General features: G+C 71.7%; 113 protein-coding genes, 1 rRNA gene and 3 pseudogenes (1 of these 117 running past the window's edge). 67 read left to right on the top strand and 50 right to left on the bottom strand.

Features of this window, described 5'->3' with window-relative positions:
- On the bottom strand, window positions 1-204 hold the start of the coding sequence (locus NDW01_RS33230) for an acyl-CoA dehydrogenase family protein (protein WP_252828296.1). Its footprint begins 978 nt before the window's first position; the window shows 204 of its 1,182 coding nt (coding positions 1-204); it begins with the start codon at window positions 202-204; its stop codon lies off the left edge, out of view.
- Between the two features lie 9 nt (window positions 205-213).
- Window positions 214-1,851 carry an AMP-binding protein gene (locus NDW01_RS33225; protein WP_252828295.1) on the bottom strand — a complete coding sequence of 546 codons (1,638 nt, stop codon included), beginning with the start codon at window positions 1,849-1,851 and terminating at the stop codon, window positions 214-216.
- A gap of 227 nt (window positions 1,852-2,078) precedes the next feature.
- Between NDW01_RS33225 and NDW01_RS33220 the strand changes: the two genes are divergently transcribed.
- Entirely contained in the window at window positions 2,079-2,675 is a 597-nt protein-coding gene (locus tag NDW01_RS33220) for a TetR family transcriptional regulator (protein ID WP_252828294.1), read from the top strand.
- A gap of 27 nt (window positions 2,676-2,702) precedes the next feature.
- Here the strand turns inward: NDW01_RS33220 and NDW01_RS43240 are convergent, their stop codons facing one another.
- The 3 genes from NDW01_RS43240 to NDW01_RS33210 form a co-directional block, all read right to left on the bottom strand.
- On the bottom strand, window positions 2,703-2,831 hold the full coding sequence (locus tag NDW01_RS43240) for a hypothetical protein (RefSeq protein ID WP_256513678.1): 129 nt from the start codon (window positions 2,829-2,831) through the stop codon (window positions 2,703-2,705).
- A 109-nt stretch (window positions 2,832-2,940) separates the two neighbouring features.
- Window positions 2,941-7,731 carry a cation-translocating P-type ATPase gene (locus NDW01_RS33215; RefSeq protein WP_252828293.1) on the bottom strand — a complete coding sequence of 1,597 codons (4,791 nt, stop codon included), beginning with the start codon at window positions 7,729-7,731 and terminating at the stop codon, window positions 2,941-2,943.
- 19 nt (window positions 7,732-7,750) lie between these two features.
- Window positions 7,751-8,341 carry a hypothetical protein gene (locus NDW01_RS33210; RefSeq protein WP_252828292.1) on the bottom strand — a complete coding sequence of 197 codons (591 nt, stop codon included), beginning with the start codon at window positions 8,339-8,341 and terminating at the stop codon, window positions 7,751-7,753.
- A gap of 497 nt (window positions 8,342-8,838) precedes the next feature.
- Between NDW01_RS33210 and NDW01_RS33205 the strand changes: the two genes are divergently transcribed.
- Window positions 8,839-9,186, top strand: a complete 348-nt coding sequence (locus NDW01_RS33205) for a YidH family protein (protein ID WP_252777395.1) — start codon at window positions 8,839-8,841, stop codon at window positions 9,184-9,186.
- Window positions 9,183-9,452, top strand: coding sequence for a hypothetical protein (locus tag NDW01_RS33200; RefSeq protein ID WP_252828291.1), 270 nt, complete (start codon window positions 9,183-9,185; stop codon window positions 9,450-9,452). The genes NDW01_RS33205 and NDW01_RS33200 overlap by 4 nt, the downstream gene beginning before the upstream one ends.
- A 95-nt stretch (window positions 9,453-9,547) precedes the next feature.
- On the opposite strand, the gene NDW01_RS33195 is transcribed toward NDW01_RS33200, so the two are convergent.
- A complete protein-coding gene (locus NDW01_RS33195) occupies window positions 9,548-10,054 on the bottom strand; it encodes an ATP-binding protein (RefSeq protein WP_252828290.1) in 507 nt (168 codons plus the stop codon).
- A gap of 186 nt (window positions 10,055-10,240) precedes the next feature.
- On the opposite strand from NDW01_RS33195, the gene NDW01_RS33190 reads away from it, so the two are divergent.
- The 4 genes from NDW01_RS33190 (at window position 10,241) to NDW01_RS33175 (ending at window position 13,142) form a co-directional block, all read left to right on the top strand.
- Window positions 10,241-11,107 (top strand): helix-turn-helix domain-containing protein, encoded by an 867-nt coding sequence (locus NDW01_RS33190; RefSeq protein ID WP_252775746.1) that lies wholly within the window; start codon window positions 10,241-10,243, stop codon window positions 11,105-11,107.
- On the top strand, window positions 11,108-11,347 hold the full coding sequence (locus NDW01_RS33185) for a DUF397 domain-containing protein (RefSeq protein ID WP_252775744.1): 240 nt from the start codon (window positions 11,108-11,110) through the stop codon (window positions 11,345-11,347).
- A 198-nt stretch (window positions 11,348-11,545) separates the two neighbouring features.
- Window positions 11,546-12,742, top strand: a complete 1,197-nt coding sequence (locus NDW01_RS33180; RefSeq protein ID WP_252828289.1) for a steroid 3-ketoacyl-CoA thiolase — start codon at window positions 11,546-11,548, stop codon at window positions 12,740-12,742.
- A gap of 22 nt (window positions 12,743-12,764) precedes the next feature.
- Window positions 12,765-13,142, top strand: a complete 378-nt coding sequence (locus NDW01_RS33175) for a hypothetical protein (protein ID WP_252828288.1) — start codon at window positions 12,765-12,767, stop codon at window positions 13,140-13,142.
- A gap of 34 nt (window positions 13,143-13,176) precedes the next feature.
- Here NDW01_RS33175 and NDW01_RS33170 read toward each other — a convergent pair whose 3' ends face one another.
- Window positions 13,177-13,512: an EthD domain-containing protein gene (locus NDW01_RS33170; protein WP_252828287.1), complete on the bottom strand. Its 336-nt coding sequence runs from the start codon at window positions 13,510-13,512 to the stop codon at window positions 13,177-13,179.
- Window positions 13,513-13,636: 124 nt separating this feature from the next.
- Here NDW01_RS33170 and NDW01_RS33165 point away from each other — a divergent pair, with 124 nt between their 5' ends.
- The 7 genes from NDW01_RS33165 to NDW01_RS33135 all read left to right on the top strand — a co-directional run bounded on the left by NDW01_RS33165 (window position 13,637) and on the right by NDW01_RS33135 (window position 20,806).
- Window positions 13,637-14,044: a MerR family transcriptional regulator gene (locus tag NDW01_RS33165; protein WP_252828286.1), complete on the top strand. Its 408-nt coding sequence runs from the start codon at window positions 13,637-13,639 to the stop codon at window positions 14,042-14,044.
- A gap of 100 nt (window positions 14,045-14,144) precedes the next feature.
- Window positions 14,145-15,365, top strand: coding sequence for a cytochrome P450 (locus tag NDW01_RS33160; RefSeq protein ID WP_252828285.1), 1,221 nt, complete (start codon window positions 14,145-14,147; stop codon window positions 15,363-15,365).
- Between the two features lie 103 nt (window positions 15,366-15,468).
- Window positions 15,469-16,338: an SDR family NAD(P)-dependent oxidoreductase gene (locus NDW01_RS33155; RefSeq protein WP_252828284.1), complete on the top strand. Its 870-nt coding sequence runs from the start codon at window positions 15,469-15,471 to the stop codon at window positions 16,336-16,338.
- An 11-nt stretch (window positions 16,339-16,349) separates the two neighbouring features.
- Complete coding sequence (locus tag NDW01_RS33150) at window positions 16,350-17,552, top strand: cytochrome P450 (RefSeq protein WP_252828283.1); 1,203 nt, start codon at window positions 16,350-16,352, stop codon at window positions 17,550-17,552.
- Window positions 17,553-17,692: 140 nt separating this feature from the next.
- Window positions 17,693-18,958, top strand: coding sequence for a glycosyltransferase family 4 protein (locus tag NDW01_RS33145; protein WP_252828282.1), 1,266 nt, complete (start codon window positions 17,693-17,695; stop codon window positions 18,956-18,958).
- A 2-nt stretch (window positions 18,959-18,960) separates the two neighbouring features.
- Window positions 18,961-19,716, top strand: a complete 756-nt coding sequence (locus NDW01_RS33140; RefSeq protein WP_252828351.1) for a class I SAM-dependent methyltransferase — start codon at window positions 18,961-18,963, stop codon at window positions 19,714-19,716.
- On the top strand, window positions 19,703-20,806 hold the full coding sequence (locus NDW01_RS33135) for a prenyltransferase (RefSeq protein WP_252828281.1): 1,104 nt from the start codon (window positions 19,703-19,705) through the stop codon (window positions 20,804-20,806). Before NDW01_RS33140 ends, NDW01_RS33135 begins: the two co-directional genes overlap by 14 nt.
- Here the strand turns inward: NDW01_RS33135 and NDW01_RS33130 are convergent.
- Window positions 20,803-21,687 (bottom strand): alpha/beta fold hydrolase, encoded by an 885-nt coding sequence (locus NDW01_RS33130; protein WP_252828280.1) that lies wholly within the window; start codon window positions 21,685-21,687, stop codon window positions 20,803-20,805. The genes NDW01_RS33135 and NDW01_RS33130 overlap by 4 nt on opposite strands.
- A 10-nt stretch (window positions 21,688-21,697) precedes the next feature.
- Window positions 21,698-22,111, bottom strand: coding sequence for a hypothetical protein (locus tag NDW01_RS33125; protein WP_252828279.1), 414 nt, complete (start codon window positions 22,109-22,111; stop codon window positions 21,698-21,700).
- A gap of 162 nt (window positions 22,112-22,273) precedes the next feature.
- Here NDW01_RS33125 and NDW01_RS33120 point away from each other — a divergent pair, with 162 nt between their 5' ends.
- Complete coding sequence (locus NDW01_RS33120; protein ID WP_252828278.1) at window positions 22,274-22,816, top strand: NADAR family protein; 543 nt, start codon at window positions 22,274-22,276, stop codon at window positions 22,814-22,816.
- A gap of 89 nt (window positions 22,817-22,905) precedes the next feature.
- Here NDW01_RS33120 and NDW01_RS33115 read toward each other — a convergent pair whose 3' ends face one another.
- Window positions 22,906-23,616, bottom strand: a complete 711-nt coding sequence (locus NDW01_RS33115; RefSeq protein ID WP_252828277.1) for a C39 family peptidase — start codon at window positions 23,614-23,616, stop codon at window positions 22,906-22,908.
- A 251-nt stretch (window positions 23,617-23,867) separates the two neighbouring features.
- On the opposite strand from NDW01_RS33115, the gene NDW01_RS33110 reads away from it, so the two are divergent.
- Window positions 23,868-26,126 carry an MDR family MFS transporter gene (locus NDW01_RS33110; RefSeq protein ID WP_252828276.1) on the top strand — a complete coding sequence of 753 codons (2,259 nt, stop codon included), beginning with the start codon at window positions 23,868-23,870 and terminating at the stop codon, window positions 26,124-26,126.
- A gap of 4 nt (window positions 26,127-26,130) precedes the next feature.
- Here NDW01_RS33110 and NDW01_RS33105 read toward each other — a convergent pair whose 3' ends face one another.
- Window positions 26,131-26,754: a class I SAM-dependent methyltransferase gene (locus NDW01_RS33105; RefSeq protein ID WP_252828350.1), complete on the bottom strand. Its 624-nt coding sequence runs from the start codon at window positions 26,752-26,754 to the stop codon at window positions 26,131-26,133.
- Window positions 26,755-26,937: 183 nt separating this feature from the next.
- On the opposite strand from NDW01_RS33105, the gene NDW01_RS33100 reads away from it, so the two are divergent.
- From NDW01_RS33100 to NDW01_RS33055, 10 genes are all read left to right on the top strand, one after another.
- A complete protein-coding gene (locus NDW01_RS33100) occupies window positions 26,938-27,939 on the top strand; it encodes a LacI family DNA-binding transcriptional regulator (RefSeq protein WP_252828275.1) in 1,002 nt (333 codons plus the stop codon).
- A complete protein-coding gene (locus NDW01_RS33095) occupies window positions 27,936-29,432 on the top strand; it encodes a sugar ABC transporter ATP-binding protein (protein ID WP_252828274.1) in 1,497 nt (498 codons plus the stop codon). Before NDW01_RS33100 ends, NDW01_RS33095 begins: the two co-directional genes overlap by 4 nt.
- Window positions 29,429-30,388 (top strand): ABC transporter permease, encoded by a 960-nt coding sequence (locus NDW01_RS33090; RefSeq protein WP_252775711.1) that lies wholly within the window; start codon window positions 29,429-29,431, stop codon window positions 30,386-30,388. Before NDW01_RS33095 ends, NDW01_RS33090 begins: the two co-directional genes overlap by 4 nt.
- Window positions 30,389-30,415: 27 nt before the next feature.
- Window positions 30,416-31,366 (top strand): substrate-binding domain-containing protein, encoded by a 951-nt coding sequence (locus NDW01_RS33085; protein WP_252828273.1) that lies wholly within the window; start codon window positions 30,416-30,418, stop codon window positions 31,364-31,366.
- Window positions 31,367-32,248 (top strand): ribokinase, encoded by an 882-nt coding sequence (locus NDW01_RS33080; RefSeq protein ID WP_252828272.1) that lies wholly within the window; start codon window positions 31,367-31,369, stop codon window positions 32,246-32,248. It begins immediately after the preceding gene.
- Window positions 32,249-32,638 (top strand): D-ribose pyranase, encoded by a 390-nt coding sequence (rbsD, locus tag NDW01_RS33075; protein WP_252828271.1) that lies wholly within the window; start codon window positions 32,249-32,251, stop codon window positions 32,636-32,638.
- A 167-nt stretch (window positions 32,639-32,805) separates the two neighbouring features.
- A complete protein-coding gene (locus NDW01_RS33070; protein WP_252828270.1) occupies window positions 32,806-33,258 on the top strand; it encodes a pyridoxamine 5'-phosphate oxidase family protein in 453 nt (150 codons plus the stop codon).
- Window positions 33,259-33,268: 10 nt separating this feature from the next.
- Window positions 33,269-33,460, top strand: coding sequence for a ferredoxin (locus NDW01_RS33065; protein WP_252809494.1), 192 nt, complete (start codon window positions 33,269-33,271; stop codon window positions 33,458-33,460).
- A gap of 123 nt (window positions 33,461-33,583) precedes the next feature.
- The gene (locus NDW01_RS33060; protein ID WP_252828269.1) at window positions 33,584-34,669 is read left to right on the top strand and encodes a Zn-dependent alcohol dehydrogenase; all 1,086 of its coding nucleotides are present in this window, start codon (window positions 33,584-33,586) and stop codon (window positions 34,667-34,669) included.
- A 272-nt stretch (window positions 34,670-34,941) separates the two neighbouring features.
- Window positions 34,942-35,118, top strand: a complete 177-nt coding sequence (locus NDW01_RS33055) for a hypothetical protein (RefSeq protein WP_252775698.1) — start codon at window positions 34,942-34,944, stop codon at window positions 35,116-35,118.
- A 94-nt stretch (window positions 35,119-35,212) separates the two neighbouring features.
- Here NDW01_RS33055 and NDW01_RS33050 read toward each other — a convergent pair whose 3' ends face one another.
- Window positions 35,213-38,047, bottom strand: coding sequence for a hypothetical protein (locus NDW01_RS33050; RefSeq protein ID WP_252828268.1), 2,835 nt, complete (start codon window positions 38,045-38,047; stop codon window positions 35,213-35,215).
- A 222-nt stretch (window positions 38,048-38,269) separates the two neighbouring features.
- Between NDW01_RS33050 and NDW01_RS33045 the strand changes: the two are divergent.
- Window positions 38,270-38,657 (top strand): annotated as a pseudogene (locus NDW01_RS33045) (SCO5389 family protein).
- A 60-nt stretch (window positions 38,658-38,717) separates the two neighbouring features.
- Here NDW01_RS33045 and NDW01_RS33040 read toward each other — a convergent pair.
- A complete protein-coding gene (locus tag NDW01_RS33040; RefSeq protein WP_252828267.1) occupies window positions 38,718-39,458 on the bottom strand; it encodes a L,D-transpeptidase family protein in 741 nt (246 codons plus the stop codon).
- Window positions 39,459-39,701: 243 nt separating this feature from the next.
- Complete coding sequence (locus NDW01_RS33035; RefSeq protein WP_252828266.1) at window positions 39,702-40,286, bottom strand: DUF1707 SHOCT-like domain-containing protein; 585 nt, start codon at window positions 40,284-40,286, stop codon at window positions 39,702-39,704.
- A 124-nt stretch (window positions 40,287-40,410) separates the two neighbouring features.
- Here NDW01_RS33035 and NDW01_RS33030 point away from each other — a divergent pair, with 124 nt between their 5' ends.
- The gene (locus NDW01_RS33030; RefSeq protein ID WP_252828265.1) at window positions 40,411-41,085 is read left to right on the top strand and encodes a cupin domain-containing protein; all 675 of its coding nucleotides are present in this window, start codon (window positions 40,411-40,413) and stop codon (window positions 41,083-41,085) included.
- A 76-nt stretch (window positions 41,086-41,161) separates the two neighbouring features.
- On the opposite strand, the gene NDW01_RS33025 is transcribed toward NDW01_RS33030, so the two are convergent.
- Both NDW01_RS33025 and NDW01_RS33020 read right to left on the bottom strand, forming a co-directional pair.
- A complete protein-coding gene (locus tag NDW01_RS33025) occupies window positions 41,162-42,061 on the bottom strand; it encodes an SDR family oxidoreductase (RefSeq protein ID WP_252828264.1) in 900 nt (299 codons plus the stop codon).
- A gap of 414 nt (window positions 42,062-42,475) precedes the next feature.
- Window positions 42,476-43,144: a DedA family protein gene (locus NDW01_RS33020; protein ID WP_252828263.1), complete on the bottom strand. Its 669-nt coding sequence runs from the start codon at window positions 43,142-43,144 to the stop codon at window positions 42,476-42,478.
- 123 nt (window positions 43,145-43,267) lie between these two features.
- On the opposite strand from NDW01_RS33020, the gene NDW01_RS33015 reads away from it, so the two are divergent.
- The 7 genes from NDW01_RS33015 (at window position 43,268) to NDW01_RS32985 (ending at window position 52,190) form a co-directional block, all read left to right on the top strand.
- Window positions 43,268-44,308, top strand: a complete 1,041-nt coding sequence (locus tag NDW01_RS33015) for a serpin family protein (RefSeq protein WP_252828262.1) — start codon at window positions 43,268-43,270, stop codon at window positions 44,306-44,308.
- A gap of 202 nt (window positions 44,309-44,510) precedes the next feature.
- On the top strand, window positions 44,511-48,194 hold the full coding sequence (locus NDW01_RS33010; protein WP_252828261.1) for a multifunctional oxoglutarate decarboxylase/oxoglutarate dehydrogenase thiamine pyrophosphate-binding subunit/dihydrolipoyllysine-residue succinyltransferase subunit: 3,684 nt from the start codon (window positions 44,511-44,513) through the stop codon (window positions 48,192-48,194).
- A 92-nt stretch (window positions 48,195-48,286) separates the two neighbouring features.
- Window positions 48,287-48,466 carry a DUF6104 family protein gene (locus NDW01_RS33005; RefSeq protein ID WP_252775676.1) on the top strand — a complete coding sequence of 60 codons (180 nt, stop codon included), beginning with the start codon at window positions 48,287-48,289 and terminating at the stop codon, window positions 48,464-48,466.
- Between the two features lie 134 nt (window positions 48,467-48,600).
- Window positions 48,601-49,407 carry a DUF4097 family beta strand repeat-containing protein gene (locus NDW01_RS33000; protein ID WP_252828260.1) on the top strand — a complete coding sequence of 269 codons (807 nt, stop codon included), beginning with the start codon at window positions 48,601-48,603 and terminating at the stop codon, window positions 49,405-49,407.
- A 30-nt stretch (window positions 49,408-49,437) separates the two neighbouring features.
- Window positions 49,438-50,181, top strand: coding sequence for a PadR family transcriptional regulator (locus NDW01_RS32995; RefSeq protein WP_252828259.1), 744 nt, complete (start codon window positions 49,438-49,440; stop codon window positions 50,179-50,181).
- Window positions 50,182-50,393: 212 nt separating this feature from the next.
- Window positions 50,394-51,029: a response regulator transcription factor gene (locus tag NDW01_RS32990; protein WP_256513664.1), complete on the top strand. Its 636-nt coding sequence runs from the start codon at window positions 50,394-50,396 to the stop codon at window positions 51,027-51,029.
- A 273-nt stretch (window positions 51,030-51,302) separates the two neighbouring features.
- Window positions 51,303-52,190: a ParB/RepB/Spo0J family partition protein gene (locus tag NDW01_RS32985; protein ID WP_252828257.1), complete on the top strand. Its 888-nt coding sequence runs from the start codon at window positions 51,303-51,305 to the stop codon at window positions 52,188-52,190.
- 67 nt (window positions 52,191-52,257) lie between these two features.
- On the opposite strand, the gene NDW01_RS32980 is transcribed toward NDW01_RS32985, so the two are convergent.
- The 13 genes from NDW01_RS32980 to NDW01_RS32920 form a co-directional block, all read right to left on the bottom strand.
- Window positions 52,258-54,075, bottom strand: coding sequence for a hypothetical protein (locus tag NDW01_RS32980; RefSeq protein ID WP_252828256.1), 1,818 nt, complete (start codon window positions 54,073-54,075; stop codon window positions 52,258-52,260).
- Window positions 54,072-54,611, bottom strand: a complete 540-nt coding sequence (locus NDW01_RS32975; protein ID WP_252828255.1) for a TOMM precursor leader peptide-binding protein — start codon at window positions 54,609-54,611, stop codon at window positions 54,072-54,074. Before NDW01_RS32975 ends, NDW01_RS32980 begins: the two co-directional genes overlap by 4 nt.
- A 5-nt stretch (window positions 54,612-54,616) precedes the next feature.
- Window positions 54,617-55,981: a YcaO-like family protein gene (locus NDW01_RS32970; protein WP_252828254.1), complete on the bottom strand. Its 1,365-nt coding sequence runs from the start codon at window positions 55,979-55,981 to the stop codon at window positions 54,617-54,619.
- Window positions 55,978-56,928, bottom strand: coding sequence for an ATP-grasp domain-containing protein (locus tag NDW01_RS32965; RefSeq protein WP_252828253.1), 951 nt, complete (start codon window positions 56,926-56,928; stop codon window positions 55,978-55,980). The genes NDW01_RS32970 and NDW01_RS32965 overlap by 4 nt, the downstream gene beginning before the upstream one ends.
- A 17-nt stretch (window positions 56,929-56,945) precedes the next feature.
- Window positions 56,946-57,620, bottom strand: coding sequence for a GAF domain-containing protein (locus NDW01_RS32960; protein ID WP_252828252.1), 675 nt, complete (start codon window positions 57,618-57,620; stop codon window positions 56,946-56,948).
- On the bottom strand, window positions 57,559-58,470 hold the full coding sequence (locus tag NDW01_RS32955; protein ID WP_252828251.1) for a S8 family serine peptidase: 912 nt from the start codon (window positions 58,468-58,470) through the stop codon (window positions 57,559-57,561). Before NDW01_RS32955 ends, NDW01_RS32960 begins: the two co-directional genes overlap by 62 nt.
- A complete protein-coding gene (locus NDW01_RS32950; protein WP_252828250.1) occupies window positions 58,467-61,499 on the bottom strand; it encodes an AAA family ATPase in 3,033 nt (1,010 codons plus the stop codon). The genes NDW01_RS32955 and NDW01_RS32950 overlap by 4 nt, the downstream gene beginning before the upstream one ends.
- Before the next feature lie 93 nt (window positions 61,500-61,592).
- Window positions 61,593-61,775 (bottom strand): aroma-sacti cluster domain-containing protein, encoded by a 183-nt coding sequence (locus tag NDW01_RS32945; RefSeq protein WP_252775655.1) that lies wholly within the window; start codon window positions 61,773-61,775, stop codon window positions 61,593-61,595.
- A gap of 25 nt (window positions 61,776-61,800) precedes the next feature.
- Window positions 61,801-63,087, bottom strand: coding sequence for an MFS transporter (locus NDW01_RS32940; RefSeq protein ID WP_252828249.1), 1,287 nt, complete (start codon window positions 63,085-63,087; stop codon window positions 61,801-61,803).
- Window positions 63,084-63,665 carry a flavoprotein gene (locus NDW01_RS32935; RefSeq protein WP_252828248.1) on the bottom strand — a complete coding sequence of 194 codons (582 nt, stop codon included), beginning with the start codon at window positions 63,663-63,665 and terminating at the stop codon, window positions 63,084-63,086. Before NDW01_RS32935 ends, NDW01_RS32940 begins: the two co-directional genes overlap by 4 nt.
- Window positions 63,662-65,029: a radical SAM/SPASM domain-containing protein gene (locus tag NDW01_RS32930; RefSeq protein ID WP_252828247.1), complete on the bottom strand. Its 1,368-nt coding sequence runs from the start codon at window positions 65,027-65,029 to the stop codon at window positions 63,662-63,664. Before NDW01_RS32930 ends, NDW01_RS32935 begins: the two co-directional genes overlap by 4 nt.
- A gap of 83 nt (window positions 65,030-65,112) precedes the next feature.
- Window positions 65,113-65,307, bottom strand: coding sequence for an aroma-sacti cluster domain-containing protein (locus tag NDW01_RS32925; RefSeq protein ID WP_252828246.1), 195 nt, complete (start codon window positions 65,305-65,307; stop codon window positions 65,113-65,115).
- 74 nt (window positions 65,308-65,381) lie between these two features.
- Window positions 65,382-65,570 (bottom strand): aroma-sacti cluster domain-containing protein, encoded by a 189-nt coding sequence (locus NDW01_RS32920; RefSeq protein WP_252828245.1) that lies wholly within the window; start codon window positions 65,568-65,570, stop codon window positions 65,382-65,384.
- Window positions 65,571-65,798: 228 nt separating this feature from the next.
- On the opposite strand from NDW01_RS32920, the gene NDW01_RS32915 reads away from it, so the two are divergent.
- A complete protein-coding gene (locus NDW01_RS32915) occupies window positions 65,799-67,946 on the top strand; it encodes a B12-binding domain-containing radical SAM protein (protein WP_252828244.1) in 2,148 nt (715 codons plus the stop codon).
- An 80-nt stretch (window positions 67,947-68,026) separates the two neighbouring features.
- Window positions 68,027-69,937 carry a RiPP maturation radical SAM C-methyltransferase gene (locus NDW01_RS32910; RefSeq protein ID WP_252828243.1) on the top strand — a complete coding sequence of 637 codons (1,911 nt, stop codon included), beginning with the start codon at window positions 68,027-68,029 and terminating at the stop codon, window positions 69,935-69,937.
- Between the two features lie 22 nt (window positions 69,938-69,959).
- Here NDW01_RS32910 and NDW01_RS32905 read toward each other — a convergent pair whose 3' ends face one another.
- The 4 genes from NDW01_RS32905 to NDW01_RS32890 all read right to left on the bottom strand — a co-directional run bounded on the left by NDW01_RS32905 (window position 69,960) and on the right by NDW01_RS32890 (window position 72,988).
- On the bottom strand, window positions 69,960-70,928 hold the full coding sequence (locus NDW01_RS32905) for a zinc-binding dehydrogenase (RefSeq protein ID WP_252828242.1): 969 nt from the start codon (window positions 70,926-70,928) through the stop codon (window positions 69,960-69,962).
- A 32-nt stretch (window positions 70,929-70,960) separates the two neighbouring features.
- On the bottom strand, window positions 70,961-71,389 hold the full coding sequence (locus NDW01_RS32900) for a type II toxin-antitoxin system VapC family toxin (protein WP_252828349.1): 429 nt from the start codon (window positions 71,387-71,389) through the stop codon (window positions 70,961-70,963).
- Window positions 71,376-71,645 (bottom strand): hypothetical protein, encoded by a 270-nt coding sequence (locus tag NDW01_RS32895; RefSeq protein ID WP_252828241.1) that lies wholly within the window; start codon window positions 71,643-71,645, stop codon window positions 71,376-71,378. The genes NDW01_RS32900 and NDW01_RS32895 overlap by 14 nt, the downstream gene beginning before the upstream one ends.
- A gap of 158 nt (window positions 71,646-71,803) precedes the next feature.
- Entirely contained in the window at window positions 71,804-72,988 is a 1,185-nt protein-coding gene (locus tag NDW01_RS32890) for an NAD(P)-dependent malic enzyme (RefSeq protein WP_252828240.1), read from the bottom strand.
- Between the two features lie 80 nt (window positions 72,989-73,068).
- Here NDW01_RS32890 and NDW01_RS32885 point away from each other — a divergent pair, with 80 nt between their 5' ends.
- The 4 genes from NDW01_RS32885 to NDW01_RS32870 all read left to right on the top strand — a co-directional run bounded on the left by NDW01_RS32885 (window position 73,069) and on the right by NDW01_RS32870 (window position 76,924).
- On the top strand, window positions 73,069-74,151 hold the full coding sequence (locus NDW01_RS32885; protein WP_308211836.1) for an ABC transporter substrate-binding protein: 1,083 nt from the start codon (window positions 73,069-73,071) through the stop codon (window positions 74,149-74,151).
- Window positions 74,152-74,293: 142 nt separating this feature from the next.
- Window positions 74,294-75,190 carry an ABC transporter substrate-binding protein gene (locus NDW01_RS32880; protein ID WP_252828238.1) on the top strand — a complete coding sequence of 299 codons (897 nt, stop codon included), beginning with the start codon at window positions 74,294-74,296 and terminating at the stop codon, window positions 75,188-75,190.
- Window positions 75,191-75,197: 7 nt separating this feature from the next.
- Window positions 75,198-76,145, top strand: coding sequence for an amino acid ABC transporter permease (locus tag NDW01_RS32875; protein ID WP_252828237.1), 948 nt, complete (start codon window positions 75,198-75,200; stop codon window positions 76,143-76,145).
- The gene (locus NDW01_RS32870; RefSeq protein ID WP_305883838.1) at window positions 76,142-76,924 is read left to right on the top strand and encodes an amino acid ABC transporter ATP-binding protein; all 783 of its coding nucleotides are present in this window, start codon (window positions 76,142-76,144) and stop codon (window positions 76,922-76,924) included. The genes NDW01_RS32875 and NDW01_RS32870 overlap by 4 nt, the downstream gene beginning before the upstream one ends.
- 4 nt (window positions 76,925-76,928) lie before the next feature.
- Here NDW01_RS32870 and sodX read toward each other — a convergent pair whose 3' ends face one another.
- Complete coding sequence (sodX, locus tag NDW01_RS32865) at window positions 76,929-77,285, bottom strand: nickel-type superoxide dismutase maturation protease (RefSeq protein WP_406567780.1); 357 nt, start codon at window positions 77,283-77,285, stop codon at window positions 76,929-76,931.
- Between the two features lie 78 nt (window positions 77,286-77,363).
- Here sodX and sodN point away from each other — a divergent pair, with 78 nt between their 5' ends.
- From sodN to NDW01_RS32850, 3 genes are all read left to right on the top strand, one after another.
- Window positions 77,364-77,765, top strand: a complete 402-nt coding sequence (sodN, locus tag NDW01_RS32860) for a superoxide dismutase, Ni (RefSeq protein ID WP_252775627.1) — start codon at window positions 77,364-77,366, stop codon at window positions 77,763-77,765.
- A gap of 198 nt (window positions 77,766-77,963) precedes the next feature.
- Window positions 77,964-78,383, top strand: coding sequence for an ATP-binding protein (locus NDW01_RS32855; RefSeq protein ID WP_252775625.1), 420 nt, complete (start codon window positions 77,964-77,966; stop codon window positions 78,381-78,383).
- A gap of 106 nt (window positions 78,384-78,489) precedes the next feature.
- Window positions 78,490-79,248, top strand: coding sequence for an RNA polymerase sigma factor SigF (locus NDW01_RS32850; protein ID WP_252777388.1), 759 nt, complete (start codon window positions 78,490-78,492; stop codon window positions 79,246-79,248).
- A 127-nt stretch (window positions 79,249-79,375) separates the two neighbouring features.
- Here NDW01_RS32850 and NDW01_RS32845 read toward each other — a convergent pair whose 3' ends face one another.
- Window positions 79,376-79,753, bottom strand: coding sequence for a hypothetical protein (locus tag NDW01_RS32845; RefSeq protein WP_252775623.1), 378 nt, complete (start codon window positions 79,751-79,753; stop codon window positions 79,376-79,378).
- A gap of 83 nt (window positions 79,754-79,836) precedes the next feature.
- Between NDW01_RS32845 and NDW01_RS32840 the strand changes: the two genes are divergently transcribed.
- Complete coding sequence (locus NDW01_RS32840; RefSeq protein WP_252828236.1) at window positions 79,837-80,763, top strand: diacylglycerol/lipid kinase family protein; 927 nt, start codon at window positions 79,837-79,839, stop codon at window positions 80,761-80,763.
- Between the two features lie 256 nt (window positions 80,764-81,019).
- Entirely contained in the window at window positions 81,020-81,274 is a 255-nt protein-coding gene (locus NDW01_RS32835) for a WhiB family transcriptional regulator (protein ID WP_252775620.1), read from the top strand.
- Window positions 81,275-81,398: 124 nt separating this feature from the next.
- On the opposite strand, the gene NDW01_RS32830 is transcribed toward NDW01_RS32835, so the two are convergent.
- Window positions 81,399-82,910: a histidine kinase N-terminal domain-containing protein gene (locus NDW01_RS32830; RefSeq protein ID WP_252828235.1), complete on the bottom strand. Its 1,512-nt coding sequence runs from the start codon at window positions 82,908-82,910 to the stop codon at window positions 81,399-81,401.
- 38 nt (window positions 82,911-82,948) lie between these two features.
- On the opposite strand from NDW01_RS32830, the gene NDW01_RS32825 reads away from it, so the two are divergent.
- Both NDW01_RS32825 and NDW01_RS32820 read left to right on the top strand, forming a co-directional pair.
- Complete coding sequence (locus NDW01_RS32825) at window positions 82,949-84,115, top strand: 8-amino-7-oxononanoate synthase (protein ID WP_252828234.1); 1,167 nt, start codon at window positions 82,949-82,951, stop codon at window positions 84,113-84,115.
- A gap of 15 nt (window positions 84,116-84,130) precedes the next feature.
- The gene (locus NDW01_RS32820; protein ID WP_252775615.1) at window positions 84,131-84,883 is read left to right on the top strand and encodes a GntR family transcriptional regulator; all 753 of its coding nucleotides are present in this window, start codon (window positions 84,131-84,133) and stop codon (window positions 84,881-84,883) included.
- Window positions 84,884-84,979: 96 nt separating this feature from the next.
- Here NDW01_RS32820 and NDW01_RS32815 read toward each other — a convergent pair whose 3' ends face one another.
- Window positions 84,980-85,582, bottom strand: coding sequence for a TetR/AcrR family transcriptional regulator (locus NDW01_RS32815; RefSeq protein WP_252828233.1), 603 nt, complete (start codon window positions 85,580-85,582; stop codon window positions 84,980-84,982).
- Window positions 85,583-85,696: 114 nt separating this feature from the next.
- On the opposite strand from NDW01_RS32815, the gene NDW01_RS32810 reads away from it, so the two are divergent.
- From NDW01_RS32810 to NDW01_RS32800, 3 genes are all read left to right on the top strand, one after another.
- Window positions 85,697-86,635, top strand: coding sequence for an SDR family oxidoreductase (locus tag NDW01_RS32810; RefSeq protein ID WP_252828232.1), 939 nt, complete (start codon window positions 85,697-85,699; stop codon window positions 86,633-86,635).
- Window positions 86,636-86,674: 39 nt separating this feature from the next.
- Window positions 86,675-87,412, top strand: coding sequence for a dethiobiotin synthase (bioD, locus tag NDW01_RS32805; RefSeq protein WP_252828231.1), 738 nt, complete (start codon window positions 86,675-86,677; stop codon window positions 87,410-87,412).
- A gap of 102 nt (window positions 87,413-87,514) precedes the next feature.
- Window positions 87,515-88,258, top strand: a complete 744-nt coding sequence (locus NDW01_RS32800) for a hypothetical protein (protein WP_252828230.1) — start codon at window positions 87,515-87,517, stop codon at window positions 88,256-88,258.
- A 4-nt stretch (window positions 88,259-88,262) separates the two neighbouring features.
- On the opposite strand, the gene NDW01_RS32795 is transcribed toward NDW01_RS32800, so the two are convergent.
- Window positions 88,263-90,290 (bottom strand): transglycosylase domain-containing protein, encoded by a 2,028-nt coding sequence (locus NDW01_RS32795; protein WP_252828229.1) that lies wholly within the window; start codon window positions 90,288-90,290, stop codon window positions 88,263-88,265.
- Window positions 90,291-90,452: 162 nt separating this feature from the next.
- Here NDW01_RS32795 and NDW01_RS32790 point away from each other — a divergent pair, with 162 nt between their 5' ends.
- The 7 genes from NDW01_RS32790 to NDW01_RS32760 all read left to right on the top strand — a co-directional run bounded on the left by NDW01_RS32790 (window position 90,453) and on the right by NDW01_RS32760 (window position 96,673).
- Window positions 90,453-91,127 (top strand): response regulator transcription factor, encoded by a 675-nt coding sequence (locus NDW01_RS32790; RefSeq protein ID WP_252828228.1) that lies wholly within the window; start codon window positions 90,453-90,455, stop codon window positions 91,125-91,127.
- A complete protein-coding gene (locus tag NDW01_RS44055; RefSeq protein WP_252828227.1) occupies window positions 91,124-92,494 on the top strand; it encodes a sensor histidine kinase in 1,371 nt (456 codons plus the stop codon). Before NDW01_RS32790 ends, NDW01_RS44055 begins: the two co-directional genes overlap by 4 nt.
- Window positions 92,491-93,162 carry a hypothetical protein gene (locus NDW01_RS32780; RefSeq protein ID WP_252828226.1) on the top strand — a complete coding sequence of 224 codons (672 nt, stop codon included), beginning with the start codon at window positions 92,491-92,493 and terminating at the stop codon, window positions 93,160-93,162. The genes NDW01_RS44055 and NDW01_RS32780 overlap by 4 nt, the downstream gene beginning before the upstream one ends.
- 110 nt (window positions 93,163-93,272) lie before the next feature.
- Window positions 93,273-93,533, top strand: coding sequence for a DUF3311 domain-containing protein (locus NDW01_RS32775; RefSeq protein ID WP_252828225.1), 261 nt, complete (start codon window positions 93,273-93,275; stop codon window positions 93,531-93,533).
- A gap of 4 nt (window positions 93,534-93,537) precedes the next feature.
- Window positions 93,538-95,157, top strand: coding sequence for a monocarboxylate uptake permease MctP (gene mctP, locus NDW01_RS32770; protein WP_252828224.1), 1,620 nt, complete (start codon window positions 93,538-93,540; stop codon window positions 95,155-95,157).
- Between the two features lie 79 nt (window positions 95,158-95,236).
- Window positions 95,237-95,788 (top strand): GNAT family N-acetyltransferase, encoded by a 552-nt coding sequence (locus tag NDW01_RS32765; RefSeq protein WP_252828223.1) that lies wholly within the window; start codon window positions 95,237-95,239, stop codon window positions 95,786-95,788.
- Between the two features lie 492 nt (window positions 95,789-96,280).
- Entirely contained in the window at window positions 96,281-96,673 is a 393-nt protein-coding gene (locus NDW01_RS32760; protein WP_252828222.1) for a hypothetical protein, read from the top strand.
- Between the two features lie 55 nt (window positions 96,674-96,728).
- Here the strand turns inward: NDW01_RS32760 and NDW01_RS32755 are convergent, their stop codons facing one another.
- The 6 genes from NDW01_RS32755 to NDW01_RS32730 all read right to left on the bottom strand — a co-directional run bounded on the left by NDW01_RS32755 (window position 96,729) and on the right by NDW01_RS32730 (window position 102,221).
- The gene (locus tag NDW01_RS32755) at window positions 96,729-96,941 is read right to left on the bottom strand and encodes a biotin/lipoyl-binding carrier protein (RefSeq protein WP_252775588.1); all 213 of its coding nucleotides are present in this window, start codon (window positions 96,939-96,941) and stop codon (window positions 96,729-96,731) included.
- Window positions 96,942-97,038: 97 nt separating this feature from the next.
- Window positions 97,039-98,370 (bottom strand): acetyl-CoA carboxylase biotin carboxylase subunit, encoded by a 1,332-nt coding sequence (locus NDW01_RS32750; protein ID WP_252828221.1) that lies wholly within the window; start codon window positions 98,368-98,370, stop codon window positions 97,039-97,041.
- A 95-nt stretch (window positions 98,371-98,465) separates the two neighbouring features.
- Window positions 98,466-99,734: an HD-GYP domain-containing protein gene (locus NDW01_RS32745; RefSeq protein ID WP_252828220.1), complete on the bottom strand. Its 1,269-nt coding sequence runs from the start codon at window positions 99,732-99,734 to the stop codon at window positions 98,466-98,468.
- 58 nt (window positions 99,735-99,792) lie between these two features.
- Entirely contained in the window at window positions 99,793-101,133 is a 1,341-nt protein-coding gene (locus NDW01_RS32740; RefSeq protein WP_252828219.1) for an HD-GYP domain-containing protein, read from the bottom strand.
- A 225-nt stretch (window positions 101,134-101,358) separates the two neighbouring features.
- On the bottom strand, window positions 101,359-101,625 hold the full coding sequence (gene rsrA, locus NDW01_RS32735; protein WP_252775581.1) for a mycothiol system anti-sigma-R factor: 267 nt from the start codon (window positions 101,623-101,625) through the stop codon (window positions 101,359-101,361).
- A complete protein-coding gene (locus NDW01_RS32730; RefSeq protein WP_308206815.1) occupies window positions 101,622-102,221 on the bottom strand; it encodes a sigma-70 family RNA polymerase sigma factor in 600 nt (199 codons plus the stop codon). The genes rsrA and NDW01_RS32730 overlap by 4 nt, the downstream gene beginning before the upstream one ends.
- 265 nt (window positions 102,222-102,486) lie before the next feature.
- Here NDW01_RS32730 and NDW01_RS32725 point away from each other — a divergent pair, with 265 nt between their 5' ends.
- Window positions 102,487-103,254, top strand: coding sequence for a methyltransferase domain-containing protein (locus tag NDW01_RS32725; protein WP_252828218.1), 768 nt, complete (start codon window positions 102,487-102,489; stop codon window positions 103,252-103,254).
- A gap of 141 nt (window positions 103,255-103,395) precedes the next feature.
- On the opposite strand, the gene NDW01_RS32720 is transcribed toward NDW01_RS32725, so the two are convergent.
- Window positions 103,396-103,728, bottom strand: a complete 333-nt coding sequence (locus NDW01_RS32720) for a TraR/DksA family transcriptional regulator (protein ID WP_252775578.1) — start codon at window positions 103,726-103,728, stop codon at window positions 103,396-103,398.
- A 21-nt stretch (window positions 103,729-103,749) separates the two neighbouring features.
- Complete coding sequence (locus NDW01_RS32715) at window positions 103,750-104,472, bottom strand: SOS response-associated peptidase (RefSeq protein ID WP_252828217.1); 723 nt, start codon at window positions 104,470-104,472, stop codon at window positions 103,750-103,752.
- A gap of 107 nt (window positions 104,473-104,579) precedes the next feature.
- On the opposite strand from NDW01_RS32715, the gene NDW01_RS32710 reads away from it, so the two are divergent.
- Window positions 104,580-105,137, top strand: a complete 558-nt coding sequence (locus NDW01_RS32710) for a DoxX family protein (protein WP_252775576.1) — start codon at window positions 104,580-104,582, stop codon at window positions 105,135-105,137.
- Window positions 105,138-105,185: 48 nt separating this feature from the next.
- Here the strand turns inward: NDW01_RS32710 and NDW01_RS32705 are convergent, their stop codons facing one another.
- Window positions 105,186-105,851: an ATP-binding cassette domain-containing protein gene (locus NDW01_RS32705; protein WP_252828216.1), complete on the bottom strand. Its 666-nt coding sequence runs from the start codon at window positions 105,849-105,851 to the stop codon at window positions 105,186-105,188.
- 313 nt (window positions 105,852-106,164) lie between these two features.
- Here NDW01_RS32705 and aroA point away from each other — a divergent pair, with 313 nt between their 5' ends.
- The 4 genes and pseudogenes from aroA to NDW01_RS32690 all read left to right on the top strand — a co-directional run bounded on the left by aroA (window position 106,165) and on the right by NDW01_RS32690 (window position 109,501).
- Window positions 106,165-107,421 (top strand): 3-phosphoshikimate 1-carboxyvinyltransferase, encoded by a 1,257-nt coding sequence (aroA, locus tag NDW01_RS32700; protein WP_252828215.1) that lies wholly within the window; start codon window positions 106,165-106,167, stop codon window positions 107,419-107,421.
- Window positions 107,422-107,424: 3 nt separating this feature from the next.
- Entirely contained in the window at window positions 107,425-108,450 is a 1,026-nt protein-coding gene (rsgA, locus tag NDW01_RS32695; RefSeq protein ID WP_252828214.1) for a ribosome small subunit-dependent GTPase A, read from the top strand.
- A 206-nt stretch (window positions 108,451-108,656) separates the two neighbouring features.
- Window positions 108,657-108,800, top strand: a complete 144-nt coding sequence (locus tag NDW01_RS44050; RefSeq protein WP_308211833.1) for a hypothetical protein — start codon at window positions 108,657-108,659, stop codon at window positions 108,798-108,800.
- Window positions 108,797-109,501: pseudogene (locus NDW01_RS32690) on the top strand (helix-turn-helix transcriptional regulator). The gene NDW01_RS44050 and the pseudogene NDW01_RS32690 overlap by 4 nt, the downstream one beginning before the upstream one ends.
- An 82-nt stretch (window positions 109,502-109,583) precedes the next feature.
- Here the strand turns inward: NDW01_RS32690 and NDW01_RS32685 are convergent.
- Window positions 109,584-110,267, bottom strand: coding sequence for an HAD family hydrolase (locus NDW01_RS32685; RefSeq protein ID WP_252828346.1), 684 nt, complete (start codon window positions 110,265-110,267; stop codon window positions 109,584-109,586).
- Window positions 110,268-110,349: 82 nt separating this feature from the next.
- Here NDW01_RS32685 and hisN point away from each other — a divergent pair, with 82 nt between their 5' ends.
- Both hisN and NDW01_RS32675 read left to right on the top strand, forming a co-directional pair.
- Window positions 110,350-111,153: a histidinol-phosphatase gene (gene hisN / locus NDW01_RS32680; RefSeq protein WP_252775568.1), complete on the top strand. Its 804-nt coding sequence runs from the start codon at window positions 110,350-110,352 to the stop codon at window positions 111,151-111,153.
- Window positions 111,154-111,424: 271 nt separating this feature from the next.
- Window positions 111,425-111,613 carry a hypothetical protein gene (locus NDW01_RS32675; protein WP_252775567.1) on the top strand — a complete coding sequence of 63 codons (189 nt, stop codon included), beginning with the start codon at window positions 111,425-111,427 and terminating at the stop codon, window positions 111,611-111,613.
- Window positions 111,614-111,758: 145 nt separating this feature from the next.
- Here the strand turns inward: NDW01_RS32675 and NDW01_RS32670 are convergent.
- Window positions 111,759-111,962, bottom strand: a pseudogene (locus NDW01_RS32670) (DUF397 domain-containing protein); the annotation flags it as partial.
- A gap of 107 nt (window positions 111,963-112,069) precedes the next feature.
- On the opposite strand from NDW01_RS32670, the gene NDW01_RS32665 reads away from it, so the two are divergent.
- Window positions 112,070-112,207 carry a hypothetical protein gene (locus NDW01_RS32665; protein WP_252828213.1) on the top strand — a complete coding sequence of 46 codons (138 nt, stop codon included), beginning with the start codon at window positions 112,070-112,072 and terminating at the stop codon, window positions 112,205-112,207.
- Window positions 112,208-112,274: 67 nt separating this feature from the next.
- Here the strand turns inward: NDW01_RS32665 and rrf are convergent.
- A 5S ribosomal RNA gene (rrf, locus tag NDW01_RS44645) occupies window positions 112,275-112,346 on the bottom strand; the annotation flags it as partial.

Below are 112,346 nucleotides of genomic sequence, written 5' to 3'. Positions count from 1 at the left end.
CGCCCCCAGCCCGGCGCCGCCGACCTCCTCGGGCAGGCAGGCGCCGAGCAGGCCGGCCTGCGCCATCGCCCCCCACAGCGCGGCGTCGTACGGCGCGCCGGACCTCTCGTGGGCCTCCAGGCGTTCCGTCGTCGCCTCGCGGCCGAGCAGGCCGGCCGCCAGGTCCTGCAGCTCACGGGCGCTCTCGTCCAGGTCGAAGTCCATGGCCCCTCCTCAGGTCACGTTGCCCGCCGCCCGGCCGTTCCCGGCGGGCCACAGGTGCGCTCTGCCCCGGCTCTCGAACTCGGCGCGCAGCCGTTCGGCGTCCTCGCCGGTCAGGCGGCGGTACCGGAGCTCCCGGCCGGGCCGCCACCAGACCGGATCCGTCGTGTTCCAGGCGTCCGCCGCCAGCGACCGCCGGACCACCTTGTTCGAGGCGGTGGACGGCAGCCGGCCGGCGACCCGTACGTAGCGCGGCGTCCACTTGGGACTCAGGTCGGCGCGCCCGCGCAGGAACGCGGCGAACCGCTCGGGGTCGAAGGAGCCGACCAGCGCCACCATCACCTGATCCCCCGCCGCGACGTCCGGCACGCCGTACACCGCGAGCGCCGCGACGCCGGGCAGCTCGCCGAGGACCCGTTCGACCTGGGCGGCGCCGAAGTTCTCGCCGTCCACGCGCAGGCGGTCGGCGTCCCGCCCGGCGAAGAACACGAAGCCGTCCGCGTCCCGGTAGGCGAGGTCGCCGCTCCAGAACATGCCGTCCCGGAGCCGGTCGTCGGCGCGTTCGTTGTAGTAGCCGTCGAAGAGGCCGGGCCCGCGCGTGTTCACGAGCTCGCCGATGGCCTCCTCGCCGTTGAGGACGCGGCCGGCCGCGTCCAGCCGCGCGGGCGGGCACTCCCGGCCGGTGGCCGGATCGAGGATCGCGATCCCGTCGCCGAGGCGGCCGAGCGCTCCGGGCGGGCCGGCGGGATCGGGCGTGAGGGCGATCGCCGTCTCGGTGGAGCCGTACCCGTCGACGACCGCGCAGCCGAACCGCTCGGCGAACCGCCGCTGCTCCAGCGGCGCGGCCTCGTTGCCGAACGCGATGCGCAGTGGATTGTCCGCGTCGTCGGCGCGCTCGGGCGTCGCCAGGACGTACGACAGCGCCTTGCCGACATAGTGCAGGTACGTGCAGCCGTACCGGCGGACGTCGGGCAGCGTCCCGGAGGCGGAGAACCGCGCGCGGAGGACGAGCTGCGCGCCGACGGCGAGCGCCGGGGCGTACGCCGCCATGACCGCGCCGGAGTGGAAGAGCGGCATCGGGCAGTAGACGACGTCGTCGGGCCGCAGCAGCCGGCCGGCCAGCACCGCGCCGGGGAGGACGATCTTGCGGTGGGTGACCCGCACCGCGCGGGGCCGTCCCGACGTGCCGGACGTGAAGATCAGCATCAGGAGGGTCTCCGGGGCGACCGGCGCGGGCTCTCCGAGGGGCGCGGCGCGCTCCGGCCCGGTGACCGGCAGGCCGGTGCGGGCGGCGACCCGCTCCGCGAGGGCGGCGTGGCGCGGCTCCGTCACGAGCAGGTCGCAGTCGGCGCGCGTCGCGTCGGCGGCCAGTTCCTCGGCGGCGCGTGTCGTGTTGAGGGCGACGATCACGTTGCCGGACAGGGCCGCGCCGCCGAGCAGGAAGACCATCTCGGGGACGTTGTCGAGCAGGACGCCGACGTGCAGGGGCCGCGACCCGGCCCTCCGGCCCGCGATCCCGGCCATCCAGCCGGCGCGCCCGGCGCATTCCCCGGTGACCGCGCGCCAGGTCCAGGCGTCGCCGGCGGCACGGAGCCCGACGCGGTCGTCGGCGGACCGCGCCCGGAGCAGGTCGGCCACCGTTCCGGACACCGCGTCACCTCCCGGGCTCACCGGAAGAAAACTAGAACAGATTCTATTATGTGTCCACCATCGGTGATCCCCCACCCGCCCTCCGGGCGCGTCGGGCTCTGCTTACCTCGACCGAACGAGTTCCAGCCCCCTCGCCCGCGGCAATGCATAACGTGTTCTCACCGGGCGGTACGCTGATCCATGACACGCGCGGGCGGGGCACCGCGCTCACAGCCCGAGGAGTCGTCGTGACGGCAGAGTCCACCGCCGCCAGCCATCCGGGGGTCCGCTCCCGCAGCCAGCACCAGCGCCGCCGGCGCATCGTCCAGGCCGCCGCGGCCCTCGCCTCCCGCGGCGGGGTGGAGGCGATGCAGATGAGGACCGTCGCCGAGCGCGCCGGCGTGGCCCTCGGCACGCTCTACCGGTACTTCCCGTCCAAGATGGACCTGGTGGTCGCGGTCGTCAGCGAGGAGATGGACACCCTCGAGGGCAGCCTGGAGCGCCGCCCGCCGCGCTCGGCGACCGCGGCCGGGCGCGCCGTCGAGGTGCTGATGCGCGCGACGCGCGGGTTGATGCGCGAGCCGGAGCTGGCCGACGCGCTGATCCGGTCACTGCTGCTGTCGGACGTCAAGACCGACTTCGGCAACCGCATGACCGGGATGCTGGCCCGGGTGCCGGGGACCGACGCCGACGCCGGGGAGGGCGGCGAGAGCCGGGTCCTCCTGCGGTCGCTCAGCAGCGTGTGGGTGATGGAGATGATCGAGATGCTCCGCGGCCACACCACGAACGAGGAGATTCAGGCGCGACTGGAGATCGCGGCGGCCCGCCTGCTCGCCGACTTCTGAGGCCGAGGACGCGGGCCGGGAGCAGGCTCAGGCAGCCGCCGCCCGGAGCTGCCCGGACATCCCGGTGCGGACCAGGTAGAGGGCCAGCCGGGTGACAAGGGCCTCGACGATCATCACGAGTGCCTTGGCGAGGACGGTCGACACGAGGTCAGGCATGGTGGGGCACCTAGGGGTTGAGTGGGGATACCTTCCGCCTAAATTATGCCTTCTTGTCCGAATCGATGGTTACGGTGGCGGGTGACGGGTAGGTGAACATTTTCCCAAGTCAGACGGCCGGTCGCCGGATCCGGGTGAGCAGTACGGCCGCCAGAGCCAGACCCACCCCCGATCCGAGGGCGATGGCCCAGCAGTGCGGGAGCAACGGCCGGCAGCCGAAGAAGTGGCTGAGGCCCGGCACCTGCACGATGAACGCCAGCGCGCCGAGGGACGCCAGGCCGCAGCCGAGCACCAGCGGGTCGCGGCCGCCCGCGACGATCGTCTGCGCGAGCTGCGTGGTGACGAGCGCGACGAGGCCGGTGGTGTCGGCCTGGCCGCGGGTGCCGCTGGCCCGCGCCATCATCCAGGCCGCCAGCGCCGCCCCCGCCGTCGTGCCCGCGCGGACCGTGACGTCACGGGTCAGCGCGCCGCCGAGCGAGCGGTCCGGGCCCTCGGCAAGGAGCTCCTCGCTCGTCACGCCGGACGGCGGGCGGGCCGCCAGGGCGATCGCCGGGAGCATGTCGGTGAGCAGGTTGACCAGGAGCAGCTGACGCACGTTCAAGGGGCTGCGCCCGCTCACCAGCCCCGTTCCCACGGTGAAGGCGATCTCGCCGAGGTTGCCGCCGAGCAGCACGGCCAGGGCGTCCCGCGTCGAGCGCCACATCGCCCGGCAGTCGGCGATCGCGTCGGTGATCGTCTCGATCCGGTCGTCGGTGACGACCACGTCGGCGGTCTCGCGGGCGGCGGGAGTGGCCCGCTCCCCGAGCGCGATGCCGACGTCGGCCAGCCGGATGGCCGGGGCGTCGTTGGCGCCGTCGCCGGTGACGGCGACCACCCGCCCGGCGCTGCGCAGGGCCCGGACGACGCGGGCCTTCTGCGCGGGGCTGACCCGGGCGAACACCGCCACCCTGGACAGCGCGTCGGCCAGCTCCTCGTCGCGCAGGGCGTCGAGGTCCGGCCCGGTCATGATCCGGCCGTTCAGCAGCCGCAGCTCGGCGGCGATGGCCTCCGCGGTGGTCGGGTGGTCACCGGTGATCATGATCACGTCGACGCCCGCCTTCCGCAGCCGGCCGACCGCCTCCGCGGCGGTGGGCCGGACCGGATCGGCGATGCAGAGCAGGCCGAGGAAGCCGAGCCGGTCGATGCGCTCCGCGGTGAGGTCCCGGCGCCCCGACGCCGCGCGCTCCGCGACCGCCAGCACCCGGTAGCCGAGGCGGGCCAGGCGGTCGATCTCCTGGTCGACCTTCTCCCGCGCCTCCCGATCGAACGGAACCTGCCCGTCGTCGCGCTGCCAGGTGTCGCACGCCTCCAGGATGATCTCCGGAGCGCCCTTCACGCTCAGCCGCTGCCGGCGGTTCGTACGGCCGAGCACGGCGTGGTAGCCGCGCGCGGGTTCGAACGGCAGCTCGTCGACCCGCTGCCACGCCCCGAGCCCCTCCGCGGCGTCCATGCCGAGCTTGCGGGCGGCCCTCATGATCGCCCGGTCGGTCGGGTGGGGCAGCCGGCCGCCGCCGGGGTCCGGCGTCGCGCGTACGGCGGCCGCGAGGATCTCCCGGAACGCCGGCGGCAGCCGCTCCTCGACGGGGCGGGACGCGATGCCGTCGGACACCTGGCCCAGCCGCAGCCGTCCCTCCGTCAGCGTGCCGGTCTTGTCGAAGCAGAGGACGTCGATGCGGCCGAGGGCCTCGATCGTGCGCGGGTTGCGGACGAGCGCGCCACGACGGGACATCCGCCGGGCCGTGGCCAGCTCGGCCGCCGTGGCGACGAACGGCAGCCCCTCGGGCACGGCGGCGACGGCCAGGCTGACCGCCGGTCCGAGGGCACGGGCGAGCGTGGCCCCGCGCAGGAGATCCGTCCCGAAGAGCACCGCGCCGGCCCCCAGGGCGACCGGCAGGGTCACCCGCGTCAGCGCGCGCAGGCGCGTCTCGACGCCGCCGGGACGGTCCTCGGCGCCGGCCTGCCGCGTCGTGCGCCCCACCTCGGTCTGGGCGCCCGTCGCGACCACGACGCCGACCGCGTCGCCCGCGGCGATCACCGTGCCCTGGTACAGCATCGAGTGCCGGTCGGCGACAGACCGGGCCATGCTGGGCCGGGGGTCCTTCGTGACCAGCTGCGACTCGCCGGTAAGGCTCGACTCGTCGACCTCGAGGTCCTTGGCCGACAGCAGGCGCAGGTCCGCCGGGACCGCGTCCCCCGCGGTGAGGACGACGACGTCGCCGGGAACGAGCTGGTCGGCGGTGGCCCGCGGCTCTTCGCCGCCCGCGTCCGGACGCCGGAGCCGTACCCGCACCGCGCTCAGGTCGACGAGCTGCCGCAGCGCGCGGTCGGCGCGGACCCGCTGCAGGCCGGACATCATCGCGTTGACTGCGAGGACCGCGCCGATGAGGGCCGCGTCCATGATCGATCCGACCACCGCGGACACTCCGGCCCCGGCCGCCAGCGCGGGGGTCAGCGGGTTGTCCAGCTCGTCCACGGTCACCTGGGCGAGCCCGGGCGGGCGGATCACCTCCCCCACGTCCGAGCGGCGCCGGGCGGCCTCGTCCTCGTCGATGCCGGACATGGACGACCCCAGCCGGGTGAGCACGGCCTTGGCCGGCCACGCATGCCAGGCCGTACGGTCCTGCGGCACGGGAGCGGGCCGCCGGGTCAGCGCCCGGCCCGACAGGGAGCCCACGACGAACGCCGACACGGTGGCGAAGTCGACCGCCAGCCGCGCCCGCCGGGGCGCGCGTGCGGACGACCCGGCCGCGGCCAGCAGCGCCCCCGCCACCGACCCCACGTTGGCGATCCGGGCGGCGCGCGTGCTGGTCCGCCGGGCCGACGGCATGGCCCCCAGCAGCAGGCACGCCTCCGCCAGACCCGGCCCGCACAGCAGGGGTGCGCCCCAGGGCGGGCGGCGGCCGGGTGCCAGCAGCCCGATCCCCACGTCCGCCGCCGCGAGCGGCGCGCCACCGCGCGCCGCGACGAGCGCGACGACGTGCCCGGCCTCCTGGGCCTGGCGCACCGAGTCGAGGAGCCGGCCGCCGCCGGGCACCGCGTCGGGAACGGACAGCCGCTGCGCCAGCACGGAGGCGCCGGCCACGGCCACCGACCCCACCCCCCTGGCGGCGTCGATCAGGGCCTCGGCCAGCGGGTCGAGCTCGGCGACCACGGAGACCAGGGCGGCCGGCTCACCGTCGCGGGTCAGCAGGAGCACGATCGCGCCGAGCTCCCGCAGTTCGGCAGCGCGCGCCCGCGCCTCGGCCGAGAGGTCGGCCTCGGACACCGGAGCCGGTTCGGCCTCGGTGGCCGGGGCGCCCGTGGAGGCGGACGTGAGAACAGCGTCCGAGATGGAGACGGAGGCGGAGTCCGGCGTGGAGACGGGGGCGGCGTCCGGCGTGGAGACGGGGGCGGAGTCCGGCGTGGAGACGGGGGCGGAGTCCGGCGTGGAGACGGGGGCGGAGACCGGGGTCGACGTGGACGCCGGGGCGGCCGGGCGCAGCGGCGTCACCACCCAGGGTCCGTCCTCCCGCCGGGCCTCCGGGCGTTCCAGGTCCACCAGCGCGTGGGCGCGTTCGTGCGCCTCTTCGGCGGTGACCAACGGGAGGGGGACGACGTCCTCGATCACCATGTCGCCGGTGCGCAGCACCGACGCGTCGACGATGACGTGGTCGACCCGGTCGAACCGGCGCAGGCTCTCCAGGTCGATGACGATGATGTCCCGGCCCGCGAGTACCAGGCCGAGCTGGGTGGCGAACGCCTCGCGGCCCATGCGCGCCGCCCTCGGCACACCGGCGGCCAGCACCCCCTGTGCCCGCGCGGCGTCACGGGTGAGAACGTACGCGCCCACCGCACCGGTGATCGCCGTGGGCACCGTCCAGGCGGCGCGCTCCACCGGCCCGTACGGCAGCGGCACGGGCCGCTCGGGCACGTCCAGAGCCGGGGCCTCGAACGAGCCCTCCTCACGGATCAGGTGCCCGGTGCGCCGGTGCCACACGGATCGGTACGCGCGCGCCTCCCCGACGCGGGTCGTCCGGTGCACGGCGCCGATCAGCAGGCCGGTCGGCTGCTGGGCCAGCGCCTGCAGGCCCGCGAGGCCACCGCCGATGAGGACGTCGGTCGCCGCGCGCCCGATCAACCGCGTCAGCCGCTCCCTGACCTGCGGCGTCGAGTCGGCCATCGCGATGAGGGTGCCCACGGCCGGCGGGATCGGCACGGCGCGCAGCACGAACCTGCCCGTGATGGCGGCGGTCGCCCCCGCCGCGTACGCGGCCGTGAGCGCCGTCTCCCGCAGGACCGCCTGCCGATGGCCGGGGTCGGGATGCGCGGCGTACGGCTCACCGGCGGCGTCGTACCGGTCCTCGACCGCGTCGACCACCCCGGTGAGCGCGTCAACGGGGACGTCACCGTCGTGGGCCACCATCACGACGCCGAGAACGCCGTTCACCTCGGCACGGCGCACCCCCGCGACCTCGCTCATCGCGGTGACGAGGTCGCTCGCCATGCCCTCGCGGCCCGGGTGATGCAGACCCCGGACCCGGATGCTGGTCCGCCGGCCGGCCCGGTGCACCCGCCGTTGCTCCACCGTCTCGATGGCGGCGCGCAGCGCGGCCGCCGGGTCCTGTACGACCGCCTCGGACGCCCGCGCGGCGGCCGCGGGCAGACGCACCAGCAGGCCCGGAAGGCGCACCGCCTCGCACGAGGCGCGCCGTACGACGCCCGGGACCGTCATCGACGCCCGCGCGGCCGTGCCCGTGACCGTCACCGAGGTCCGCGCGGCCGTGCCCGTGACCGTCGCCGTGGCCCGCGCGGCCGTGCCGGTGACCGTCGCCGTCATCTGGAGCAGGCCGGACGCGGCACGGAGAAGTGGTCCCAGCGGCATGAGTCCGGGTACCCGGTCGTCAGGCGTTCTCGGCCGTGGACCGGCCGGTGGAACGAGGCGTGGTCGCGGTACCGGCCGCGCCCGTGGCTCCGGTCTCGGCTCCCGCCGCGCCCTCGGCCGCGGTGGCGCCGGTCGCCCGCGCCCGGCTCGTGCCGGCCGTCGTCCGCGATCGGCTCGTGCCCGTCGTCTTGGCGCCGGTCGCGCCCGCCGTCGTCCGGGTCCGGCCGGTGGTGCCCGTGGTGGTCCGGGACCGGCTCGTGCCCGCCGTCGTCCGGCCGGTGGTCCGTGCCGGAGTCTCGGCCGGCGTCGCGGCCTGCGTGCTCGCCGGGACGGGTCGTGCGGGCTCCCGCCGACCGGCGGCCCGGCGCGCCACCATCGTCCCGACGCCGACGGCCGCGGCCACCGGCCAGTCGAGGACTCCGATGGCGGCGGCGGCCGCCAGTCCTCCGTAGAACATCAACCGGTCCCTGGGGGGCAGGTACGCGGCGGCGACCCGGCCCATGTCGCCGACCATGGCGAGCCCCCGGGTGGGCAGGGGAATCCTCAACATCCTGACGTGCGGCGTGACGACGGGGACGGGGACCGCGGCCCCGTGCTCCTCGGTGTGCATCGTCTCCGCCGTCGTCGCCGGGGTCGTCGTACGACCGCGCCGTGTGGTGGCCGCGGTCGTCGCCGACGTCCTCTGCGACGCGGGCCTCTCCTTCGTGGCTGTGGCTCTTCTCTCCGCGGCCATGCCGACCATCCCCCGATCGTGCCGGTACACCGTTTCCGCCTTCGAAGGTCCACGTTGCTCCGCGAACGGCCTCGACACAAGCCCACAATGGGAGATCCGGACAGACCTTTTCCCTGCTCAGGGTCATACGAAGGGCAAAATCGAGCGAGTTGCCACATACGCCCGATTCGGCGGCGGACCCCGCGTACGCCCGCGCGGAACGACCGCCCTGTGCAGACGTTCCCGGACCGAGCGCCTCCCAAGCGGGCTCCATCGCCGCAGGCGGGAGCCCACCGCGCCGGCGGACCGGTGGCGGGACACGCCCGGGGCCGGCGGCGGTGGGTAGAAGCATCATCGGACGGGCCTCGACCGTCTTGAGGAGGGCCTTGAAGACGATGTCGGATGTCGAACCCGGGCACGAGCCCGACTACCGCTTCTCGCTCGCCAACGAGCGCACCCTGCTGGCCTGGGTACGGACGGCCTTCGGCCTGGTCGCGCTCGGGATACCGCTGGTCGGCGGCATCCGGGGAGTCGCGCTGCCGGGCTGGCACCGGGAGATCGGCCTCGGCGCCATCACGCTGAGCGTGGTCATCGCGCCCGTCGCCTACCGGCGCTGGCGGCGGGCCCAGGAGGCGATGCGGCTGGGAGTCTGCCTGCCGCGCGATCCCCTTCCCGCCGTTCTCACGGTGGGCGTGGCGGTCCTCTTCACCGCCACGCTCGTCAGCGGGCTCGTGACCCGGTGAGCTCCGGCCTCCAGGCTCAGCGGACGGAGCTCACCTGGCTGCGGGCCCTGCTGTCCTGCTGGGCGGCCGGCCTGCTCGCCGTCAAGATCGCGTTCCCGGCCGGGGCCGTCGCGCTGCTCGGCCCGCTGGCGGTGACGGTCGTCGCGTACCGCAGGCGACGATGGTTGCGCGGGCACGCCGAACCGCCGCCGATGTCGCCGGTGGAGGGACTGCTGCTGGCCGGTGCCTGCGTGTGGGTGGCCGTCGCGGGCGTCATGATGCTGTGAACCCCCGCCGCGGTGCTCATCGCCGCGCTCGTCGGCCGGCCGCGGTGCTCATCGCCGCGCTCGTCGGCCGGCCGCGGTGCTCACGGCCGCGCTCGTCAGCTCCCGCGGGTGGTGAAGGTCGCCCACACGACCTTGCCGTGACCGTACAGCGGGGTCCAGTTCCACGCGTCGCTGAACGCGGCGACGAGGTACAGACCGCGCCCGCTCTGGGAGACGAAGTCGGCCTCCCCCTGCTGGGGCACCTCGTCGCTGGGGTCGGCGACCGCGCAGGTCAGCCGGCCGACGGTCCGCAGGAGCCCGAGCCTGACCGGGGTGTCGCCGGGGCCGGCCGTCGCCCCGACGGCGTACCGGATGGCGTTCGTCACGAGTTCGGAGACGACGAGGCCGACGTCGTCGTACATGGCCGCCAGGCCCCAGGTCCTCAGCCCGTCACGCGTGAACTCGCGCGCCTCCCGCACCGATTCGGGCAGCGCGGCGAGGTCCCGCGTCATCGCGTCCGAGCCCATCCTGGCGGGCGGTACGAGGTGGCCCGGCCACCGTCCGCCACGCGCGATCGCCGACAACAGCCACTCGTGCGCTTCGTCGACGCTCTCACCGGTCATCCAGCGCGCTCCGTGTGCTGTCATCGCGATCCCCTGGGAAGCAGTGATCGGCGTGCCTCGCGCGCTATCCTGCTCGACATGCCTTGCATATGCAAGGCCCGATGCACGTGCAGACGATCGTGCAACTCTGACAGCGACGGAAGGGAGTGGCACACTGTGCGCTGACCGATGCTCATGGAGGTAGGGGTGGACACAGCGCAGCCCGCTGGGGGACCGACCGTTCTGCGCCGGCTCCTCGGCGCTCAGCTGCGTCGGTTGCGTGAGCGGCAGGGCATCACGCGCGAGGAGGCCGGGTACGCGATCCGCGCCTCCGGTTCCAAGATGAGCCGCCTGGAGTTGGGCCGGGTGGGATTCAAGGAACGCGACGTGGCCGACCTGCTCACCCTCTACGGCGTCATGGACGAGCGAGAGCGCGAAAGCCTTCTCGAGCTCGCTCAGGACGCCAACACTCCCGGCTGGTGGCACAGGTACGGCGACGTTCTGCCGGGCTGGTTCGAGACCTACGTGGGGCTGGAAGAGGCGGCCGCGCTGATCCGCACCTACGAGGTCCAGTTCATCCCCGGTCTGCTGCAGACCGAGGGCTACGCCCGCGCCGTCATCTCCCTGGGCAACTCGGCCGCGCCTCCCGAAGAGATCGAGCAGAGGGTCAGCCTGCGGATAACTCGTCAGAAGCTGCTCACGCGAGGGGACGGTCCTCGCCTGTGGGCGGTCGTGGACGAGGCGGCGTTGCGACGCCCGATCGGGGGACGAGAAGTGATGCGCGGTCAGATCGAGCGCCTCATCGAGGCGACGAAGCTGCCGAACGTCATTCTCCAGGTGTTGCCGTTCCGGGTCGGCGGTCATACCGCCGAGGCCGGGGCGTTCACCATCCTGCGGTTTCCCGAATCGGACCTGCCGGACGTGGTCTACGTCGAGCAACTGACCAGTGCGCTGTATCTGGACAGGCGCGACGACGTGGACGCCTACATGGAGGCGATGGAACGCCTCTGCGTGGTCAGCGCACCTCCGGACAACACCGCCGAGATCCTCAGCAGGATTCTCCAGGAGACATGAATGCAGTACCGGGCGTACAACGGCATCCCCGCCACCGATCTCGCCGACGTCCGATGGCAGAAGAGCCACCGGAGCAACTCACAAGGTAATTGCGTCGAGCTGGCCCAGCTCCCCGACGGCAGCGTGGCCGTCAGGAACTCCCGGCATCCGGCCGGGCCCGCCCTGGTCTACACGAAGGCGGAGATCAAAGCCCTCATCCAGGGCGCCAAGGCCGGCGACTTCGACACTCTGATCGCCTAACGGCGAAACTTCGACACACCCCCGTTCGGGCGCGCTCGGCCGGGGGTCCGCGACGGACCGGCCGCTGCGGGCACGCTCACCGAATCGAACTGCACCAGAACAAGTTCTTCCCGGCATCCGCCGATGCCGTGAGGCTTGCAACCGTCATATTAGAACGGGTTATAGTTCGGGCGAGGCGTCGTCACCGCAGGAGGCCACATGGGCTCGCCGGTCATCGTGGAAGCCGTACGCACGCCGATCGGCAAGCGCCGTGGATGGCTGGCCGGCCTGAAGCCCCAGGCGGTGCTGGCCCACGCGCAGCGCGCCGTGATCCAACGCGCCGGGATCGACGCGGCCGACATCGGCCAGGTCCTCGCCGGCTGCGTCACGCAGGCGGGCGAACAGGGCGGCCACGTCGGCCGCCATGCCTGGCTGTACGCCGGGCTCCCCCACCAGGTCGGCGTCACGACGATCGACGCCCAGTGCGGGTCGAGCCAGCAGGCGGTCCACCTGGCCGCCGCCCTGATCCAGGCCGGCGTCGTGGAGGCCGCGATCGGCTGCGGCGTGGAGGTCATGAGCCGTGCGCCGCTCGGCGCGAACATCACGAGCACCGCCCCCTGCCAGGAGGCCGGCGGCCGTCACCCGTACGCCCGGCCCCGCCCCGACGACTGGTCGATCGACCTGCCGGACCAGTTCACCGCCGCCGAGCGCATCGCGACGCGGCGCGGCCTGACCCGCGACGACCTGGACGCCTTCGGCCTGCGCTCGCAGCAGCGCGCCGCCAAGGCGCAGGCGGACGGCCGCTTCGACCGGGAGATCGCGCCGATCGAGGCGCCGGTGCTCGGCGACGACGGCGCCCCCACCGGAGAGGTCCGCACCGTCACCCGCGACCAGGGGCCGCGTGAGACGACGCTCGACGGGCTGGCGAGACTGCGCCCGGCGGCCGGCGACGGGCTGCACACCGCCGGGACCTCCTCGCAGATCTCCGACGGCGCCGCCGCCGTCCTCGTGATGTCCGAGGAGCGGGCCCGCGCGCACGGGCTGCGGCCCCGGGCGCGGATCCGGGCGCAGGCGCTCGTGGGCGCCGAGCCGTACTACCACCTGGACGGCCCGGTCCAGGCGACGGAGACCGTGCTCGCCGCGGCGGGCATGTCGATGCGGGACATCGAGCTGTTCGAGGTGAACGAGGCGTTCGCCTCGGTCGTCCTGTCCTGGGCCTCGGTCCACGAACCGGACCTGGACCGGGTCAACGTCAACGGCGGGGCCATCGCCCTCGGCCACCCGGTCGGCGCGACCGGCGCCCGCCTGATCACCACGGCCCTGCACGAGCTGGAGCGCCGCGACGCCGCCACGGCCCTGGTCACGATGTGCGCGGGCGGCGCCCTGTCCACCGCGACGATCCTCGAACGCCTCTGACCCCCCGCCCCAAGGACCCACGATGGCACCCTTATCGGATTCCGAGGTCCGCTCGTACATCGGCGGATTCAGCATGCCCATGAGAGGCGGAGCCGGACGCGTCAACCTCGACCGGCCCCTCGCCCGTCTCGAACTGCATCCCCACCGGGTGAGCTTCCACGCGCGAGGCCCGTTCACGCTCATGGTCCGACCACGATCGGTGCCGTTCCGGGCGATTCACGAGGCCTTCCCCATCGCTCCCGTATTCCTCGGCGGCCCCGGTGTCGGCCTGGGCTGCGCCGACGGCGACTACTACTTCTGGACGCGTTGTGCGCACGAGCTCCTCGGCGCCCTGGACACGGCCGGGGTGCCGGTCGACCCGGCTCCCCGGCGGGTACGGCCGAGGTCGGTGACGTTCTGACCACTTGGTTCAGAAGTGTTGACGACGGCTCGCGTCAGATGACGGTCGTCTCCTCCGTGACCATCACGCCGATCGAGTTCTGGTCGATGAAGTTCGCCTCGTCGGGATGGACCCGCACGCGGTAGTTCTCGGAGGCGAAGAACGCGTCGTGGTCCGCCCAGTCGTCGAACCAGATCTCGGTGAGGCCGTCGTACGCCGGAGCCGGGTAATTCTCGGCCGGCACCGGATGCGAGACCGTGTACTTCCTGACGTACTGCTTCGCCTCGGGGATCGAGGTGAAGAGCGGCGCGTGACGGTCGCGGTGGTACTCGACGAACTCCTCGAAGGTCATGCCGTCGACCCGATTGATCAGATAAGCGAACTTGATCACAGTGTCTCCTTTCACTGACGCGAGGTCCGCCCGCCTGACGCGGACCCCCTGTCGGCGCGGATTACGGTAAACGGTGACATTGATGTGAGGGGCAAGCGCAATCGTCAGCACGAATGGAGTGTCGATGAGGATCGGCGAGCTGTCGGAGCGGACCGGGGTCAGCCGGCGTTCTCTGCGCTACTACGAGGAGCAGGGGCTCGTCGTGAGCACCCGGTCCCCGAGCGGTCAGCGCCATTACGCCGAAGACCAGGTCCAGCGGGTCGGACTCATCCAGTCGTTCTTCGCGGCCGGCCTGTCCAGCCGCACGATCGTCGAGATGCTGCCGTGCATGACGACCAGACCGACGATGCGGGCCGCCCAGGACTCGATGGCGGTGATGCGCCGGGAACGGGAGCGTCTCTCAGGCACGCTCGACACGGTCCTCGCCGCGATCGCAGCGCTCGATCGACTGATCGACGAGAACCGCGCTTACCAGGCCCGGCCGGCCGCCGCAGCCTCTCCCCAGGGTGACACTCCGGTCACGAATCGTTGATGAGACGCGCGCCACTCCCCCGGCCACCTCTGTCTTCTTGACCCGAGCGAGCGCTTGGTTTAGAACGTGTTTCAGACAAGGTGCCGCCCGAGGAGCGACGATGCCGATCGACATCATCACGCCGGAGATCTACGAGCGCGGAGGCTTCCCGGACGAAGGCTTCCGCCGGCTACGGCGGGAGGCGCCGGTCTACTGGCACGAGGATCCGGACGACGGCTCACCCGGCTTCTGGGCGGTGACCAAGTACGACGACGTGGTCCAGGTCTCCCGCCATCCGGAGCTGTTCTCCTCGTACGCCCGCACGTCGATGTTCGAGGAGTTCACCGACGACGACATCGCGCTGTACCGGCTGATGATGCTGTTCATGGACCCGCCGCAGCACACCAAGCAGCGCGGCTACGTGAACAAGGGTTTCACGCCGCGGATGATCAAGCAGCTCGAGGAGCACATCCGCGACGTGAGCCACCAGCTCATCGACGACGTGGTCGAGCGGGGGGAGGCGTGCTTCGTCCGCGACATCTCCGCGCCGTTCCCGCTGTACGTCATCTGCGAGCTCATCGGCGCGCCGGTGGAGGACCGCGAACGGCTCTTCGACTGGTCCAACGCCCTGATCGGCTTCGACGACCCCGACTACGGCACCTCCGCCGAGCACGCGCGCGACGTCTCGGCGCAGATCCTCACCTACGCCCATGAGCTGGCGGCCTACCGCCGGGAGCACCCCGGCGACGACATCGCGACCAAGCTGCTGCAGCCCGACGCCGACGGCCGGGTGCTCGGCGCGGACGAGTTCGCGATGTTCATCCTGCTGCTGATCATGGCGGGCAACGAGACCACGCGGAACGGCGCGTCCGGCGGCATGCTCACCTTCTTCCAGCACCCGGACCAGTGGCGGCGGCTGCGCGAGAACCGGGCCCTGCTCCGGACCACCGCCGACGAGATCGTGCGCTGGGTCAGCCCGGTCAACCTGTTCCGCCGCACGGCGATGCGCGACACCGAACTGCGCGGACAGCCGATCAAGGCCGGCGACAAGGTCGTCATCTTCTACCCCTCGGCCAACCGGGACGAGGACGTGTTCGACGACCCGTACGCCTTCGACATCGGCCGCGACCCGAACCCGCACATCGGCTTCGGCGGCGGCGGACCGCACTACTGCCTCGGGACGCACCTCGCGCGCCTGGAGCTGACCGTGCTGTTCGAGGTGCTCCTCGAACGCATGCCGGACATCGAGCAGGCCGGCGAGGCGCGGCGGCTGCGCTCGAACTTCATCAACGGCATCAAGGAGCTTCCGGTGCGGTTCACCCCGTCCGGACGACGTTGCTAGAACAGGTTTCACATTAGAACACGTTTCACTTATAGTGGACGCGGCATGCCGGCGCTCGGGCGGCCACCCCGGGCGGTCGGCATGCCGTCACGGAAGGAGCCGGATGGCCGCCACGGACAAGGACGTCTCGCTCGGGGGCAGGGTCGTCGCGGTGACCGGGGCCGGCGACGGCCTCGGCCGGGCGCACGCGCTCGAACTCGCCCGGCGGGGAGCGCGGCTGGTCCTGAACGACCTGCCCGGCGAGGCCGTCCGGCGGACCGCCGAGCTCGTACGGCGCGAGGGCGCCGAGGCGGTGGTCGCCGAGGGCGACGTCGCCGACTGGACGGCGGGCGAGGCGCTGCTCAAGACGGCACTGGAGGCGTACGGCACCTTCGACGTCCTGGTCAACAACGCGGGCATCACCCGGGACCGCATGATCTTCAACATGTCCGAGGCGGAGTGGGACGCCGTCGTGGCCGTCCACCTCAAGGGCCACTTCGTGATGGCGCGCCACGCGACGGCGTACTGGCGGGCCCGGTCCAAGGAGACGGGCGGCCCGGTCTACGCCCGGATCGTGAACACCGCGTCCGAGGCGTTCCTGCTCGGCTCGCCCGGCCAGCCGAACTACGCGGCGGCCAAGGGCGGAATCGCGGCGCTGACCCTGTCCATCGCCCAGTCGTGCGGCCGGTACGGCGTGCGCGCCAACGCGATCTGCCCGCGCGCCCGTACCGCGATGACGGCCGATGTCTTCGGCCCGGCGCCCGAGGACGGCGCAGACCCCCTGGCCCCGGAGCGCGTGTCCCCGCTGGTGGCCTACCTCGCCTCTCCCGCCGCCGAGGACGTCACCGGCCAGGTGTTCGTCACCTACGGCGGCACGGTCACGGTCCTGGCGCCGCCCACGGTGGCGCTGCGAGTGACCGGCTCGACCCCCGAGGCGCTCGCCGAGGCGCTGACCGGGCTTCCCGACGGAGGATTCCAGACAGCCGACCTTTGAGGGAGTCGTGGATGGACATCGACCTGGTCGACCCCGACCGGTACGCGAACGCCGGCATCCCGCACGATCGGCTCCGGTGGCTGCGCCACCACGACCCCGTCCACCGGCACCCCGGTGAACCGGACTTCTGGGCGGTCACCCGGTACGACGACGTCGTCCACGTCTCCCGGCATCCCGAGATCTTCTCCTCCTACCGCAGGCTCGCGCTGTTCCCCGAGCCGGCCGAGGAACATCTCGTCCTACAGCGGATGATGATGCTCAACCAGGACCCGCCGGAGCACACCCGCAAGCGGAGCATCGTGAACAAGGGGTTCACGCCGCGGGCGATCGGCCGGCTGGAGGACCACATCCGCGGGATCTGCCGGGGTCTCATCGACGAGGTCGCCCGCCGGGGCGAGGCGGACTTCGTCCGGGACGTCTCCGCTCCCCTCCCGCTGTACGTGATCTGCGAGCTGATCGGCGCGCCCGTCGAGGACCGGGAGAAGATCTTCGAGTGGTCGAACCGCCTGATCGGCGAGGACGACCCCGACCTGCGCTCGACGGAGGAGGAAGAGGGCGCCGCCGCGGCCGAGCTGTACGCCTACGCGAACGAGCTCGCCGAGCGCCGCCGGCAGGAGCCGCGGGACGACATCGTCACGACGTTACTGCGGCCGCACGACGGCCAGGAGCTGACGGTCGACGAGTTCGACCTGTTCATGATGCTCCTGATCGTGGCCGGGAACGAGACGACACGGAACGCCGCCTCCGGCGGCATGCTCGCGTTCTTCGAGCACCCGGACCAGTGGCACCGGCTCGTCGACGACCTGCGGAACGGCGGCGACCTGGCGCGTACGGCCGCCGACGAGATCGTGCGCTGGGTCAGCCCGGTCAACCTGTTCAAGCGCACGGCGACCCGCGACACCGAGCTGGGCGGCAAGGAGATCCGCGAGGGCGACAAGGTCGTGGTGTTCTACGCCTCGGCCAACCGGGACGAGGACGTCTTCGCCGACCCCTACGACTTCGACATCGGGCGTGATCCGAACCCGCACATCGGCTTCGGCGGCGGTGGCCCGCACTTCTGCCTGGGCTCCCACCTGGCGCGTCTCGAACTGCGCGTGCTGTTCGAGACCCTCGCCGAGCGGCTGCCCGGCATCGCCCTGGCGGGCGAGCCACGGCGGCAACGGTCCAACTTCATCAACGGCATCAAGGAGATGCCGGTCCGCTTCAGCGGATGATCTGGCGACGTGTCACCTGATGCGCCGAACGTGGCCTTCACCACCTTTTTAGACTCAATGGCTAATAGGGGGTCAGGCGTAATGGTTGTCAGGCTATGGTCTAACTTCACCAGCAGTGACACGTGCGGGAGGGGCAACGCGTGGGCGAGGTCGGCGAACCATTGCGCGTGGCCCTGCTCTCCTATCGGAGCAAACCGCACTGCGGCGGCCAAGGCGTGTACCTGCGGCACCTGACCCGTGAGCTGGCCGAGCTCGGGCACCGCGTCGTCGTCTTCTCCGGCCAGCCGTACCCGGAGCTGGACCGCGACGACATCCTGCTGCGCAAGGTCCCCAGCCTGGACCTGTACGCGGACGAGAACCCGTTCCGCACGCCCGCGCTGTCGGAGTACCGGGACTGGATCGACGTCCTGGAGTTCGCGCACATGAAGACCGGCGGCTTCCCCGAGCCGCTGACCTTCAGCCTGCGGGTGCTGCGCGAGCTGCGGAAGTACCGCGACTCGATCGACGTCGTCCACGACAACCAGGTGCTCGGCTACGGCAACCTCGCCATCCCCCGGATCGGCCTGCCCCTCGTCACCAGCATCCACCACCCGATCAGCGTGGACCGCCGGATCGAGATCGAGGCGGCCAAGACCGTCAAGGAGCGGTTCGGCAAGCGCCGCTGGTACGGGTTCGTGAACATGCAGGCGCGCGTCGCCCAGCGCATCGGCCCGATCCTCACCGTCTCCGAGTCGTCCAAGCACGACATCATCCGCGACTTCCAGGCCCCGCCCGAGCAGGTGCACATCCTGCCGCTCGGCGTCGACACCCGGTACTTCCACCCGCGCGGCGAACGCGTCCCCGGCCGCATCGTCGCCGTCGCCAGCGCCGACTCCCCGCTCAAGGGCGTCTCCACGCTGCTGCGCGCGGTCGCCAAGCTCGCCACCGAGCGGGACGTCCACGTCGTGATCGTGAGCAAGCCGAGGCCGGGCGGCCCGACCGACCAGCTCGTCGGCGAGCTGTCCCTCGGCGACCGCGTCCGGTTCGTCTCCGGGATCTCCGACGAGGAGCTCGGCGAGCTGCTGGCCAGTGCCGAGATCGCGGTCGTGCCCTCGCTGTACGAGGGGTTCTCCCTGCCCGCCGTCGAGCACATGGCCTCGGGCACCCCGCTCGTCGCCAGCCGTACGGGCGCGCTGCCCGAGGTGGTCGGCGACGCCGCGATCCTGGTCGAGCCCGGTGACGTCGAGGAGCTGGCGGGCGTGCTCGGCCGGCTGCACGACTCCCCGGAGGAACGCGAGCGGGTCGGCGCGGCGGGCTACACGCGCGTGCAGGAGCGGTTCACCTGGTCCGCCGTCGCGCGGGCCACCGTAGGCCACTACGAGGCCGCCATCGCCCGCCGCCGCGGGCGCCGCCCGGAAGGAGCTTGACCCTGCTGACCGTGGACTTCGACAGGTTCCGCGTGTCGCCCGGCGAGCACGTGCTCGACATGGGCTGCGGCGCGGGCCGGCACGCGTTCGAGCTGTACCGGCGCGGGGCGCACGTCGTCGCGTTCGACCGCGACGAGGCGGAGCTGGCCGAGGTGGCGAAGATGTTCGCCGCGATGGCCCTCGAAGGCGAGCCGCCCGAGGGCGCCTCGGCGCGGACCGTCACCGGCGACGCGCTGAGCCTGCCGTTCCCCGACGACACCTTCGACAAGATCGTCGCGGCGGAGGTGCTGGAGCACATCCCCGACGACATGGCGGCCATGGCCGAGCTGCTGCGGGTCCTCAAGCCCGGCGGCGAGCTCGCCGTCACCGTGCCGTCCTGGCTTCCCGAGCGCATCTGCTGGGCACTGTCGGAGGACTACCACACCGCCCCCGGCGGGCACGTGCGCATCTACACCCGCGCCGAGCTGGAGGCCAAGCTCAAGTCGACCGGCTTCGAGGTCGGCGGTCACCACTACGCCCACGGCCTGCACGCGCCGTACTGGTGGATCAAGTGCGCGGTGGGCGTGAACAACGACGGCCACCCGCTCGCCAAGGCGTACCACCAGGTGCTCGTCTGGGACATCATGAAGCGGCCGCTCGCCACCCGGCTCGCCGAGCGCGTGCTCAACCCCGTGATCGGCAAGAGCGTCGTCGTCTACTTCACCAAGCCCACCGTCGCCGCTGCGGAGGACCAGGAGCAGGCGCATGCGGCGGCCTGAGGCCGTACCCGGAATCCTGACCGCAGACGAAATCCTCGCCACCGCCCGCAGCATCGCCGCCCAGCAGGAGCCCTCGGGCGCCATCCCCTGGTTCGCGCCGACCGGTGGCGTACCCGGCCACGTCGACGCCTGGAACCACGTCGAGGCGGCGATGGCGCTGTCGATCGCCGGCCTGTGCGCCGAGTCGCGGCGCGCGTACGAGTGGCTGCGCGCGAACCAGCGCGAGGACGGCTCCTGGCCCGCCAAGTGGGTCCTGGGCGAGGTCACCGAGCCCGGCGGCGAGTCGAACCACGCCGCGTACATCGCCGTGGGCGTCTGGCACGAGCTGCTGCTCACCGGCGACCAGGAATTTGCCGAGCGCATGTGGCCGGCCGTCCGGCGGGCGATCGAGTTCGCGCTCGGCCTGCAGACGGCGCGCGGTGAGATCATCTGGATCCGCCATCCGGACGGCTCTCCCGACGACCACGCGCTCCTCACGGGCTGCTCGTCGATCCACCAGTCGCTGCGCTGCGCCGTCGCCCTGGCCGAGCGCCTCGGCGAGCCCCAGCCGGACTGGGAGCTCGCCGCCGACCAGCTCGGCCACGTCGTCGCCGCCCACCCGGAGGCGTTCGCCGACAAGAGCCGCTTCTCGATGGACTGGTACTACCCCGTCCTCGGCGGCCCGCTGCGCGGCCCCGCGGCGTACCGCCGGATCGACGAGGGCTGGGAGACGTTCGTGGCCGACGGTCTCGGCTGCCGGTGCGTCTCCGACCAGCCGTGGGTGACCGGCGCGGAGTCGTGCGAGCTCGTGCTCGCCCTCGACGCGATGGGCGACACCGCCCGCGCCCGCGCGCTGTTCGCCACCATCCAGCACCTGCGGCACGAGGACGGGTCGTACTGGACCGGCTGGCAGTTCGCCAACCGGCGCCACTTCCCCGGCGACCGCTCCACCTACACGGCCGCCGCCGTCATCCTCGCGGCGGACGCCCTCGCCGGCGCCTCCCCCGCCGCCCGCCTGTTCAAGGAGATCGACGGCCGCCCGCTCGGCCCGTCCGAGCCCGCCGACCCGGTCGCCTGCGGCTGCGAGTCCCTGGCCGAGGCGCTGAACTAGGCCCTGTCGGCGAACTCCGTGATCAGCTTGGCGAGCTCGGCGGGCCGCTCGGCGACCATCGCGTGGCTCGCGCCCTGGACCCGTACGACGCGCAGCGCTGGGTTCGCCTCCGCCGCCTCGGCGAGGCGCCGCTCGAACCCGCGCCGGTACGCGGCGTACAGCTCCTGGAACGGCCGCTGCTCCGGCAGGTCGTCGGTCGCGACGGCCACCAGCAGCGGGCATCGCACCGCACGGTAGACCGGGATGACGTCGAGCGTGTCCATCGCCGTACGGAGGCCGGCGAGAACGTCCGGCGACGGCCGCATCCAGGTCCGCCCGTCGCGGGCCACGAGGTTGCGCCGGAAGCCGTCCGCCGCCGGCTCCTCGGGCGCGCCGACCCGCCGCGCCATCGCCCGCCGCCCCTCGACAGCGGCCTCGACCTCCTCGGGCGCCAGCGGCCTGGCGTACACGGCTGCCATCCCGTCGAAGGCGGCCCGCAGCCGGTCGATCTCCGCCTCGGCGTCGGCCGTATCGAGCCCGTCGAGCTGCTCCGGCCGGGCAGGCGGCGGCGTACCGTCGATGCTCACCGCCATCGGGCAGTCCGGATGCCGCTCGGCCCACAGCGCCGCCAGCATGCCGCCCAGCGACCAGCCGACGACGGCGGGCTCCCCGAGGTCCAGATCGGCCGTGACCGTCTCGAGGTCGTCGAGCACCGCGGCCCATTCCCACGGCCCGTCCTCGGACCGGCCGTGCCCGCGCAGGTCCACCGTCACAACGCGGAACCGCGGGGACAGCTCCCGCGCGAGCGCGGCCACGCTCACCAGGTTCGCGCCGGCCCCGTGCAGCAGGAGCAGTGGCGCTCCGGGCCCGCCGGAGTCCTCGGTCGCCAGACGAACGGCCATGGGATTCCTCTCAAGAGGTCGAGGACCGCCGGTTCAGGCGGTCGCGTACGGACTCGGGCGTCACGCCGCCCTCCGGGTGGCGTTCGAGCTTTCCCCGGGTCACCAGGTCGTGGACGCCCTGCCGGGTGATGCCGAGCATCGCCCCCGCCACCGAGTACGAGACGGCGCGCGCGAAGGGATGCCCGACCCGGCGGACGACGACCTGCCCCAGCGGCGTCCGCCACCAGTCGGCGGGCGGGTCGAACGGCTCGTCACCGGGATAGAGCGTCGCCATCATCCGCGCGATCGTGTGCGTCGCGGTCTGCTCATCGCCGTCGATCATCCGGTCGGCCCAGCCCGCCGCCCGCTCCCGCACCGAGCGCCGCAACACGCCGACGGCGTCGTCACCGTCGAGAAGGATCTCCAGCGGATCGAGCAACCGCACTTCGATGATCCGGACCAGTTGGTCGATGAGCTCCCTGCGGATGACCGGCTCCTCTCACAGTCCAGCATCACTTGACGCCCATCGTCCAGTACTTGGCAGCCCACGTCAAGTACGAGGAAACGGGTTGCCCGGATACCGCCGATACCAGCAGCATCGGCCCTTATGCGGGTCGAGGAGCTGGTTCGGTTGGAGGAAGACGGTGGGCTGCCGGAGATGCTGTTGTTCTGGGGGCATCGGCCGCCGAAGGGCGGAGGCGTCGGGAAGGGCTGCCTGAGCCAGTGGTATCCGGCGCCGTTCACGGTGGACGGCGTGCGGTACGCGACCGCCGAGCACTCCATGATGGCGGGTAAGGCGCGGCTGTTCGGGGACGCCGAGGCGGAGGAGCGCGTGCTCGCCGACGACGACCCGGCCAAGGCCAAGAGCGCCGGGCGCAGGGTGCGCGGGTTCGACGAGGACGTCTGGGCCGAGCACCGGTACGGGCTCGTGGTGGCGGCGAACACGGCGAAGTTCGGGCAGCATCCGCCGCTGCGCGACTTCCTGCTGGCCACGGGCGATCGGGTGCTCGTGGAGGCCAGCCCGTACGACACCGTCTGGGGCATCGGGCTGTCGGCGTCGCAACCGGAGGCGTCCCGGCCGTCGGAGTGGCGTGGGCTCAACCTGCTCGGGTTCGCGCTGATGGACGTTCGCACCGCTCTGCGCGGATGACCGGTGCCTCGCGCCCTCGGCCGGTCCTCTCCGGTTTCCCGGCGAGGACCGGCCGTCGCTCTGCGGATGCCGTGCAGGCGGAATTCTGCTCAGCTGGGGTAGAAGCCGATGAGGTTCTTGCCGCCCTTCGAGATCGCGGTCCAGGACGAGCTCAGCGAGGAGTGGTGGAAGGTGTTGTCCGCCGGGTCCCACCAGTACAGCTGCTTGCCGTGGGAATCGGAGTGGTAGCCGTAGATGACCATGGCGTGGCCGGTCTTGTCGTTCCAGTGCGGCGTCCACGGCTTCGCGCCCGCCAGCACCCGGGCGACGACCGCGTGCTTCTTGGTGCCGATGTCGTAGGTGACCGCGTTCCAGACGAAGTTCGCGGACGTGGGGTGGAGGTTCTGATAGTAGGAACCGCGATGAATGACGGCGTTGATGCCGATCGCGATCCAGGCGGTGCCGGTCCCATTCGGCGCCTTGGTGTGCATGGCCTTGGCGACCGTGTTCTGACTGGGCAGGGAGCTCTTCGGCATCCACGTCGACGCGACGGCGCGCCCGGCGGCCGGCGCACAGTAGTAGGACTTCGACTGCTCCTGCGTGACCAATTTGACCGTCTTCGTGACCGCGGCCGCCGACACGGTGCCGGCGGGGCGCGCCGCAGCGGGCGCGGACGAAGAGGTGACGGGCGCGGAGGTGGCGGACGCGGATGAGGTGGCGGGCGCGGATGAGGTGGCGGACGCTTGGGCACCGGTCGCGACCGCGAGAAGAAGCGGCGGCGTGAGGGCGACGGCGGAGGCGAGTACACGAACCTTGGCCACGAGGGCCCCTTTCGGGGGGTTCAAAGGTGGGGTAATGGACCGGTCCGGGTGATCAGTATTGGGTCCTGTCGTCGCCGCAGAAAGGGCCGGGGGCCCTATTTCGCATTGGGTCGCAGGGCCCACCGGCGGTCCCACCGGTCGCGCCGCTTCGCGCGGATGGCCGGTCCCGGAGCGCCGCAGCGTCGATAATGATCGGGTTCCCGTCGATCGATGGCGGGCCCAGCTCCGATCGACCCCCATTCGGAGGACGGATGACGGCCGCACTGCTCCCGAGCGATCCGACGCGGCTGGGCGCGTACACGGTGACCGCGCGTCTCGGTGAGGGCGGCCAGGGGGTGGTCTATCTCGGGGCGGACGCGGCCGGGCGGCAGGTGGCGATCAAGCTGCTGCGCGCGCAGCTGAGCGGGGACGCCCGGGCGCGTTCACGGTTCGTCCGTGAGCTGTCGGCGGCCGAGCGGGTTCCCGGGTTCTGCACGGCGCCGGTGATCGACGCGAACGTCGCCGGCGACCAGCCGTACATCGTCAGCGAGTTCGTGCCCGGCCCGGCGCTGCAGGACGTGACGTGCCCGTTGCCGGAGCCCGAGCTGTTGCGGCTGGCCATCGGCACCGCCACCGCCCTGACCGCCGTCCACCAGGCCGGGATCGTGCACCGGGACTTCAAGCCCGCCAACGTGATCATGGGTCCCGGCGGGCCGCGGGTCATCGACTTCGGCATCGCGCGGGTGCTGGACTCCGACGTCACGATGACGAGCCAGGTCGTCGGCACGCCGGCCTACATGGCGCCGGAGCAGCTCACGGCCGGTCCGATCGGGTCGGCCGCGGACATGTTCGCGTGGGGTCTGACGATGGTGTTCGCGGCGACGGGGCGCCGGGCCTTCGCGGGCGACTCGGTGCCGTCGGTGATGAACGCCATCCTGCACGGCGTCCCGGACCTGCGCGGGCTGCCGCCCTGGCTGGGCGGCCTCGTCGCCGCCTGCCTGGAGAAGGACCCGCGGCGCCGGCCGACCGCCGTCCAGGCGCTGCTGCACCTGCTGGGCGCCCCACCCGGTGCTCCGCAGGGCGACGTGCGAACGCTGCTGACCCAGGGAGCGGCGGCCGCGACCCGCCACGGCGCGCCGCCGTTCCAGGCCGCACCGATGCGGACACCGGCGCGCGGCGTTCCGCCGCTCGCGGCACTCGGTGTGGTGCTCGGCGTGCTGGCGAACTCGCTCACCGCGAGCGGGGTGAATCTCGCCCTCCCCATCATCCAGCGGGACCTGGGTGCGACACTCGCCGGCCTGACCTGGGTGGCGAACGCCTATCTGCTCGGGCTCGCGCTCAGCGTCGTCGCCGGCGGATGGCTCGCCGACCGGTTCGGGCGCAAGAGGCTGTTCGTCATCGGTACGGCCGCGTGCGCGGTGGCCACGCTCCTCGCGCTCCTCTCACCCGCCCTCGGCGTGCTGATCGTGCTGCGGGGTGCGGCAGGGGTGGCGGCGGGCCTGGCTCTGCCGGCCGGTCTGGGGCTCGTCCGCGAGGCCTTCTCCGGGAGAAGGCTGATCGTCGTCACCGGCGTCTGGGGCGCCGTGGCCGGCAGTACGGCGCTGGCCGGGGTGTTCGTCGCATGGCCGGTGATCGAACAGGTCGCGTGGCGTTGGGTGTTCGTCCTCCCGGCGGTGCTGGGCGTCCTCGCCGCCGTCATCGTCCTGGTCGCCGGCCGCGAGTCGCGCGGTGACGCGTCCGCGTCGTTCAGCCTGCCCGGGATGGTCTTCCTGTCGGCGGCGCTGTTCGTCCTGACCTTCGCGGTGGTCCGCGTCCAGGAGTCGGCCGGTGTCGTGACGGGCGTCCTGCTGGCCGGGGCCGCGCTGCTGGTCGGGATCTTCTGGATCGTGGAGTCGCAGATCCGGCGCGGTCGCCCTCCGATCCTGCTGGCCTCGCCCTCGCTGCCGGCGGCGATCGGCCTGTCGGCGGTCGGCTTCGCGGGGCTGAACGGCCTGTACATGCTCCTGGCGGTCTACCTGCAGACGGTCGGCCGCATGGCGCCGCTGAAGGCGGCGATCGCCACGCTGCCGATGACGCTGGCGTACGTCGTCGGCGCGGCGATCGCGGCCGCCGTCGGCGGCCGGGTGGGCCCTCGGCCGCCGCTCGTGATCGGGCTGCTGCTGACCATGGCCGCGGCGTTCGGCCTGTCCCTGCTCGGGCGCGACTTCTCCTACGCGTCCGTGGTGCCGTGGCTTCCGTTCGCCGGGCTCGGCCTCGGGCTCGTGATCCCCACCGCGGCCGCCGCCGTGCTCGGGCACGCGCCCGTACGCCTCGGGGGCGCCGCCGCCGGGCTGCACCAGGGCGGGCAGCTCCTCGGGGGCGCCGTCGGGACGTCCGTCTTCTACGCCCTGGCCCTACCCACCGACCTGGCCCCCTTCCGGGACCCGCGGGCGCTCCTGGTGGCCCGGATGCACACCCAGCTCGTCGTCATCGGCGCGATCACGCTGGTCACCGCGGCGTTCGCGGTGTTCGTACGGCGCGCGGAGCCGTGACCGGTCAGGACGCCGTGCGTTCGAGGACGCGGAGGGAGCCCTCGACGCGGCGTTCGGTCCACTGCCCGGTGGCCAGGGCGCGCCGGTAGACGCGATACGGCGCCTGCCCCCCGTCGGCCGGGTCGGGGAAGATGTCGTGGAAGACGAGGGCGCCGCCCGGTATGACGTGCGGTGACCAGCCGTCATAGTCGGCCTGCGCGAGGTCCTCGGCGTGGCCGCCGTCGATGAAGACCATGGCGAGCGGCCTGCCCCACAGCGCCGCGACGGTGCCGGACTCGCCGACCACCGCGACGACGTGGTCCTCCAGGCCGGCGGCGGCGATCGTACGCCGGAAGACGGGGAGCGTGTCCATCCGGCCCGTGGTCGGGTCGACGAGGGACGGGTCGTGGTACTCCCAGCCGGCCTGGTTCTCCTCCGAGCCGTGGTGATGGTCGACGGTCACGACCGTGGAGCCGGCCGTACGGGCGGCGGCGCCGAGGTAGACGGCCGACTTGCCGCAGTAGGTGCCGACCTCCAGGATCGGGCCGCGCGGGCCGTACTCCAGCGCGGTCTCGTACAGCGCGATGCCCTCGGGGACGGGCATGAAGCCCTTCGCCGCCTCGGCGACACGGCGCAGGTCGGGCGGCATGGGCGCGTGGTTCGTCGCCTGGCTGGTCACGCCCGGCACCCTACCCGCCGCCGCCCGGCCGCTCCCCATCCGACTCGATCGATCCCGGTTCGACCAAGGTGACCCACGTCACGTAGAGATCATGTAATCGTTTCCATACACTCCCATGTAATCGTTTCCATCACGCACCGAACAGGAGGCCCGATGGCCGGCATCAAGGACGTCGCCGCACACGCGGGCGTCTCCGTCGCCACGGTGTCACGGGTGCTCAACGACAGCCCCAGGGTCAGCGAGGAGACTCGCGACAAGGTCCAGGCCGCGATGCGGGCGCTGCGCTACCGGCCGAACGCCGTCGCCCGCTCGCTGCGCACCGAGGCCACCCAGACGCTCGGGCTCATCATCGGCGACATCCTGAACCCGTTCTTCGCCGTCCTGGCGCGGGCGGTCGAGGACGAGGCGCGTGCGGCCGGCTACACCGTCGTCATCGGCAACGCCGACGAGCGGCCCGAGCAGCAGGACCACTACGTGCGCACGCTCCTGGAGCAGCGCGTGGACGGCCTGCTGATCTGCCCGACGGCGGAGATCACCCCGCTCGTCGAGGACTGCGTGCGCTCCGGCGCCCCGGTCGTCTTCCTCGACCGCACACTCCCCGGCCTGGAGGTGCCCTCCGTGCGCGCCGACGGGACGGAGGCCATCCACGACCTGGTCCGGCACATCCACCGGCTCGGCCGCCGGCGGATCGCGTTCATCTCCGGGCCGGAGCTGCTGTCCACCGGACGGGAGCGCACGCGGGCCTTCCACGACGCGATGCGCGCGTGCGGCCTGGACGTCCCCGGCCGGTACGTCGAGGCGGGCGACTTCCAGGCGGCCAGCGGGCGGGCCATCGCCGCCCGGTTCCTCGACCTGTCCGAACCCCCCGAAGTGATCTTCGCGGGAGACAACCTGATGGCGCTCGGCGCCCTGGACGAGATCCGGTCGCGCGGGCTGCGGATCCCCGACGACGTCGCCCTGGCCTCCTTCGACGACGTGGCGTGGTTCGCGCACCTCGACCCGCCGCTCACCGCGATCGCGCAGCCCGCCGAAGAGCTCGGGCGCCGCGCGGTGCGCGTGCTCCTGGACCGCGTCGAGGGCCACCCCGTCGAGTCGGTCGTCCTGCCGGCCCGGCTCGTGATCCGCCGCTCCTGCGGAGAAACGGAGACGAAATGACAGAGGAGATCCTGCGGGTACGCGGCCTGCGCAAGCGGTTCCCCGGGGTCGTGGCGCTCGACGGCGTCGACTTCGACCTGCGCCCCGGCGAGGTGCACGTCCTCCTCGGCGAGAACGGCGCGGGCAAGAGCACGCTGATCAAGATGCTGTCCGGCGCGTACCACCCGGACGAGGGCACGATCTACGTCGACGGCCGGGAGACCGCGATCCGCACCGCCGAGGACGCCCAGCACCTCGGCATCGCCACGATCTACCAGGAGTTCAACCTGGTACCGCAGCTCACCGTGGCGGAGAACCTCATGCTCGGCCGGCCGCCCCGCCGCTTCGGCATCGTCGACAAGAAGGCGATGTACCGCCACGCCGGCGAGTTGCTCGACCGGGTCGGCGTGGACGCCGACCCCCGCGCGCCGCTGGAGAGCCTCGGCATCGCCCGGATGCAGATGGTGGAGATCGCCAAGGCACTCGGCCTCCGGGCCCGGGTCCTGATCATGGACGAGCCGACCGCCGTGCTCACGACCTCCGAGGTGGAGCGGCTGTTCACGATCGTCCGCCAGCTCAAGCGGCAGGGCGTGGCGATCGTCTTCATCACCCACCACCTGGAGGAGATCGCCCAGATCGGCGACCGGGTCACGGTGCTGCGGGACGGCGCCTCGGTCGCCGAGGTGCCCGCCGACACGCCCGAGGACGAGCTCGTACGGCTGATGGTCGGCCGCTCCATCGAGCAGCAGTACCCGCGGGAACGTTCCACCCAGGGCGCTCCGCTGCTGGAGGTCCGGAACCTCACCCGCGAGGGCGTCTTCGAGGACGTGTCCTTCGAGGTGCGCGCCGGCGAGGTGGTCGGCCTGGCCGGCCTGGTCGGCGCGGGCCGTACGGAGGTGGTCCGGGCGATCTTCGGCGCGGACCCGTACGACTCGGGCGAGGTCCTGGTCGACGGGCGGCCGCTGCCACGCGGCAAGGTCACCGCCGCGATGGAGGCCGGCCTCGGCCTCGTGCCCGAGGATCGCAAGGGCCAGGGGCTCGTCCTCGGCGCGAACATCCGGGAGAACCTCGGCCTCGTGACGATGCGCCGCGCCACGAAGGCGGGGTTCGTCGACCGCGCCGGGCAGGCCAAGGCCGCCGCCCGCGTCGCCGAGCAGCTCGGCGTGCGGATGAGCGGCCTCGGCCAGGAGGTCCGCACGCTGTCCGGCGGCAACCAGCAGAAGGTCGTCATCGGCAAGTGGCTGCTGGCCGACGCGAAGGTCCTCATCCTCGACGAGCCGACCCGGGGCATCGACGTCGGCGCCAAGGTCGAGATCTACCAGCTCATCAACTCGCTGACCGCCACCGGGCACGCGGTGCTCATGATCTCCAGCGACCTCCCGGAGGTGCTGGGCATGAGCGACCGGCTGCTCGTGATGGCGCGCGGCAGGCTCGCCGGCGAGCTCAGCGCCGCCGAAGCGACCCAGGACTCGGTGATGGCACTCGCCGTCGGCGAATTGGAGGAAACAGCATGACGACCGGAACGCTGCGGCTGCGCAAGGGCAGCGCCGTACTGAGCGAGAACGGCTCGCTCCTCGGGCTCGTCGTCCTGGTCGTCGCCCTGACCCTGCTGTCCGGCGACTTCCTGACGGTCACGAACCTGCTCAACGTCGGCGTCCAGGCGGCGGTCACCGCGATCCTCGCCTTCGGCCAGACGTTCGTCATCATCACGAGCGGCATCGACCTGTCGGTCGGCGCGGTCGCGGCCCTGTCGGCGGTCGTGCTCGCCTGGACCGCCACGAGCCATGGCATGCCCTGGCCGCTGGCCACCGGCTTCGCGCTGATCGTCGGCATCGCGTGCGGACTGGTGAACGGCGTGCTGATCACCTACGGGAAGCTGCCGCCGTTCATCGCCACGCTCGCCATGCAGGGCGTGGCGCGCGGCCTCGGCCTCGTCATCTCCCAGGGCAGCCCGATCGCCCTGCCGGACTCGGTGTCGCACCTCGGTGACACGATCGGCAGCTACCTGCCGGTGCCGGTGATCGTGATGATCGTGATGGGCGTCATCACCGCGGTCGTGCTGAACCGGACGTACTCCGGGCGCGCGATGTACGCGATCGGCGGCAACGAGGAGGCCGCCCGGTTGTCCGGGATCAAGGTCACCCGGCAGAAGCTGGTCACCTACGCCCTGGCGGGTGGGTTCGCGGCCGTCGCCGGCATCGTCCTGGCCAGCCGGCTCGCCTCGGCCCAGCCGCAGGCCGCCGCCGGCTACGAGCTGGACGCGATCGCCGCCGTCGTCATCGGCGGGGCGAGCCTGTCCGGTGGCAAGGGCAAGGCCCTCGGCACCTTCGTCGGCGCGCTCATCCTCGCCGTGCTCCGCAACGGCCTGAACCTCCTGTCCGTCTCCGCCTTCTGGCAGCAGGTCGTGATCGGGGTCGTCATCGCGCTCGCGGTGCTCCTCGACACGCTGCGCCGCCGCCAGGCCCGCTGAAGAAACACATCGAAAGGTCTCACCACCATGCAGTTCATCAAGCCGGCCGCGGTCGCGGCCGCCGGTGCGGTCCTCGCCCTCGGCCTCACGGCCTGCAACAACGGCGGCGGTTCGTCCTCCGGCGGCGGGGGCGACATCAAGATCGGCCTGTCCGTCTCGACGCTGAACAACCCGTACTTCGTGCAGCTGCGCCAGGGCGCCGAGGCGGAGGCGAAGAAGGAGGGCGTCAAGATCACCACGACGGACGCCCAGAACGACGCCTCCCAGCAGGTCAACCAGGTTCAGAACTTCGTCAGCCAGAGCATGAAGGCGATCATCCTGAACCCGGTCGACTCCGCGGCCGCCGCGCCGGCCGCCAAGGCCGCCGACCGCGCCAAAATTCCCGTGGTCGCCGCCGACCGCGGCGTCGACGGCGCGACCGTCACCCAGACCGTCGCCTCCGACAACGTCGCCGGCGGCAAGCTGGCCGCCCAGGAGCTCGGCAAGGCGCTCGGCGGCAAGGGCAAGGTCGCCGTTCTCCAGGGCACCGCGGGCACGTCGGCCGCCAACGACCGGCAGAAGGGCTTCGAGGAGGGCATCAAGGCGTTCCCCGGCATCCAGGTCGTCGCCCAGCAGCCCGCCGACTTCGACCGGACCAAGGGCCTGGACGTCATGACCAACATCGTGCAGGCGCACTCCGACATCACCGGGGTGTTCGCGGCCAACGACGAGATGGCGCTGGGCGCGATCAAGGCGCTGGGCGCGAAGGCCGGCAAGCAGGTCAAGGTCATCGGCTTCGACGGCACCCCGGACGGGCTCAAGGCCATCCAGGCCGGCACGCTCACCGCCGACGTCGCCCAGCAGCCGGTGCTCCTCGGCCAGATGGCCGTGCAGGCCGCCGTGAAGGCCGCGAAGGGCGACAAGATCGACGCTACCGTGGCGGTCCCCGTCAAGGTGGCCACGAAGGACAACGTGGCTCAGTTCACGAACGGATCCTGAATGCCGGACAAGACCTACGACGTGCTGGTCGTCGGCTCGGTCAACGCGGACCTCGTGGTCCGCGTCGACCGGCGCCCGGCGGCCGGGGAGACCGTGCTGGGCTCGGACCTGGCCACCTACCCGGGCGGCAAGGGGGCCAACCAGGCCGTCGCCGCCGCCCGGCTGGGCGGCCGGGTGGCGTTCCTCGGCCGCGCCGGCACCGACGGGCAGGGCGACTTCCTGCGGGACGCCCTGCGCGGCGACGGCGTGGACATCACCCACCTGATCACCACGCCGGGCCCGAGCGGGGTCGCGCTGATCACGGTGGGCCCCGAGGGCGACAACAGCATCATCGTGTCCCCCGGCGCGAACGGCCGCGTCACCGAGGAGGACGTGACGGCGGCCGGACCGCTGTTCGCCGCCGCGTCGGTGGTCTCGCTGCAGATGGAGGTGCCGCTCGACGCGGTGCTCGCCGCCGCGCGCGCCGCCGAAGGGGCCGGCGCGCGAGTGGTGTTCAACCTGTCGCCGCCCGCCGCCGTTCCGGACGAGCTCCTCGCGCTCTGTGACCCCCTGGTGGTCAACGAGCACGAGGCCGCCTTCCTCGGGGCGAGCGACCCCGCGGGCCTGCTCGCACGCGGCCCGCGCTCGGTCGTCATCACCAAGGGCGCGGACGGCGCGGTCGTCGCGGACGGCGACGGCGTCATCGAGGTGCCCAGCCCGCGCGTCGAGGCGGTCGACACGACAGGAGCCGGGGACGCGTTCACCGGTGCCCTGTCCTGGCGGCTGGCGCGGGGCGACGATCTTGCGGAGGCCGCGCGGTTCGCCGCGCGCGTCGGAGCCGCCGCCGTACGGGTCGCGGGGGCGCAGAGCTCCTTCCCGAGGCCGGCCGATCTGGAGGACTAGGTGAAACGCGGGGGAATTCTGAACGGCGCCCTTTCCGGCGCCCTGGCCCGGCTGGGCCACACCGACCAGGTGCTGATCTGCGACAGCGGGATGCCGATCCCGGCCGACGCGGACGTGGTGGACCTGGCCTTCACACTCGGCGTCCCCGGCTTCGCCGAGGTGCTGGACGGGATCCTGGCGGAGCTGGTCGTCGAGGGCGCGGTCGCGGCGGAGGAGGTCGTGGGCGGCAATCCGGAGTGCCACGCCCTGCTCGACGACCGGCTGCCCGCCCTCACGTACGTCCCGCACGAGGAGCTGAAGCTGCTCGCGCACGCGGTCAAGCTGGTCGTACGGACCGGGGAGGCGACCCCGTACGCGAACGTCATCCTCCGGTGCGGCGTCGCGTTCTGACCGCTTCCGACCCGCTCGGGACGGCGGCACCGGCCGGCGGCGCCCGCCTCCCGGCCGACGCCGCCCGCCGTCATCCCGGCCGACGGCTCGCGTGATCCGGCCGAGGGCGGCCGTCGCCCTCCGGGCGCACTTGCCCGCACTTACTGAAACGTGTTCTACTTTCTCGCGTGAGTCAGCGTTCCCGTGTCGCCATGACGGACGACGAGGTCGCCGCGCTCCTGAGGGAGCAGAAGAAGCTGCAGCTGGCGACCATCAACCGCGACGGCAGCCCCCATCTCGTGACCATGTTCTACGGCCTGGTCGACGACAAGATCGCCTTCTGGACCTACCGGACGTCGCGCAAGGCGCACAACCTGCGCCGCGACCCCCGGGTGACCTGTCTCATCGAGACGGGCGAGGACTACTTCGAGCTGCGCGGGCTGATGATGTACGGCACGGTGCGGGCCCTTACCGAACCGAACGACATTCGGTATGTTGGCTGCGAAGTGGTCCGCCGGATGATGGACCTGAAGGACGATGACGCCATCGCCTCGCTCGTCGACCAGACCGCGGCCAAGCGGCACGCGTACATCGTCGAGCCGACGGGCGTCGCGTCCTGGGACCATCGCAAGCTCACCTGAGCGAGGAGCCATGGAAGTACGAGTCGATCCGCTGGTCTGCGAGGCCAACGGCGTGTGCGTGGGCCTGGTGCCCGAGGTGTTCGACCTCGACGACGACGACGTCCTGCACATCGTCGAGCCGCATCCGCCCGCCGAGCTGCTCGACCGCGTCCGGCATGCCGTGCGTTCCTGCCCCAAGGCCGCGCTGACCCTCGAGGAGTAGCCCCGGCGCCCACGGCGCCGGCCGCGTCCGGCGCCCGCCCGGTGCCAGCACGTCCGGCGCCCGCCCGGGGCGCCGTATCGTCGGCCGGCGCTCCCCGTCGGCCCTGCCATGGAGGTGTGCACGGTGCGAGCCGCGGTCCTACGTCAGGTCGGCGACGAAGAGGTCGAGCTGCGCGACGACGCCACGACGACCGAGACCGGTCCCGACCAGGTGAAGGTCAGGGTACGGGCGACCGGCGTCTGCCACTCCGACCTGTCCGTCCTGACGGGCGTGCTGCCCATGCCGATCCCCTGCGTCATCGGGCACGAGGGCGCCGGCGAGGTCGTCGAGGTGGGCGAGCACGTCACGAACGTCGGGCCCGGCGACCACGTCGTCATCAACTGGACGCCGGACTGCGGCACCTGCGCCGAGTGCGTCCGCGGCGAGCCGTACCTGTGCATGACCTTCATCGCGCAGACGTTCGGGGACCCGAGGTTCCGGCTGGGCGGCGACGCCCCGGCATACGGGATGGCCGGTTGCGGCACCTGGGCCGAGGAGCTCGTCGTGCCCTGGCAGGGCGTCGTCAAGGTGGCCGAGGACGTGCCGTTCGAGTACGCCGCGCTGCTCGGCTGCGGCATCCCGACCGGCGTCGGCGCGGTGTTCAACACGGCGAAGGTACGGCCCGGCTCGAAGGTCGCCGTCGTCGGCGCGGGCGGCGTCGGCCTGTCGGTGATCCAGGGCGCCCGGATCGCGGGCGCGGCGACGATCCTGGCGATCGACCCGAACGAGTCCAAGCACCCGATCGCCAAGCAGTTCGGCGCCACCCACACGGCCACGCTCGACGACCTGCAGGAGGTCAACGGCCTGCTGACCGGCGGCCAGGGCTTCGACTACGTCTTCGAGGTCGTCGGCAAGGCGGCGGCCATCGAGACGGCCTGGCGGACCACCCGGCGTGGGGGCGACGTCATCGTGGTGGGCGCGGGCGCGACGGACGACACCTTCCAGATGAGCGCGTTCTCGCTGCTGTTCGAGGGCAAGAACCTCAAGTCCTCGCTGTACGGCGGGAGCGACCTCAGGCGCGACATCCCGCTCTTCGTCGACCTGTGGCGCAGCGGCAGGCTGGACATCGAGGGCCTGATCACGCGGCGCATCCGGTTCGAGGACCTCAACGACGCCATGGCGACGCTGCGGCGCGGCGACGCGATCCGCCAGGTCGTCGTCTTCGACTAGAGAGGCGAAAAGGGGCGGCCGACGGGCGCTGCCCGGCCGCCGGCCGCCCCGCCGCGACCCCGGTGCTCCCTGACCCTGTGGGGAGCGGGGTCGCGCCGTGATGAGGTGTCCCGGACCGGGACGCCGGTCACCCATGCGCGGTGACTCACCTGCTTCATCGCTGCGAGTGGCGAATTCGCTACACACTTTCCGGCCATCGTCAGCAGGCGGAAGTTTCATTTGCCGCATATCGGGCATCTGGCGGGCGTTCAGCCCGGAACCAGGAGGCTCCAATGCGAATAAGGGGCGGCATCAGCTTCGTCGGCCTGATTTACATATTGATCGGGATCTTCGTGGCCTGGGACCACGACTACATCACGGTCGGCCTGCTCAAGCGCGTCGTCAGCGCCATACTGGCGATCTTCCTCTGGGTCCTCATTCTCCTCGGCGTCGACCTGCACGTCAGCTGACGCCCCCGGAAACGCCATTGCGGCCGCCCTTCGTACGAAGGGCGGCCGCAATGGCGTTCTCATGCAACCGAATCGCCTTTCGGTCGGTCCGGGATCAGGGAATCGGCGTCCGCCAAAGGGTCGGCACGTCCCCGGACGCGTCCCCGGTGAATCCGACCGCGACCAGCGTGCCGCCGACGACGGTCAGCCCGGCGAGCCGCTGCGTGCCGAGCCCGTCCAGCCCCAGGCCGTGCGGCCGCGACGACCGCCAGGTGCGACCGTCCGGCGAGGTCCACAGCACCACGTCCGAACCGGCCGCGCCGGCCAGGACGAACCCGTGCGCCGTCGCCGTCGCCGCCGTCACCGCCGTGCCCTGCCCCGCGCCGGGCAGGGAGACGGGCTGCCACGTCCGGCCGCCGTCCGCCGAGACCACGGCGAAGGCCGCGGATCCCGGAGCGCCCGCCGCCGGCGGGCCGGTGACGCCCGCCGCGCCGGTGACGCCGGTCGCGACCAGCACCCCGCCCCGCGCCACGACCGAGGTCAGCGAGCCCGCGGGGGCGCCCTGCGGGAGCGCCGGCGCCGTCGGGGACAGCGCCCACTTCTTCCCGTCCGGCGAGGTCCAGACCGCCGGCTGCGCGGTCTTGTTCTTGGTCTGGCCGCCGACCGCCACGAATCCGGCCGGGCCCGCCGCGACGTCGGCGGTCCACTTGGGCGCGTCCCCGGTGCCGGTCAGGTCGCCCTTCTCCGCGCCACCGGCCCAGGTCCAGTTCTTCAGGTCTGTGGAGTACCAGGCCGCGGCGCTCGTGTCACCGTTCCGGCCGACGATGACGTACGTCCCGGTGTTCGCCGTCGCGGCCACCGTGGTGAGGCCCGAGCCGCCGAACGTCTTCCCGCCCGGCACGGCCTGCCACGACCCGCCGTCCGCGGACATGAGCGTGAGCGGACGGCCTCCGGCCCGCCCGATCGCGAGCCAGCCCGCGGCCCCGTGCACGACGTCGGTGAGCTGCCGGGGAGGCGTTCCGGCCGGGAGCGCGGCGCGGGTCCACGCCGAGCCGTCCGGCGAGGTCCACAGTGCGGCGTCACCGTTCGAACCGCCGACCGCCATGACGCGGCCGGCGTCGGCGACCACGTCGGTGAGCGTGAGCTCGGGGTGGACGGCGCCCGGGATCGCGCCGAGGTTGACGTCGCCGACTCCGGCGACGGTGAGGTACGCGTCGCTCGTCCCGGTCCGTCCGGTGACCACCGCGCCGGCCGTCGCCGGCGCGACGTCGGTGAGGGTCCGGCCCGGCGGGACGTCGCCGGTGCGCTGCCAGCTCTTGCCGTCGGCGCTCGTCAGCACGGCCGTCTTGCCGCCGCCCACCGGCACCAGGGCGGCCAGGCCGTTGTCCGCGCCGCGCAGGGCGCCCAGGTGGGAGTAGCCGTCCGTGCCGAGCCGGCCCACCGCCGCCCAGGTCTGGCCGTCGGCGGAGCCGAAGATGACGGCGTACGACGTCGTGCGGCGGTGCTTCTTCGACCCGGTGGTCTGCGATCCCTCGCGGGCGGCGAACAGGCCCGAGCGCGTGCTCACGAGCGCCGTGACGTCGCCGGACGACCCCTGGGCCTGCGGGATCGTGACCGGCGCCCAGGTGCGCCCGGAGTCGGGCGACCGCCAGACGGCCTCCCGGTCGGCGGTCCGGGTGACCTTCCGCTTCTTCTTCTTGACCTTCTTGGTGACCGTCTCCGTGGTCCGCAGCGTCCCTTCGACGACCACCGTGTCGCCGAACGCGGCGGCGGAGGAGACGCCGATCAGGGTGCCGCCCTTCTGCTGCGTGAGCTGTCCCGGGCCCACCCGCGTCCAGGAGCGCCCGTCGCGGGAGGTCCAGACGACCCCCTGCGTGCCACCGCCCTGCGTGGCGCCCGTCCCGACCGCGACGAACCCCGAACCCGTGCGGACCAGACGATTGATCTTGTCGCCGGGAGCGAACGCGCCGACGACCGCCGCGTGCGTCCACGTCCGGGCGTCGCGGCTCGTCCACGAGACCACGCCCTGCGCGGTGACGCCGAGCGCCGCCCACCCGCGGGTGTTCCCGGCGAGGAACTGCGGATACTCCCCCGGCGGCGGATCGCCGCCGTCGGCCCCGCGCACCCGTGCCACCTGCCAGGTGCGGCCGCCGTCGGCGGAGGTCAGGAACTGCGCGCGCGAGTAGACGCCGCCCTGCTCCGAGCCGATGGCCACGACGGCGCCACCCGCCGCGACCACGGCGGTGAGCGCGTGCGACCGGCCGCTCGTCTTGGCCGCCGGGTCCGGGGTGAAGAGACGGTCGGCGGCCACGGGCACCGGCGCGGCCGGCTTCTTCGGCGCGTCGCCGCCCGTGCCGAACAGGGCGTACGCGCCTCCGCCGAGGACGACGACGACCGCGGCCGCGATGGCGACGGGCCGGATCGGCACCTGGGGCAGGCGGCGCGTCCGCGTCGGCGGGGCCCACGGCTCACCGTCCGCCGTCCCGCCCGGCGGCGCGGCCGGAGGCACCGGAGCGAGAGGAGGCACCGGGGCGGCGGGCGGCGCCGGGGGCGAGGCCGGAGGAGCCGCGGGCGGAACGGCCGCGGCCGCGACGGCGGCCGTGGGCCGCGGCGCGGTGCTCGCCGCGTTCGGATACGCCGCGGCGCTGGCCGCGACGGGGACGCTGGCGGGCGCCGGCGGGCGCCGTTCCGGCTCGGCGCGGCTCCAGTCGATTCCGGCCCGGTGCCACACGGCGTTGGAACGCTGCCAGGGCGAGGAGTTCGGCACGCCGCGGACGCGGCGGCCGTCCGAGGCCGCGTCCGCCGCCTCCGCGAGCCGCTCGCTGATGCGGCGGCGCTCGTCGCGGCCGGAGCGCCGGGGAGTGCCCGGCCGGGGGTGATTCTGGGCGGGGCGGACGGCACTGCCGCCGAAAGGCTCCCCGGGGGGCGCTCCGCTACCGGTCGTGGTCACGCTCACCTCTTGTTGAAGACCATTCGTGCAAGGACCTATCAAACCGCTATTCGGCCCGCAACGGGGGGCGGAGACGAGACCGTTCCGGTGGGAATTTCATCTCCGAACGGGCCGTCACCGGCCCGTTCCCGTACGTCGGCGACCGCTTGCAGGCCGTCGTCACCATCGGGTCATAGACGTCTCCGGCAGGGCTGCCTAACGTCCCCCTTCGGAGGTGGTGACATGTCCCTGACAGTTTCCCGCGAACTCCTCGAAAGCGCCCGGCGGGACCAACTCGACGACGCGGCCTTCGTCGAATGCATCCGCACGTCCCTGCCGTACGCCTGGCAGGTCGTCGACGGGCTGATCGGCGAGCTCCGGGCGGACGGCGCCGATTTCACGGCCAACGAGGTGCCGCCCCCCGGACGAGGCCGCCCGCGGTCAGTTGCTGCGAATGCCGGCCAGCGACGCGATGCGCGGAGCGCTGGAGCGCCACTACGGCGTCCGCCTGGCGTTCCAGAACTGCCACAAGGTCGCGGTGTTCCGCCCGGACGCCGATGAGGCGTACCGGGAGTTCGTCACCCCGCGCGCACAGGTCCTGAACCAGCGCCCGGAGCTCGTGGACTGCTGAGACCGGCGAGAAAGGAGAACGGAGCCGTACGCCCACGCGTACGGCTCCGTCTCAGGATGCTCAGGCCGGCGCCTTGCCCCGCAGGTAGACCTTGGTCTTGAGGGGAAGGAGCTTGGCGACGATGTCCGCCGTGTGCATCGGCGTCCGCACGCAGCCGTGCGACGCCGGGTACAGCGGCACCTCGGGCTCGCCGTGGATGGCATAGCCGCCGTGGAAGTAGTTGGCCTTGTAGAGCTTGCCGAGCGGGCCGGTCTCCCAGCCCTTGGCCTTCCGGTACACGTAGTAGTTGCCGGTCGGCGTACGGGCGTTGATCTTGCGGCCGTTCTGGTAGTAGTACGCCCGGCCGCTGGAGATGTGGCTGATGAGGACCAGCTTGCCGCTCTTGTAGATGTAGAGCAGCTGGTGGGTCAGGTCCACCTCGGCGCGGTTCTTGGCGCCACCCTTGACGAGGGGCTTGGGAACCTTCGGGTGCGCCAGCGCGGCCCAGGTCTTCGAACCGACCGGCGCCGACTGGTTCGGGTGCATTCCCTGGGCCTTCTGGAAAGCCCAGACCGCGAACCGGGTCTGGCTGCCGTACTGCCCGTCGACCGTTCCCGGGTCGTAGTGCAGAGCGATGAGACGCTGCTGCAGACGTGTGACCGCCGCGCCCTTGTCACCGAAATGAAGCGTCGGGTTGGCCTGCGCCTGTACGGGGGATGTGGCGGCGACGGCGAAGGCCGTCGCGGGGGCGGCCACAGCCGGGACGAGGGCCACTGCCGACAACGTCCCGATGGCGGCGGCCTTCCCCAGGCTTATTCGCATACAGCTCTCCCAAACGTTGACAGATTGCACGAGCCAACCTGTTTTACCTCATGCGAGCGATCATTACGATGCTTTTGCCGTCGCAAGGGTTCGTTCGGATGCTGTGGGAGATGTCACCGCAGCCGACCGGAAAGGCCGGTCTCCGGCCGTAATCCGGGTGAAGGGGTCAGGCGTCCCCCTGGGCGTCCGCCTCCGGCCGAGGCGCCCGGACTCACCGCCCGGGCTTCGTCCGGACTCAGCGCCTCAGTGCCGGGGCATCGTCCGCGTCTCGACGCGGCCCTTGTAGGCGAAGGCCCGGATGTGCACGACCGGCGCGTCGGCGTCCAGGTCACCGGTCCACTCCTCGTCACGGGTGACACCGAAGCCGCTCGCCTCGACACGGACGCCGGGCGGCACGAGGAACTGGAGGTCGGACTTGTAGGCCACGGCGAGGATGGTGGTGACCGGCTCGGTCAGCTCCGCCGCCCGCAGGTCGATCACCCCGCCGCCCTTGTAGACGAGCGCGCGGTACGTCCCGGGCACCCGCCAGCGGCCGGCGAGCCGCACGATGTCCTTGTAGGCGACCGTGTAGCGCCCCGGCTTGGGCAGCGCGGGCACCGCCGGACGCGGCGTGACGGGGGCGGTGGCCGCCGGCAGGTCGGCGAGCAGCCCGGCGAGGTCGCCGTAGGTCCGCGCGGCCAGCGCGCCGCGCATGCGCTCGTCGAACTCCCCGTCCGTGAGGCGGCCCTCCGCGAAGGCGACCTGCAGCCGCTGCACCGTCTCGTCCCGATCCTGGTCGGAGGCGCGCAGACTCGCCCGGTCCGGCGCCGGCTGGTGGTACGGCTCCATCGAAGACCCCTCTCAGTCGCGATGTATCTTAACTCAATTCTCTCCAACTTCGAGACCTGTTCGAGCGAACACGATCCGCGTTCGCCTCAGCCTGAGGGGCGGCGCACCGGACTACGGTGGAACCGTGCTTCTACTCACGACGCTCGCCGCGTGGCGCGCCCATCCCGACCAGGACTTCCGCAGCGAGACGGCCGCGTACGCGCCGGAAGAGGACGCCGCCGCCCTGGCCACCGACCACTTCGGCGACGAGCAGGTCATCGCGCTCGTCTTCGACCATCCGCGGCTGATGCTGCCCGGCGCCGTCAACCGCGAGACGGTCCGGGAGATCCGGTTCGGCCGCCGCAATCCGGGCGGCAGGGTCACCGCCTTCGAGGTCAGGCCGCCGATCGCCGAGGCCCTGGACCTGCTGCCACACCCCGAGGGGGGCTGGTTCCGCGAGACCTGGCGGACGTCCGTACCGGTCGCGGCGCACGGCGGCGAGCGGTCGACCGCGACCGGCATCTACTTCCTGCTCGGGCCCGGCGAGGAGTCGATGTGGCACTCGGTGCGCTCGGATGAGGTGTGGCTCTGGCACCGCGGCGGCCCGCTGGAGCTCGTCCTCGGGGGCGAGGCCGACACCCCGGGCGAGCGGACCGAGACGGTCGTCGTCGGCCCGGACGTCGAACACGGCCAGCGCCCGCAGGCGCTGGTGCCCGCGGGCGTCTGGCAGTCCGCCCGGCCCGCCACGGACCGGGAGGTCCTGGTCAGCTGCGTCGTCTCCCCCGGCTTCGACTTCGCCGACTTCCAGGCGGCGCCCTGACCGGCGCGGCGCCCTGACCGGCGCGGTGCCTTGACCGGCGCGGTGGCCGGCCGCCGCGCCGGTCAGGGCGCCGGTCTCACTGCAGGGCCTGGAACAGCGCCGTCGTCTGCTCGCCGATGTTCTTGGCCAGCAGGTACGGCTCCGTCTCGTTGATCTGCCGCCAGTTGTCGCGGACGTCCTCGACGCTCAGGCCGTCCTTCTTGGTGAAGCCCGGTCCCTCGGCGACGAACACGCGGGCGACCTTGCCGCCGCCGACCGTGTAGGTCTCGCCGGTGCTCTCGTTGCCCTCGTGCGCGAGCCAGGCGACCAGGGGCGTGACGTGCTCGACGCTGAGGCGGTCCTTGAACTCGGCGGGGAACAGGTCCTCCGTCATGCGGGTCCAGGCGATCGGGGCGATCGCGTTCACCTTGATGCCGTACTTGGCACCCTCGGCGGCGAGCGTCTTGGTCAGGCCGACGAGCCCCATCTTCGCCGCCGAGTAGTTCGCCTGCCCGAAGTTGCCGAACAGGCCCGCGGGCGAGGACGTCATGACCACCCGGCCGTACGCCTGCTCCCGCAGGTGCGGCCAGGCGGCGTGCGTGACGAGGAACGATCCGCGCAGGTGCACCGCGATGACCTGGTCGAACTCCTCCGGCGACATGTTCTTGAACGACTTGTCCCGCAGAATGCCGGCGTTGTTCACGACGATGTCCACGCGGCCGAACGCGTCGAGCGCGGTCCGTACGATCGCCTCCGCACCGTCCGTGGTGGCGACGTTGTCGGTGCTGGCGACGGCCTCCCCGCCGTTCTTCTTGATCTCGGCGACCACGTCCGCCGCCGGGCCCGTGGAGGCGCCGGTGCCGTCGAGCGCGCCGCCGAGGTCGTTGACGACGACCTTCGCGCCGCGCGCGGCGAGTTCGAGGGCGTGCTGCCGCCCGAGCCCCTGACCCGCTCCGGTGACGATCGCCACCCGTCCGTCGAACCGCAGTTCCGCCATTCTCCGTACCCTCCTCGCGACCTGAGCTCCTGAACACGGGGTCCACCGTGCCCCCAGTGTCCAATACCCGACCGAATCCCGCTCGGTCGGGGACGCGGCAACGTCCCGGAAACGCGCCGGCCCACGATCCGTCCCCGGATCGCGGGCCGTTCCGTAGACGTGCCGGGCCGGGTCGGCCGCAGTGGGAGTACCCGGAGACCCAGACGTTCCAGCCGGGGTCGGACGCGCCGCCCCAGTCGACACAGTCGTGGGCGGCGCTCACCTTGACCGGGCCGGCGTAGTAGGCGTAGTCACCCTCGTCGTCCGGCGGGGCGGCACCGTGCTCGCTGACGAGGTGGGCGTACATCAGCGGTGATCATCGTCCGTAAGAAACGGCCGACCGGCGGTGGCACGGGCGAACGACCCCGCGGCGTGTCAGGGGCCGCGGTCGGGAACGGGCTCCGGCTCCTCGGCCGACGTGAGCTCCTCCTGCTCGGCGGCGTTCTCCCGGCGCCTGCGGCGCACCGACCAGACGACGAAGGCCACGACAGCGACGACGGCCACCGCGATCGCCAGCACCCGCCCGGCCCACTGCGCCACCTGCTCGAAGGCGGTGCCGACCAGGAAGCCGCCGACGGTGAAGCCGACCCCCCAGGTCACCCCGCCGAGCGCGTTGAACGCCAGGAACCTGCCGTACGGCATCTTGGCGCTGCCGCAGAGGGCGGGCATGAGCGCGCGGAGCAGGGCGGTGAAACGGCCGAGGAAGACGGCGAACGCCCCGCGGCGGCGCAGCAGGCCGTGCGCCTTCTCCACCTTCGGCCGGTGCTTCTGCAGCGCCCGCATGCCGAGCAGCCGGTCACCGTAGCGGCGGCCGATCTCGTAGCCGACCGAGTCGCCGACGACCGCCGACAGCGAGATGACCACGAGCAGGACGGGCAGCGAGACCCGGTGCTGGCTGGCCAGCACGCCGGCCACGACGATGGCGGTCTCCCCCGGGAAGACGAAGCCGAAGAACAGCGCCGCCTCGGCGAAGACCAGCGCCGCGACGACGCCATAGATGACCGGACCGTGCAGGTCCAGGAGAGCATGCGTGATGGAGCCCACAGGCGATCAACATCCCATTTCCGGCGTCGGCACCTCGTCATCGTATGAGCCCTGGTCCACTCGCGAATCGTCCTCAGGTTTGAGACTGGGTCATTACTTTGGATCGAGAGGGAGGTGCGCACCGTGGACGACTTCATGATGCGGCTGCACGACCACCTGCCGCCGGAGGCGAACCTCGTGTGGTCGCCGTACTCCGTGGCGTCGGCGCTCGCGCTGGTCGCCGCCGGCGCGCGCGGTCCGACCCTGGCGGAGCTCACGCGGGTGCTCGGAGCGCCGCCGGAGCGGCTCGGGCTCGCCGAGTCGGCCGCGCTCGGCGACGCCGAGATCCACGTGGCCAACATCCTGTGGGCCCGTCCGGGGCTGACCGTCAAGGACGCCTACCGGCGCGCGCTCGGGGACCTGCCGGGGGCCGCGTTCCGGGTCGCCGACTTCGCCGGGGATCCGGACGCCGCGCGCCGGGCGATCAACACCGAGGTGGAGAAGGTCACCGAGGACCTCATCCGGGACCTGCTGCCGCCCGGCTCGGTGGGCCGGGGTACCGCCGCCGTCCTCGCCAACGCCCTGTATCTGAAGGCGGCCTGGCGGAGCCCGTTCGCCGGGCGGGACACCCGGCCCGAGCCCTTCCACGGCGCGGGCGGACGACGCCGGGTGCCGATGATGCGGCGGACCGGGCGGATGGCGTACGCCGAGGCCGGCGGCTGGCGGATGGTCGCCCCGGCCGCCGAGGGCGGTCTGGCGGTCGAGGTGGTCGTCGGGCCGGACCCCGCCGGCGCGCCGCCGGGCCCGGACCTCCTCCGGCGGCTGCGCGGCTCGGCACGGCAGATGAGCGTGGCGCTGTCCCTTCCCCGGTTCCGGGTCGAGGGCCGGGTGAGCCTGGGCGAGGCCCTGCGGGCGCTGGGCGCCGGGACCGCCTTCACCGAGGACGCCGACCTGTCCGGGCTGGCCGAGGAGCCGGTGCACCTCGACCGGATCGAGCACAAGGCCGTGCTGGAGGTGGACGAGAGCGGCTTCGAGGGGGCGGCCGCGACGGCCGCGGTGATGACGCTCGCGGCCTTCACCCCCGTGCGCCCCGTGGAGTTCCGGGTCGACCGGCCGTTCCTCGTGCTGGTGCGCCACCCCGGGACCGAGGCGGTCTACTTCGCCGCGCGGATCACCGACCCGTGAATGAGATCAAGGTCACATGCGAAAGCGGGCTGAATCGATTAGCCATACCCTGATTTCGCTCAAAGCACACCAATTGGTTCGACGGGAATCACCGACGACCTACCAGAGCGTTCCGGGCTTTGCCCCGCCGGGCCCGCAGGGCCGGTAGCCTTGACAAGGTTACTGATCCACCTGCGAGCCGCGGAAGAGGGCGATCGCCGCCGTGTCGACCCAGTCGTCGCGATCCTCCGCCGACCTGAACACTCCCGACTTCGGTCCGAACGAGTGGCTGGTCGACGAGCTTTACCAAAAGTACCTGGAAGACCCCAACTCGGTTGACCGAGCCTGGTGGAACTTCTTCGCCGACTACCAGCCGGACCGCCCGGCCAAGGCGCCCGCCGGCGCCGACGGCGCGGCCGCGCCCCCGACGACTCCGCCGACGGCCCCCACTCCGAAGCAGACCCCCGCCCCCGCGGCCGCGGCCAAGCCCGCGGCGCCCGCCAGGCCCGCCGAGGCCGCGCCCGCGAAGAAGCCCGCCCCCGCTCCCCAGGCGCCCGCCGGCGCCGAAGAGGTGCGGCTGCGCGGCGTCGCCGCCCGGACGGTCACCAACATGGAGGCCAGCCTGGCCGTGCCGACCGCGACGAGCGTGCGCGCGGTCCCGGCCAAGCTGCTGATCGACAACCGCATCGTCATCAACAACCACCTCAAGCGCGGCCGTGGCGGCAAGGTCTCCTTCACCCACCTGATCGGCTACGCCATCGTCCGGGCGCTGCAGGCGATGCCGGAGATGAACGCCGCGTACGCCGAGGTCGACGGCAAGCCGATGCTGATCAAGCCGGAGCACGTCAACTTCGGCCTCGCCATCGACTTGAAGAAGGACGACGGGCAGCGGCAGCTCGTCGTTCCGAACATCAAGGCGGCCGAGACGCTGGACTTCCGCCAGTTCTGGGCGGCGTACGAAGAGCTCGTGCGCAAGGCGCGGGCCAACAAGCTGACGATCGACGACTACGCCGGGACGACGATCAGCCTGACCAACCCGGGCACGATCGGCACCGTCCACTCCGTGCCGCGGCTCATGCCCGGTCAGGGCTCGATCATCGGCGTCGGCGCGATGGAGTACCCCGCCGAGTACGCCGGCACCTCCGAGGAGGCGCTCGCCCGGCTCGGCATCAGCAAGGTCATGACGCTGACCTCGACGTACGACCACCGCATCATCCAGGGCGCCCAGTCGGGCGACTTCCTGCGGATCGTCCACCGGCTGCTGCTCGGCGACGACGAGTTCTACGACGAGATCTTCGAGGCGCTGCGGATCCCGTACGAGCCGGTCCGCTGGGTGCAGGACATCAGCGCCACGCACGAGGACGACGTCGCCAAGGTCGCCCGGGTGCACGAGCTGATCCACGCGTACCGCGTGCGCGGCCACCTCATGGCCGACACCGACCCGCTGGAGTACACCCAGCGCCGGCACCCCGACCTCGACGTCCTCAAGCACGGCCTCACCCTGTGGGACCTGGAGCGGGAGTTCGCCACCGGCGGCTTCGGCGGCAAGCCGACGATGAAGCTGCGCGACATCCTCGGCGTCCTGCGCAACTCCTACTGCCGCACCGTCGGCATCGAGTACATGCACATCCAGGACCCCGACGAGCGTGCCTGGATCCAGTCCAAGGTCGAGGTCCCCCACGACAAGCCGGACCGCGAGGAGCAGCTGCACATCCTCGGCCGGCTCAACACCGCCGAGGCGTTCGAGACCTTCCTGCAGACGAAGTTCGTCGGGCAGAAGCGCTTCTCCCTCGAAGGCGGCGAGTCGCTGATCCCGCTGCTCGACTCGGTGATCACCGCGGCGGCGCAGGACCACCTCGACGAGGTCGTCATCGGCATGGCCCACCGCGGCCGCCTCAACGTCCTCGCCAACATCGTCGGCAAGTCCTACGGCCAGATCTTCGGCGAGTTCGAGGGCAACCTCGACCCGCGCAGCGCCCAGGGCTCCGGCGACGTGAAGTACCACCTCGGCGCCGACGGCGACTTCGTCGCGCGCGACGGCTCGAAGATCCGCACCTCCCTGGTGGCCAACCCGAGCCACCTGGAGACCGTCGACCCGGTCGCCGAGGGCGTCGTCCGCGCCAAGCAGGACCTGCGCGACGTCGGCGAGGGCGGCTTCACCGTGATGCCGATCCTCATCCACGGCGACGCGGCGTTCGCAGGCCAGGGCGTCGTGGCCGAGACCCTCAACCTCTCGCAGCTGCGCGGCTACCGCACCGGCGGCACCGTGCACATCATCGTGAACAACCAGGTCGGCTTCACGACCGCGCCGGAGTACTCCCGCTCCAGCGTGTACGCCACCGACGTGGCCCGGATGATCCAGGCGCCGATCTTCCACGTCAACGGGGACGACCCCGAGCAGTGCGCGCGCGTGGCCCGGCTCGCGTTCGAGTACCGCCAGGCGTTCAACAAGGACGTCGTCATCGACATGATCTGCTACCGGCGGCGGGGTCACAACGAGAGTGACAACCCGTCGTTCACGCAGCCGCTGATGTACGACCTCATCGACGCCAAGCGGTCCGTCCGCAAGCTCTACACCGAGGCGCTGATCGGCCGCGGCGACATCACCGTCGAGGAGGCCGAGCAGGCGCTGCGCGACTACCAGCAGCAGCTGGAGCGGGCGTTCAGCGAGACCCGCGAGGCCACCAAGCAGCAGCCGCCCGCGGGCTTCACCAAACCCGACGTCGAGCGCATCCCGCTCGACCACGCGGGCGTCGCCACGGCCGTCTCCGACGAGACGATCAAGCGGATCGTGGACACGCAGCTCAACCTGCCGGAGGGCTTCACGCCGCACCCGCGCGTCCAGCCGCTGCTGGCCAAGCGCGCGCAGATGGTGGAAGAGGACGCGATCGACTGGGCGACCGGTGAGATGTTCGCGTTCGGCTCGCTGCTGATCGACGGCCGCCCGGTGCGCCTCGTCGGCCAGGACAGCCGGCGCGGCACGTTCGGCCAGCGGCACGCCGTGCTCTTCGACCGCAAGACGGGTGAGGAGCACACCCCGCTCAAGCAGTTCGGCTCGGGCACCTCGAAGTTCTACGTGCACGACTCGCTGCTCAGCGAGTACGCCGCGATGGGCTTCGAGTACGGCTACTCGATGACCCGCCCGGACGCGCTGGTCTGCTGGGAGGCGCAGTTCGGCGACTTCGCCAACGGCGCGCAGTCGGTCCTGGACGAGTACATCTCCTCCGGTGAGCAGAAGTGGGGCCAGCGCTCCAGCGTCGTCCTGCTGCTGCCGCACGGGTACGAAGGCCAGGGCCCGGACCACTCCTCGGCGCGCATCGAGCGTTACCTGCAGACCTGCGCCGGGGACAACATGACGGTCGCGCAGCCGACGACCCCGGCGAACTACTTCCACCTGCTGCGCTGGCAGGCCCTGTCGCCGCGGGAGAAGCCGCTCATCGTCTTCACCCCGAAGTCGATGCTCCGGCTGAAGGCCGCGACGTCGGCCACGGCCGACTTCACCTCCGGCTCCTTCCAGCCGGTGATCGGCGACCCGAAGCAGCTGGGGCGGGTCCGCCGTGTCGTGCTCACGACCGGCAAGCTGTACTACGACCTGGCCGCCGCACGGGAGAAGTCCGGCGACACCTCGATCGCGCTGGTCCGCGTCGAGCGGCTCTACCCGCTGCCCGTGGACGAGATCAAGGCGGAGCTGGCGAAGTACCCGGCCGACGCCGAGCTGGTCTGGGCGCAGGACGAGCCCGCCAACATGGGGGCGTGGCCCTTCATGGCGCTGAAGCTGCCGCCGCACCTGGAGGGCCGGGAGCTCAAGCGGGTGTCCCGCCAGGCGAGTTCCTCTCCCGCCGTCGGGTCCGCCAAGATCCACGCCCTGGAGCAGCAGGGCCTGGTGGCCGCGGTCTTCAGCGAGTAACGGCCGCATCCGGCGTACGGCGCTCCGCACGGTCACGTGTGGAGCGCCGTTCCGCTCCAGGCGCGAGATGACAGCGAAAGAGAACGATTGCCATGTACTTCACGGATCGGGGGATCGAGGAACTGGCCGACCGCCGCGGCGAGGAGGAGGTCTCCTTCGTCTGGCTGGCCGATCGGCTGCGTGAGTTCGTCGATCTGAACCCCGAGTTCGAGACCCCGGTCGAGCGACTCGCCACGTGGCTGGCCCGGCTGGGCGACGAGGACGACGACTGATCCTTTCCTCGGCACGCGGCGGCTCGCCACGTCGTACGGAGCTCACGGTGGGTGTGACGCGATACATCTTGACTTTCGCGTAACGCGACATATCGTGTTTACAGCGAAGCCTCCCGACGGAAGGGGATCGTGCCGTGGCGCGCTGGACGGTGGATGAGCCGACAAAACTCGACTTCGACGGCGTGGTGGCGCTCAAGGCCAACATCGTGGCCGGGACCATCTCGATCCTCCCGAGCGACGAACGGCCCACGCTCCAGGTCTCCGAGATCTCCGGGCAGCCCCTCGAGGTGATCCACGAGGCCGGGATGCTGACCGTCAACCACAAGAGCGGCGGCTGGGACGGCGTCCTCAAGTGGCTGCAGAACACCCGCGGGCGAGTCAACGTGACGATCACCGTTCCGCCCGACTGCCCGGTCACCCTGAACGTCGTCACCGCGAACGCGATCGTCACCGGCCTGGCCGGCCGGGTGTCCGTCAAGGCCGCCTCGGGCGATGTCACCCTCGACGGTGTCACCGGGGCCATCGACGCGAACACCGCCGCCGGCGACATCGAGGCGCAGGGACTCGCGGGCTCGGTGACCTTCAAGTCCGTCTCCGGGAACCTGGCCCTCGCCGGCGGCAGCCTCGACCGGCTGACCGCCCACTCGGTCGCCGGGAAGGTCACCACCGACGTCGACCTGCGTGCCGGCGGCCACACCCAGGTGAGCACCGTCTCCGGCGAGGTCACCATTCGGCTGCCCGAGTCGACCTCCGCCAAGGTGACGCTGAACTCCATGACCGGCAGGGTGGACGCCGCCTTCCCCGCGCTCACCCGGCAGGAGCGTCCGGTGGGCCGGTACGTCAGCGGTACGCTCGGCGACGGCGACGCGTCCCTCACGGTGAACTCGGTCTCCGGCGCCGTCACCTTGCTCAGCCGACCGGCACCGGAGGAACTGACGTGATCGGCGATCGACTATGAGGGTGAGCGAGCGATGAGTCCAGTTTTCGGGCATGGCCGGTTGCGGTTGTACCTGCTGAAGCTGCTCGAGGAGAGCCCTCGGCACGGCTATGAGGTCATCCGGCTGCTCCAGGACCGTTTCCTGGGCGTCTACTCCCCCTCCCCCGGCACGATCTACCCGCGCCTGGCCCGGCTGGAGGAGGAGGGCCTGGTCACCCACGAGGTCGTGCAGGGCAAGAAGGTCTACCGCCTGACCGACGCGGGCCGCGACGAGCTCGAACGCCGGATGGACGAGCTCGCGGAGTTGGAGGAGGAGCTCACCGAGTCCGTACGCGACATCGCCCGCGAGGTCCAGGAGGACGTCCGCGACACCGTACGGTCGCTGCGCGAGGAGCTCACCCAGGCCGCCCGCGAGATGCGCCGGCAGGGCCCGGCGGGAGCGGCGCAGAACCTGAAGGAGACGACCCGACGGCAGAAGGATGAGTGGCAGCGGCAGAAGGCGCACTGGAAGGAGCACAAGCGCACCCTGCAGGAGGAGTGGCGGCACACCTGGGACGACGCCTGGGCCACCGCCACCGGCAGCAGCGAGGACGCGACCCGCGTCAAGCTCGACCGGGCGCTGCGCAGATTCGTCGACGAGGTCCGCGCCGCGACCCGGGACGGCGTCGACGAGGAGCAGGTGGCCGCGGCCCGCGCCCTCCTCGCCGAGACGTCGACGCGGCTGCGCACGGAGATCCTCGCCAAGGACCAGGGCGTTCCGGAGGTCGACGGGCGCTAGCGGGAACGGCCGCGCCGAACCCGTCATCGCCGCGGCGTCACCGCAGTGGCCCATGCCGATCGGTCACTGATTTGGAACGGAACGTCACCCTGGCTGGTAATTGTCCGAATACTTCTGGATTAGCGTTATTTTTCCAGATACTGTGTTGATGCACCAAATAACACCACATTTGTGGGGCACAGATCATCGGCCGACCTCCGCCGGGGGCCACTTTGATTCATGTCGCGGTCATTGATGCTCACCCGATCGCGCGCTGTGGCGTCGAACACGCGTTAGAAACGGTGGCCGACATGGCCGTCGTGGCGTCAGTGGCCGACGTGGAGGACCTGCAACGGCTGCTCGTCGAAGGGCTCCGGGTCGACGTCGTGCTTTTCGACCTCTACCTCGACGGTGAGGTTCCGGCGATCGACGCGGTGGCCAAGCTCGCCGCGACCCGGGTCCTCATCATGTCCACGTCGGCGAGGCCGCCGGACGTGGTGGCGGCGGTACGCGCCGGCGCGAGCGGTTACCTCACCAAACGCTGCGACACCTCGTTGCTCATCGCCGGTCTGCGCGTCGTCGCGGGCGGTGGCTTCCTGCTCTGCGACGAGATCGCCGACGTGGCCCACACGCTGATGGCCGCGTCGGACGTCGGCCGACCGCACCTGTCCCCCCGCGAAGACCAGACCCTGCGCATGCTCGCGCGCGGTCTCACCCACAGCCAGATCGCCACCCAGCTCGGCGTCCGCAAGTCGACCGTGGACACCTACGTCGAGCGAATCCGGGCCAAGCTCGGCGTCGGCAACAAGGCCGAACTCGCCCGCGCGGCGATGGAGCGCGAGATGCCGCCGCGCATGGCCGTCTGGTGAGTCGGGTCCACAGGGCCGTGGCGCGGGCACCACAGCCTTGTGGAGCACCGCGAGGATGTCGCTGAGGTGTTTATATGACCTACCGCCGCCGACTCCCGGCACTCATAATTTCGGACATGGTCGTCCCTGTTAGCGGCATGTCACTCGAGTCGACGGCCGGGCCAGGCTGATAGCGAGTCGTCGATTCTGATCCGGACGCCCCTGGCGTCCGGATCGACCATTGGTTCACTGGGGAGGCGCATAGGTGGGCGATGCGCAGACGGAGAGGCCGATATGGTGCTTTTCAACAGGGTTGAAAATATTAATCTGGACAGACTTGTCATCGGCGCACAGCAGGCTCGAACACGCGATGTCGAACAGGACATCGGTGAACTCGTGGACAGCATTCGCGTACACGGCCAGTTGGAGCCCATCATCATCGCTCCGCTGGAGGACAGAGCGGGATACTACGAGATCCTGGCCGGCCAGAGACGCTGGCTGGCGATGCGGAGGCTCGGTGCCACGGAGATCGCGGCGGCGATCATCGAGGAGAGGCCGGACAAGGATGTCGCCAGCGCCCTCTCCATCAGCGAGAACCTCATACGCCGCGATCTCAACACCCTGGACCTGATCGACGCCTGCACCAGGCTCTACCACAAGTACGGATCCATCAAGGCGGTCGCGGAACGGTTCGGACTTCCGTACGGCAGGGTGCGGCGCTACGTCAAGTTCGACCGCCTGAGGCCGGCCCTGAAGGAGCTCGTCAGAAGCGGTGACATCGACCTTCGCGCGGCGCTCAGGATCGAGGACCATTACGGAGCCAAGAAGGTCGACGACGCGCAACTGCGCCGGATCGCCGCCGCGGTGGCCGAGATGTCGAACGCGCAGCAGGCGGACTACTTCAAGACGCGCGCGGCCGAGACCACGAGCTCCGCCGAAGACGAGAGACCCGCGGGCGACGGGCACCGGCCCGGCTCGGTGAAACAGATCATCGTCACCCTGAGCATCGCGGACCTGGAGCTGCTCCGGGCGTGGGCGCGCGCCAAGAACCTCACGCAGGACCGCGCGGGAGCACGCATCATCTCCGCGTTCCTGCAGCAGGCGATGGCCATGCCGAACTCCCTCTACCGTGACGGCGGAGGTGACGTCCGCCTTCCCGCCGCGCCGTCGGCCGGACGCTGAGCGGGCACGTCAGGCCGGGCGCCCGCGGAGTACGGCACCCGCGCCCATCACCGTGGCCGGCGTCGCCTCATCGAACGACGGCCGCGGGGAGCCGCCCCGGGTCTGCGAGCACGCAGCCGTAGAGCACGTGCGGGTCATGGTCGGCGAGGCCGGCGATGAGCCCGGCCCCGATTCCCGCGCTCGCCGCCAGGAGGCGGACCGTCCCCGCCGCCACCGCGGCCTTGGTCACGAGGCGGGCGTCCGCTTCGCCGGTGAACAGCAGCACCGCCGCGGCCGCGAGGCCTCGATCGTCCAGATATTCGCCGACCCACCCGAGCGCACCGCGCGGACGGCAGGCGTACCGCACCCGCCCATCGGGGCAGATCTCGTCCGCCCGGCCGAGGCCGAGGCCGGCGAGCCTCGTCAGGCGGCTCATGTCGCGGGCCGGATCGCCGAAGCGATGGCCCGGCGGACGCCGCCGGCGCCGGGACGGGCGTGCGACCCGGCGGACCGGGGCGAGGTCGAGAACGGCGGTCACGCGCTCCCGGTCCGGATCGAGATCGAGCGCGTCCGCGCGGCCGTCGGCGTCGCGCGTCCGGACGCTCCAGCCGGCGGACCGGGCGTCATCGGCGAGCTGCGCGATCAGCAGACCCGTGTCGCCGTGGAGCAGCCGCTCGCCGGCCGTGCCCTGCGGCCACGTCCGGTCGCCGGTCAGCACCACGGTGACGACGTCACCGCCCGGCTTCACCGTTCCGGGCAGCTCGACCAAGGCGCCCGCGGCCAGGTCGACGGCGTAGGCCCGGTGGCCGCCGCCGGTGAGGTCGCCCACCAGGTACGTCCGGACGGCGGCGCGCGGCGCGGCCGCGGGCGCGAGCCGCCGGCCGGCCAGTATCCAGGACATCGTTCGAACGAGCGGATGCGGGCTGCGCCGCAGGGGGACACGGCGCTCGGTCAGGTACCACTTGGCGGGGGGCGCCGGACGCACGGCAGGCACCATTTCCCCGGCCGCCTCCATCCCCGCCATGGCTCCCACCTCCGCCATGGCTCCCACCTCCGCCAGGGCTCCCAACCGCGCCACGGCTCCCGTCCCCACGACGGCTCCCGTCCCCACGACGGCTCCCCTGCCCGCAGCCGCTCCTGTCCCCGCGGCGGATCCCGACCGCGCGGTGGCTCCCATCCCAGCGGCGGACTCCAGGTCCGCGCCGACCACCCTGCCCTCGGCGGCCGCCCTGCCCCCGGCAGCCGTCATTCCCTCGGCGGTCTCCGTCTCCTCCCAGAGCCCGGCCGGCCGGTACCCGGAGAGACGGCGCAGGACGATTCCGGCGGCGATCCCGGCGGTGACGGCCGCCCGGGCCGGATCGCGGTCGATCCCGCCGATCGGGAGAGCGGCCGAGTCCGTCCGTACCGGCAGGAAGGCCCCGGTCGGCGGGGCGGCGGGCACCTCGGGACCGCTCACCACCGCGACGGTCAGATCCGCAGGACCGCCGGAGCGGTCGACGGTCCCGACGCCGGACTGGCGGAGCAACGCGGCGAGCAGCCCGGCCACCGGGTCGTCGCCGATGACGGTGACGCGTGCGGCCCGCAGCCGTCGCCACACGCCGTCCGCCCGGGAGGCGGGCAGGGACCGCCGCAGGAAGATCCACGACGGGTGGGGGTCCGGCGCCGCCTCGTACCGCACGAGGTCGCGCTCCACGAGCAGGTCCACGATCGGGTCGACGGGCACGCCGAGCGCGTCCCCGATCTGCTCGACGGTCCTGGTCCCGTCCATCAGGCCGAACAGCACGGGCAGCGCCTCGCGCGCCAACCGCCCGGTCAGGTGCTCCCGCCGTGGCCCGCCGTCCACGATGTAGCCGTCGTCGGTCGGGACGAACGCCAGCCCCTCCCTGCGGCGCGGGTAGCGGCTCATCGGTCCGTCCCGTCGTCGCAGCCGGGGCACTGTTCCGCGGGTGTCACGCGCCAGGTGGCCACCTCATCGGTACGGCAGTCGATCACGGCGACCGTTCCCCTCTCCTCACCCTGCAGCAACGCCAGCGCCAGCCCGGCGGCGATCATGGACTGGTACGGCAGGAATCCGCGCACTCCGAGTCCCGGATCGGCGGCGAGCCGCTGCCTGATCTCCTCCTCCACGGGGTCCTCGTGCTGCCGTGCCCGGGTGCGGAAGCAGGTGTGGCAGGGAGCCCGGCCTGACACGAACAGCGGGCCGACGCGGATGTACGGGTGGGCCACCGCGACCGGCAGCCAGGGCGCGGGACGCGCCGCGGCCCCGAACGCCGCGAACTCCGCCGGCACGTCCCGCCAGGAGGCCCGGACGTCGATCCGCGGCGTCCCCGTGCGCACCGGTCCCCCGACCGAGGCGAGGAGGCCGCGCAGGTGCTCGGCGAACACGGCGCCGAAGTCGCCGTCGGCCGCGATCCGTACGTCCGTCGCGGTGTCGTCGTCCATGGGCCTCACGCCATCGGTTGCGGATAGGGATTGAGGCGCCGTTCGGGCAGGGGCGGCAGCCCCATCCGCTCGGCGGCGGTGCGGAGCCGGGGGTGGGCGCGGTACTGCACCAGCGGGCGGGCCGACATCGGCTGCAGCTCGGGCACGATCACCCGGACGGCGACGTGGCCGCTGTCCCGCAGTTCGCGCGTCGTCAGGTCCACCATCAGCACCGTCATGCCCAGCTCCGCCAGCCGCCGCAGCAGGAACTCCAGGCGCGCCCGGTCCGAGCCCGGATCGCCGCCGACCGGACGAGACGCCGAGAGGTCACCGGCCGGGTGGGACGCCGGGAGGCCGCCGCGCAGGAACCCGAAGGCCTCCCGGCGGGCCCGCGCGGCCATCACGGCCGCCCCGTCGTCCACCACCCGATGGTCGGCGTACCGGCGAGGTGGCGCCGGCCGGCTCTCGATCCCCAGTCGTAGCCCCATGGCCTCCAGCAGGGCGTGCTCGGTCAGCGAGGCGCCGCCGAACCCGCAGGCCGCGCCCACGAGCTGACCGGTGCGGGACGTGTGCTCGGCGATCTGCAGGCAGTACACGACCGGCACCCCGACATCGGTGGTGGCGTCGTACAGGAAGGACTCGATGCCGTGGTCGGCGCACCAGGCGAGGATGGACCGCGCCGAGTCCGGCAGGCGGTCCTCCGCCAGCCGTGGGAGAGGCCGCCGCAGCAGCCAGGTCAGCGCGAGGGCGTCGCGTTCGATCAACTCGCACAGCGCGTTGACCACGGCCGCCTCGACGGTGCGGTGGACGGCGCAGCCGGTGGAGATGGGGATCCAGAAGTTCTCGGCCGCCGACTCGGGGAACGTGAGGAACACCAGCACGGCCGGGACGAGCACCGGCCGGCCCGTGCGCAGGTTCACGGCCTCGGTCCAGCGGATCGGCCGGGTCCCGTCGGGGGCGTGGACCGGGCAGCCGGGCCTGCGCAGTTCCCGGGGCGAACACCGCGCGATCAGGTCCAGGTCCAGCGCGTCGTCGCCCAGTTCGGCGGCCGAGGCCACGACCACGCCGCGTTCGGGGGCGACGAGGCCCGAGTACCGCTCCAGCGCCTCGGCCACCGCGAGCAGCCGCGCCCGATCCGCGTCGCCGTACGCCCTGCCGGTGCCGTGGCCGACGCGCGCGTCGGCCCGGAACGGCCCGGTCACGGCCGAGGGGTTGCCCGTGGACGCCGTGTACAACACGCACTCGTTCGGCATCCAGCCGTAGGTGTTGACCCGCCGCGGCCGGCCGACCGCGCCGTACGGCCCGGCCAGGTCCAGAAGTGCGGACCGCTGTCCCACACGCGCCTCCCCATCGAACCCGTTGAACCCGTTGAACCCGTCGAATGCGGTCAACCGGCCATCACCGTCAGCAGGTCGAACCCGGACCGCGTGACCGTTCCGCCGCAGGCGATGTGCAGGTCGCGGAGCATCAGCGCGAGCGCCCGGCTGACCGTCCGGACACCGGCCTTGGCCTCGTACCATCGCCAGTCGCCGTCGGCGTTCACCTCCAGGAACACGGTGCCGTCCTCAGTGGCGAGCACGTCGAACGCGCCATAGCCGAGAGACCAGCGTTCGGCGAGGCCGGCGACGGCCGCGGCCACGTCCGCGGGGGCGTCGACGGCGCGGACGGCGACCGCGTCCGGATCCCGCCAGATCGCGTCCGGCGCGGGCTTGCGCACCTCGAAGGTGATCAGCTCACCGCACATGGCGTAGACGCGGTACTCGGCCGTGTGCGGCACGTACCCCTGGACGACGAGCGGGACCCGTGAGGTCGTGGCGAGCCCGGCGACCTCCGCGCGCGGCAGGACGCACGGGAGGAAGCCGTGCAGCGTGCCCGGCGCCGATTCGACGAAGTGCGTGTCCAGCACCTTGACGATCAGCCGGTCACCGGGCAGCAGGTCGGCGGCTTCGGCCAGGTCCGTGCCGACGACGGTCGCCGGGACGCCCACGCCGCTCGCGGCGGCCTCCGTAAGCTGCTCCAGGAGCCCCATGCGCGGGCCCGGCAGCGCGGCCGGGGCCGACCTGGCGAGCTGGGCGGCGAGGGCGAGCCAGCTGTCCCGGTGCAGCACGTCGACCGGGGTGCGCGCGGGCGGCATGGCGGAGGCCCAGAACCTGCGCGTCCAGCTCGCCGTGGGGCGGACGGCCCGGCCGCCGATCCGGATGGTCGCCGGGGTGGTCGGCTCGACCTGGATCGGGCCGAGGACGTCGGCGTCGATCCGCAGGGAGGGGACGCCGAGCAGGGCGAGGAGCCGTTCCAGTTCCGACACCTCCGCGTCGGCCGCCCGCGTGAAGAAGACCACCCTCTCCTCGCCGGGGATCACGCGGGCGGCCGCCCACCGGCGACGACGTCGGCGGCGGCCTTCAGCAGGGTGGTCGCCAGCGTCACCGCGGCCGGGCCCGCCGTGCTCAGCCCGTCTCCGATCCGGGCCACCAGCAGGTACGGGTCGTCGCCGGCCGGGTGGGGACCGGCCTGGCGGGGGACGGTCGGGCGCCGGTGCGCGCGGATGAAGATCTCCAGGCTGATGGCGGCCTGGATCGCGAGGAGCCCGAGCAGGTCCAGGTCGGTCAGTTCACTGCGGGAGGTCTGCGAGGCGTCGAGGACCTCCAGCACTCCGATGCAGTCCTCGCCGCGGATCAGGGGGGCGGCCATGAGCTTGTCCGGCACGTACCCGGTCGAGGCCGCCGCGTCCCTGGCGAACCGCGTGCTGCCGGACAGGTCGTCGACGTACATCGGCTGGCCGCTCGTCGCCACCCACCCCGCGATGCCGGTGCCGGCGGGGAAGCGGGTCCCCGGCAGGTGGGCGTCGCCCTCCCCCGCGACCGCCTCGAAGACGAGCTCTCCGGTGTCGTCGTCGATCAGGAAGATCGACGACGCCGCCGCGCCGAAGACGTTGCGGGCGATCTCCACCACCGAGTACAGGAGCTGCCGTTCAGTGAGCGACGCGGTCTGGTCCGTGCGGGTGTCCGGGAGCGAGTAGTTCTGCAGCGGCATGGTCGACTCCGATGACGTTCTTGGCGGTCTGGTAGAGCACCGACCTGAGCTGGAACGGCGTGAGCCAGCGGTGCTTGCTCAGGATCAGCGCGCACAGCCCGGTGATGTGGGGGGCGGCGAAGCTGTTGCCGGAGCTTCGGGTCCGCCCGCCGCCCGGCCACGCCACCGGCACGCCGACCCCGTTGGCGTAGAACTCCACGGGCGGAGAGGGGTTGTAGTAGTGCAGGAAGGGATCGCCCTGGTCGTGGCTGGCCACCGACACGACCGAGGCGAACGGCCACGGGAAGCTGCGGACCGGCATGTTGTGCGCCGAGACCACCAGCACCGAGCGCCGGAAGTACGCCCGGTCGGCCAGGTCGTGGAGCGCCGGGACGAACTCCGGTTTCCGCGTCGCCAGGCTCAGGTTGATGACGTCGAACCCGGCGTCGATCGCCCACTCCAGGCCCGCCAGCAGCGCCCGGCCGGTCCCGGCGATCGAGTCGGTCAGCACCCGCATCGACGACAGGGACACGCCGGGCGCCATCGACCGTACGATGCCCGCGCACGCGGTGCCGTGACCGGCGGTGTCCACGGGCTCGGTCGGCACGATGCTCGGATCGCCGTCCTCGCCGAAGACCACGGTCATCGCCTCGTCCACCGGCGCCACCTGCGGGTGGGTGCCGTCGACCCCGCTGTCGACGATGCAGACCCGCACACCGCCGCCGTCGGCGCCGCCCCACGCCCATTCGGGGGTGACGTTCTCCAGGTGGACGACGGGCAGGGTCTGGAGCGGCACCTGTGAGGTCGGCACCCCCCAGGCGGGGACGCCCGGGAAGTGCTCGGTGGCCGGCCGATGCCAGGGATGCGTCATGCCTCACCGCCCATCGTCGCCGCGGCCCACCGGCGTGCCGCGCCGGCGGGGAGGTTCGCGCCCTTCGCGGTGTAGCAGGTCTCGGCCTCGGCGACGGCCCACGCCGCCTCCTCCGTCCGGCCCGCCGCACGCGAGATGACCGCGTACTCGAACCACGCGTCGCCGCGCAGGCACGGATCGTCGGTCTCCAGCGCGTCGAGCGCCCAGCGGGCCCGATGGAACCCTTCACCGGCGCGGCCGGCCGCGCAGGCCAGGCGGGCGCGCAGCAGCCGCAGCCAGATCCGCGCCCGGGCGACCAGCTCGTTCTCCTCCAGCTCGGCGATGGCGCGGGCGGCCGCCTCCTCGCGGCCGGCGCGCAGCATCTCCCGCGCCGCGTACACCTGGAGCGTCAGCGCGGGCTGGAGATGGCCCTGACCGCGCAGCATCCCGGCCGCCTCGGCGAACCGGCCGCCGGCGGCGGTGTGCTCGCCGACCAGCGACAGCAGCACCGCCTCCGACTGGCTGATCGCGATCTCCGGCAGGGCCGCGTGCATCGCCGAGGCGTCCTCCCGCGCGGACGCCAGCGTCGCGCGCGCACCGGCGACGTCCCCGGCGAGGGCCAGCAGGCGGGCGCGCGTGGTCAGGACGGGGATGAGGAGGAGCCGGTCGGCGGCGAACCGCCGGCACAGCTCGTCGCACAGCGTCAGTCCCTCGGCGACCGTGGTCGGGGACCACTGGACCAGCTCGCACAGAGCGCTCGACAGCCGGTCCGCGATCCAGGGCTCGTCCAGCCGCCGCGCCCGGTCGAGGGCGTCGCGGAACGCCGCCTCCGCCCTGCCCACCCGGTCCGCGCTGAGCTCGACGAAGCCGCGGAACTGGTGGAGCAGGCACCGGTTCAGGTGGTCGTCCGGCCGGTCGCGCAGGTCGGCCTCGTAGCGGTCCAGGCTCGCCCGTGCGGCGTCGAAGCCGGTACGCCCCAGGCGGAAGCCGACGATGTCGCGCTGCAGGCCCACCGTGATCCGATGCGCCGCGTCGACGCGCCGGGCGCCCTCGTCCAGGACCCGCAGCGCTCCCTCGCCGTCTCCGCGTGCCAGCAGCGCCTCGCTCAAGCGGATGGTCACGTCCGCGTACCGGCGACCGTGCTCGGTCAGCAGGCGCAGCGCCCGTTCGAACAGCGACCGGGAGGCCCCGGTGTCGCGCCGGTGCAGCGCCGTCGTCCCCTCCGCGACGAGCAGCCGTACCGCGCGGTCGGAGAGCGCGGCCAGCCGCGGGTCGTCCGGGCCGACGTCGCGGTAGAGCAGCGCGCTCCGCTCCGCGTGGTACATGGCCTCGCCGGGCGGCCCCGCCCGGTCCGACAGCAGCGCGTGCCACCGTGCCCGCAGCGTCTTCGCCGTCATTCCGTAGCACGTGTCGCGGATCAGCACCTGCGCGCACTGCAGCCGGCCCGACGGGAGCCGGTGGACGAGGCCGCGCCGCGTCAGACCGGCGAGCGGGCGGGCCACGTCGCCGTCGGGAGCCCCGTCCTCACCGCCGAGCGCGCGGAGCTGGTCGAGGTCGAAGTCGCGGCCGCAGGCGGCGGCCCACTGCAGCGTGCGTTTCTCGGCGGCGGGAAGGGCGTCGATCCGCGCGCGCAGCAGCGCCGAGATCGTGGGCGGAAGCTCCGGGGCGGCCGGGTCGCCGTCCGCGAGCGTGCCCGGGTCGCCGTACGCGGCCATCGCCGGGTCGCCGTCCGCGAGGGCGCCGATCAGCATCGTGGCGAACAGCGGGTTCCCTCCGCTGCGCTCGGCGATTCCGGCCATCACCGGCCGCTCCTGCTGGGCGGTCACCTCGGCGAGACCGGACGACAGCGCGCCCACCAGCGTCGACGTGTCGGCCGGATCGAGGGGCCCCAGCCGGATCGTCCGCCCGGTGCTCGACGGTGGCTCGTCCCGTGCCACGCGGACGACCAGGATGGGCAGGCCGGCCAGGTCGCCGGTGAGGTTCTCGATGAGGGCGGCGAGCATGGGCTCGGCCCACTGCAGTTCCTCCCAGACCAGGATCAGCGGCCGGCGCTCCGCGAGCGCGGTGAACAGCCGGACGACGGCCCAGCGGATCTCCTCGACACCGGCCGGGAGCCGTCCCGGATCCTCGCCGGCGACGGCCGACAGCGTCCGCCGGGCCCGTTCGTCCTCGCCCAGCAGCCGTTCGACGGACGGCAGGCCGCCGGGCAGCGAGTCGCGCAGCATCGACTGCAGCGGATGGAACGTGATGTCCCGGCCGTACGGCTGGCAGGAGCCGGTCAGCACGACGGCCTCATCGGGCGGGATCCGGGCGAGGAACTCCTGGACGAGCCGGGTCTTGCCCATGCCGGGCTCGCCGACCACCAGGACGTGGCGGCACTCCCGGTCGGCCACGACCTGCCGGTAGCAGGCCGTCAGGCTCGCCAGCTCCGCCGAACGCCCGATCAGCGGGGCCCGGACGAGGGCCTGTTCGGGGGCCGCGGCCGTGGCCCGCCAGACCCGTGCCGGTTCGGCCTTGCCCTTCAGGGACAGCGGCCCCAGCTCCTCCAGGCCGATGCGGCCGCGTACGAGGTGCGCGGCCTCCGCGTTGATCAGGACCTCGCCCGGGGGCGCAGCGCTCTGCAGCCGTGCGGCGGTGTTGACGGTGTCGCCGACGATCCGCAGGTCGACGCCCGGGCCGCTGATCACCGCCACCTCTCCGGAGGCGACTCCACAGTGGACCTTCAGCCCGAGGCCGGGGAGTTGCAACTCCGCGGCGAGGCGGGGAACCGCCTCGACGATCGACATCGCGGCCTGCGCCGCGCGGAGCGCGTCGTCCTCATGGCTGACCGGCAGGCCGAACACGGCCATCACCGCGTCGCCGATGAACTTCTCGATCACGCCGCCGTACGCGGTGACGGCGTCGCCGCACACGCCGTAGTAGCGCCGGAGGACGCCGTGCAACAGCTCGGGGTCGAACCGCTCACCCAGGACCGTGGAGTCCACGAGGTCGATGAACAGCACGGCGACGCTCTTGCGGACGTCCGGGCCCGGTTCCGTCACCTCCACCACGGCGCCACAGAACGGGCAGAACCGATGGCCTTCGGACAATCTGGCGCCGCAGGCGCGGCACGCCGTGTGGTCGGACACCGAGGCTCGCTTTCGTCACAGCAACTTGAGTTCCTGGCCCTGGACGTCCGGGGCCGCTTCGTCGAGCCGGTGTTTGATCCGGTTGAGCAACCTCACCTCGTCCTCGGTGAGCTCGGCCAGGACCCGTCTCTGGTCCGCCGAGAGCAGGTCCACCCAGTGGCCGCTCTCCCGTAAGGCCGACAGCGCGTCGAATGCCATTCGCCTCTCCCGCTCTCTGATCGCTCTAACCGACCGGCCCGGCGGAGCCGGCCACCGGCTCCAGCTCTTCGGTGTACCGGTCGCCCGGATCGACGTTCCGGAACGTGGGTTGGGCGACGGCCCACAGGATCCCGACGGCGATGGCGCAGCCCGCGACCGGGAACAGCACGCTGACCCCGAGCCGATCCACCGCCCAGCCGGACAGCGCGGCCGAGATCGGGAACGTGCCGGACATCGCCAGCAGCATGACGCTCATCACGCGGGCCAGCAGGTGCCGCGGGGCCCAGAGCTGCAACATCGTCATGAGGACGATCCCGGACCAGCCGTTGGCGACGGAGAAGGCGGTGATGCACACGGTCGCTCCGGCCAGCCCGCCGGTGAACGGCACCAGCGCGACGGACAGGCCCATGACGAGCCCCAGGATCGCCAGGAGGTACGCCTGCCGCAGCCCCTGCCATTCCAGGCGGGCCAGGAGCGACCCGGCGATCAGGCCGGCGCTGAGCCCGGCGAGCATCGTGCCGTACCCTCCGGCGCCGAAGTGACGGTGCGCGAGCGCGGGCAGCGCCACTTCCGAGACCCCCGTGTACACGAGGTTCCCGATGGCCGCCGTGACGAGCACGATCTGCAGGAACCGGCCGCGGAACAGGACCGCGCGGAGCGTCACCGTCTTCTCCGCGTCCCGGTCCTGCTCGGCGCCCGCCTTCGGCACCGCGAGCGCGTACAGCGTGGCCGCGGAGACCACGTAGGTCGCGGCGTCCACGAACAGCGCCGGGCCGGGACCGAACGCGGAGATCAGGATGCCGCCGAGGGCCGGCCCGAGCAGGCTGCCGAGCCGGGTGGCGGCCGAGGACATCGAGTTCCCGGCGGTCAGGTCCGCGTCCGGCAGGAACGACGGCAACAGCGCGAAGGAGGCCGGCACGAAGAGCCCGCCGCAGGCGCCGAGCACGAGCGCGATGGGGGCCAGCCACGCGAACGACGGGGTGACGGCGTAGGCCAGCACGCCGACCACCGCGGTCAGCGCGCACCGGACCAGGTCCGTCGACAGCATGATCGGGCGCGCGCCGTACCGGTCGGTGAGGACGCCGCCGAGAGGTATCGCCACGGCCCGGCTGACCCCGTAGCAGGCCAGCACGGAGCCGAGCAGGACGGGCCCGCCGGAGACGGACAGGATCAGCCACGGCAGCGCGATCGCCGTGCACAGGTCCCCGATGCTGGAGGTGAACTGCCCGACGATCAGCCGGGGGAACCCCCGTACGGCCATGGGGCCCGTGGTCAGCGGCGACTTGATCGCGGCGATCGGTGTCCGGCTCACCGCGCCTCCTCGTCTGGCACGGCGGTCAGGTGTGGCGAGATGATCTCTTCGATGATCCCGGCGACCTGCGCCGGTGACGGCAGCCCCGGCCCGGTACGGACGGACTCGCCGGCGATCTCCCAGGCCGGCGCCATCACCGGGTCGGCGACGTGGTACCCGTCCGCCCGTAGCTGGGCGACGTTCCGCCGCACGCTCGGTTTCTGCCACATCGCCGCGTTCATGCTGGGGAAGAAGATCGCCGAGCCCTGGTGCGCCAGCAGGGTCGCGGTCAGCAGGTTCCCGGCGAACCCGTGCGCCACCTGTGCCAGCGTGTGCGCGGTCGCCGGCAGCACGATGAACCGGTCCGCCCAGGCCGCCAGCCGCGCGTGGCCGGGATCGAGATTGCCGTCCCCTTCGCCGTACGCCGCGTCGCTCACCAGGCGTACGGTCTCGATCGGCAGCAGCCGTGCCGCGGTGGCCGTCATGACCACGTGCACCCGGACCCGTGGCAGCCGCCGCAGCGCGATCAGGTAACCGGGCAGGTTGATCACGTTGGCCGCGCCGCTGGCGCCCACGAGCAGGTTGAAGTGGCTCTTCACAGCGGCATCAGGCCATCCGCCGGGACCGGCCGCAGGCCGAGCCGCCCGGCCATGAGGTCGAGCCGTCCCTGAACGTTGTGCCGGTAGCTCGGGCACGGCGGATTGCCCTCGTGCCAGGCCTTGGGGCAGGAGCCTCCGCAGGTGGGAAGGAAGACGCAGTCCTTGCACCAGGACCTGCCCTCCGCGACCTCGTCGTGCCAGTCGTCGAACTCGCCCTTGGGGCGGATGTCCGGCAGGTCGGCCTGGGCGATGTGCGCGAGCGTGCTGGTCCGTTCCGCCTCGGGCACGAGCGGGTGGTCCGTGCAGGAGAAGATGTTCCCGTTGCCGCCGATCAGTTCCGCCGTGCGCTTCACCGCCGGGCAGGTGATCCTCTTGGCGAGGGTGGGCAGGCGCGAGAACGGCAGGCCGTGTTCCTGCATGGCCGCCAGCCAGGAGAGCTCGCGTTCGGCGTAGTCTCTTCCGGCCAGTTCGATGGCCGAGACGTCGTTCCCCCAGGGGCGCACGCGGGCGAGGGTGAAATTCACGTTCGGGCGGGTGAACCCCAGCTCGGCCATCAGCTCGATGTACCGGGGAACGGTGTCCTGGTTGTGCACGTCGACGTTGGTGCGGAAGTCGAACGTCACGTGCCTGTAGTCGTCATTGTCGAGCGCCGCGCGGACGGTCCGGATGATCTTCCAGAACGATCCGCGGCCGCTCTTCATCGGCCGGTGCACGTCGTGCACCTCGGGCGGGCCGTCGATCGTGAGGAAGAATTTCGATATCCCGCACTCCCGGATGAGGACGTCCAGGTTCCTGGAGGTCAGCAGGGAGCCGTTGGTCACCATGGCGGACGTGTAGTCGACGCCCTTCTCGGCGGCGGCGCGCACGAAATCGGGAGCGAGGTCGCGGATGACGGCGTATCCCATCATCGGTTCGGCGCCGAACCAGTCCACGTTCAACTGCCGGGTCGCCGGCAGCCGCAGGGCGCGCAGCACCCGGGCGCGGATCCGGTCGCGGTGGTCGGCGGTCAGCCGTCCCCGCACGTGCTCCTGCCCGCAGTACGTGCAGCCCATGTTGCAGTACGACGTGGGCAGCAGGATGAAGCTCGCCGCCGAGGTGTCGAGGGCGGCCGTCCGGTTGCGCTCCAGGATCGCCTCGAGTTCGTCCTCCCCGTCCGGCACCACGGCCTGCGCCTGTCTCAGCTGGGCGAGCGTGGCCGGCGGGATCGCGCCGATGTCGCCCGCCCGTACGGCGTCGGCGATCCGCGGCACGACGAACAGCGCCTTCGCGGTCCGTGTCGCGTAGAGCAGCGAAACCCGGAGTCCTTCGTCGTCACCGTAGACGTGGTCGCTGACGACCACATATCGGCTGACCTTCTCCCCCATGTCCTTCACCTCACAGCGTTTGTTCTCCCGACCCGCCGGAGATGGCGGGCCGGGAATTCCGCCAGCGCGGTTCGGGAGATCCGCTAGCAGAGACAGTTGTTGTTGTTCGGGTCGCTGATCTGGCCTTCGACGTCCGGCGCCACGGCGTTGAGCCGTTCCTGAATGGCGCTGGCCACCCTCAGCTCCTCCGGGCTGAGGTCTTCGAACACGGCCCTCATCGGCTCCGGAAGCCGCTGCAGGCCGGCCGCGTTGAGCGGGCCGAGCGAGTCTTTGGACATGGAGACCTCCTGGTGATTGAAGGATTCACCGCGTCAGCGGCGGACCCACCCTGAATGGTGGGCCGGAATTGCCGTCAGCAGAGGCAGTTGTTGTTGTCGGCGCTCTGGCCTTCGAAGTCCGGCGTCACGGCGTTGAGTCGTTCCTGGATTGCGCTGGCGACCCTCAGCTCTTCCGGGCTGAGGTTCTCGAACACGGCCTTCATCGGCTCCGGGAGCCGCTGCAGACCGGCCGCGTTGAGCGGGGCGAGTGGGTCCTTGGACACGTAAACCTCCTGGTGGTCGAGGACTGCCGCGAACATATGTCGCGCCCAGGCCGCCGTCCACCCTCGTGACGACCGGATTCTTAAGACACGACGCGGCGCGTTCTAAAATCACTCACCAGCGGTCTTAAGAACACCACGACGACCACGACTTCCCATTACCTGACGGCCATGCCAAACTCGCGATCATTAATCCGATGGACGGACTCCAGCGCGACCGCGGAGGAACGGGTGGCCACATTCCTGACCGAAATGCCTGCGATCCGCGGCCGGCGGCGCCGGGAAAGCGACCTGCCGTACTTGATGATCAACCCGCCGCTGACCGATCCGACCCAGCCTTATCATTCGATTCCTTATCTCGTGGCGGCGGCACGGCGCGCGGGATTCTCCGGCGGCCGGTGCGTCGACGCCAACATCGACGCGCTCAACCATCTGGCGCGCCCGGAGAACGTCGGCCGGCTGCTGGAGCGGGCGGCCGCCACGCGGAGGCGCATCGAGGCGTCCACCGACCTCACCAGGGCGGATGAGCTGGACTACCGCGCCGCGCTCGGCGCGGAGGGGCTCAGCCCGGAGTTCGTCGGCAGGGCCATCGACATCTTCCGGGACGGCCGGTCCTTCTACCACCATCCGACCTACCGGCAGGCCGTCCTGGCGATGAACCGCTGGCAGGAGTTGCTCTGCCTCGACGGGGTCCCCGAGAGCATCGCCGACTTCCAGATCCGGCCCGGCCCGGTGGTGAACCTCTCCTGCTACGCGGACCTCTGCGATCCCGCGCTGATCGACCGCCTGACCGGTCCGTTCGATCCCTACGTCCGCGGGCCGTTCCTCGACGTGATCGGGGAACGCCAATGGCGGGTGGTCGGCCTCTCGGTCGCCTACACCGGACAGCTTCCGATGGCGCTGCGCCTCGCGCGGGAGATCCGCGCGGCCCGCCCGGAGACCGTCATCGTGTTCGGCGGAACCGAGGTCTGCGACCACGTCCGTTTCGCCCGTGTCCCCGGCGACTACTGGCGGATCTTCACCGACGCCGACCTCATCGTCCCCGGCGAGGGAGAGACGCCGTTCTGCGACATCCTCGCCGCCGTGCGGGACGGGCGTGACCTCGCCGGGATCCCGGGCGTGCTGACCCGCGAGGACACCGCGCCGTCCCCGTCGATCAACTACGAGAACGTCGCGGACCTGCCGACGCCCGCCTACGACGTCTGGGACTGGAACGCCTACTGGTCGCCGGAGCCGGTGATCCTGTACAGCCCCACGCGAGGCTGCTACTGGAACAAGTGCACCTTCTGCGACTACGGCCTGAACTCCGATCGCCCGACCTCGCCGTCGAGGGAGCGTCCCGTCGAGGCGGTGATCAAGGACTTGGAGGAGATCACCGGGGTCGGCCGTACCGTGTACTTCGCCGTCGACGCCATGTCCCCGCGCTACCTCCGTCTGCTCTGCGACGCCATGAAGGACCTGCGCGACCCGGTCCGCTGGAGCGCCGAACTCCGCCTGGAACGCACGTTCCCCAAACGGGACATGGCCAAGAGGCTCAAGGACGCCGGCTGCGTCGCCATCTCCTTCGGTTACGAGTCGGGGTCGCAGCGCGTGCTCGACCTGATCGACAAGGGCGTGCGGCTCACGGACGTGCCGGACATCCTCCGCGACCTGGCCAGGTACGACATCGGCGCCCAGATGATGGGGTTCACCGGGTTCCCCGGCGAGCGCGACGACGAGGCGGCTCGCACGTACGACTTCCTGCTCGAACACGACGACCTGTGGTCGCTCGCCGGGATCGGGACGTTCTCCCTGACGCCGGGCTCCATGGTCGCCAAGAATCCCGGCGCGTTCGCCGTCGAGATCCTCCCCCTCCCCCCGAGTGAGGACATCGCGCGTTACCTGCCCTGGCGGGACACGACCCAGGGGGCGAACCGGTGGCCCGGGGAGATCGACCGACGAGTCGACGACGAGCGCATGAGTCTCGTCCGGCGCACCTCGGACGACCGGCCGTACGTCGGCGGGATCGACACGGCGCACACGCTGCTGTACTTCGCGGCGTTCGGACGACGGCTCTGGCCGGACCCGCCGCTCGACGACCCCGGCGTCGATCTGGTGCCGATCAGCGATCCGACCATCCCGTTCGCCAACATCGAGGAGTTCGCCGGCTTCGAGGACGTACGGGACCAGTTCTTCCTCCTCAAGCGCAACGGGGGCGCGAGCAGTACGTCGATCGCCCCCTGGCTCGGCGGACGAGGCAGCGCGCGCCGAGGCGACAGCTCGGTGGCGGTGCTGCCCTCCGGCAGGGCGTTCACCATCCCGGTCGCCGGACAGGTGCTGAACCGTGACCGGCTGCGGGCGCTCATCAAGCTCACCGCCCAGCTCCACGGCGACTTCTAGTGGTCACGGCGTTCTCCGCGGAGGGAGAGGGAAAATTGCACCCAAGGGCCGACGCCGGTGAACCGGCGGGAACCGGGGCGATGACCAGAATGCTGCCGCTGGCGCCCAAGGATCCGTCCCGGGAGCTGGTCGGGCCCCCGTCACGGCCCCTGCGGGTGGCCCTGGTCAACATGCCGTGGTGCTGGGTCGACTCGCCCTCCATCCAGTGCGGTCTGCTGCAGGCGATCGTCAAGAGGGCCGGCCACCACTGCGACGTGCTCTATCTCAACCTCGAGCTGAGCGACCTGCTGGGCCACCGGATCTACGACCGGATCGCGCGGATGAACGACGACCGGTTCCACCAGTTGGGAGAGTGGCTGTTCTCCTACGCCGCCTTCGGGGACATCCGGCCGGAGGCCGACTACTTCGCCGAGTACCCGGAGGTGCCGGAGACCTGGTCGACGATCCTGGAGAACGGCCCCGACCAGTTGGTCACTTATCGCCGGGAGGTCCTCCCCGCCTGGATCGACGACTGTCTCGACCTGGCGGACTGGTCCTCCTACGACGCCGTCGGGTTCTCCTCGACCTTCCTGCAGAACACCGCCTCCCTCGCGCTGGGACGCCGGCTGAAGGAACGCTTCCCGGACTTGCCGTTGATCTACGGTGGCGCGAACTTCGACGGCGGGATGGGCATCGCCTACGCCGAGAAACTGCCGTGGCTGGACTACGTGGTGTCCGGGGAGGGGGACATCGCCCTGCCCACGCTGCTGCACGACCTCGCCGCCGGCGTGTCCCGTCCGATCCCGGGCGTGCGTCGCCGGGGAACGGATCACGATGACGTGGGCGAGTCGGCGCGCACGTACGACCTGAACGCCCTTCCGGCGCCCGACTATGACGACTATTTCCGCGCCCTGGAGCGGCACGACCGGTCACGCGTTCTGGGCGAGGACGAGGTGCGGCTCCTGGTGGAGTTCTCCCGGGGCTGCTGGTGGGGGCAGAAGCACCACTGCACGTTCTGCGGCCTGAACGCCCTCGGCATGAACTACCGCTCCAAGGCCGGCGAGCGGGCATTCGCCGACCTGGAACAGCTCCTCCGGGCCCATCCGACGCACCGCGTCGACGCGGTCGACAACATCCTCGACATGGCGTACCTGTCCTCGTTCTGCGCCGAGCTGGCGGAGCGGCGCTGGGACCTCAACCTGTTCTTCGAGGTCAAGGCGAACCTCACGCGGGAGCAGCTGGCGGTCATGCGACGGGCCGGCGTCCGGCGGATCCAGCCCGGTATCGAGAGCCTGAGCACCCACGTTCTCGGGCTGATGCGCAAGGGCTCCAGCAAGCTCATCAACATCCGGCTGCTGAAATGGGCGCGCTACCACGGCATCTCCACCGAATGGCACATCCTGCGCGGCTTCCCCGGCGAGACCGACCAGGACTACGCCGAACAGGCCGAGTTGGTCCCGCTGCTCTATCACCTGCAACCGCCCACGGGCCAGCTCGGCATCTGGCTGGAACGCTTCAGCCCGTACTTCACGGACCGGTCCTTCGCGATCTCCGGCGTCCGCCCGCAGGCGAGCTACGCCTACGTCTACCCGCCCGAGCTGGACCACTCGCGGATCGCCTACTTCTTCGACTTCGAAGCCTCGGACGTCGCCTCCGCGGACAGTCACGAGCTCCTGACGTCCGCGGCTCTGGAGTGGAAGCGCAGGTGGGCGAGCGGCGACCGGCCGGTGCTGTTCTACGAGCGTCTGCCCGGCAGGCTGAAGATCCTCGACACCCGTTCGGGCAGGCCGCGGAAGGCCGTGCTGCACGGCTGGCAGGCCGAGGCGTACGAGGCGTGCGGCGACACCGCGCGCGCGGGTAAGCGCGTCCACCAGTCGCTGCTCGACGGCGGATTCGACCTGTCGCTGGGCGAGGTCGCCGCCTTCCTGGACGACTGCTGCCGGTTGGGCGTGATGGTCTCCGAAGACGACAAGTACCTCTCGCTGGCGCTGCCGGGGAACCCCGGCTGGTAGCCGGAAGTGGTCCTAAGACCAATCACACGGTGAAGACGATCTTCCCGAAGACGTCGCCCTCGATCATCGCGGCGAAACCGTCGCGTGCCTGGCTCAGCGGGATGGCGCGGTCGATCCGCGGGCGCACGCCGGTCTTGTCGAGGAAGCGCGCCAGCCGTACGAGCTGGTCCCGGGTGCCCATCGTGGAGCCCACCACCGACAGCTGCAGGAAGAACACGCGGCTCAGCTCGGCCGGCGGCGCCTGGCCGCTGGTCGCGCCGGACACGACGATCCGCCCGCCGGGGCGCAGGGACTTCAGGGAGTGCGACCAGGTGGCCTGGCCCACGGTCTCCATCACCGCGTCGACCCGCTCGGGCAGCCGCGCCCCGGACTCGAAGACCTGGTCGGCGCCCAGTCCGAGGGCCCGCTCGCGCTTCTCCTCGGTACGGCTGGTGGCCCAGACGCGGTAACCGGCCGCCGCTCCGAGCGCGATCAGCGCGGTGGCGACCCCGCCGCCCGCGCCCTGGACCAGGATGGTCGATCCGGGCTGCAGCCCGGCCTTGTCGAAGAGCATCCGGTACGCGGTCAGCCACGCGGTCGGCAGGCAGGCCGCCTCCTCGAACGAGATCGAGGCGGGCTTGGACACCAGGTTGCGGCGCGGCACCGCGACCTTCTCCGCGAACGTGCCGTCATAGGACTCCGACAGCAGGGAGCGCTTCGGATCGAGCGTCTCATCGCCGCCGCCCCGCTCCGGATCGCCGATGACGGAATGAACGATCACCTCGTTGCCGTCCTCGTCGATCCCTGCCGCGTCACAGCCCAGGACGATCGGCAGCCGGTCCTCCCGGATCCCGACACCGCGGAGGGTCCAGACGTCGTGATGGTTGAGCGCGGCCGCCTTGACGGTGACGGTCGTCCACCCCTCGGGCACCGTCGGCTCGGGACGATCCCCCAGCTCCAGCGCGTTCAGCGGATCGTCGGCATCGATGCGTGCGGCAGTGACGGCGAACATGCCCGCAGCCTAACCCGCCCCTCCCCAGACGATCAGTCGAGGGGACACCGCCACCGCAACCCCGGAAACCGGCTGAAGCCTTTGTCCGTGGTGATGAACTCGCACCCATGCTCGATGGCGAGGGCGGCGTGATAGGCATCCGCCACGTCGTTGCCGTTGGCGCCGGTCTTCTCACAGAGTTCAGTGAAGATGGCCCAGTTACGCGGACCCGGTACGAGAGGGACACAGTTCGACCGGTTGCGAAGAGTGGACACGGCGGCCAACGCCATAGTGAGTGGAGTTGGGTCTTTGTAGATGCGGCGATTCGTCACCACCCGAACGAACCCACTCAGTACGAGGTCTGACACCGCGAAGGGTTCTGGGCCGTCCATCATCTCGAACAGCCAGCCCCGATACCGCTCGTGATCGGCCATATCCGGGCGATGGGCGTACACCAGGACGTTGACATCAACCAGCCACATCACGGGCTCGCGTCCTGTAGTCCTCGTCTTCCTCTTCGTACATGAGACTCTTGAGTACGCGAGGATCGTTCAGGTCGATATCGGGTCTGGCCGGTCCGGTGCCGCCGTACGTGGGGAACGCGGCGGGCTCTCGAGAGGAAGCGTCCGCACGCCGCAACAGTTGACGCAGCGCATCCTCGATGACCGAATTCAGGCTGCGATGCTGCTGGGCCGCGAACGCTTTGGCGTCCGCGAGTAGCTGATCGTCGATCCGCACCGTCGTCCTCCGCATGCCTTCAGTGTCGGCAGCGTGACATAAAGATGTCAATGATCACAATCGGTTTCTTATTAATCACTGTACGAAGTCACGGTTGGCTGAAACGTGCAGCGGCCCGCGCGCCTTGGGTGAGGTGCGCGGGCCGCGGTGCGGGTGGGTCAGAGTCGGGCGACGCCGTCCTTGCGGGCCTGGTCGGCGACCGCCTGGGTGACGGCGGGCGCGACGCGCTCGTCGAAGGGACTCGGGATGACGTAGTCCTCGGACAGGTCGTCGCCGACCACGTCGGCCAGCGCGCCGGCCGCCGCGAGCTTCATCCCCTCCGTGATCGTGTGCGCGCGGACGTCGAGGGCCCCGCGGAACACCCCGGGGAACGCCAGCACGTTGTTGATCTGGTTGGGGAAGTCGCTCCGCCCCGTCGCGACCACGCGGGCGTGCCGCCGGGCGATCTCCGGGTGGATCTCCGGCTCCGGGTTGGACAGCGCGAACACGACGGCGTCCTCGGCCATCACGTCGAGGCAGTCCTCCGGGATGGTGGCGCCCGACAGGCCGATGAAGACGTCGGCGCCGTGCAGGGCGTCCTCGGTGGAGCCCTTGAGCCCGGCGCGGTTGGTCTCACGGGCGAGCGCCCGCTTGATCGGGTTCAGTCCCTCGCGGCCCTCGTGGATCAGGCCCTTGCTGTCGGAGAGGGCGAGGTCCCCGATCCCGGCGTTCAGCAGGATGCGGGACACGGCCACTCCGGAGGCACCGGCCCCGGCCACGACCGCGCGCATCTTCGACAGGGGTCTGCCGATGAGGCGCGACGCGTTGCGCAGCGCGGCCAGCGCCACGATCGCGGTGCCGTGCTGGTCGTCGTGGAACACGGGGATGTCGAGGGCCTCGCGCAGCCGGTCCTCGATCTCGAAGCAGCGCGGCGCGCTGATGTCCTCCAGGTTGATGCCCCCGAAGCTGGGCGCGAGACGGATGATCGTCTCGACCAGCTCGTCCGTGTCGGTGCAGTCGAGGCAGATGGGCACGGAGTCGACTCCGGCGAACTCCTTGAACAGCAGCGCCTTGCCCTCCATCACCGGCATGGCCGCGGCCGGGCCGATGTCGCCGAGGCCGAGCACGGCGGTGCCGTCGGTGATGACGGCCACGACCTTGGAGGTCCAGGTGTAGTCGTAGGAGAGCTCGGGCCTCTCCGCGATCGCGGAGCACACGCGCGCCACACCGGGGGTGTACGCCAGGGCGAGGTCGTCGTTGTCCCGGACCTGGACGGTGGAACGGACCTCGAGCTTGCCTCCGCGGTGCAACGCGAAGGCCGGATCATCGTCGTAATTGTGCGGTTCGACAGGCTCAACGGCCACAGCGACCCCTGCTACTAGTGGAAATACGGGCAGACGACCGCATTTGCCTCCGGGTCAATGGACAGCGCGGCCGTCTCTCGATGTGTACGGGGGTCACCCGTCGACCAATGGTCCCACACCCTACGGCGCTCGGCAGTCAGCGGGGCGCAATGTGTGAGACAAGACATCGCCCGTTATCCATTCGTGTCAATCTTGATCACGATCCGGGTGGGAGTAGGCCAAGATGTCGTCCGACTCCCCCGTACGTCCCCCCGCCTCCGCCCCGAGGAGGAGCACTGCGTCCCCGTCCCTTCGCCCGCCGCCTGATCGCGGCGGCCCTCACCGCCCTCACGACGGCCTCCGCCCTCTCGGCCTGCCGGGACGCCGATCCCGCAGGCGCCCTGGGCCGCGTACGGAAGGCCGGAAAGATCGTCATCGCGACCGATGCCCTGTATCCGCCGAACGAGTTCAAGCAGGACGGACGGATCGTGGGCTTCGACATCGACCTGGGCACCGCGATCGCCCGGAAACTGGGCGTTCAACCGCAGTTTCAGGACATGGAATTCGAGTCGATCTTGCCCGCGCTGACCGAGGGCAAGTACGACCTCAGCCTCTCCTCGTTCACTGACACGCGGGAAAGGGAGAGCCGGCTCGATTTCGTGACGTACCTGTCCGCGGGCACGATGCTGCTGGTCCGAAAGGGCAATCCGAAACGGCTGCGGCCCGACGGCCTGTCCCTGTGCGGTCGGCGGATCGCCGTGGAGAGGGGAACGACGCAGGAGGAGGAGCTCACGCCCGCCAGCGCGGCCGAGCCGGACGCCGGCTCGCGCCTGGGCGCGTGCAAGAACGCCCGGAGGCCCGCGCCCATCCGGCTCTCGTTCGACGACCAGTCCGCCGCCAACGCCGCCCTCGCCAAGGGGCGCGCCGACGGCGTGCTCGCCGACACGCCGTCCGTGATCTACGGCGCGAAGCAGTCCGCCGGCCGCTTCGAAACGTCGGGGCAGCCGTACGGCGACGCGCTGTACGGGATCGCGATCCCCAAGCACCACGACGACCTGCGGGACGCGGTGTTCAAAGCGGTCAAGGACCTGATCGACGGCGGCGTCTACCGCCAGCTCACCGACAGGTGGGGCATCTCCGCGGGGGCCGTGCGCGGGCCCAAGGTCAACGCGGCGGCGAGCTGAGACCTGCCCGAAGATCGTCCGGCCGTTGTGGGATTGTTTCAAGGCAGTAATCGCACTTCGGACGGGGTTGCGCCAAGATGTCGCACAACCACCGTGCAATCGACCGGGGCGTGACCGCCCCGTAAGCCTGGAGGAGGACGCCGTGCACAGCGGTCTTCGCCGTCACGCCATCGGGGCGGGCATCTCGGTCCTGGCGGCCGCCGTCGCCCTGTCCGCCTGTAACGCCAAGACGACCTCCCGGGGCAGCAAGAGCGCACTCGATACGATCAAGAAGAACGGCAAGATCGTCATCGCCACCGATGCGTCCTACGCCCCGAACGAGTTCAAGCAGAACGGCCAGATCGTCGGGTTCGACGTCGACCTCGGCACCGCGATCGCCAAGAAGCTCGGCGTCACCGCGGAGTTCCAGGACGTCAAGTTCGACAACATCCTCCCCGCGCTGCAGAGCAAGAAGTACGACGTCGGCATGTCGTCCTTCACCGACAACAAGCAGCGTGAGGCCAGCTTCGACTTCGTCACGTACTTCACGGCGGGCACCGGCCTGATGGTCAAGGCCGGCAACCCCGAGAAGCTCAGCCCGGACGACCTGTCGCTGTGCGGCAAGAAGATCGCCGTCGAGAAGGGCACGACGCAGGAGGACGAGCTCACGCCGAAGTCCGCGGCCAAGCCCGACGCCGGCGCGCGCCTCGACAAGTGCAAGCAGGGCGGCAAGCCGGCTCCGACGAAGATCTCGCTGGACGACCAGAACGCCGCCAACCTGGCCCTCGGCGCCGGCCGCGCCGACGCCGTGCTGGCCGACTCGCCGGTCGCCGCCTACGCCGCCAAGGAGTCCGGCGGCAAGTTCGTCATCGCCGGCAACGCCTACGACACGGCCCCGTACGGCATCGCGGTCCCGAAGAACGAGAACGACCTGCGGGACGGGATCCTGAAGGCCGTCAAGGACCTGATCACGGACGGCACCTACAAGCAGCTGACCGAGAAGTGGGGCATCTCCGCGGGTGCCCTGACCGACCCGAAGGTCAACGGGGCGAGTGGCTGAGGCGAACGTGACCGAGATCGACAGCACCGGATCGGCACGGCCTGAGAGCATCAAGGCCGTGCCGGTCCGGCACCCCGGCAGGTGGGTGAGCGGCGCGGTCATCCTCGTGCTGGCCGCGATGTTCGTCCACATGCTGTTCACCAACAAGAACCTCGACTGGACGACCTTCCAGAAGTTCTTCTTCGACGGCGGCATCCTCAAGGGCCTCGTCGCCACGCTGGAGCTGACGGTCATCGCGATGGCCATCGGCATCGTGGGCGGCATCATCCTGGCGTTGATGCGGCTGTCGGCGAACCCGCTGATGTCGTCGGCGGCCTGGCTGTACATCTGGTTCTTCCGCGGTACGCCCGTCCTGGTCCAGCTGATCTTCTGGTTCAACATCAAGTCCCTGATGGGCGACATCTCGCTCGGCATCCCGTTCGGGCCGACCTTCATCACCTGGGACGTCAACAGCCTGGTCACCACCTTCATCGCGGCGATCCTGGGCCTCGGCCTGAACGAGGCCGCGTACATGTCGGAGATCGTCCGGGCGGGCATCCTGTCGGTGGACGAGGGCCAGACCGAGGCGTCACAGGCGCTGGGCATGCGGCGGCTGCAGATCATGCGGCGCATCGTGCTCCCCCAGGCGATGCGCGTGATCATCCCGCCGACCGGCAACGAGACCATCTCGATGCTGAAGACGACCTCGCTCGCCTCCACCGTGGCGTTCACCGAACTGCTGAAGGCCGGCGAGGACATCTTCAACGCCAACTACAAGACGATCCCGCTGCTGATCGTGGTCAGCGTCTGGTACATCATCGTCACCTCGATCCTCTCGGTCGGGCAGTACTACCTGGAACGTCACTTCGGCCGCGGCTCCGCACGGGAACTGCCGCCGACCCCGCTGCAACGGCTGCGGCGGAACCTGACGACCTTCCACGCCAAGCCCCCGGCCGTACAGGAGGGGTCCGCATGACGGAGAACGCACCGGCGAACGACGTGATGGTCAAGGCCGAGGGCGTCCACAAGTACTTCGGCCGCCTGCACATCCTGCGCGGCATCGACCTGGAGGTCCGCAGCGGTCAGGTGATGTGCGTCATCGGCCCGTCCGGTTCCGGCAAGTCGACGTTCCTGCGCTGCATCAACCACCTCGAGAAGATCGACGCGGGGCGGCTCTGGGTGGACGGGCACCTCGTCGGCTACCGGCAGCGCGGCGACAAGCTGCACGAGATGCACGAGAAGGAGGTCGCCGCGCAGCGCCGGGACATCGGCATGGTGTTCCAGCGGTTCAACCTGTTCCCGCACATGACGGCCCTGCAGAACATCATGGAGGCGCCGGTCCGGGTCAAGGGCGAGCCCCGCCAGGTCGTACGGGAGCGGGCGCTCGGGCTCCTCGATCAGGTGGGGCTGTCCGAGAAGGTGGACAGCTACCCGTCGCAGCTGTCCGGCGGCCAGCAGCAGCGTGTGGCCATCGCCCGGGCGCTGGCGATGGAGCCGAAGCTGATGCTGTTCGACGAGCCGACCAGCGCGCTCGACCCCGAGCTGGTCGGTGACGTCCTCGACGTCATGCGGCGGCTCGCGGAGGACGGCATGACCATGGTCGTGGTGACCCACGAGATGGGCTTCGCCCGTGAGGTCGGCGATTCGCTGGTCTTCATGGACGGCGGCGTCGTCGTGGAGGAGGGCGACCCCCGCGAGGTGCTCACCGAGCCGCAGCACGAGCGCACCCAGAACTTCCTGTCCAAGGTGCTCTGAGGTTCTACGCGTCGTCCCGTGTCCGCGCGCTCCGGCCTCGCCGGGGCGCGCGGAGCCGTACGGAGGGGCGTGGCCAGTAGCGCGCGATGACGCGCCCGACGATCAGATCGTCCGGCACGGCGCCGAAGTCCCAGCTGTCCTGCCGTCCGGGGGCCCGCTGGTTGTCGCTCTCCAGCCACCACCCGTCGCGGTCGCGCCAGGCCACCCGCTTGACGATCAGCCGGGCCTCGCGGGGATGGCGGGCGACGACGATGTGGCCGGGGGCGAGGCGGGTGCCGCGGCGTACGAGGAGCCAGTCGCCGGGCCGCAGGACCGGCAGCATCGACTCACCCGTGACCTCGACCGTCTGCACGTGGGTCACCTCTCTGCGCGCGGGAAGGGTACCAGGAGTAGTGTCTGCTAGCGGAGCATGATCCGAAACAACGGAAGGGACACGCAGGTGCTTGCACGACTTCTGCGCCCTAAGACCACGGCGTCGGCCCACTGCGACCTGCCCTGTGGTGTGTACGACCCGGCGCAGGCCCGGATCGAGGCCGAGTCGATCAAGGCGATCATCGAGAAGTACCAGGCCAACGACGACCCGGTGTTCCGCGCTCGGGCTCTGATCATCAAGGAGGAGCGCTCCCAGCTGGTCAAGCACCACCTGTGGGTGCTGTGGACGGACTACTTCAAGCCGCCGCACTTCGAGAAGTACCCGCAGCTGCACCAGCTGTTCAACGAGGCCACCAAGCTCGCGGGCGCCGCCGGCACCAAGGGCACCCTCGACGTGGCCAAGGCGGACGAGCTCCTCGCCAAGATCGACGAGATCGCCAAGATCTTCTGGGAGACCAAGAACGCCTGATCCGGGCCTTCTCTCGGCCGGGATCGGACCAGCGGCGGGCCCACGGGAGCAGGGGCCGGATGGACGGCCCCCGTCTGCGAGGAGACGGCCCCCGGCCTCTACGATCATCACTTCGACCTCCGAGCGCGCCGGATGCGCGCGCGGGTGCGTTGAGGCGGTAGTTTCGACATCAGCGGGTAGCCCCAACGAGGGAGTGACGTGACCGAGGAAACCGCGGCCATGGCGGCGAGTGTGTCCGACGTGCGCGACGTCGTGACCGTACGGCTGCCGGCCGACAGTGCCTACCTTTCCGTGCTGCGCACGGCCACGGCCGGGCTGGCGGCACGCCTCGACTTCAACCTCGACGAGATCGAGGACTTGCGGATCGCGATCGACGAGGCGTGCGCGATGCTCCTGGCCCAGGCGGTGCCGGGCACGGATCTGACCTGCGAGTTCGAGCTGACCGACGACGCCATGAGCATCTCGGTCTCGGTTCTGACCGTGGACGGCCTGGAGCCCAGCCGTGACACGTTCGCCTGGACCGTCCTGAGCTCGCTCGCGGGCGACGTCGACGCCAAGGTCGGTGTCGACGACCGCGTGACCATCGTCATGAACAAGCGGCGCGGGAAGACGTCATGAACGCCGCGATCCCCACGGCACTCGATCACCGCCCACGCGGCTTCGGGCCGCTGAGCGAGGTGGACGCGTGACCGAGAAGACCACGGTGGCCGGCAACGAGCACGGAGTGCCCGACCGCGCTCGAGCGCGTCTGCTGTTCGAGCGGCTCGCCACCCTGCCCGAAGGCGACCCGGAGCGCCAGCGCATCCGGGACGAGCTGGTGGAGCTACACCTGCCGCTCGTCGAGTACCTCGCCCGCCGGTTCCGCAACCGCGGCGAGTGGCTCGACGACCTCGTCCAGGTCGCGACGATCGGGCTGATCAAGTCGATCGACCGGTTCGACCTCGAGCGTGGCGTGGAGTTCTCCACGTACGCCACGCCGACGATCGTCGGTGAGATCAAGCGCCACTTCCGCGACAAGGGCTGGGCGGTCCGCGTGCCGCGCCGGCTCCAGGAGCTGAAGCTGTCGCTGACCAAGGCGATCAGCGACCTCGCCCAGCGCGAGGGCCGGGCGCCGACCGTCAGCGAGCTCGCCGCGCACCTGCAGATGAGCGAGGAGGAGGTGCTGGAGGGCCTGGAGTCGGCGAACGCCTACTCCACCGTCTCCCTCGACGCACCCGACTCCGGCGACGAGGACGCCCCGGCGGTCGCCGACTCCCTCGGCATCGTCGACGACGCCCTCGAGGGCGTCGAGTACCGCGAGTCGCTCAAGCCGCTGCTGGAGAAGCTCCCGGCCCGGGAGAAGCGCATCCTGCTGCTGCGGTTCTTCGGCAACATGACGCAGTCGCAGATCGCCGCCGAGCTCGGCATCTCGCAGATGCACGTCTCCCGGCTGCTGGCCCGCACGCTGGCCCAGCTCCGGGACGGCCTGACCGCCGACGACTGAGCCCGCACAGACCGACCGAACACGCCCGCCGGAACACCCGTTCCGGCGGGCGCGTCGTTTCCGCCGTTCCGGCGGCGCGTCGTTCCCTGCGGCGTGTGTCGTCTCCGGCGGGCCTGTCGCTCTGCCGTCACTCGTCGATGAGGGCGCGGGTCGTCGGGGGGCTGAGCAGGGCGGCGGCGCCGACGACGGCGACCACGACGAGGACGATCCCCAGGACCTGCCGATGGCTCTGGAACATCGACACGGCGATGATCAAGGTGAAGATCTGGGTGAGGAGCGCGGGCGCGCGTCCCCAGCGGCGTACCTGCCACAGCCCCCAGCCGACCGCGATGATGCCGGCGCCGCCGAGGACGGCCATGAAGGCGAGGGCGACGGCGCTCGCGAGGTCGTGGGGGCGGCCGATGACGGCCTCGACGCCGACGTACAGGCCGACGGCCAGCACGGCGACCCCTTCCAGGGCCTCGACGACGGCTGCGGCGCTCAGAGTGGCTGGACGTGTGGACACAACCGGAACAGTAGCCGGGCGCGTCGCCCCGTGATGGCCAGGCCGCACCATCCACTGGTCTGCGGTGAAGCTACCCTTTTGGCGTGCGCGCTCTCTTGATCGCCAACCCGAAGGCGACGACAACGTCACGGCGAGCCCGGGACGTGCTGATGCGCGCGTTCGCCGGCGAGGTGCGGCTGGAGCTCGCCGAGACCCAGCGGCGCGGGCACGCGATGGAACTGGCCGAGCAGGCGGTCGGCGACGGCTACGACGTGGTCATCGCCCTGGGCGGGGACGGCACCGTGAACGAGGCAGTCAACGGGCTGCTCGCCGCGGGGCCGTCGCAGGACCTGCCGGCGCTCGCCGTGGTCCCCGCCGGCAGCGCGAACGTCTTCGCCCGCTCCCTCGGGCTGCCGAACAACGCCCTCGACGCCGCCGGGCAGGTGCTGGAGGCGCTGCGAGCCGGGCGTCACCGTACCGTCGGCCTGGGCATGGCCGACGACCGTTACTTCACGTTCTGCGCGGGCCTCGGGCTCGACGCCGAGGTCGTCCACGCCGTCGAGCAGCGCCGGGCCGCCGGTTCCCGTGCGTACTCCACGCTGTACATCCGCACGGCGCTGCGCCAGTTCTTCGTGCTGACGGACCGGCGCCGCCCGGCGCTCACCCTCGAGGTGCCCGGCAAGCCGCCGCTCGGCCACATCTTCATGGGCATCGTGTCGAACACCTCACCGTGGACGTACGCCGGTCCCTGGCCGGTCGACCCGAGCCCGCGGGCGGCGTTCGCGACCGGCCTGGACCTGTTCGGGCTGCGGCGGCTCGACGTGCTGTCGACGTTGAACGTGCTGTCGCAGATTCTGCCTCCGTTCCAGCGGCAGCCGCGCGGCAGTCAGGTCCTCGGTCTGCACGACCTGACGGAGTTCACGCTGCGCTCCCACCGGCCGATAGCGTTCCAGGTCGACGGGGACTACCTCGGGCAACGCGAGTCGGTGACCTTCCGGTCCGTTCCCAAAGCGGTGCGCATCGTGATCTGAGTCACGAAGTTACGTTCGGGTTTCGGCCGTGTGACACACGCGACAGCCATACTTTGAGAAAAGTTTCTCAAAGCTCTTGCGCCCTCTCTGAGGCCCTGGGAATCTCTAAGTGGCGCGCGGCATCGGGTATCACCCCTGGTCGAGACCGCCATGAACACTTCCCGGACCTTACCCATGGTCCTTGGACTGTTCGCGACATCGTGAAACCGTTCACAAGTGGAGTCGACACTTCACGCGCTACGAAGGAGTGGACCGCATGGACTGGCGCCACCGCGCTGCCTGCCGTGACGAGGACCCCGAGCTGTTCTTCCCGATCGGGAACACCGGCCCCGCGCTGGTACAGATCGAAGAGGCCAAGCAGGTATGCCGCCGCTGCCCGGTGACCGACGCCTGCCTGAACTGGGCACTGACCTCCGGCCAGGACGCCGGGGTCTGGGGCGCGATGAGCGAAGACGAGCGCCGCGCCCTGAAGCGCCGCAACGCCCGCGCCCGCGCTCGCGCCCACGTCTGAGAGACCACCCTGAGAAACGACGTCCGCCGCATCGTGGCTCGCAGATCGGTCCATCGACATCGCGCCGGATCGACGCCCGTGACCCCAGGTCACGGGCGTTCGTGTTTCCCGGGCCCCGCGGGGCTCAGGGGGGCGGAGCCGTACGCGGCCCCTGGTCCAGGGGGATGTCCAGGACCACCTCCGTGCCCCCGCCCTGACGCGGCCGCAGGTCGATGACCCCGCCCAGCTCCCCCACGATCAGCGTGCGGACGATCTGCAGGCCCAGGCTCGCGGTCGAGTCGACGTCGAAGTCGTCGGGCAGCCCGCTCCCGTTGTCGGCGACCAGCACCTTCAGCCGCTCGTCGCCACGCGTCACCACCACCTCGAGGGTTCCGGCGCGGTTCGCCAGGCCGTGTTCGAGGGCGTTCTGCAGCAGTTCGGCGAGGACCATGGCGACCGGGGTGGCGATCACCGCGGGCAGCACCCCGAAACTCCCCACCCTCTTCGGCCGCACCCGGGTCTCCGGCGCCGAGACCTCCCCGGCCATGGCCATGACCCGGTCGGCGATGTCGTCGAAGTCGACCAGCTCCTCCGGCGTGTGCGAGAGCGTCTCATGGACGATCGCGATCGAGCCGACCCGGCGCACGGCCTCCTCCAGGGCGGCCCGTCCCTCCGGAACCCGCAGCCGCCGGGCCTGCAGGCGCAGGAGCGCCGCGACGGTCTGCAGGTTGTTCTTCACCCGGTGGTGGATCTCCCGGATCGTGGCGTCCTTGCTCATCAGCGCCCGGTCGCGCCAGCGCAGCTCGGTGACGTCCCGCAGCAGCACGAGCGCCCCTGTACGTTCCCCGTCGACGATCAGCGGAATGGCCCGCAGCTGCACGATCGCGCCGTTCGACTCGATCTCGGTCTCGCTCGGGGCGCGGCCGCCGGCGACCACCGCCAGCGAGTCGTCCACCGCGGTGTTGATGAGCCGGGCGGTGGTGTCCCCCAGCAGCGTCCCGACCAGGTCGGTGGCCAGCCCCAGCCTGCGGTACGCCGACTGCGCGTTGGGACTCGCGTAGAGCACCCGCCCGTCCCGGTCCACCCGGATCAGGCCGTCGCCGACCCGCGGGGACCGGGCGAGGTTCGGCTCCACCTCACGGAACGGGAACCGCCCCTCGTCGATCATCTTCGCCAGGTCGCTGGCGCTCTGCAGGTACGTCAGCTCCAGGTGGCTGGGCGTACGCGCCGAGCTGAGGTTCGTGCTCCGCTGGATGATGCCGAGGATCCGGCCGTCCCGGCGTACGGGAATCGCCTCCTCCCGCACCGGGATGCCGCTCCCCCACTCCGGGTCCCCCTCCCGGCAGATGCGCTCCTCCGTCCAGGCGACGTCGATGAGGCCGCGCCCGCCGGGCTCGACGACCATGCCGACGAGGTCGTCGGTGTAGGCGGTGGGGCCGGTCGTGGGCCGGATCTGGGCGACGGCCACCCAGCCGTCGACGGCACCGGGGCCGCCGCCCCCGCGGGAGCGGCGGCCGGTCAGCGGGACCCAGAGCACCAGGTCCGCGAACGACAGGTCGGCGAGCAGCTGCCAGTCCGACACCAGGGCGTGGATCCATTCCAGGTCCGCCGCGTCCAGATCGGTGTGCTGCCTGGTGAGGTCGGTCAACGTGGGCACGTCTGCATAATCGCAGGCGGGGCTGGAATGATTTCCGGGTGGACCCACTTCAGCGGTTGACCGCCGCGACCCGCGAGCGCACGGCCGCCGGCCTGCACCGGACGCTGCGCCCACGTCCGCCCGTCCCGTCGCTCCTCGACCTGGCCTCCAACGACTATCTCGGCCTGGCCCGCGACGCCCGGCTGGCCGAGGGGGCGATCGAGGCCGTACGCAAGTGGGGGACCGGCTCCACCGGGTCGCGCCTCGTCACCGGGACGACGGAGCTGCACGCCGAGCTGGAGCACCGGCTGGCGGAGTTCACCGGCATGCCGTCCGCCCTGGTGTTCTCCTCCGGCTACCTGGCCAACCTGGGGGCCCTCACCGCGCTGCGGCCCCGGCTGATCGTCTCCGACCAGGGCAACCACGCCTCACTGATCGACGGGTGCCGGCTGTCCCGCGCGGCGGTCACCGTCACGCCGCACGGGGACGTCGCGGCCGTGGACGCCGCCCTGACCGGCTCGGCGGACGCGGTCGTCGCGACCGACGCGGTGTTCTCGGTGGACGGCGACCTGGCCCCGCTCCGTGAGCTGCACCGGGTCGTCCGGCGCCACGGCGCGATTCTCCTGATCGACGAGGCGCACGCGCTCGGCGTCGTCGGACCGGGCGGCCGGGGCGCGGCGTACGCCGCCGGGATCGCCGGCGAGCCCGACGTCGTCCTCACCGCCACCCTGTCCAAGTCGCTCGGCGCGCAGGGCGGTGCGGTCCTCGGCGCGCCCGAGGTGATCGAGACGCTGATCGACACGGCGCGTTCGTTCGTCTTCGACACCGGGCTGGCGCCCGCGTGCGCGGGCGCGGCCCTCGCCGCGCTCGACGTGCTGGTCGCCGAGCCGGATCTGCCGGAGCGGGCCCGGGCTCGTGCCCTCCACCTGGCCGGAGTCGCCCGTGAGCTCGGGCTGGAGACGACGTCCCCGGCCGCCGCCGTGGTCCCAGTGATCATCGGGGACCCGAACGAGGCCGTGCGCGCGGCGGAGCTGTGCGCGGACGACGGTGTCCGGGTCGGCTGCTTCCGGCCACCCTCCGTTCCGGTGGGGCGCGCCTGCCTGCGGCTCACCGCCCGCGCCGATCTCGGCGAGGCGGATCTCACAGCCGTCACGCGAGTACTGGCTAATGTCAAGAAGCGGACCAGACCGTACCCTGCTCCTAACGCCGGAGCGACGCGGCGGTGAACGTAAGGAGTGCGCGTGACGGCTGAGCAGGCACCGGAGCTCGGGATCGAGCCACGGATCCCGAAGTACTACCGGCTGAAGAAGCGCCTCATCGAGCTGACCGAGGCGCTGACGCCGGGAAGCCCTCTCCCGCCCGAACGCACGCTCGCGGAGAAGTACGGCACCTCCCGTACGACCGTACGGCAGGCCCTCGCCGAGCTGGTGATCGAAGGACGCCTGCAGCGGATCCAGGGCAAGGGCACGTTCGTCGCCAAGCCGAAGGTCGCCCAGGAGCTGCAGCTCGTCAGCTACACCGAGGACATGCGCCACCACGGCCTCGAGCCGGAGACCCGCATCCTCGACATCGACTACGTCACCGCGGACGAGCGGGTCGCCGGCCTGCTCGGCATCCGGCCCGGCGGCCGCGCCCTGCGCATCCACCGGCTCCGCCTCGCCGACGGTGAGCCGATGTCGATCGACACGTCCCTGCTGCCCGCCCGCCGCTTCCCCGGCCTCCGCAAGGAGCTGCCGCGCCACGGTTCGCTGTACGAGACCCTCGCCACCGCGTACGACGTGCACCTCGCCGAGGCGGAGGAGACGATCGAGACCGTGCTGGCCACCCCCGACGACGCCCAGCTCCTGGGCGTCGACGTCGGCCTGCCGCTCCTCCTGCTGTCCCGGCACGCCTTCGACGTCGACGGCCATCCCGTCGAGTGGGCCCAGTCCTTCTACCGCGGCGACCGCTACAAGTTCATCACCCGCCTCCGCCGCCAGGGCCAGACTCCCTGACGGATTCCTGCGACCCGGCAGCCCCGTCCGTGAAGTGATCGGGGGCCTGCCGCGCCCCTGCGCGGACTCCGAGATCGGGGCGGGACGCCTCCCCCGTCACGATGCCTCGTCGGCGTCCCCCTGACCGGCCGTCTGGGCGGCGGTCGCGCGCAGTGCGTTCAGCGCGTCGGAGAGGTGATCCCGCAGGGACCGGCCGTCGGTCGATCGCGTCCATCGCCGCATCGCGGTCCGGTGCACCACCATGCCGGCGTGCGCGGAGAGAAGGGCCGTGTCGGGGTCGACGCCTCGCGCGCGGAGCGCGGCGGCGATGGCGTCGGTGAGCGCGGCCTGCTTGCGGAGCTCGCGTTCCCGCAGTTCGGGATTGGCCTCGACGATGTCGCGGCGGCGCGCCGCCGCGTCGCGGCGTGCCTCGAACACCGCGTCGGCGGCGGCCTGCAGGCCGCGGACGACGGCTTCGAGCGGCGGCAGGGTCCCGGGGCACGCGGCGATCTCGCGGGTGACGGTCTCCCGCTGCATCTCGGAGACCGGGCCGAAGAGGACCTCGCGCTTGTCGCCGAAGTGATTGAAGAACGAGCGCTTGCTGAGCCCCGCCCGTCTGCTGATCTCCTCGATCGTGGTGCGCTCGAAGCCCTGTTCCGCGAAGAGGTCGAGAGCGGCGGCCTGCAGGCGGCCGACGGCGTCCGGTTCCCATCTCGGCATGCCTGCGAGCGTACCGATTGCACCAAGTGCAGTCGACATGGATAGACTGACTGCACCAAGTGCAGTCACCGTGCCGACTCGGTACCTCGGCGCGGCCTCGAAGGAGGTTCGGCAATGCGGGTATTCGTCACCGGCGCCTCAGGGCACATCGCCTCGGCGGTCATCCCCGAACTGGTGTCGGCCGGTCACAGCGTCGTCGGGCTGGCCCGCTCGGAGCGGTCGGCGGCCGTCGTGCGGTCGCTCGGCGCCGACGTCCACCGGGGCGACCTCGACGACCTCGACCGTCTGACCGCCGCGGTCCACGACTCCGACGGCGTCGTCCACCTCGCGTTCAAGCACGACGAGATGCGCGCCGGGGACCTGGGCGGCGCGGCCACCGCCGACCTGCGCGCGATCGAGACGATGGGGGCCGCCCTGCAGGGCACGGGGAAGCCCTTCGTCGGCACGAACGGCCTGCTCGGATTGGCGCTCGCCGGTTCCCGCGCGAGGATCACCGAGGACGACGTGTGGCCCGGGGGACCGCGGATCGACGCGGAGAACCGGCTGATCGCCCTCGCCGAGCAGGGAGTACGGACCTCGGTCGTCCGTCTGCCGCCGACGGTGCACAGCCGCGGCCGCTACGGCTTCGCCTCCGGCCTCATCGCCATCGCGCAGGCCACAGGAGTGTCCGGGTACACCGGCGACGGTGCCAACCGATGGCCCGCCGCGGGCACACGCGACGTCGGCCGCCTCTACCGCCGCGCGCTCGAATCCGCGCCCGCGGGGTCCCGTCTGCACGCCGTGGCCGAGGAGGGCATCGCCCTCCGGGACATCGCCGCGGCCATCGCCCGCCGGCTCGGCGTTCCGGCCGCACCCATCGCGCCCGAAGACGCCGCGGAGCATTTCGGTTATCTGGCCGCCTTCATCGGCCTCGACGCTCCCACCTCGAGCCAGAGCACCCGCGACCTGCTCGGCTGGACCCCCGCGGGCCCCGGCCTGATCCCGGGCATCCTGGAGGAGAACGTCTATGCCGAGGATCAGAGTCGCCATCGGCACGGAAATCCTCGGCGCTGAGGCTCTCGTTCGGCGTCTTCTCTCATTACGCTCACTCGAATGAGTGTGCTCGTGGTCAGCGGGACGGATACCGGGGTCGGGAAGACGGTCGTCACGGCGGCCCTCGCGGCGTTGGCACGGGCGCGTGGCGCGTCGGTCGCGGTGGTCAAACCCGCGCAGACCGGGGCGCGCCCGGACCAGGCCGGGGATCTGGACGAGGTGCGGCGGCTCGCGGGCGTCGGCGACCTGCACGAGTTCGCGCGCTACACCGACGCGCTCTCACCGGCGGCGGCCGCCCGGAGGGCCGGGCTCCCGCCGCTCGATCTCCGCACGGCCGCCGAGCGGATCCAGGCGCTCGACCGTGACCTGGTGATCGTCGAAGGGGCCGGCGGGCTGCTGGTGCGCTACGACGAGGACGGCGCCACGCTGGCCGACCTCGCGCACTCCCTGCGGGCGCCCGTGCTGGTCGCCGTGCGGCCGGGCCTGGGCACGCTGAACCACACGGCGCTGACGCTGGAGGCCATGGCGAACCACGGGCTCGAACTCGCCGGGGTCGTCATCGGGGCCTGGCCGCGCCGGCCCGGCCTCGACGACCTGTGCAACGTCCGGGACCTGGAGACGATCGCCGCCCGTCCGCTGTCCGGGGCGCTGCCCGATCGGTCCGGGGCGCTGTCCGGGCCGGAGTTCCTGCTGTCCGCCCGCGACGGACTGGCCCCGCATCTCGGCGGTGTCTTCGACGCCGCGGCCTTCCGCGCGGAGTGCGCCGCCCGCGCCCGCAGCTGGGACCTCATCCCCTGATCCCCCCGTACGACCCGCTCCCCCCGACCTGCCAGGGAACCGCGCGGCCTCGGAGCACGTCTGAGTTCCGGGGACGCGCCACGCACTGAGGAGCGATCTTCTATGAAGGCCATGGTCGTGGTGGCCGCCGCACTGGTGGCGGCGGGCTGTTCCGGACGTTCGGAGGCCGGGCTCGATCCCACGCCGGCGCCGCCGTCGGCGTCCGTGCCGTCCGGCACCGCGCTGGTGCTGCGGACGAGCACCAGCGGGGGCATCGCCGGGCTGGGCGGCCCGGGGAGCCTGCCGGACTTCTCCCTGTACCGCGACGGGCGCGTCGTCGCCGGGGCGTCCGGCGCGCTGACCGAGTACCGGCTGACGCCACGGGCCGTGCGGCGCATCGTGTCGGCGGCTCGGGACGCCGGGCTCGCGACGCCGCGGACCGTGGAGAGCCCGTACATGGCCGACGCCATGTACGCGGTCATCACCTTCGTCGTCGACGGGCGGCCGCGTACGACCCGGCTCGTCGAGCCGGTGAGCGACGGCAGGGCGGCGGCGTTGCTCGCCCTGCTGAATCCGTCGGCCTGGGCGCGCGGCGACCTCGCCGCCGCGCCGCACCCGTACCGCCCGGCCAAGGTCGCGGCGCTGGCGCTGCCCGGGTCCGCGACCGGAGCGCCGCGGTGGCCGTTCGCCGTGCCGCTCGGCTCGGGGACACGGGTGGGCACGCGGACCTGCACCGTCCTCACCGGTGCCGAGGCGCGGAAGGCGCCGGCCGGCCGGTGGAGCGACTGGACGGAACACGGCCGGTCCTACCGGGTGATGCTCCGGCCGCTGCTGCCCGACGAGGCGGACTGCTCGGCCCTCGCCTGACCGGTCAGGGTGTGGCCTGCGGATCGGCCTTCGGGGAGCGGCTCGCCCGGGCCCCCTTCTCCTTGGCCAGGTCCGAGCGGTCGATCGTCGGCGTCCCGGAGGCGGTCTTCTTCGGTGACGGCATCCGCGACGCCCGCTTCTCCGGTGGCACGTACGTCGGCGTGGTGGGCGGGAACGCCGGCGTGGCAGGCGGGGACGCCGGCGGGGTGGGGCTCGGCGTGGGCGTCGCGAACCGCTGGGGTTTGCCGACCCAGGCGGGCGGCGGGAAGTCCTCGACGGGCCGGTCGGCGACGGCGGTGGCCGTGACGGCCTTCCAGATGGCGGCCGGCGTACCGGTGGTCTCGCGCAGGGGCGCGTCACCGTGGTTGATCAGCGGCCGGTTGCTGGCGCGGTAGGTGACGACGGCGGTGGCCACGCTCGGCGTGTAGCCGCAGTACCAGGCGGCGGCGTTGGCGTCCGTGGTGCCGATCTGGCCGGCCGTCGGGCGGTCGAGCACGGGTCGCGCGCCGCCCGGCTTCGCCCCGAGCGCGAGGGCGAAGGTGACGTCCGCCGCCACGGACGAGGACAGCGCCCGCCGGACGTGCGGCCGTACGGTCAGCAGCGTCTTCCCGGACGAGTCCGTGACGCGGGCGATGATGTGCGGGTCGGCGTACCGGCCGTCGGCCAGGGCGGCGTACGCCGCGGCCTGGTCGACGGCGTGGACCCGCGGCGGCACGGGCCGGCTCGGGAGGCCGACGCGGCCGGCGGCGGAGGCGCCCGTCTTCGCCCCCAGCCGGGCGAACACCGTGTTGTACGAGGCCGCCGTGGCCCTGAGCAGGTCCGTCGCGCCGGTGTTGTCGTCGTCGTCGTTGCGGACGTCCTTCAGGGGTGATCCGTCCACGACGCTGCGCAGGCCGATGCCGTCCTGCAACGCCGTGGCCAGGACGAACGGGTGGAAGGAGGAACCCGCGGGCAGGTCGGCGAGGAACGCGTTGTCGTACTGGTGCTTGAGATAGTCCCGTCCGCCGTACGCCGCGAGGATCTCACCGGTGCCCGGCCGTACGGAGACGAGACCGGTCTCGATGTCCTTGTCCCCGCCGACCGCCTCGGCCACCGCGCGCGGCGCCTCCTCCTGCGTCGCGCGGTCGAGGGTGGTGGTCACCCGCAGGCCGCGCCGGTAGATCGCGTCGTCGTCGAAGCCCCGCCGGTGCAGTTCGCCGGTGATGCGCTCGATCAGGTAGCCGCGCTGCCCGCCGTACAGCGGGTCGGTGTGCGCCGGGGCGACCTTCGGGAAGGCCGGCCGTGGCCCCTTCGGCAGCACTCCGGTGCTCATCATCCCGTCGATGACGTACCGCCAGCGGGCCTGCGTCCGCGCGGTGTGCCCGAGCGCGGGATCGAGGTACGACGGCGCCTGGATCACCCCGGCCAGCAGTGCGCTCTCGGCCGGGGTGAGCGCGCCGACGTCCTTGCGGAAGTACGCCTGCGCGGCCGCCTGCACCCCGTACGCCCCGCGGCCGAAGTAGACGGTGTTGAGGTACTGCTCGAAGATCCAGTCCTTGGACCGGGCGCGGTTCAGCTTCACCGCGATGAACAGCTCCTTGACCTTGCGGTCCAGCGTCTGGCGGGGACTCAGGTAGGCGACCTTGACGTACTGCTGGGCGATGCCGGACCCGCCCTGGCGCGGCCCGCCGGACAGCGCGGCCCAGACCGCGCGGGTCAGGCCGGTGGGCGAGACGACGGGTTCGCCGTAGAAGTTACGGTCCTCGGCGGCGAGGACCGCGCCGCGCAGGTGCGCCGGGATCTCCCGCAGCGGCACCGCGACGCGGTTGAGCCGTCCGATCTGGGCGATCGGGGTGCCGTCCCGGTAGTACAGGATGCTCGCCTCCGCCCGCGCGGCGGCGCTGACCGGCGGCACCTTGACCTGCGTGTAGACCACCCAGAGGCAGATTCCGAGGACCACGACGAGGCCGCCGAGCACATAGCCCGCCCGCCGGACCAGCCGCAGCCTGCGGCCCTTGCGGGGTACGAGGCCCCCGAGGCCGCGTACCGCCATCCGCGTCCATCGTCTCCGCTCGCGTCTGCGCCGTCCCGCCATGTAGATCAACCATGGTCAGGAAGCGTCATCAAGCTGTCGGGATGCGGTCACGCTTCCCGGAAAATGTCTGGATTCGGTGACAGAAGCCCGCCGCCGGGCCCGCCGCTCGATAATGGGCCGATGGTCGCGATCTTGCTGGTGGAGGACGATCCGTCGGTCCGTACGGGTCTGGAGCTCGCCCTCACCCGTCAGGGGCACTCGGTCACCGCACGGACGACGGGCGAGGAGGGCCTCGAGTACGCGCGGGCGCGCCGCCCGGAGATCGTCGTGCTGGACGTCATGCTGCCCGGCCTGGACGGCGTGGAGGTCTGCCGCCGGCTCCGCAAGTCCGACGAGATCCCGATCATCCTGCTGACCGCGCGCGGTGAGAGCCTGGACGTGGTCGTCGGCCTGGAGGCGGGCGCGGACGACTACGTGGTCAAGCCCGTCGAGCCGGCCGTGCTGGACGCGCGGATCCGCGCCGTCCTGCGGCGCGCGGAGAAGACCCCGATGAGCCGGTCCAGCTTCGGCGACCTGGTCATCGACCGGGCGGCGCTGCGCGTCACGAAGGCCGGGGCGGACGTCCACCTCACCCCGACCGAGCTGCGGCTGCTCCTGGAGCTGACCCGCCATCCCGGGCAGGCGCTGACCCGCGGCCACCTGCTGCGGGAGGTGTGGGACCACGGCTACGCCGGCGACTCGCGCCTCGTGGACGCCTGCGTGCAACGGTTGCGAGCCAAGATCGAGACGGACGCGGCCGCGCCCACGCTGATCCAGACGGTCCGCGGTTTCGGCTACCGGTTCACGGCACCGTGATCAGCGGACTGCGCGGGCGCCTGTTCATCGCGTTCGTCGCCGCCTGCCTCACCTCCACCGCGCTCGTCGCCGGCATCGGGTACGTCCTCGTCCGCCGGGCCATCCTGCAGCGGGCGCAGGACGCCGTCCTCATCGACACGCGCGAGACGCTCGCCCACACCGTGCCCGGCGACCTGACCGCCCCGGTGCCGGAGCGGACACTGCGGGACGTGGCGACCGCGCTGGTGCGCCCCGACCGGTACGTGGTCGTGACCGACGGGACCGCGGTGGTCGCCACCGGGCAGTTCGGCCTGCGCGACGTGCCCGCCGGCCTGACCTCCCGCGCCGCCCAGGGGCTGTACTTCCAGCGGGTCGTCATCCACGGGACGCCCTGGCTCGTCACCGCCACGCGCGTGCAGGGCCGCGACGGGGGGCCGCTGCCGCTCACCGTCGCCGTGTTCGCGTCCCTCGCCAAGGAGAACGCCGACCTGAACCGCATCCAGAGCGCCCTGACGCGCGCGGGGGCGCTGACGGTCGTCCTGGCGGTGGTCCTCGCCGCGCTGCTCGGGCGCAGCGTGCTGCGGCCGCTGCGCCGCCTCGCCCGGGCCGCCCGCTCGCTCGGCAAGGGGCAGCTCACCGCCCGCGTCGACGTGCGCGGCCGGGACGAACTGGCCGACGTCGCGCGGATCTTCAACGAGAGCGCCGCGTCCCTGGAGTACACCGTCGGTGAGCTGCGCCACCTCGAGGCGACCGCCCGGCGGTTCGCCGCCGACGTCTCGCACGAGTTGCGCACCCCGATCGCCGCCATGACCGCCGTCACCGACCTGCTGGAGGAGGACGCCGCCCGGCTCCCCGCGGACACCGGCACGGCGGCCCGCCTGGTCGCCGAGCAGACCCGGCGCCTCGGCGCCCTGGTCGAGGACCTCCTGGAGATCAGCAGGATGGACGCCGGAACCGCCGACCTGACCCTGGACGACGTGCCGCTCGCCGCCCTCGTCCGCGAGTGCGTGACCACCCGCGGCTGGGCCGACCAGGTCGTCATCGAGATCCCGCCCGGCCTGCGCGTACGGCTCGACGCTCGGCGGTTCGACGTCATCATCGCCAACCTGGTGGCCAACGCGCTGCGGCACGGCGACCCGCCCGTCCGCGTCGTCGGGCGGGCGGGTCTGGAGGTACGGGTGATCGACAACGGTCCCGGCATCCCGGACGACGTGCTGCCGCACGTGTTCGACCGGTTCTTCAAGGCGGACCCCGCGCGCCCGGCGGGCAAGGGCACCGGGCTCGGCCTGTCGATCGCCCAGGCGAACGCCGCCCTGCACGGCGGGAGGATCGAGGCGGGCAACGCGCCGGGCGGCGGCGCGGTCTTCACGGTACGGATCCCGGCATGAGGCGGCCCGTACGCGCGGTCCCCGTGACCGCCGCGGTCTGCCTGCTCGCGGTCTGCCTGCTCGCGGGGTGCGGAGTGCGCCCGACCGGCGTGGTGAGCGCTGGAGAGGCGCCGACCGCGACCGCCACCTCCCTGCCCAAGGCACAGGTGTACTTCTTCCGTGACGGCGCCCTGACGGCCGTGGAGCGGTCCGTTCCACCGTGGGACACCCAGGGTGTGTTCGACGCCCTCCTGGCCGGTCCGAGCGCGGAGGAGCGCGAACGCGGCCTGCGCACGGAGCTGACGGCGGACGTCACGATCCACCCGATCGGCACCCAGGCGATCTTCGTCGAGTCCCGGCGCCGGTCGACGCGACAGGCGGTGGACGGATATCTGCAGATCGCCTGCACAGCACGCCTGCTGCCCGGCGCGCCGATCGTGAGAGCCCCGTATCTCATTCCGATCCTCGTGGAAAAGCTTTCGAACGTCTCGTGCCCGGGGGGTGACGGCCCGGCCGGGGTCGGGTCCATCGACTCGGAGGGGGTGCCGACCGCGGACCCGACCGCCACCTCCCCGTACTCCGGAGCGGTCGGGGCCTCGCCCACAGGCGCTCCGACGGTGGCCGTTCCACGGAGACGGCCGCTCTCGCCCGGGAACGGCCCTCCGTCAGTGGCGAAGCCGACGGACTGAGCGCCGGGACGTTACCGGTTCGTTATCCGGACGCCGCAGGCCGAGATCGGATCGTGATCACATGCGTTCAGAGTGGCGGAAGCGAACCTTTGTTCCGAAGGGGCCCCGACATGCCGAACAAAGCCGCACCACCGACCCGTCCTCTCGTGCGGGTCGTGATCGCCGTCCTCCTGATCGCGCCCTTCGTCATCTACCTCGCCGTCCCGAGCTACGCCAAGATCAAGCCCCGCCTCGCCGGCTTCCCCTTCTTCTACTGGTGGCAACTGGTCTGGGTGATCCTCACGGCGGCCTTCATCGGCCTCGCGTACGCGCTCACCCGCCGCAGGACCGGCGGATCCTCCCCCGACCGGGCCGACGAGAAGGGCGAGTGAGTCCATGGACCACGTCAACGGCGTCGAGCTCGCGGTCTTCGTCTTCTTCCTCCTCCTGGTGACCGTCGTCGGGTTCGCCGCCGCCCGGTGGCGACGCGGCCAGACGCTTTTGCACCTGGACGAGTGGGGCCTCGGCGGGCGCAGCTTCGGAACGTTCGTCACCTGGTTCCTGCTCGGCGGCGACCTCTACACGGCCTACACGTTCATCGCGGTGCCCGCCGCGGTGTTCGCCAGCGGCGCGATGGGCTTCTGGTCCCTGCCGTACGCCGCGATCGCCTACCCCATCGTCTTCCTGATCGGTCCCCGCCTGTGGTCGGTGTCCCACGTCCACGGGTACGTCACACCGGCCGACTTCGTCCGCGGGCGTTTCGGCTCCAAGAGCCTGGGCCTGGCCGTGGCCGTCACCGGAATCCTGGCGATGATGCCCTACATCGCGCTCCAGCTCGTCGGCATCCAGGCCGTTCTCACCGTCATGGGGGTCAAGGGCTCCGGCCTGGCACGGGACCTGCCGCTGTTCATCGCGTTCGCGCTCCTGGCCGCCTACACCTACACGTCCGGCCTGCGGGCCCCGGCGCTGATCGCCTTCGTCAAGGACGCGCTGATCTACCTCGTGATCATCGTGGCGATCCTGTACATCCCGACGAAGCTCGGCGGCTGGGGCCACATCTTCGACAGCGCCCAGGCGTCCCTCACCAAGGTCAACCCGGCGACCCACAAACCCGGTGGATCGATCGTCACCAGCGACCTGAACCACTGGGCGTACGGCACGCTCGCCCTCGGCTCCTCGCTGGCGCTGTTCATCTACCCGCACACGGTGACGGGGGCGCTCGCCGCCGGCCGCCGCAACGTCATCAGGCGGAACGCCGCGCTGCTCCCGGCGTACTCCCTGCTGCTCGGGCTCCTCGCCCTTCTCGGCTACATGGCGCTGGCCAAGCCCGACGTGGCGGCCGCCGTGAAGGCCGCGAAGAATCCGCAGCTGGCCGTGCCGACCCTGTTCGACCACGTCTTCCCCAGCTGGTTCACCGGGGTCGCCTTCGCCGCGATCGGCGTCGGCGCGCTCGTCCCGGCGGCGATCATGTCGATCGCCGCCTCGAACCTGTTCACCCGCAACGTCTACAAGGCCTTCTTCCGGCCGGAGGCGTCCCCGGCCGAGGAGACGCGGGTCTCGCAGTTCGTGTCCCTGCTCGTGAAGGTCGGCGCGCTCATCTTCGTCCTGGCCTTCGACAAGTCACTGGCGATCAACCTGCAGCTGCTGGGCGGCATCTGGATCGTGCAGACCTTCCCGTCGCTGGCGATCGGGCTGTTCACCCGGTGGTTCCACCGCTGGGCGCTGCTGGCGGGCTGGGCCGTGGCCATGGTGTACGGGACCGTCACGGCGTACCGGCAGTCCTCGCCCACCCAGAAGCACTTCGGCCAGCCGATCGCCGACATCCCCCTCATCCACCACACGGGGTACATCGCGCTGACCGCGTTCGTCCTCAACATGCTGGTCGTGGTGGTGCTCACCGTCCTGCTGCGGGCGCTGAAGGTCGCGGACGGCGTGGACGAGACCAGCCCGGCCGACTTCCTCGCGGACGCCGACGACGCGCGCGTCCGCGACCTCCCCGAAGTGACCACCGGCTGAGCGCCTGCGGCGGCCGCTCACGAAGCTGCCGCAGGCTACGGGGTACATGGTCGGTTTTGTGTTGTTCTAAGCTTCCTTCGTGAGCCAGGAGAAGCCTCCGGTGCTGGGTTCACCGGGGGAACCGCCCGCACCCGGGACGCCGGCCGGCATCGAGATCCGCGTCGCCCGCCCCGAGGAGCTGCGTGCGGTCGGCGAGCTCACCGCGACGGTCTACGTCGCCGCCGGATACATCAGCCCGAACGGAAGCTACGTCCCCTACCTGCGCGACGCCGCCTCCCGCGCCCGCGATGCCGAGTTGGTCGTCGCGGCACGGGGCGGCGAGCCGATCGGCACCGTGACCTACTGCCGGCACGACAGCGCCTGGGCCCAGCTGGCCGGACCGAAGGAGGCGGAGTTCCGCATGCTCGCGGTCAACCCGATGGCGCGCGGGCTGGGCCTCGGCGAGGCCCTGGTCAGATACTGCATCCGCCGGGCCCGCGAGGACGGCTGCACGACGCTGCGCCTGTCGACCGAGCCGGTCATGCACGCCGCCCACCGGATCTACCGCAGGCTCGGCTTCGTCCGCACCCCGGACCGCGACTGGAGCCCCACCCCGGGCGCCGAGCTCCTCACCTACGCCCTGGCCCTCTGACCCGGCCTCGCCGTCCCTCTCGACTCGAACGGCTGCGCGACCGGAACGTCACTGCCAGCAATAAGGAGGTCACGAAAACAGTAACCCCGGTGGCTTGCGATGCAGAGGCCATCCGGGGTGTTCCGCTGAAGGATAGCCGACAGTGGTCGATGTCACCAGTCCCACATGGATGAAAACTCTGCGTAACCGGCTCACGGAAGAACGCCTTCGTCATACGACGCAGTGACCGGAGGCCACCACACCGGCAGCCTCGCCCCCTACGAGTGGAATACCGAGGCCAGCGCGGCGCTGTTCGCCTCTCTCCAGGGCTTCGAGGTCGTCCTCCGCAACGCTCTTCATAGGGAACTCACCTCCTGGCACAGGAAACAAGGGCTACCGAGAGCCTGGTACGACGATCCTCTCGGCGTCTTCGAGATGCATCGACAGGCGGACATCGCTGACGCACGACGACGGATCAAGCGCCTCCGACGTCCGATCACCCCAGGACGGATGGTGTCCGAGCTCGGCTTCGGATTCTGGCGCTACCTACTGAGCGCCCGGTACGAGCAGAGTCTCTGGACACCGGCGCTCCGGCACGCCTTTCCCGAGCTACGGCCGCAGAGGCGCCGGGAGGTCGCCGACCGGGTCGCCCGGCTCCATCTGCTGCGGAATCGCCTGGCTCATCATGAGCCGATCCACCGCCGCGACCTGGCGGCCGACCACGCGGACCTGATCTTCGTGGCATCGGCCATCTGCCCACACGCGGCCGCGTGGATCGAGCGGAACAGCACCGTGACGGCTGTCGTCTCCCGGCGACCAGGCCCGCGGCCACCGGCACCTCGGTTGCCGCGCGCTGAACGCATCCCGGTGGCGCGCAGGCGCACCGGCGGGGACGCCGACCGCTGAGCGCGCCGTCCAGGCGTGCGGAGGTCTCGGTGACGGCGAGCTCACCGCCGCGGGGTCAGTCGATGACGGCGATCAGGTCGCCTTCCTGGATGACGTCGCCCTCGGCGACCTTCAGGCTGGAGATGGTGCCGGAGTCCTCGGTGAGCACCGGGATCTCCATCTTCATCGACTCCAGGATGACGAGGGTGTCGCCCTCCTCGACCTGGTCACCCTCGCTGACGAGCACCTTCCAGACGTTCGCCACCATTTCCGCGCGGACCTCGGCCACTGCGGCTCCTCTCCTCAAACGCCGGCGTACGCCGGACGCACGTTACCCATCGGACGAAGGCTCTCGTTCGCGTCTTCGCAGTGTGCCGTACGGCCCGTCACCGGGCTCGCATCCGGTCCACGAGACCGGTGTCGTACTCGCCGGCGGTGAAGCCCGGGTCGTCCAGCAGCTCGGTGAAGAACGGCAGGTTGGTCTTGAGACCCTCGATCCGGAACTCCGCGACCGCCTTGCGGGCGGCGGCGAGGGCCTGGGCCCGGTCCGGGCCGTACACGCACAGCTTGGCCAGCAGCGGGTCGTAGAACGGAGTGACCGTGTTGCCCGCGCGGTAGCCCGAGTCGACGCGGACGACCTCGCCGGCCGGCTCCTCCCAGACGGTGATCGGGCCCGGGCTGGGCAGGAAGCGCTTCGGGTCCTCCGCGTACACGCGGAACTCGATCGCGTGCCCCTGCGGCTGGACGGACGTGAAGGAGATCGGCTCCCCGGCGGCGATCAGCAGCTGCTGTTCGACCAGGTCCAGGCCGGTGACGAGCTCGGTGATCGGGTGCTCGACCTGGAGGCGGGTGTTCATCTCCAGGAACACGAAGTCCTGCGCGACGGGGTCGACCAGGCACTCGACCGTGCCCGCGCCCCGGTAGCCGACGGCCTCACCGGCGCGTACGGCGGCGGCGAGCATGCGGGCGCGCAGCTCCGGGCCGACGCCGGGCGACGGGGTCTCCTCGACGATCTTCTGGTGCCGGCGCTGCACGGAGCAATCGCGCTCCCCCAGCGCCACGACCGTGCCGTCGGCCAGGCCGAGGATCTGCACCTCGACGTGCCGGGCGTGCTCGATGTACCGCTCCAGCAGGATGTCCGGGTTGCCGAAGAACCGCTCGGCGCGGGTACGCGCCGTCTCGTATGCCTTGCGCAGCTCCGCCTCGTCGCGGGCGACGCTCATCCCGATGCCGCCGCCCCCGCCGGCCGCCTTGACCATGACGGGGTAGCCGATGCCCGCGGCGACCGCCGCGTCGGCGTCGGGGACGGGCTCACGGGTGCCGGACGCGACCGGAACGCCGGCCTTCTCCATGAGGTTGCGCGCGTTGATCTTGTCGCCCATCGCGGCGATCGCCTCGGGCGGCGGGCCGATCCAGACCAGCCCTTCGGCGATCACCCGCTCGGCGAACGCGGCGTTCTCGGCGAGGAAGCCGTACCCGGGGTGGATCGCCTGCGCGTTGGTGCGCTTGGCCGCCTCCATCACCGCGTCGATGTCGAGGTAGCTCTGCGCGGGCTGGGCGGGGCCGATGAGGATCGCCTCGTCCGCCTCGTCGACGTACGGGAGGTCGGCGTCGGCCTCCGAGTGGACCGCGACGGCCTTGATCCCCAGGGCGCGCACCGTACGGATCACCCGTCGGGCGATCTCTCCGCGGTTGGCCACCAATACGGACTCGAACACCGATCCTCCTCATTCGCACTCGGCCCAGCGAGAATAACCATGCGATGCCCGATGTACCGTCGCGCGCGGCGACAAAAACCCGTGGGGTCGACTTGTCACCGCATGCGGTCGACAGCGTGGCCGAGGGCCTCGATCACCGTGGGGTCGTACTCCGCCGCCGAGTCGAGGCGCAGCCGCTCCAGCACGGCCGCCGCCCGATCGCGGTCGGCCGAGTCGCCGACGAGATCATCGTAGGCGTTCGCCACCTTGATGACACGGCTCGCGAGGGGTGGCGCCGATCCGTCGCTGACGCGGTACGGGTCGGACTGTCGGCGTACGATCTCGGCGACCTCGTCGAGGACACCCGTCTTGGTGATCACGCCGGCGCCGAGCTCGGCGATGCGGCGCTGTTCCTGGGGGGAGGCGAGGACGGTCGCGCCGCCGGGGATCGGGTCGCGCAGCGAGAGCTGCCCGATGTCGTGCATCAGCGCGGCGTACTCCAGTTCGAGGAGCTCCTCCTCGGTCATCCCGAGCTCCCGGCCCATCGCGACGGCGAGCCGGCTGACGCGCCGGGAGTGCCCCGCCTCGACGTACCCGCCGACCTCGGTGACCTGGGACAGGGCGCGGACGGTCTGCAGGTAGGTCGCCCGGATGCCGGCGAACCGCCGGAAGGCGACCTGGGTGACGAGGATCGGCGCGGTGAAGACGAGCAGCGCGGCCGGGCCCATGACGAACGTGCTGACGGCGAGGAGCATGCCCGTCGCGCCGGAGGCCGCGCACAGCGGCCCCATGGCCTGGATCTCGTCGCCGAGCGCGATGCCGAACCGCGCGCGTACGGCCTCCGTCCGGATCACCGCCGCGACGCTGATGTCGATGACGCAGGACAGGATCACCGTCAGCACCATCACGGTGATCAGCGCCGGCCAGTGCTCGCGCAGTGACGAGTCCATGATCGGCCGGAAGATGAAGGCCACCACCGAGGGGGTGAGGATCCGCCGGGACAGCGCGTCGAGCTTGGGCATCCGGCCCACCGCGATGTGCGGCAGCGCGCCGGCGAGGGTGCCGCAGGCGGTGACGGTCACGACCTGGAACGCCGAGTGGGCGGCGGACTCGGCGCCGACCTTCAGCAGGAGCGCGTACCCGAGGGCGCCCGCGCTGGCGATCGGCGCGACCTCCCGGTTGCCGGGAACGTTCATGCGCAGCAGCTCGCCCACCGCGATCAGCGCGCCGAACAGCACGGCGGTACGGGAGTCGACGACGCCGACCGCGGCGACCTGGGTGACCGAGCCGATGACGAGCAGCCCGGCGACCGCGCTCAGGAGGAGCTGCGCGGAGTCGAGCGCCTGGCCGATGGTGCGCCGGCGTACGGGCGCCGGCGCGGTCATGGGCGCCTCGTCCTCATTGGGGCCTCCCGGCCGGCGATAGGGGCCTCTCGGCCTGCGGTCACGAGCGGACGCCTTCACCGGCGACGCGCAGCGGCACGCTCGGGTCGTCGTGGTCCTGCTGAGCCGTCTCCTCGCCCTCGGGCGGGGCGACCGGGTCGGGCCGGGTCCAGCCGTCGCGCTCCACCGCGGTGACGAACGCGTCGACCAGCGCCGGATCGAAGTGGGTGCCCGCGCAGCGCCGCAGCTCGGCCATGCCGGCCTCGTTCGACATGGCGGGGCGGTAGGACCGGGTGGAGGTCATCGAGTCGAACGCGTCCGCCACCGAGATCACCCGGGCGAACTCGGGGATCTCCGACCCGGCCAGGCCCATGGGATACCCGGTGCCGTCCATCCGCTCGTGGTGGTGCATGATCCCCGCCAGGGCCTCGTCGAGGAACCCGATGTCACGGACGATCTCCAGGCCGCGCATCGGGTGCAGCTGGATCGCGGCGAACTCCTCCTCGGTCAGGGCGCCGGACTTCTGCAGCACCTTCGTCGGCACGCCGAGCTTGCCGACGTCGTGGAGCATGCCGGCGTACCGGACCGCGCCGACCCGGTCGGGCCGCATCCCGATCTCCCGGGCGATCATCGCCGCGCCGCGGGAGACCCGCTCGCTGTGGCCGCGCGTGTAGTAGTCCTTGGTCTCCACCGCCTGGCACAGCGCCGCGATGGTGGCGGCCTGGGCCTCCTGCTGCGCCTGGGTCTGTTCAAGGGCCCACCGGGCGATGAACATCGGCAGCAGCACCAGCACCGCGGAGAACGGACCGACGACCCTCCAGGGCGCGGCGATCAGCAGGCCGAACATGCCGTAGGCCAGCTGCCCGATCGTCAGTTGCCCGACGGGCCCCCAGCGGAACCCCCACATGGGCGCCTGCTTGATCAGCACCAGGATGATGGCGATCAGGCCGAGGTTGACCGCGACGTAGGTCACCAGCGCCGCGACGTACGGCGGGATGATCGCGGGGAACGAGCCGTCGCTCGGCCGGCCGACCGTGCCTCCCGCGGCGCGGTAGACGACGCCCGCGAGGTAGCCGGAGAGCGCGAACTGCGCGCCGTTGAAGACCCTCTTGACGAGGGCGACGTCACGCCGGCCGGTGACGACGGCGGACGCGCCCACCAGGGCGGCGCCGACGGGGCCGAGGAGCACGACCGAGGCCAGGCCGGCCGAGTAGCTCAGCGAGACGCGGGCGCTGGCGCTGCTGAGCAGCGCCGGCACCGACTCGCAGATAACGGAGAGCACCGCCAGCACCGCGAGTGTCGTCCAGTCGATGCCGTCGAAGGACGAGAGTGCGATGCATGAGGTGCCGAGCGCGACGACCGTACAGACGTAAGCCCATGCGGCCAGGGGTAGTCCACGCAATGCCGCCCCCACGAGGTAATGGGCTAAGCCCAGGACACGCCTACTCGCATGTGTTTCTGCCTCCCCTGTCGAGCCTGGGCACCTGGCGGTGCGGCAGCCCGGCTACGACTCGACGATGCCCGAATGATCGGGGGTAAGCCTAACCCGACTGCGGCAGGTCACGCAGACGCCCGCTGAAACGTGAGCGAAGCGTGAACCAATCGTCACCTACGGTCCTGATCCGCCTTACTCGGTCAGTGAGGAGCGGACCTGCTCGATGCGCCCCATGACCTTCGCCCTCAGGTCCTGCGGCACCGGGTCGCACCCGCACGAGCGGTGCACGAGCTTCTTGACGGCCTCTTCCAGGCCGTACTCCTTCAGGCAGGGCCCGCACTCGTCGAGGTGCTGCTTGATGTCGGAGCATCCGCCCTGGTCCAGCTCACCGTCGAGATAGTCGTAGATCCGGCCCAGCACCTCAGAGCAGGGGGTCTCGTGCGGCTTGCCGCAGCTCATGACTGGTCCTCCCTACGCTGGCCGCCGTTCGCGCGGGCGAGGCCGTGCTCACGCGCGTAGTCCTCGAGCATCGTCCGCAGCTGACGTCTGCCCCGATGCAACCGGGACATCACCGTACCGATAGGAGTGCCCATGATGTCGGCGATCTCCTTGTACGAGAAGCCCTCGACGTCGGCGAAGTAGACCGCCATGCGGAAGTCCTCGGGCAGCGCCTGCAGGGCCGTCTTGACGTCGGAGTCGGGCAGGTGCTCCAGCGCCTCGGACTCCGCCGACTTCAGCCCGCTCGAGGTGTGGGACTCGGCGCGCGCGAGCTGCCAGTCCTCGATCTCCTCGGCGGCGGACTGCTTCGGCTCCCGCTGCTTCTTGCGGTAGGAGTTGATGAACGTGTTGGTGAGGATCCGGTAGAGCCAGGCCTTGAGGTTCGTGCCCTCCTGGAACTGGTGGAAGGAACCGAAGGCCTTCGCGAACGTCTCCTGAACCAGGTCCTCGGCGTCGGCCGGGTTCCGCGTCATCCGCAGCGCGGCCGAGTAGAGCTGGTCGAGGAACGGCAGGACGTCGCGCTCGAAGCGCCTCGTCCGCTCCTCCAGAGTCTCCACTGCCTCGGAAACCTGACCCACCTCCTCCGTCCGGCCGGCGTCGGCATCGAAACCGTACGCACCAGACGATAGCGGGTCCGCCGGCGAGGCCTGCCGACGGTCCGCGAGCAGAAGGCTCATCGTCACCTCGAACTAATCCATGTCACTGACCGTTATGACGCAGTGCAACACCTCGCATGGCCGCGAGATTCCCGGGAAAGAGGAATGCTCGGTCACCAGTGACAACGGGTGAAGCCATGCCGCCGACAGGGAAGGATTGGGATAAATGCATCCCCGAGGAGCCGCCGTGCTGTCGATTCCGGCGAAGCATCCCGCTGTCGGCGAGTCCGAGTCCGAGTCGCTCGCGAGCTACTGGACCTTCTACTGGGCCGTCGCCGCCGCCCAACTCTCCCGCTGGCTCCCGCGCCGGCCGTCCCGTGTCCTGGACCTGTCGGGTCCGCAGGCACGGTGCGCGCCGCAGGCGGCCGCGGCGGGCCACACGGTCGTCGAGGTCCGGGAGACACCGCGCAGCGGGCCGCGCTCGCGGCGGGTACAACCGGTGGTGGCCGATCCCGCCTCGCTCGGATTCCTCGCCGACGGCTCCTTCGACGCCGTGGTCGCCGAAGGGCGGGTGCTGTCCCGGCACCTCGTCACCGAGAACGTCGTGGCGGAGATCGCGCGGGTGCTCCGGCCGGGCGGCCGGGTGCTGATGTGCGTCGACTCGCTCGTGCTCGGCATGGCCATCCTCGCCGAGCAGAACTTCTGGGCGCACCTGTCGGACGTGCCCCGCTCCGAGGTCGTCCTCGTGCCCTGGCCGGACGGCTCGATCACCCGCTGCTTCGGCGCCGAGCAGCTCCGGGAGCTGCTCACCGACAGCGGGCTGGAGCTGGAGTGGATCAGGCCGCGGACGACCCTGTCGCCCTCGACGGTCGAGCACGTCCTGACCACGAGTCCTCAGGCGCTCCCGCGCCTGGTCCGCGCGGAGCTGACGGCGCCGCTCGGCGACGAGCCGGTCGGCATCCACCTGGTCGCGAGCGCGATCAAGAGCCCCTGAGGCCGTTCCAGCGCCGGAATACCGGGAGCTCCCGAGACCCTGCGGCCGCCGCGAGATCGAGAGCTCCCGGGATCCTTCCGCGGGGAAGACCGGCGACTCTCGAGGCCGGTCAGCGCCGGCCCCGGGAGCTCCCGGGGCCGGTCAGCGCCGGAAGCGGTCGTGCTTGGCCTGGCACGTCACGCAGCGGGCGGCGGCGGGCCGTGCCTCCAGCCGGCCCTCCGGGACCGGCTGGCCGCAGTCGACGCACTTGCCGTAGGTGCCCGCACGGGCCCGGGCGAGAGCGGCCAGCACCTCGGCGCGCTCGCGGCGCATGGCGTCCAGCGCGGCCTCCGCCCGGTCGGTGGCCGACAGGCTCGCGCCGGCGTCGGCGGTGTGCTGGTCGGCCTCCGGATGTTCGCTCCGCAGGACGGCGATCGCCTGATCAAGATCGGCGAGCATGTCCTCCAGGCGCCTCTGCGCCGTGTCCACGACCATGCGTACCTCCCGGCGAGGCGGTCAGAACAGCGTGGGGCTCTCGCCGGAAGAGATACCCATATCGGACAGCGGTTTGACCAGTTCAGGCCCGTTATTTCGGACTTTGTTCACTGCCGTGGAAACGGGATAGGCCTCCAGCCGGCCCGCGGCGGCGGGCACCAGCAGGGAACGGACCTCTTCCGGGGCGGTCAGCTCCGGATCGAGCCACGCGCCGAACCGCTCGGGCTCGACCAGCATCGGCATCCGCTCGTGGATGCGGCCCACGTCGTCGCTCGCCTCCGTGGTGATGACCGTGCAGGTCAACAGCCACTCCTCCTCCGGCGCTTCTTCGGAGGGACGCCAGATCTCGTACAGGCCGGCCATCGCGAGCATGCCTCCGTCGGAGGGCCGGATGAAGAACGGCTGCTTGCCGCCCTCCTCACGCGTGTACCACTCGTAGTAGCCGTCGGCGGGCAGCAGACAGCGCCGCCGGGCGAAGGCGCGCCGGAAGGCGGGCTTCTCGTGCACCGTCTCGACCCGCGCGTTGATCATCCGGGAGCCGATCGCCGGATCCTTGGCCCAGAACGGCACCAGCCCCCAGCGCGCCACGTGGAGCTCGCGGACGTCCCGCGTCATGATCATCGGCACCGGCTTGGTCGGCGCTACGTTGTAGTCGGGTTCGAGCGCGTCGGTCGTGTCGCGCTCGACGTCGAAGGCGTCGATGATCTCGTCGCGCCCACGCGTCGTGGAATACCGCCCGCACATGGCTCCGCGCATCCCCTTCCCGTCCGTACGGCGCATCGCGCGCCGGACCCGCCAAGCTTGCCAAAGAGGGGGGCTTGTTCGCGCGTACGGTGGGCATGACGGGAGTCATGCAACCCATCAGGACTCTCGCTCGTCCCCTCATGGCGGCGCCGTTCGTCGTGACGGGCATCGAGACGCTGCGCGATCCCGGCACCCGTGCCGAGAAGATCGCCCCCGTGATCAAACCCCTCGCCGACCGTGTGTCCTGGCTCCCCACCAAGGATCCCGAGTCGCTCGTACGGCTGCAGGGGGCGCTGTCCCTCGGCACCGGCGCGCTGCTGGCCCTGGGCCGGTTCCAGCGGCTGTCGACGCTCGTGCTCGCCGGCCAGCTCGTCCCGAGTCTCCTGGCCGAGCACCGGTTCTGGGCCGAGGACGACCCGGAGCGCCGCGCCGCGGAGCGGTCCCAGTTCTTCAAGACCGCCGGGCTGTTCGGGGCGCTGCTCGTCGCCGCGACGGCGCCGAGCAAGTACCGCCCGGTGAAGGCGGCCCGCGCGGGCGCGCACGAGGCGAAGCTGCAGGCGGCGCTCGCCCGGTCGGAGGCGAGCCGCAAGGCCGAGCGCGCACGGCGCAAGGCCGCCAAGCGCGTGTCGAGCACCCGTAAGAAGGCCGCGAAGGTCGGACACTGACATCGGTCGCGCCGGGGCCGCCCGCCGCGACGTCGCGCTCGCGAACGGTCAGATCTCCAGGACCTCGTCGACGTGGCGGAGGATCGGCGCGGCCCCCGGCAGGACCGTACGATGCATGATCAGCAGCAGCGTACGGCCCTCGGCCGCGGCGATCAGCCCGGCCAGCGCGGCGTCCGCGCCGGGATCCTCGGAGCCGGTGTCCGGCTCGTCGAGGATGAGGATCGGCAGGTCGGCCAGGAGGGCGCGGGCCAGGGCGATGCGCCGGCGTCCGGCGCCGACCACCACGCTCTGATCGTCCACACGGGTGTCGGGCGACAGGTCGACCCCCGCCTCGCGCAGCGCGCGGGCGACGTCCTCGTCCGTGGCGTCCGGCCGGGCGACCCGGACGTTCTCGGCGATCGTCGTGTCGAAGAGGTGGGCGTCGTGCGCGCACAGCCCGATGACCCCCCGGACGTCCTCGTCGGCGAGATCGCGAAGCTGCACGTCGTTCAGAGTGGCGACGCCCTGGTAGTCCAGGAACCCCAGCAGTACGGCCGCCAGCGCCGAGGCGCCCACACGGCTGCGGCCCAGCAGCGCGACCCGGCGTCCCTGAGGCAGCAGTAGATCCGCGTCGCCGAAGCCGATGACCTCCCCGCCCGGCCAGCGGGTCCGCAGGTCGGCGAGGCGCAGTTCGTACGGTCCCGGGGGGAGCGGCGCCGATCGCCGTCCGGCCACGGGCGTGTCCGTGCCGGCCGGCGCACGCCGCGCCCGGCGTGACCGTGGCGATGCGTCCACGATCCTCCCCTGCTGTCATCTCGTTCCGGCCGCCGTCCCCGGCCTCGATCCGGCCGCCGGTCCGCGTGCCGATTCGTCCGCCGTCCCCGGTGTCGGCCCGGCCGCCGGTCCGCGTGTCGGTCGGCTGCCGTCAACGTAGCGACCGGTCAGGGCCGCCGCCGCGAGATCTACCGGCGCATTCCCCTCTCGCGGCGGTCTTGGAACCGGTGCTTTACGCGCCGTTCGCCACGGCCGCGACCGGTACCCTTCAGTCATGCATCCTCTGTGGTCCGCACCTGCCGCCGACGGGCCGGTCGACGCCGTCGTCGCGCTGCCGGGGTCCAAGTCGATGACCAACCGCGCGCTGGTCCTCGCGGCGCTGGCCGACGAGCCCTCGCTGATCCGGCGGCCCCTGCGCAGCCGCGACACGCTCCTCATGGCGGGCGCCCTGCGATCGCTGGGCATGGCCGTCGACGAGGCGGAGGAGGGCGCCTGGCGCGTCACCCCGGGCGAGTTGCGCGGCCCGGCGACCCTCGACGTCGGGCTCGCCGGCACGGTGATGCGGTTCGTTCCTCCGGTCGCGGCGCTGGCGAGCGGCACGGTGTCCTTCGACGGCGATCCGCACGCCCGCAAGCGGCCGATGGGCCCCATCCTGGCCGCCCTGCGCGCGCTCGGCGTGGAGGTGGAGGGGGACGCGCTCCCCTTCGCCGTACGCGGCACCGGCGCGGTGCCCGGCGGTTCGGTCACGATCGACGCGTCGGGCTCGTCGCAGTTCGTCTCCGGCCTGCTGCTGGCCGCCCCGCGCTACGCCAAGGGGATCGAGGTCCGCCACGAAGGGCCGCCGGTGCCGTCGGCCGCGCACCTGGCGATGACCATGCGGATGCTGACCGACGTCGGTGTCTCCGTCGAGAGCGCCCCGGACGTCTGGCGGGTCCACCCGGGCGGCCTGCGCGGCGGGGAGGCCGACATCGAGCCGGACCTGTCGAACGCCGCACCGTTCCTCGCCGCCGCCCTGGTGACCGGCGGCCGGGTGACGGTCCGCGGCTGGCCGGCCGAGACCACCCAGCCCGGTGACGCACTGCGTCAGCTGCTGGCCGACATGGGCGGCTCGGCGACGTACGAAGCGGGCGACCTGACCGTGCGCGGCAGCGGCCGGATCCACGGCATCGACGTCGACCTCGGCGATGTCAGCGAGCTCACCTGCGTGATCGCGGCCCTCGCCGCCCTGGCCGACGGCCCCACGCGGCTGCGCGGCATCGCCCACATGCGCGGCCACGAGACCGACCGCCTCGCCGCGCTCACCACGGAGATCAACGGTCTGGGCGGCGACGTCCGCGAGCTGCCCGACGGCCTGGAGATCCGGCCGAAGCCGCTGCGCGGCGGCGTCTTCCACACGTACGACGACCACCGGATGGTGATGGCCGGGGCGGTCCTCGGCCTGGCCGTGCCCGACGTGGAGGTGGAGAACCTCCCGACCGTCGGCAAGACGCTCCCCGAGTTCGGCGAGCTCTGGACGGAGATGCTCCGGTAACCGATGGCGCGCGACTGGGGGAGGCTCGACGAGGACGACGTTCGGGTGCGGCCGGGACGCGGCTCCCGGCCGCGTACCCGACGGCGGCCGGCCCATGAGGACTCCGTCGGCGGGTTCGTGACCGCGGTGGACCGCGGCCGCTACACCTGTCTCATCGACGGTGACGGCGACGGCACCGGCCGCAAGGGCGACCGCCCCCGTACGGTCATCGCGATGCGCGCCCGCGAGCTGGGCCGCAAGAGCGTCGTCGTCGGCGACCGCGTGCGCTTGGTCGGCGACGTGTCCGGCCGGGCGGACACTCTCGCGCGGGTGGTCCGCATCGAGCCCCGCACGTCGACGCTCCGCCGGACCGCCGACGACACGGACCCGATCGAGCGCGTGATCGTCGCCAACGCCGACCAGCTCGTGATCGTCACCGCGCTCGCCGACCCGCCGCCCCGCCCGGGGATGATCGACCGGTGCCTGGTCGCCGCGTACGACGCGGGCCTGGAGCCGCTGCTGTGCCTGACCAAGGCCGACCTCGCGCCCTCGGATCCGCTGCTGGAGACGTACGCGCCGCTCGGCATCCCGTACGTCGTGACGCGCAAGGACGAGCCGGTCGACCACCTGGACGAGCGCCTGGCCGGGCGGCTGAGCGTGCTCGTCGGGCACTCGGGCGTCGGGAAGTCGACCTTGGTGAACGCCCTGGTCCCCGACGCCGAGCGCGCCGTGAGCGAGGTGAACCCGGTGACCGGGCGCGGCCGGCACACGTCGTCCTCGGCGGTCGCGCTGCAGCTGCCCTCCGCGGAGGGCTGGATCATCGACACCCCGGGCGTGCGCAGCTTCGGCCTGGCCCACGTCACACCGGACGACATCCTGGGTGCCTTCCCCGACCTGGTCGAGGGCGCCGCGGCGTGCCCGCCGCACTGCACGCACCTGCAGGCCGACTGCGCCCTTGACGCGTGGGTCGCCGCGGGCCACGCCGACGCGGCCCGCCTCGACTCACTGCGCCGCCTGCTGGCCGCCCGCGAGGGCGACGACACCGACTGACCCCGCCCAGCGAGCCGACGAGCGAGCGGAGCGGCCGGTGAGGGACGAGCCGGTCGCGGAGCGAGTGAGGAGGCGAGCGCGGCGGTGAGCACTGCGGCGAGCCGACGAGCGAGCGGGGTGCCCAGGGCACGCCGGGCCGAGGTCCACCGTGCCCGGGCCCGGCAGGGCCACCCTGAAACGCCACGGTCTCCCGGATACAGGGCGGCATGGACAAGAAGGCCGAGCTGACGGAGTTCCTGCGGACCCGGCGGGCGCGGCTGCAGCCCGAGGACGTGGGCCTGCGCCCGTACGGCGGCCGCCGGCGCGTTCCAGGGCTGCGCCGGGAGGAGCTGGCGCAGCAGCCGGGGTGAGCGTTGACTACTACGTGCGCCTCGAACAGGGCCGGGCGGTCAACGTCTCCGAGGAGATCCTGGAGGCCGTGGCTCGCGCCCTCCGGCTGGACGAGACCCAGCGGGCGCACCTCCGCAACCTGGCCAAGCCCACGCGGTCCCGGCGCCGGCCGCCCCGGGCGGAGCGTGTACGGCCCGGGCTGCTGCGGCTGCTGGAGATGGCCCCGGACGTCCCGGCGTACGTCATCGGGCGGCGCGGCGACATCCTCGCCTGGAGCCGTCTCGCGGCGGCGCTGTTCGCCGACTTCGGCGCGCTCGCGCCGCCGCAGCGGAACTGAGCCCGGTTGATCTTCTTCAACGAGGACGTCAAGGCGGTCTTCGACGACTGGACGGCCAAGGCGCGCGAGACCGTCGCCTACCTGCGGCTGAAGGCCGGGGAGCACCCAGACGACCCGGAGCTCGCGGCGCTCATCGGGGAGCTGTCCGTCAAGAGCGAGGACTTCCGCCGATGGCGGGCGGACCACGACGTCAAGGACAAGAGCAACGGTCGTAAGGTCCTGCACCACCCGCTGGTCGGCGAGCTGACCCTGGACTACGAGTCGTTCCGGCTGCCCGATGACCCGGATCGGATCCTCGTCACCTACACCGTGGAGGCGGGCTCCCCGTCGGAGGCGAACCTGCGCCTCCTGGCCTCCTGGAGCACCGAGGCGCCGATCGGATGACCGGGCCCGGCCCGCGCGTGTCCGGGCCCGGCGCTCCCCTGGCGTCCCCGCCGGCGGACAAGCCTCGGCCGGCCCCCATCCGTCAGGTCGTCTGACGTAGGCCGAGCTCGTCGATCCGCGTCAGCATGTCGGCGGGGTCGGTGTACACGCGGAAGGCGCCCGTCCGCTCGAGCTCCTCGCGGCCGTAGCCACCGGACTGCAGGCCGATTCCGAGCGCTCCGGCGCGGCGGGCGGCGAGGAGGTCCCACACGCTGTCGCCGACGACCATCGCATGCCGCGGTTCGACCCCGACCAGGGCCGCCGCGGCGAGGAACAGGTCCGGATCCGGCTTGGCGAACCGCACCATGTCCCGGGTGATCATCGGGGTGTCCTCCGGCAGCCCCAGCATCGCCAGCGCCGAATGCGCCGTCTTCATCCGGCCGCTCGTGGCGATGGCCCACGGCACGCCCCGCTCGGTGAGGAAGCCGAGGAGGTCGGCCGCGCCGGGCAGCGCCCGTACGGAATCGACCTGTTCGAGGTAGGCCCGCGCATGCAGGCTCTGCAGCTCCTCGATCTCCGCCGGAGTCAGCGACACCCCCGTCTCGCGCAGCAGCGCCGACACGAACAGACCACCGCTCATGCCGATGCGCCGGTGGATCCGCCACACCGACAGGTCGATTCCCACGACGGTCAGCGCGTTACGCCAGGCGATCACATGCTGGTACACACTGTCGATCAACGTGCCGTCGAGATCGAAAAGCAGCGCCGGCGTCGGTGGTTCGGGCATCGGCCGGGATTCGGAAGATATTGAGGTGTTCACGCCGTCCAGTGTGTCTGCCACGGGCTCTGTCGCGATACGGTTGCCCTTCGTGGCGGACTATTCGGATGACCTGCGGCTGGCACACGTCATGGCGGACGCGGCCGACGATGTGTCCACGCGCCGGTTCCGGGCCCTCGACCTGCGCGTCGAGACGAAACCCGACCTCACCCCGGTGAGCGACGCCGACCGGCTCGTCGAGGAGTCGTTGCGCAACACGCTCAAGCGGGCCCGGCCGCGCGACGCCATCCACGGCGAGGAGTACGGCCGTACCGGCTACGGTCCCCGCTGCTGGGTCATCGACCCGATCGACGCGACGAAGAACTACGTTCGCGGCGTTCCCGTCTGGGCCACGCTCATCGCCCTCATGGAGGGCGATGAGGTCGTCGTGGGGCTCGTGTCCGCCCCGGCGCTGAACCGCCGCTGGTGGGCCGCGCGGGGCGGCGGCGCCTGGACCGGCCGCAGCCTCGCCAAGGCCACGCGCTGCCGGGTCTCGGGCGTCACGGAGCTCGCGGACGCCTCCTTCTCCTACTCGAGCCTGACGGGCTGGGAGGAGCAGGGCCGTCTCGACAAGTTCCTCGACCTGGGCCGCAAGGTGTGGCGCACTCGGGCGTACGGCGACTTCTGGTCGCACGTCATGGTCGCCGAGGGCACGGTCGACGCCTCGGCCGAGCCCGAGGTCTCCCTGTGGGACGTCGCGGCCCTGCAGATCATCGTCGAGGAGGCGGGCGGGATCTTCACCGACCTGTCCGGCGTGCCCAGCCCCGACGGCGGCAGCGTCGTCTGCAGCAACGGCCTGCTCCACGCCCAGCTCCTCGAGCAGCTGGGCGGCGGGCCGCTCACCCTCCGGGTCTAGAGCCGCGTCCTCGGGCGTACGAAGCCGCGAGAGGGCTTCTCACGGCGTTCCGGGGTCACGGGGGCGGGTCGGTCGCGTCGGCGTCGCCATCGGAACGATGAAGGTCGGCTGCTCTCGATGACCGGTGGTCGATCACGCGCGGCCGCGTACGCCGGGGCGCGCCCTCGGAGCACGTGGGCCGCCCACCGGGACAAGATATATCGCGCTTCCCGGAACACCGATCGCGGTGGTACTCGTTCCTTAGGCGAAGTCCCTCGGAACGGAGACTGTCATGGGACGCACCGGATATGTCGTGGGCGGCGTGGCCGTGGCGCTGATCGCCTGGTGGCTGCTGCCCTGGTGGGTGACTCTGCTGATCGTGCTCGGCCTCATCGCCGCGCCGATCGCCGGTTACCTGATGCTCGACCCGTCCCAGCGGCGGCGGCTGCGCGGGCAGGCCCGCAAGCGGATCGGGAGCTGACAGGGTTCGGCGCCCGCGCGGCGGGCGCCGCGGTCGTCCTTTGATCACGGCCGGTCGAGACCGCACCGGCCGCCGGGTCGATGCGCGCGACCTCGTACGCGGTCAGGAGCGCGATGGCCGGCCGCCGAGCGATGCCGTGTGCCCGTCAGCGGGCGAAACGCTCGTCGAGGCCCTCGCGCATGTCCTCCGGCAGGTCGTATTCGCCGGCCTTGATGCGATTGAGGAAGTCCCGCCATGCGCTCACGCTGAAGAACAGCTTGGGACCGTCAGGATCCTTGCTGTCGCGAACCGCGATGACGCGCTCGCCCTGGCCCTCGTTGGACACACGCACCTCAGTTCCCCGGGCGGCCGAATGACCGCTGACGCGCCGCCTGCTGAACGGCGCAGCTCAAACCTAGCAGGCACCGACCGTATCGAACCCGTTGTTCGCAGTTCCGGACCGGCCCGAACGGGTGAATGCAGCAGGCCGCCGAACGCGCGGACGCGAAAGGTCCTGAAAATGCCGACCGGGAGATCACCTGCGGTTTCACCGCCGATGATCGCTCGGCGCTGACCGAAGCGTCGACCACGAGAAATTGTCGTTTTGACGCCTGAAATCGGCCGGTAAACGCAGGAAAGCCCGCCGGCGTCAGCCTGGCGGGCTTTCCTGATCTATGTAAGTGTCCGGCGGCGTCCTACTCTCCCACACCGTCTCCAGTGCAGTACCATCGGCGCTGAAGGGCTTAACTACCGG

This window comes from Actinoallomurus soli, from assembly GCF_024055715.1.
Taxonomy (GTDB): Bacteria; Actinomycetota; Actinomycetes; order Streptosporangiales; family Streptosporangiaceae; genus Actinoallomurus; species Actinoallomurus soli.
This window is presented reverse-complemented; position numbering and strand designations above follow the sequence as displayed.

Excerpts from the sequence above, each read along its gene's own strand:
- NDW01_RS32790 (WP_252828228.1), top strand. The coding sequence starts at position 90,453 with ATGGTCGCGATCTTGCTGGTGGAGGACGATCCGTCGGTCCGTACGGGT.
- NDW01_RS32810 (WP_252828232.1), top strand. The coding sequence starts at position 85,697 with ATGCGGGTATTCGTCACCGGCGCCTCAGGGCACATCGCCTCGGCGGTC.
- NDW01_RS32905 (WP_252828242.1), bottom strand. The coding sequence starts at position 70,928 with ATGTTCGCCGTCACTGCCGCACGCATCGATGCCGACGATCCGCTGAAC.
- NDW01_RS33180 (WP_252828289.1), top strand. The coding sequence starts at position 11,546 with ATGGGCTCGCCGGTCATCGTGGAAGCCGTACGCACGCCGATCGGCAAG.
- NDW01_RS33005 (WP_252775676.1), top strand. The coding sequence starts at position 48,287 with ATGTACTTCACGGATCGGGGGATCGAGGAACTGGCCGACCGCCGCGGC.
- NDW01_RS32720 (WP_252775578.1), bottom strand. The coding sequence starts at position 103,728 with ATGGTCGTGGACACGGCGCAGAGGCGCCTGGAGGACATGCTCGCCGAT.
- NDW01_RS33175 (WP_252828288.1), top strand. The coding sequence starts at position 12,765 with ATGGCACCCTTATCGGATTCCGAGGTCCGCTCGTACATCGGCGGATTC.
- NDW01_RS32945 (WP_252775655.1), bottom strand. The coding sequence starts at position 61,775 with ATGGCATTCGACGCGCTGTCGGCCTTACGGGAGAGCGGCCACTGGGTG.
- aroA (WP_252828215.1), top strand. The coding sequence starts at position 106,165 with ATGCATCCTCTGTGGTCCGCACCTGCCGCCGACGGGCCGGTCGACGCC.
- NDW01_RS32835 (WP_252775620.1), top strand. The coding sequence starts at position 81,020 with ATGGACTGGCGCCACCGCGCTGCCTGCCGTGACGAGGACCCCGAGCTG.
- NDW01_RS32925 (WP_252828246.1), bottom strand. The coding sequence starts at position 65,307 with ATGTCCAAAGACTCGCTCGGCCCGCTCAACGCGGCCGGCCTGCAGCGG.
- NDW01_RS32665 (WP_252828213.1), top strand. The coding sequence starts at position 112,070 with ATGCAGCAGGCCGCCGAACGCGCGGACGCGAAAGGTCCTGAAAATGCC.
- NDW01_RS32980 (WP_252828256.1), bottom strand. The coding sequence starts at position 54,075 with ATGAGCCGCTACCCGCGCCGCAGGGAGGGGCTGGCGTTCGTCCCGACC.
- NDW01_RS32975 (WP_252828255.1), bottom strand. The coding sequence starts at position 54,611 with ATGGACGACGACACCGCGACGGACGTACGGATCGCGGCCGACGGCGAC.
- NDW01_RS33160 (WP_252828285.1), top strand. The coding sequence starts at position 14,145 with ATGCCGATCGACATCATCACGCCGGAGATCTACGAGCGCGGAGGCTTC.
- NDW01_RS32900 (WP_252828349.1), bottom strand. The coding sequence starts at position 71,389 with ATGTGGCTGGTTGATGTCAACGTCCTGGTGTACGCCCATCGCCCGGAT.
- NDW01_RS32985 (WP_252828257.1), top strand. The coding sequence starts at position 51,303 with ATGGTGCTTTTCAACAGGGTTGAAAATATTAATCTGGACAGACTTGTC.
- NDW01_RS33210 (WP_252828292.1), bottom strand. The coding sequence starts at position 8,341 with ATGCACACCGAGGAGCACGGGGCCGCGGTCCCCGTCCCCGTCGTCACG.
- NDW01_RS32960 (WP_252828252.1), bottom strand. The coding sequence starts at position 57,620 with ATGCCGCTGCAGAACTACTCGCTCCCGGACACCCGCACGGACCAGACC.
- NDW01_RS33100 (WP_252828275.1), top strand. The coding sequence starts at position 26,938 with ATGGCCGGCATCAAGGACGTCGCCGCACACGCGGGCGTCTCCGTCGCC.
- mctP (WP_252828224.1), top strand. The coding sequence starts at position 93,538 with ATGGACCACGTCAACGGCGTCGAGCTCGCGGTCTTCGTCTTCTTCCTC.
- NDW01_RS33205 (WP_252777395.1), top strand. The coding sequence starts at position 8,839 with ATGTCGGATGTCGAACCCGGGCACGAGCCCGACTACCGCTTCTCGCTC.
- NDW01_RS33055 (WP_252775698.1), top strand. The coding sequence starts at position 34,942 with ATGCGAATAAGGGGCGGCATCAGCTTCGTCGGCCTGATTTACATATTG.
- NDW01_RS33120 (WP_252828278.1), top strand. The coding sequence starts at position 22,274 with ATGCGGGTCGAGGAGCTGGTTCGGTTGGAGGAAGACGGTGGGCTGCCG.
- NDW01_RS33040 (WP_252828267.1), bottom strand. The coding sequence starts at position 39,458 with ATGCGAATAAGCCTGGGGAAGGCCGCCGCCATCGGGACGTTGTCGGCA.
- NDW01_RS33155 (WP_252828284.1), top strand. The coding sequence starts at position 15,469 with ATGGCCGCCACGGACAAGGACGTCTCGCTCGGGGGCAGGGTCGTCGCG.
- NDW01_RS32955 (WP_252828251.1), bottom strand. The coding sequence starts at position 58,470 with ATGACGCATCCCTGGCATCGGCCGGCCACCGAGCACTTCCCGGGCGTC.
- NDW01_RS33080 (WP_252828272.1), top strand. The coding sequence starts at position 31,367 with ATGCCGGACAAGACCTACGACGTGCTGGTCGTCGGCTCGGTCAACGCG.
- NDW01_RS33215 (WP_252828293.1), bottom strand. The coding sequence starts at position 7,731 with ATGCCGCTGGGACCACTTCTCCGTGCCGCGTCCGGCCTGCTCCAGATG.
- NDW01_RS33150 (WP_252828283.1), top strand. The coding sequence starts at position 16,350 with ATGGACATCGACCTGGTCGACCCCGACCGGTACGCGAACGCCGGCATC.
- NDW01_RS33090 (WP_252775711.1), top strand. The coding sequence starts at position 29,429 with ATGACGACCGGAACGCTGCGGCTGCGCAAGGGCAGCGCCGTACTGAGC.
- NDW01_RS33130 (WP_252828280.1), bottom strand. The coding sequence starts at position 21,687 with ATGGCCGTTCGTCTGGCGACCGAGGACTCCGGCGGGCCCGGAGCGCCA.
- NDW01_RS32745 (WP_252828220.1), bottom strand. The coding sequence starts at position 99,734 with ATGACCGCGCCGGCGCCCGTACGCCGGCGCACCATCGGCCAGGCGCTC.
- NDW01_RS32780 (WP_252828226.1), top strand. The coding sequence starts at position 92,491 with ATGAGGCGGCCCGTACGCGCGGTCCCCGTGACCGCCGCGGTCTGCCTG.
- NDW01_RS33195 (WP_252828290.1), bottom strand. The coding sequence starts at position 10,054 with ATGACCGGTGAGAGCGTCGACGAAGCGCACGAGTGGCTGTTGTCGGCG.
- NDW01_RS32995 (WP_252828259.1), top strand. The coding sequence starts at position 49,438 with ATGAGTCCAGTTTTCGGGCATGGCCGGTTGCGGTTGTACCTGCTGAAG.
- NDW01_RS33025 (WP_252828264.1), bottom strand. The coding sequence starts at position 42,061 with ATGGCGGAACTGCGGTTCGACGGACGGGTGGCGATCGTCACCGGAGCG.
- NDW01_RS32885 (WP_308211836.1), top strand. The coding sequence starts at position 73,069 with ATGTGTACGGGGGTCACCCGTCGACCAATGGTCCCACACCCTACGGCG.
- NDW01_RS33095 (WP_252828274.1), top strand. The coding sequence starts at position 27,936 with ATGACAGAGGAGATCCTGCGGGTACGCGGCCTGCGCAAGCGGTTCCCC.
- NDW01_RS33185 (WP_252775744.1), top strand. The coding sequence starts at position 11,108 with ATGCAGTACCGGGCGTACAACGGCATCCCCGCCACCGATCTCGCCGAC.
- NDW01_RS32815 (WP_252828233.1), bottom strand. The coding sequence starts at position 85,582 with ATGCCGAGATGGGAACCGGACGCCGTCGGCCGCCTGCAGGCCGCCGCT.
- NDW01_RS32710 (WP_252775576.1), top strand. The coding sequence starts at position 104,580 with ATGCAACCCATCAGGACTCTCGCTCGTCCCCTCATGGCGGCGCCGTTC.
- NDW01_RS32725 (WP_252828218.1), top strand. The coding sequence starts at position 102,487 with ATGCATCCCCGAGGAGCCGCCGTGCTGTCGATTCCGGCGAAGCATCCC.
- NDW01_RS33105 (WP_252828350.1), bottom strand. The coding sequence starts at position 26,754 with ATGCCGCCCGACCTGCGCCGTGTCGCCGAGGCGGCGAAGGGCTTCATG.
- NDW01_RS32910 (WP_252828243.1), top strand. The coding sequence starts at position 68,027 with ATGACCAGAATGCTGCCGCTGGCGCCCAAGGATCCGTCCCGGGAGCTG.
- NDW01_RS32715 (WP_252828217.1), bottom strand. The coding sequence starts at position 104,472 with ATGTGCGGGCGGTATTCCACGACGCGTGGGCGCGACGAGATCATCGAC.
- NDW01_RS32795 (WP_252828229.1), bottom strand. The coding sequence starts at position 90,290 with ATGGCGGTACGCGGCCTCGGGGGCCTCGTACCCCGCAAGGGCCGCAGG.
- bioD (WP_252828231.1), top strand. The coding sequence starts at position 86,675 with ATGAGTGTGCTCGTGGTCAGCGGGACGGATACCGGGGTCGGGAAGACG.
- NDW01_RS33065 (WP_252809494.1), top strand. The coding sequence starts at position 33,269 with ATGGAAGTACGAGTCGATCCGCTGGTCTGCGAGGCCAACGGCGTGTGC.
- NDW01_RS32675 (WP_252775567.1), top strand. The coding sequence starts at position 111,425 with ATGGGACGCACCGGATATGTCGTGGGCGGCGTGGCCGTGGCGCTGATC.
- NDW01_RS32685 (WP_252828346.1), bottom strand. The coding sequence starts at position 110,267 with ATGCCCGAACCACCGACGCCGGCGCTGCTTTTCGATCTCGACGGCACG.
- NDW01_RS33035 (WP_252828266.1), bottom strand. The coding sequence starts at position 40,286 with ATGGAGCCGTACCACCAGCCGGCGCCGGACCGGGCGAGTCTGCGCGCC.
- NDW01_RS33135 (WP_252828281.1), top strand. The coding sequence starts at position 19,703 with ATGCGGCGGCCTGAGGCCGTACCCGGAATCCTGACCGCAGACGAAATC.
- NDW01_RS43240 (WP_256513678.1), bottom strand. The coding sequence starts at position 2,831 with ATGCCTGACCTCGTGTCGACCGTCCTCGCCAAGGCACTCGTGATGATC.
- rsgA (WP_252828214.1), top strand. The coding sequence starts at position 107,425 with ATGGCGCGCGACTGGGGGAGGCTCGACGAGGACGACGTTCGGGTGCGG.
- rsrA (WP_252775581.1), bottom strand. The coding sequence starts at position 101,625 with ATGAGCTGCGGCAAGCCGCACGAGACCCCCTGCTCTGAGGTGCTGGGC.
- NDW01_RS32870 (WP_305883838.1), top strand. The coding sequence starts at position 76,142 with ATGACGGAGAACGCACCGGCGAACGACGTGATGGTCAAGGCCGAGGGC.
- NDW01_RS33165 (WP_252828286.1), top strand. The coding sequence starts at position 13,637 with ATGAGGATCGGCGAGCTGTCGGAGCGGACCGGGGTCAGCCGGCGTTCT.
- NDW01_RS44050 (WP_308211833.1), top strand. The coding sequence starts at position 108,657 with ATGGACAAGAAGGCCGAGCTGACGGAGTTCCTGCGGACCCGGCGGGCG.
- NDW01_RS32775 (WP_252828225.1), top strand. The coding sequence starts at position 93,273 with ATGCCGAACAAAGCCGCACCACCGACCCGTCCTCTCGTGCGGGTCGTG.
- NDW01_RS33110 (WP_252828276.1), top strand. The coding sequence starts at position 23,868 with ATGACGGCCGCACTGCTCCCGAGCGATCCGACGCGGCTGGGCGCGTAC.
- NDW01_RS33085 (WP_252828273.1), top strand. The coding sequence starts at position 30,416 with ATGCAGTTCATCAAGCCGGCCGCGGTCGCGGCCGCCGGTGCGGTCCTC.
- NDW01_RS32800 (WP_252828230.1), top strand. The coding sequence starts at position 87,515 with ATGAAGGCCATGGTCGTGGTGGCCGCCGCACTGGTGGCGGCGGGCTGT.
- NDW01_RS32930 (WP_252828247.1), bottom strand. The coding sequence starts at position 65,029 with ATGGGGGAGAAGGTCAGCCGATATGTGGTCGTCAGCGACCACGTCTAC.